Source organism: Streptacidiphilus melanogenes (assembly GCF_000787835.1).
Taxonomy (GTDB): domain Bacteria; phylum Actinomycetota; class Actinomycetes; order Streptomycetales; family Streptomycetaceae; genus Streptacidiphilus; species Streptacidiphilus melanogenes.
Genome location: NZ_BBPP01000004.1, coordinates 74,666 through 187,821 on the forward strand (window position 1 = coordinate 74,666; position 113,156 = coordinate 187,821).

General features: G+C 71.7%; 102 protein-coding genes and 1 pseudogene (2 of these 103 running past the window's edge). 50 read left to right on the top strand and 53 right to left on the bottom strand.

The genetic code is table 11. The features are described from left to right. From TR49_RS06010 to TR49_RS06035, 6 genes are all read right to left on the bottom strand, one after another. On the bottom strand, window positions 1-117 hold the start of the coding sequence (locus TR49_RS06010) for a hypothetical protein (RefSeq protein WP_152627092.1). Its footprint begins 672 nt before the window's first position; 117 of the gene's 789 nt are visible here — the first part of the coding sequence; the start codon lies at window positions 115-117; its stop codon lies off the left edge, out of view. 185 nt (window positions 118-302) lie between these two features. Then, window positions 303-1,556 carry an amidohydrolase family protein gene (locus tag TR49_RS06015; RefSeq protein WP_042378061.1) on the bottom strand — a complete coding sequence of 418 codons (1,254 nt, stop codon included), beginning with the start codon at window positions 1,554-1,556 and terminating at the stop codon, window positions 303-305. Beyond that, the gene (locus TR49_RS06020; protein WP_042378422.1) at window positions 1,553-2,863 is read right to left on the bottom strand and encodes an amidohydrolase family protein; all 1,311 of its coding nucleotides are present in this window, start codon (window positions 2,861-2,863) and stop codon (window positions 1,553-1,555) included. The genes TR49_RS06015 and TR49_RS06020 overlap by 4 nt, the downstream gene beginning before the upstream one ends. Window positions 2,864-3,006: 143 nt before the next feature. Beyond that, on the bottom strand, window positions 3,007-3,894 hold the full coding sequence (locus TR49_RS06025; protein ID WP_042378063.1) for an SDR family NAD(P)-dependent oxidoreductase: 888 nt from the start codon (window positions 3,892-3,894) through the stop codon (window positions 3,007-3,009). A 2-nt stretch (window positions 3,895-3,896) separates the two neighbouring features. Next, complete coding sequence (locus TR49_RS06030; RefSeq protein ID WP_042378069.1) at window positions 3,897-4,697, bottom strand: acetoacetate decarboxylase family protein; 801 nt, start codon at window positions 4,695-4,697, stop codon at window positions 3,897-3,899. A gap of 96 nt (window positions 4,698-4,793) precedes the next feature. Next, entirely contained in the window at window positions 4,794-5,717 is a 924-nt protein-coding gene (locus TR49_RS06035; RefSeq protein WP_084724608.1) for a DMT family transporter, read from the bottom strand. Between TR49_RS06035 and TR49_RS06040 the strand changes: the two genes are divergently transcribed. Further along, a complete protein-coding gene (locus tag TR49_RS06040) occupies window positions 5,716-7,167 on the top strand; it encodes an aminotransferase-like domain-containing protein (protein ID WP_042378074.1) in 1,452 nt (483 codons plus the stop codon). The genes TR49_RS06035 and TR49_RS06040 overlap by 2 nt on opposite strands. A gap of 28 nt (window positions 7,168-7,195) precedes the next feature. On the opposite strand, the gene TR49_RS06045 is transcribed toward TR49_RS06040, so the two are convergent. After that, complete coding sequence (locus TR49_RS06045) at window positions 7,196-7,867, bottom strand: NAD(P)-dependent oxidoreductase (protein WP_042378076.1); 672 nt, start codon at window positions 7,865-7,867, stop codon at window positions 7,196-7,198. A 73-nt stretch (window positions 7,868-7,940) separates the two neighbouring features. On the opposite strand from TR49_RS06045, the gene TR49_RS06050 reads away from it, so the two are divergent. Further along, the gene (locus TR49_RS06050) at window positions 7,941-8,429 is read left to right on the top strand and encodes a MarR family transcriptional regulator (protein WP_042378083.1); all 489 of its coding nucleotides are present in this window, start codon (window positions 7,941-7,943) and stop codon (window positions 8,427-8,429) included. An 86-nt stretch (window positions 8,430-8,515) separates the two neighbouring features. Beyond that, window positions 8,516-9,142 carry a TetR/AcrR family transcriptional regulator gene (locus TR49_RS06055; RefSeq protein WP_042378085.1) on the top strand — a complete coding sequence of 209 codons (627 nt, stop codon included), beginning with the start codon at window positions 8,516-8,518 and terminating at the stop codon, window positions 9,140-9,142. Here the strand turns inward: TR49_RS06055 and TR49_RS06060 are convergent. From TR49_RS06060 to TR49_RS06080, 5 genes are all read right to left on the bottom strand, one after another. Further along, window positions 9,139-9,534, bottom strand: a complete 396-nt coding sequence (locus TR49_RS06060; RefSeq protein ID WP_052434047.1) for a VOC family protein — start codon at window positions 9,532-9,534, stop codon at window positions 9,139-9,141. The genes TR49_RS06055 and TR49_RS06060 overlap by 4 nt on opposite strands. Before the next feature lie 64 nt (window positions 9,535-9,598). Then, window positions 9,599-10,339 (bottom strand): GntR family transcriptional regulator, encoded by a 741-nt coding sequence (locus tag TR49_RS06065; RefSeq protein WP_042378426.1) that lies wholly within the window; start codon window positions 10,337-10,339, stop codon window positions 9,599-9,601. 162 nt (window positions 10,340-10,501) lie between these two features. Further along, window positions 10,502-11,734 carry a lytic transglycosylase domain-containing protein gene (locus tag TR49_RS45250; RefSeq protein WP_052434048.1) on the bottom strand — a complete coding sequence of 411 codons (1,233 nt, stop codon included), beginning with the start codon at window positions 11,732-11,734 and terminating at the stop codon, window positions 10,502-10,504. 178 nt (window positions 11,735-11,912) lie between these two features. Continuing rightward, on the bottom strand, window positions 11,913-12,851 hold the full coding sequence (locus tag TR49_RS06075; RefSeq protein WP_084724609.1) for a LysM peptidoglycan-binding domain-containing protein: 939 nt from the start codon (window positions 12,849-12,851) through the stop codon (window positions 11,913-11,915). Between the two features lie 112 nt (window positions 12,852-12,963). Further along, window positions 12,964-18,720, bottom strand: a complete 5,757-nt coding sequence (locus TR49_RS06080) for an FG-GAP-like repeat-containing protein (RefSeq protein WP_063770028.1) — start codon at window positions 18,718-18,720, stop codon at window positions 12,964-12,966. Window positions 18,721-19,007: 287 nt separating this feature from the next. On the opposite strand from TR49_RS06080, the gene TR49_RS06085 reads away from it, so the two are divergent. The 5 genes from TR49_RS06085 to TR49_RS06105 all read left to right on the top strand — a co-directional run bounded on the left by TR49_RS06085 (window position 19,008) and on the right by TR49_RS06105 (window position 28,493). Further along, window positions 19,008-19,715, top strand: a complete 708-nt coding sequence (locus TR49_RS06085) for a hypothetical protein (RefSeq protein WP_160311545.1) — start codon at window positions 19,008-19,010, stop codon at window positions 19,713-19,715. A gap of 672 nt (window positions 19,716-20,387) precedes the next feature. Beyond that, window positions 20,388-26,522, top strand: a complete 6,135-nt coding sequence (locus tag TR49_RS06090) for an RHS repeat domain-containing protein (RefSeq protein WP_152627093.1) — start codon at window positions 20,388-20,390, stop codon at window positions 26,520-26,522. Between the two features lie 72 nt (window positions 26,523-26,594). Continuing rightward, window positions 26,595-26,939 carry a hypothetical protein gene (locus TR49_RS06095; protein WP_042378089.1) on the top strand — a complete coding sequence of 115 codons (345 nt, stop codon included), beginning with the start codon at window positions 26,595-26,597 and terminating at the stop codon, window positions 26,937-26,939. Window positions 26,940-27,144: 205 nt separating this feature from the next. After that, window positions 27,145-27,942, top strand: coding sequence for an SDR family NAD(P)-dependent oxidoreductase (locus TR49_RS06100; protein ID WP_042378091.1), 798 nt, complete (start codon window positions 27,145-27,147; stop codon window positions 27,940-27,942). A gap of 80 nt (window positions 27,943-28,022) precedes the next feature. Beyond that, window positions 28,023-28,493 (top strand): MarR family winged helix-turn-helix transcriptional regulator, encoded by a 471-nt coding sequence (locus tag TR49_RS06105; protein ID WP_042378093.1) that lies wholly within the window; start codon window positions 28,023-28,025, stop codon window positions 28,491-28,493. 9 nt (window positions 28,494-28,502) lie between these two features. On the opposite strand, the gene TR49_RS06110 is transcribed toward TR49_RS06105, so the two are convergent. Together TR49_RS06110 and TR49_RS06115 are read right to left on the bottom strand one after the other, a co-directional pair. Continuing rightward, complete coding sequence (locus TR49_RS06110) at window positions 28,503-30,104, bottom strand: amidohydrolase (protein ID WP_042378095.1); 1,602 nt, start codon at window positions 30,102-30,104, stop codon at window positions 28,503-28,505. 32 nt (window positions 30,105-30,136) lie between these two features. Continuing rightward, window positions 30,137-31,612 carry an APC family permease gene (locus TR49_RS06115; RefSeq protein WP_042378097.1) on the bottom strand — a complete coding sequence of 492 codons (1,476 nt, stop codon included), beginning with the start codon at window positions 31,610-31,612 and terminating at the stop codon, window positions 30,137-30,139. A 129-nt stretch (window positions 31,613-31,741) separates the two neighbouring features. Between TR49_RS06115 and TR49_RS06120 the strand changes: the two genes are divergently transcribed. From TR49_RS06120 to TR49_RS06135, 4 genes are all read left to right on the top strand, one after another. Then, window positions 31,742-32,362 (top strand): TetR/AcrR family transcriptional regulator, encoded by a 621-nt coding sequence (locus TR49_RS06120; RefSeq protein ID WP_042378099.1) that lies wholly within the window; start codon window positions 31,742-31,744, stop codon window positions 32,360-32,362. A 17-nt stretch (window positions 32,363-32,379) separates the two neighbouring features. Next, the gene (locus TR49_RS06125; RefSeq protein WP_042378100.1) at window positions 32,380-33,294 is read left to right on the top strand and encodes an Lrp/AsnC family transcriptional regulator; all 915 of its coding nucleotides are present in this window, start codon (window positions 32,380-32,382) and stop codon (window positions 33,292-33,294) included. Between the two features lie 158 nt (window positions 33,295-33,452). Continuing rightward, a complete protein-coding gene (locus TR49_RS06130) occupies window positions 33,453-34,925 on the top strand; it encodes an APC family permease (protein WP_042378101.1) in 1,473 nt (490 codons plus the stop codon). Next, entirely contained in the window at window positions 34,922-36,568 is a 1,647-nt protein-coding gene (locus TR49_RS06135) for an amidohydrolase (RefSeq protein WP_042378103.1), read from the top strand. Before TR49_RS06130 ends, TR49_RS06135 begins: the two co-directional genes overlap by 4 nt. A gap of 47 nt (window positions 36,569-36,615) precedes the next feature. Here the strand turns inward: TR49_RS06135 and TR49_RS06140 are convergent, their stop codons facing one another. Beyond that, complete coding sequence (locus tag TR49_RS06140) at window positions 36,616-37,293, bottom strand: ribonuclease H family protein (protein ID WP_042378105.1); 678 nt, start codon at window positions 37,291-37,293, stop codon at window positions 36,616-36,618. A 297-nt stretch (window positions 37,294-37,590) separates the two neighbouring features. Between TR49_RS06140 and TR49_RS06145 the strand changes: the two genes are divergently transcribed. The 4 genes from TR49_RS06145 to TR49_RS06160 all read left to right on the top strand — a co-directional run bounded on the left by TR49_RS06145 (window position 37,591) and on the right by TR49_RS06160 (window position 42,694). After that, entirely contained in the window at window positions 37,591-38,964 is a 1,374-nt protein-coding gene (locus tag TR49_RS06145; RefSeq protein ID WP_169789971.1) for a hypothetical protein, read from the top strand. Continuing rightward, on the top strand, window positions 38,964-40,400 hold the full coding sequence (locus tag TR49_RS06150; protein ID WP_084724612.1) for a DUF2252 domain-containing protein: 1,437 nt from the start codon (window positions 38,964-38,966) through the stop codon (window positions 40,398-40,400). The genes TR49_RS06145 and TR49_RS06150 overlap by 1 nt, the downstream gene beginning before the upstream one ends. A 369-nt stretch (window positions 40,401-40,769) precedes the next feature. After that, the gene (locus TR49_RS06155) at window positions 40,770-42,128 is read left to right on the top strand and encodes a diacylglycerol/lipid kinase family protein (RefSeq protein WP_042378107.1); all 1,359 of its coding nucleotides are present in this window, start codon (window positions 40,770-40,772) and stop codon (window positions 42,126-42,128) included. Further along, entirely contained in the window at window positions 42,125-42,694 is a 570-nt protein-coding gene (locus TR49_RS06160) for a phosphatase PAP2 family protein (protein ID WP_042378108.1), read from the top strand. The genes TR49_RS06155 and TR49_RS06160 overlap by 4 nt, the downstream gene beginning before the upstream one ends. A gap of 31 nt (window positions 42,695-42,725) precedes the next feature. Here the strand turns inward: TR49_RS06160 and TR49_RS41160 are convergent. The 5 genes and pseudogenes from TR49_RS41160 to TR49_RS06185 form a co-directional block, all read right to left on the bottom strand. Next, window positions 42,726-43,534, bottom strand: a pseudogene (locus TR49_RS41160) (cation diffusion facilitator family transporter). Window positions 43,535-43,570: 36 nt separating this feature from the next. Continuing rightward, on the bottom strand, window positions 43,571-43,984 hold the full coding sequence (locus TR49_RS06170; RefSeq protein ID WP_042378110.1) for an SHOCT domain-containing protein: 414 nt from the start codon (window positions 43,982-43,984) through the stop codon (window positions 43,571-43,573). A 98-nt stretch (window positions 43,985-44,082) separates the two neighbouring features. Further along, window positions 44,083-44,991 (bottom strand): YhjD/YihY/BrkB family envelope integrity protein, encoded by a 909-nt coding sequence (locus TR49_RS06175; RefSeq protein ID WP_042378112.1) that lies wholly within the window; start codon window positions 44,989-44,991, stop codon window positions 44,083-44,085. Between the two features lie 153 nt (window positions 44,992-45,144). Beyond that, window positions 45,145-45,486 (bottom strand): hypothetical protein, encoded by a 342-nt coding sequence (locus tag TR49_RS06180; RefSeq protein WP_052434050.1) that lies wholly within the window; start codon window positions 45,484-45,486, stop codon window positions 45,145-45,147. Window positions 45,487-45,613: 127 nt separating this feature from the next. Continuing rightward, complete coding sequence (locus TR49_RS06185; RefSeq protein ID WP_042378116.1) at window positions 45,614-47,170, bottom strand: esterase; 1,557 nt, start codon at window positions 47,168-47,170, stop codon at window positions 45,614-45,616. Between the two features lie 75 nt (window positions 47,171-47,245). Here TR49_RS06185 and TR49_RS06190 point away from each other — a divergent pair, with 75 nt between their 5' ends. Both TR49_RS06190 and TR49_RS46305 read left to right on the top strand, forming a co-directional pair. Then, complete coding sequence (locus TR49_RS06190) at window positions 47,246-47,431, top strand: hypothetical protein (protein WP_152627094.1); 186 nt, start codon at window positions 47,246-47,248, stop codon at window positions 47,429-47,431. Window positions 47,432-47,524: 93 nt separating this feature from the next. Then, window positions 47,525-47,659 carry a hypothetical protein gene (locus TR49_RS46305; protein ID WP_268874054.1) on the top strand — a complete coding sequence of 45 codons (135 nt, stop codon included), beginning with the start codon at window positions 47,525-47,527 and terminating at the stop codon, window positions 47,657-47,659. 63 nt (window positions 47,660-47,722) lie between these two features. Here the strand turns inward: TR49_RS46305 and TR49_RS06195 are convergent, their stop codons facing one another. The 5 genes from TR49_RS06195 to TR49_RS06215 form a co-directional block, all read right to left on the bottom strand. Then, entirely contained in the window at window positions 47,723-48,463 is a 741-nt protein-coding gene (locus TR49_RS06195; RefSeq protein WP_152627095.1) for a hypothetical protein, read from the bottom strand. A 99-nt stretch (window positions 48,464-48,562) separates the two neighbouring features. Further along, window positions 48,563-48,757: a hypothetical protein gene (locus tag TR49_RS06200; RefSeq protein WP_152627096.1), complete on the bottom strand. Its 195-nt coding sequence runs from the start codon at window positions 48,755-48,757 to the stop codon at window positions 48,563-48,565. Window positions 48,758-49,044: 287 nt separating this feature from the next. Continuing rightward, a complete protein-coding gene (locus tag TR49_RS06205; protein ID WP_042378123.1) occupies window positions 49,045-49,887 on the bottom strand; it encodes a helix-turn-helix domain-containing protein in 843 nt (280 codons plus the stop codon). Further along, complete coding sequence (locus TR49_RS06210) at window positions 49,884-50,201, bottom strand: DUF6879 family protein (protein ID WP_052434051.1); 318 nt, start codon at window positions 50,199-50,201, stop codon at window positions 49,884-49,886. Before TR49_RS06210 ends, TR49_RS06205 begins: the two co-directional genes overlap by 4 nt. Then, window positions 50,198-50,446 (bottom strand): hypothetical protein, encoded by a 249-nt coding sequence (locus TR49_RS06215; protein WP_042378124.1) that lies wholly within the window; start codon window positions 50,444-50,446, stop codon window positions 50,198-50,200. Before TR49_RS06215 ends, TR49_RS06210 begins: the two co-directional genes overlap by 4 nt. Before the next feature lie 229 nt (window positions 50,447-50,675). On the opposite strand from TR49_RS06215, the gene TR49_RS06220 reads away from it, so the two are divergent. The 4 genes from TR49_RS06220 to TR49_RS45255 all read left to right on the top strand — a co-directional run bounded on the left by TR49_RS06220 (window position 50,676) and on the right by TR49_RS45255 (window position 54,115). After that, entirely contained in the window at window positions 50,676-51,587 is a 912-nt protein-coding gene (locus TR49_RS06220) for a MerR family transcriptional regulator (protein WP_042378126.1), read from the top strand. Between the two features lie 92 nt (window positions 51,588-51,679). Next, complete coding sequence (locus TR49_RS06225) at window positions 51,680-52,123, top strand: SRPBCC family protein (protein ID WP_042378127.1); 444 nt, start codon at window positions 51,680-51,682, stop codon at window positions 52,121-52,123. An 822-nt stretch (window positions 52,124-52,945) separates the two neighbouring features. Next, entirely contained in the window at window positions 52,946-53,497 is a 552-nt protein-coding gene (locus TR49_RS06235; RefSeq protein ID WP_042378128.1) for a hypothetical protein, read from the top strand. 423 nt (window positions 53,498-53,920) lie between these two features. Next, window positions 53,921-54,115, top strand: coding sequence for a hypothetical protein (locus tag TR49_RS45255; RefSeq protein ID WP_236653240.1), 195 nt, complete (start codon window positions 53,921-53,923; stop codon window positions 54,113-54,115). A gap of 188 nt (window positions 54,116-54,303) precedes the next feature. Here the strand turns inward: TR49_RS45255 and TR49_RS06245 are convergent, their stop codons facing one another. Beyond that, window positions 54,304-55,548, bottom strand: a complete 1,245-nt coding sequence (locus TR49_RS06245; protein WP_042378130.1) for an IS4 family transposase — start codon at window positions 55,546-55,548, stop codon at window positions 54,304-54,306. A gap of 384 nt (window positions 55,549-55,932) precedes the next feature. Here TR49_RS06245 and TR49_RS06250 point away from each other — a divergent pair, with 384 nt between their 5' ends. Then, entirely contained in the window at window positions 55,933-56,694 is a 762-nt protein-coding gene (locus TR49_RS06250) for a VOC family protein (protein ID WP_152627097.1), read from the top strand. A 61-nt stretch (window positions 56,695-56,755) separates the two neighbouring features. Here the strand turns inward: TR49_RS06250 and TR49_RS06255 are convergent, their stop codons facing one another. From TR49_RS06255 to TR49_RS06275, 5 genes are all read right to left on the bottom strand, one after another. Continuing rightward, on the bottom strand, window positions 56,756-57,214 hold the full coding sequence (locus TR49_RS06255) for a GNAT family N-acetyltransferase (protein WP_042378134.1): 459 nt from the start codon (window positions 57,212-57,214) through the stop codon (window positions 56,756-56,758). A gap of 52 nt (window positions 57,215-57,266) precedes the next feature. After that, complete coding sequence (locus TR49_RS06260) at window positions 57,267-58,238, bottom strand: helix-turn-helix domain-containing GNAT family N-acetyltransferase (RefSeq protein WP_042378446.1); 972 nt, start codon at window positions 58,236-58,238, stop codon at window positions 57,267-57,269. Window positions 58,239-58,436: 198 nt separating this feature from the next. Beyond that, complete coding sequence (locus TR49_RS06265) at window positions 58,437-59,237, bottom strand: hypothetical protein (RefSeq protein WP_042378135.1); 801 nt, start codon at window positions 59,235-59,237, stop codon at window positions 58,437-58,439. Then, complete coding sequence (locus TR49_RS06270; RefSeq protein WP_042378137.1) at window positions 59,234-59,779, bottom strand: SigE family RNA polymerase sigma factor; 546 nt, start codon at window positions 59,777-59,779, stop codon at window positions 59,234-59,236. Before TR49_RS06270 ends, TR49_RS06265 begins: the two co-directional genes overlap by 4 nt. Window positions 59,780-59,932: 153 nt before the next feature. Continuing rightward, entirely contained in the window at window positions 59,933-60,349 is a 417-nt protein-coding gene (locus TR49_RS06275) for a VOC family protein (protein ID WP_042378139.1), read from the bottom strand. Window positions 60,350-60,436: 87 nt separating this feature from the next. On the opposite strand from TR49_RS06275, the gene TR49_RS06280 reads away from it, so the two are divergent. The 4 genes from TR49_RS06280 (at window position 60,437) to TR49_RS45265 (ending at window position 63,661) form a co-directional block, all read left to right on the top strand. Next, complete coding sequence (locus TR49_RS06280; RefSeq protein WP_042378448.1) at window positions 60,437-60,805, top strand: hypothetical protein; 369 nt, start codon at window positions 60,437-60,439, stop codon at window positions 60,803-60,805. 139 nt (window positions 60,806-60,944) lie between these two features. Then, window positions 60,945-61,715, top strand: a complete 771-nt coding sequence (locus TR49_RS06285) for an SDR family NAD(P)-dependent oxidoreductase (protein WP_042378141.1) — start codon at window positions 60,945-60,947, stop codon at window positions 61,713-61,715. Between the two features lie 246 nt (window positions 61,716-61,961). Further along, the gene (gene tmpA / locus TR49_RS45260; RefSeq protein WP_042378142.1) at window positions 61,962-63,044 is read left to right on the top strand and encodes a 2-trimethylaminoethylphosphonate dioxygenase; all 1,083 of its coding nucleotides are present in this window, start codon (window positions 61,962-61,964) and stop codon (window positions 63,042-63,044) included. After that, window positions 63,038-63,661, top strand: coding sequence for a phosphonate degradation HD-domain oxygenase (locus tag TR49_RS45265; RefSeq protein WP_042378143.1), 624 nt, complete (start codon window positions 63,038-63,040; stop codon window positions 63,659-63,661). The genes tmpA and TR49_RS45265 overlap by 7 nt, the downstream gene beginning before the upstream one ends. A gap of 21 nt (window positions 63,662-63,682) precedes the next feature. Here the strand turns inward: TR49_RS45265 and TR49_RS06300 are convergent, their stop codons facing one another. Beyond that, window positions 63,683-64,228, bottom strand: a complete 546-nt coding sequence (locus tag TR49_RS06300) for a hypothetical protein (RefSeq protein WP_152627098.1) — start codon at window positions 64,226-64,228, stop codon at window positions 63,683-63,685. Between the two features lie 108 nt (window positions 64,229-64,336). Here TR49_RS06300 and TR49_RS06305 point away from each other — a divergent pair, with 108 nt between their 5' ends. Next, window positions 64,337-64,681, top strand: coding sequence for a VOC family protein (locus TR49_RS06305; RefSeq protein WP_042378145.1), 345 nt, complete (start codon window positions 64,337-64,339; stop codon window positions 64,679-64,681). 40 nt (window positions 64,682-64,721) lie between these two features. Here the strand turns inward: TR49_RS06305 and TR49_RS06310 are convergent, their stop codons facing one another. Continuing rightward, a complete protein-coding gene (locus TR49_RS06310) occupies window positions 64,722-66,050 on the bottom strand; it encodes a S53 family peptidase (RefSeq protein ID WP_042378146.1) in 1,329 nt (442 codons plus the stop codon). Window positions 66,051-66,389: 339 nt separating this feature from the next. Here TR49_RS06310 and TR49_RS06315 point away from each other — a divergent pair, with 339 nt between their 5' ends. Beyond that, window positions 66,390-66,773 (top strand): peptidase inhibitor family I36 protein, encoded by a 384-nt coding sequence (locus TR49_RS06315; RefSeq protein WP_236653241.1) that lies wholly within the window; start codon window positions 66,390-66,392, stop codon window positions 66,771-66,773. A 13-nt stretch (window positions 66,774-66,786) separates the two neighbouring features. Beyond that, a complete protein-coding gene (locus tag TR49_RS06320) occupies window positions 66,787-67,704 on the top strand; it encodes a hypothetical protein (protein WP_042378148.1) in 918 nt (305 codons plus the stop codon). Between the two features lie 15 nt (window positions 67,705-67,719). On the opposite strand, the gene TR49_RS39675 is transcribed toward TR49_RS06320, so the two are convergent. Then, window positions 67,720-68,211, bottom strand: coding sequence for a helix-turn-helix domain-containing protein (locus TR49_RS39675; protein ID WP_084724614.1), 492 nt, complete (start codon window positions 68,209-68,211; stop codon window positions 67,720-67,722). Window positions 68,212-68,396: 185 nt separating this feature from the next. Continuing rightward, a complete protein-coding gene (locus TR49_RS06330) occupies window positions 68,397-69,152 on the bottom strand; it encodes a GntR family transcriptional regulator (RefSeq protein WP_042378149.1) in 756 nt (251 codons plus the stop codon). Between the two features lie 158 nt (window positions 69,153-69,310). Here TR49_RS06330 and TR49_RS06335 point away from each other — a divergent pair, with 158 nt between their 5' ends. Together TR49_RS06335 and TR49_RS06340 are read left to right on the top strand one after the other, a co-directional pair. Further along, on the top strand, window positions 69,311-70,042 hold the full coding sequence (locus TR49_RS06335; RefSeq protein ID WP_042378150.1) for a cyclodityrosine synthase: 732 nt from the start codon (window positions 69,311-69,313) through the stop codon (window positions 70,040-70,042). Beyond that, window positions 70,032-71,261 (top strand): cytochrome P450, encoded by a 1,230-nt coding sequence (locus tag TR49_RS06340; protein WP_304941184.1) that lies wholly within the window; start codon window positions 70,032-70,034, stop codon window positions 71,259-71,261. Before TR49_RS06335 ends, TR49_RS06340 begins: the two co-directional genes overlap by 11 nt. A 68-nt stretch (window positions 71,262-71,329) precedes the next feature. On the opposite strand, the gene TR49_RS06345 is transcribed toward TR49_RS06340, so the two are convergent. Beyond that, the gene (locus TR49_RS06345) at window positions 71,330-72,586 is read right to left on the bottom strand and encodes a GNAT family N-acetyltransferase (protein WP_042378151.1); all 1,257 of its coding nucleotides are present in this window, start codon (window positions 72,584-72,586) and stop codon (window positions 71,330-71,332) included. A 78-nt stretch (window positions 72,587-72,664) separates the two neighbouring features. After that, window positions 72,665-74,236, bottom strand: a complete 1,572-nt coding sequence (locus TR49_RS06350; protein WP_042378152.1) for an AMP-binding protein — start codon at window positions 74,234-74,236, stop codon at window positions 72,665-72,667. Between the two features lie 132 nt (window positions 74,237-74,368). Here TR49_RS06350 and TR49_RS06355 point away from each other — a divergent pair, with 132 nt between their 5' ends. The 9 genes from TR49_RS06355 (at window position 74,369) to TR49_RS06395 (ending at window position 84,044) form a co-directional block, all read left to right on the top strand. After that, the gene (locus TR49_RS06355; protein WP_042378153.1) at window positions 74,369-75,322 is read left to right on the top strand and encodes an alpha/beta fold hydrolase; all 954 of its coding nucleotides are present in this window, start codon (window positions 74,369-74,371) and stop codon (window positions 75,320-75,322) included. Between the two features lie 30 nt (window positions 75,323-75,352). Next, complete coding sequence (locus TR49_RS06360) at window positions 75,353-75,835, top strand: MaoC family dehydratase (protein WP_042378154.1); 483 nt, start codon at window positions 75,353-75,355, stop codon at window positions 75,833-75,835. A gap of 114 nt (window positions 75,836-75,949) precedes the next feature. After that, window positions 75,950-76,612: a TetR/AcrR family transcriptional regulator gene (locus tag TR49_RS06365; RefSeq protein WP_084724616.1), complete on the top strand. Its 663-nt coding sequence runs from the start codon at window positions 75,950-75,952 to the stop codon at window positions 76,610-76,612. A gap of 180 nt (window positions 76,613-76,792) precedes the next feature. Next, on the top strand, window positions 76,793-78,022 hold the full coding sequence (locus TR49_RS06370; protein ID WP_042378156.1) for an acyl-CoA dehydrogenase family protein: 1,230 nt from the start codon (window positions 76,793-76,795) through the stop codon (window positions 78,020-78,022). A gap of 29 nt (window positions 78,023-78,051) precedes the next feature. Continuing rightward, the gene (locus tag TR49_RS06375; RefSeq protein ID WP_042378158.1) at window positions 78,052-78,867 is read left to right on the top strand and encodes an enoyl-CoA hydratase-related protein; all 816 of its coding nucleotides are present in this window, start codon (window positions 78,052-78,054) and stop codon (window positions 78,865-78,867) included. A gap of 16 nt (window positions 78,868-78,883) precedes the next feature. Then, window positions 78,884-79,534, top strand: coding sequence for an HAD family hydrolase (locus TR49_RS06380; RefSeq protein WP_042378159.1), 651 nt, complete (start codon window positions 78,884-78,886; stop codon window positions 79,532-79,534). Between the two features lie 96 nt (window positions 79,535-79,630). Continuing rightward, complete coding sequence (locus TR49_RS06385; protein WP_042378161.1) at window positions 79,631-81,946, top strand: molybdopterin cofactor-binding domain-containing protein; 2,316 nt, start codon at window positions 79,631-79,633, stop codon at window positions 81,944-81,946. 19 nt (window positions 81,947-81,965) lie between these two features. After that, a complete protein-coding gene (locus tag TR49_RS06390; protein WP_042378162.1) occupies window positions 81,966-82,442 on the top strand; it encodes a (2Fe-2S)-binding protein in 477 nt (158 codons plus the stop codon). 129 nt (window positions 82,443-82,571) lie between these two features. Beyond that, complete coding sequence (locus TR49_RS06395) at window positions 82,572-84,044, top strand: arabinofuranosidase catalytic domain-containing protein (RefSeq protein ID WP_042378164.1); 1,473 nt, start codon at window positions 82,572-82,574, stop codon at window positions 84,042-84,044. Between the two features lie 79 nt (window positions 84,045-84,123). On the opposite strand, the gene TR49_RS06400 is transcribed toward TR49_RS06395, so the two are convergent. The 5 genes from TR49_RS06400 to TR49_RS45270 all read right to left on the bottom strand — a co-directional run bounded on the left by TR49_RS06400 (window position 84,124) and on the right by TR49_RS45270 (window position 88,791). Then, complete coding sequence (locus TR49_RS06400) at window positions 84,124-84,660, bottom strand: hypothetical protein (protein ID WP_152627099.1); 537 nt, start codon at window positions 84,658-84,660, stop codon at window positions 84,124-84,126. Between the two features lie 141 nt (window positions 84,661-84,801). Continuing rightward, window positions 84,802-85,170, bottom strand: a complete 369-nt coding sequence (locus TR49_RS06405; protein ID WP_042378167.1) for a hypothetical protein — start codon at window positions 85,168-85,170, stop codon at window positions 84,802-84,804. Between the two features lie 211 nt (window positions 85,171-85,381). Continuing rightward, entirely contained in the window at window positions 85,382-87,388 is a 2,007-nt protein-coding gene (acs, locus tag TR49_RS06410) for an acetate--CoA ligase (RefSeq protein WP_042378169.1), read from the bottom strand. A 61-nt stretch (window positions 87,389-87,449) separates the two neighbouring features. Then, window positions 87,450-88,088, bottom strand: coding sequence for an acetate uptake transporter (locus TR49_RS06415; RefSeq protein ID WP_042378171.1), 639 nt, complete (start codon window positions 88,086-88,088; stop codon window positions 87,450-87,452). Between the two features lie 145 nt (window positions 88,089-88,233). After that, window positions 88,234-88,791, bottom strand: coding sequence for a SixA phosphatase family protein (locus TR49_RS45270; protein WP_042378173.1), 558 nt, complete (start codon window positions 88,789-88,791; stop codon window positions 88,234-88,236). A 712-nt stretch (window positions 88,792-89,503) separates the two neighbouring features. On the opposite strand from TR49_RS45270, the gene TR49_RS06425 reads away from it, so the two are divergent. Beyond that, entirely contained in the window at window positions 89,504-90,127 is a 624-nt protein-coding gene (locus TR49_RS06425) for a LysE/ArgO family amino acid transporter (RefSeq protein ID WP_042378175.1), read from the top strand. A 21-nt stretch (window positions 90,128-90,148) separates the two neighbouring features. Here the strand turns inward: TR49_RS06425 and TR49_RS06430 are convergent, their stop codons facing one another. From TR49_RS06430 to TR49_RS46575, 3 genes are all read right to left on the bottom strand, one after another. Continuing rightward, window positions 90,149-91,522, bottom strand: coding sequence for an ABC transporter permease (locus tag TR49_RS06430; RefSeq protein WP_042378176.1), 1,374 nt, complete (start codon window positions 91,520-91,522; stop codon window positions 90,149-90,151). Continuing rightward, entirely contained in the window at window positions 91,519-92,481 is a 963-nt protein-coding gene (locus TR49_RS06435) for an ABC transporter ATP-binding protein (RefSeq protein ID WP_042378177.1), read from the bottom strand. Before TR49_RS06435 ends, TR49_RS06430 begins: the two co-directional genes overlap by 4 nt. Window positions 92,482-92,564: 83 nt before the next feature. Further along, complete coding sequence (locus tag TR49_RS46575) at window positions 92,565-95,321, bottom strand: PKD domain-containing protein (RefSeq protein WP_084724617.1); 2,757 nt, start codon at window positions 95,319-95,321, stop codon at window positions 92,565-92,567. A 260-nt stretch (window positions 95,322-95,581) separates the two neighbouring features. Here TR49_RS46575 and TR49_RS06445 point away from each other — a divergent pair, with 260 nt between their 5' ends. From TR49_RS06445 to TR49_RS06460, 4 genes are all read left to right on the top strand, one after another. Continuing rightward, window positions 95,582-96,628, top strand: coding sequence for a phosphotransferase family protein (locus tag TR49_RS06445; RefSeq protein ID WP_042378179.1), 1,047 nt, complete (start codon window positions 95,582-95,584; stop codon window positions 96,626-96,628). 323 nt (window positions 96,629-96,951) lie between these two features. Further along, window positions 96,952-97,605, top strand: a complete 654-nt coding sequence (locus tag TR49_RS06450; RefSeq protein ID WP_042378181.1) for a dihydrofolate reductase family protein — start codon at window positions 96,952-96,954, stop codon at window positions 97,603-97,605. Then, a complete protein-coding gene (locus TR49_RS06455; protein ID WP_042378183.1) occupies window positions 97,602-98,405 on the top strand; it encodes an alpha/beta fold hydrolase in 804 nt (267 codons plus the stop codon). Before TR49_RS06450 ends, TR49_RS06455 begins: the two co-directional genes overlap by 4 nt. 147 nt (window positions 98,406-98,552) lie before the next feature. Then, window positions 98,553-99,113, top strand: a complete 561-nt coding sequence (locus TR49_RS06460) for a TetR family transcriptional regulator (protein ID WP_042378185.1) — start codon at window positions 98,553-98,555, stop codon at window positions 99,111-99,113. A 46-nt stretch (window positions 99,114-99,159) separates the two neighbouring features. On the opposite strand, the gene TR49_RS06465 is transcribed toward TR49_RS06460, so the two are convergent. Then, complete coding sequence (locus TR49_RS06465; protein ID WP_052434055.1) at window positions 99,160-101,448, bottom strand: beta-glucosidase; 2,289 nt, start codon at window positions 101,446-101,448, stop codon at window positions 99,160-99,162. A 241-nt stretch (window positions 101,449-101,689) separates the two neighbouring features. Here TR49_RS06465 and TR49_RS46310 point away from each other — a divergent pair, with 241 nt between their 5' ends. The 4 genes from TR49_RS46310 (at window position 101,690) to TR49_RS06485 (ending at window position 106,177) form a co-directional block, all read left to right on the top strand. Continuing rightward, window positions 101,690-103,822, top strand: a complete 2,133-nt coding sequence (locus TR49_RS46310) for an alpha/beta hydrolase (protein ID WP_152627101.1) — start codon at window positions 101,690-101,692, stop codon at window positions 103,820-103,822. 353 nt (window positions 103,823-104,175) lie between these two features. Further along, the gene (locus TR49_RS46980) at window positions 104,176-104,337 is read left to right on the top strand and encodes a hypothetical protein (RefSeq protein WP_236653242.1); all 162 of its coding nucleotides are present in this window, start codon (window positions 104,176-104,178) and stop codon (window positions 104,335-104,337) included. Between the two features lie 22 nt (window positions 104,338-104,359). Then, a complete protein-coding gene (locus TR49_RS06480) occupies window positions 104,360-105,241 on the top strand; it encodes an aminoglycoside phosphotransferase family protein (RefSeq protein ID WP_236653243.1) in 882 nt (293 codons plus the stop codon). Between the two features lie 114 nt (window positions 105,242-105,355). Further along, a complete protein-coding gene (locus TR49_RS06485) occupies window positions 105,356-106,177 on the top strand; it encodes an SAM-dependent methyltransferase (protein WP_042378459.1) in 822 nt (273 codons plus the stop codon). A gap of 39 nt (window positions 106,178-106,216) precedes the next feature. On the opposite strand, the gene TR49_RS06490 is transcribed toward TR49_RS06485, so the two are convergent. The 7 genes from TR49_RS06490 to ctaD all read right to left on the bottom strand — a co-directional run. Beyond that, window positions 106,217-108,079 (bottom strand): glycoside hydrolase family 15 protein, encoded by a 1,863-nt coding sequence (locus TR49_RS06490; protein ID WP_042378189.1) that lies wholly within the window; start codon window positions 108,077-108,079, stop codon window positions 106,217-106,219. Window positions 108,080-108,369: 290 nt separating this feature from the next. Continuing rightward, a complete protein-coding gene (locus TR49_RS06495; protein WP_042378190.1) occupies window positions 108,370-108,702 on the bottom strand; it encodes a DUF7701 domain-containing protein in 333 nt (110 codons plus the stop codon). Beyond that, window positions 108,699-109,241, bottom strand: a complete 543-nt coding sequence (locus tag TR49_RS06500; RefSeq protein WP_052434056.1) for a RipA family octameric membrane protein — start codon at window positions 109,239-109,241, stop codon at window positions 108,699-108,701. The genes TR49_RS06495 and TR49_RS06500 overlap by 4 nt, the downstream gene beginning before the upstream one ends. Window positions 109,242-109,277: 36 nt before the next feature. Further along, complete coding sequence (locus tag TR49_RS39685) at window positions 109,278-109,973, bottom strand: hypothetical protein (RefSeq protein WP_052434057.1); 696 nt, start codon at window positions 109,971-109,973, stop codon at window positions 109,278-109,280. 196 nt (window positions 109,974-110,169) lie between these two features. Further along, the gene (locus TR49_RS06510; RefSeq protein ID WP_063770033.1) at window positions 110,170-111,045 is read right to left on the bottom strand and encodes a PspA/IM30 family protein; all 876 of its coding nucleotides are present in this window, start codon (window positions 111,043-111,045) and stop codon (window positions 110,170-110,172) included. Between the two features lie 178 nt (window positions 111,046-111,223). Beyond that, on the bottom strand, window positions 111,224-111,589 hold the full coding sequence (locus tag TR49_RS06515) for a hypothetical protein (protein ID WP_042378191.1): 366 nt from the start codon (window positions 111,587-111,589) through the stop codon (window positions 111,224-111,226). Window positions 111,590-111,604: 15 nt separating this feature from the next. Then, window positions 111,605-113,156, bottom strand: the 3' portion of a protein-coding gene (gene ctaD, locus TR49_RS06520) for an aa3-type cytochrome oxidase subunit I (RefSeq protein ID WP_042378192.1). 188 nt of this gene lie beyond the right edge of the window; 1,552 of the gene's 1,740 nt are visible here — the last part of the coding sequence; the start codon falls outside the window, past its right edge; it ends in the stop codon at window positions 111,605-111,607.

The window sequence follows — 113,156 nt, forward strand, 5'->3', positions numbered from 1 at the left end:
GCAGACCACGGTGGTGGCGCCGCGCGGGGCGGCGTGGGCGGCGGGGGCGCCCGCGAACGCGAGGGCGGACACGGCGGTGAGGGCCACGGGGGCCGACCGAAGGAAGGTACGGAACAACGTCGTTCTCCTCGAAGAGCCCCCCTGACTGGCTGACGCTGGTCACGCTAGGCGGGGTCCAGGGGCCTCGCCACGCAGTCGGCGGCTGAAGTGACGGCCTGTGACCTGGGCGGGCCGGTCGCCACCGGCCGCGCACCCCCGGTTTCACCCGGACGGCGCGCGGCCGGTCGCGCCTTGTCGCAGCCTCACCAGACCCGGACCGACGAGCCCTTCGCGAAGACCGGACTGGTCGCCCCGGGCGGGGCCGCCTCCAGCGGTCGGTTGACCTCCTCGACCAGCGGGCCGGCCTTCGCCGCGACGGCGTCCAGCGCGTCGAGGTCGAACCCGTACACGCGCGCCGCGTTGCCGCCGACCATCGCGGCCACCTCCGCGTAGGGGACTCCGGCGAAGGAGGTCCGCAGCGCCTCGGTGGTGTACGGATAGGTGCCCTCGTCGTGCGGGAAGTCACTGCCCCACATGATCTTGTCGAGGCCGATCCGGTCGCGCAGCGGCACCTCGTGCGCGCGCATGAAGCTCGCGCCGACGTAGCAGTTGCGCTCCCATGCCGCACGCGGCCCGTCGCCCATCAGCTCCGCCAGCCCCGCGCCGAACTTCGACTCCGCCGTCACCGCCCGCGTCGCCGCGCCGACCAGGCGCTGGTGGTAGTAGTCCAGCATGTCCAGAACGCCCGGGATCCAGCCGGAGCCCTGCTCGGTGAGGACCAGCTTCAGCCCGGGGTGGCGGTGGAAGACCCCCGCGAAGGCCAGGTGCCACAGGGCCCGGTGGGAGAACCACGTCGTCTCCACCATGAACACCGCCCGCGCGGCCGGCTCCTCGCCGAGCTGCGGGCTCGCCGAGCCCGCGTGGTGGTTGACCGGCACGCCCAGCTCCGCGCAGACCGCCCACAGCGGCTCGTAGACGCTCGACCACAGCTCCGGCACCGGCGACCCGGGCGGCACGCCCGGCAGCACCAGACCCCCCGTCAGCCCGGCGGCGTGGCAGTGCCGGACCTCGGCGACGGCGGCGCCCACGTCGTTCAGCAGCACCTGGAACGTCCCGGCCCGACGGCCGGGCGCCTTGGCGCAGAAGTCCGCCATCCAGCGGTTGTGCGCCTGCAGTCCCGCCCAGCGCAGCTCGAACTCCGCCGCCGTCGGCTGCGTGGCGCTCAGCGACGCGCTGGGGAAGAACGGCGGCACGGTGTTGGGGAAGACGACCTCGGCGACGATGCCGTCCTGCTCCAGCTCGGCCCGGCGCCGGTCGGAGTCCCAGTTACGGGCGGCCTCCGGCGCCATCAGGTCGGTGAACGGGTTGACGTAGGAGGCGGCCCAGGCGTCGAACGCCTCGTGGTGACGGGCGGCCAGATAGGGCCGGTACTCGAGCAGGTCCGCGCCCGCGTGGCAGTCGGCGGAGATCACGGTGTAGCGCTCGGGCCGCTCGGGCCGCTCGCTGGGGCGGGTCACAGCGTCGTCCCTTCCGTCGGCGCGGCGGTCCCGATGTACGGGAAGTCGTGGCCGGTCAGCCAGTGCCGCCCCACCGCCTTCGCGGGCGCCCACGCCGCCTCGACCGCCGCCTGGTCCTGCGGCTGCCCGAGATCGGCCGGACGCGGCCCGATCCGTTCGGCGATCGGCGCGAGCTTCCCGGTGTCGAACCCGAAGACCTCCGCGCAGTTGAGGCCGAGCATCCGCCGGGTCTCCCCGATCGGGATGTCGCGGAAGGTGGTCGCCATCCACTGGCGGGTGGCGGGCCAGGTGCCCTCGGGGTGGGGGTAGTCGCTGCCCCAGCAGATGGTGCCGACGCCGATCTCGTAGCGGTGGGCGAGCTCGCGGCGCTTGGTGTTGGTGGCCGCGATGAAGCAGTTGCGGTCCACGTACGAGCTGGGCGGCATCGTCAGCTCGCTGAACGGCGAGAGCTTCTTGCCGCCGTGCGCGCCGAGGTAGAGCCGGTCCATGAACCACAGCAGGTTCGGCAGCCACCAGCACCCGGATTCGGCGACGCCGAACCGCAGCCCGGGGAAGCGCTCGAACACCCCGGACCAGAGCAGGAACCACAGCGGCCGGGCCGGCCAGAACGTCACCTCGGTGACGTAGATACCGAGGTGGTCCCCGTACTCGTGTCGCGGCGCCGCACCGGAGTGCGTGACGACCGGCATCCGCAGCTCCTCGCACACGGCCCACACCGGGTCGTAGCGGCGGTCGTGGTAGGGCGCCTTGTCCACCCACATCGACGGGATCATCACCGCCCCGAGCCCGTCCGCGTGCGCGCGCCGCACCTCGGCGACGACGAGCTCCGGCTCCGCCGTGATCGGCAGCAGGGCGACGCCACAGCGTCGCTCCGGGCTCCCGCCGGCGCGGATGAAGTCCGCGAGCCACCGGTTGTGCGCGCGGGCGCCCGCCATCCCGAGCACGGGATCCTGATCCCCGCTCAGCCCGAGGCCGACGCCGAACGGCGCGGCGGTGCGGGAGTCGACGGCGTCGGCGTCCGGGAACACCACCTCGGCGGCGACGCCGTCCCCGTCCAGCTCCTTGTCGCGCTGGGCGGCGTCCCACCCACCGCGCAGGCCCTCCTCGTGGTCCTCGAACCACTTCTGCGCGAACGCTTCGTTCCGGACGCCGAGCCGGGTCGCCTCCTGCCGCCGCGCTTCGGCCTGCGCCAGGAACGCGTCGAACGCGCGGTGGTGTGCGGCCTCCAGGTACGGGCGGTACTCCTCGGTCGGGAGACCGGCGTGGCAGTCGGAGGAGATGACGAGATAGGGATCTTCGTAGGACATGATCATTTTCTCCCCTCGGAAGTTGCACGGTCCAGGGGCGCGGGGACCTGCGCGACAAGCCACCCGGCAGCTGAGTCCCCGAGCGCGCAGGGCCATCCGCACGCCAGTGGTTGATCGCGCGGTTCCCCGCGCCCCTGACGGGGCTACTCGTCGAGAACGAACCGTTCGAGGTAGCCCGGGTTTTCCCGGCTGAGCATGGACTGCGACCGCGCCCGGATCTGACGGTCGCTGTGCTCGCTCGGTGGCAGCAGCCAGAAGCGGTCGGCGCGGATCCCCTCGGCGACGAAGTCCGCGACCTCCTCCACCGGGGTGAAGTGGACCTCGTGGCCGGAGGCCTCCATCGCCGCCTCCCACTGGGCCAGCGAGCGGTACGGCGTGCGCCGTGGCCGCTGCTTCGCGAAGCGTTCGGGGCGGTTGCGGTGCGACTCCCACAGGCCGGTGCGGAGCATGTGGGGGCCGGGGAAGAGGACCGACGCGCCGATCGGCGCGTCCTCGGCGCGCAGGTGGGCGTAGAGGGACTCGGTCATGGTGACCACCGCGGCCTTGGTGACCGCGTACACGGATGCCGTGGGCAGCGGGGCGATGCCGCCGTCGCCGGAGGAGGTGTTGACGACGTGTCCGGGCTCGCCTCCCGCCAGCATGCGCGGCAGGAAGGCCTGGACGCCGTGGAAGACGCCCCAGACGTTGACGGCGAACGCCCACTTCCAGTCATTGGGCTCGTGCTCCCACATCCGGCCCTCGGCGCCGGAGCCGACGCCCGCGTTGTTGCACAGCACGTGGACGGCGCCGTACGCGCGGTATGCCGCCTCGGCCAGCGCCTCGACGCTGTCGCGCTCGGAGACGTCCGTCAGTTGCCCGACGGCTTCCGCGCCCTGCTCGCGCAGTCCGGCGACGGCCTTGTCGAGCGCGGCCTCCTCGACGTCCGCGACGACGACCCGCAGGCCGTCCGCCGCGAAGCGGCGGGCCATCGCGAGGCCGATGCCGCTCGCGCCGCCGGTGACGACGGCGACCTGTCCCTGTGTCAGTTCCACGCTCACCCCTCCTGCGGCGGCGTGACGGAGTCGAGGACCTGCGCCGCGTCGTCGTAGCGCTGGTGCACGAACGGGAGCAGCGCCTGCGCGCTGACCCGTTCGACGACGCGGCCGCGCTGGTCGGAGGTCTTCTCGCCGACGGTGATCTCCAGCAGCCGCCGTACCGGCAGGTCCGCGACCGGGTCGAACGCGGACTCGCGCAGGATCACCTCGCCTGTCACGGCCTCCAGTCGGCGCACCCGCTCGACGCGGGTGCAGTGCACGAGGACCGGGTCGAGGTCGAAGCCCTCGCCGTCGACGGCGGGGAGGAACTTGAAGTAGAAGTCGACCTTCTCGGCAGGCCCGGGCACCGGCAGCTCGCCGGAGACACGGCCCCGCACCTCGACGAAGTCGACGCCGTGCCGGCCGAGGCGGGCGGTGACCGTGTCGCCGTCCCGGGCGACGGACACCTCGCCGAGCTTCTTCGGCTCGCCGAAGACCTCCCGGCCGCCGATCAGCGCGCGCTCGGTGGTCATCGGCATGACCAGCGGATACCAGCCGCTCTGCGCGCCGTGCTGGGCGGCGACGGCAAAGGAGCCCGCGCCCAGCGGGCTTCCGAAGATGTCGACCTGACTGATGTTCACCCGCACCAGAGGCCGCTCGCCCGGCTTGAGCGGTGCGGGCAGCACCTGGGCGACGGCGTCCGGATCGCTCTCCCAGACCGCCACCACCCCGGTGGACCAGATGTCCGGCAGGACCGAACGGGCCTGCTTCGCCGCGCTGATCTCCTCCTCGGTGCGCGGACCGTAACGTACGCGTGCCATGGCGGTGCCGTCCCTTCGTTGGCGGATGCCGGTCGTTCTCTGTAACGGTGTTACTTACTCCGAACGGCGCGAAGGGTGAAGACTCATGACGATGATTCAGTTCATGAGCGCGGCCCGCTGGGTGGCCGCGATGCAGGCGAGGACAAGCAGGGCCGCGACCGGCGCCGCGGCCGGGATGTGCTCGTGGAGCAGGAGCGCCGCCCACAGCAGGTTGAGCAGCGGCTGGGCGAGCTGGATCTGCGCGGCGCGCTGGACGCCGATCAGGGCCATCCCCTGGTACCAGGGGATGTAGCTGACGAACTGCGAGACGCCCAGGAACAGGACCCCGGTCAGTGCCGTCGCGCTCACGTGGACCGGCTCCCCGGTGACGGCCGGGGTCGCCAGCGTCGCGGTGACGGGCAGGACGGCGACCAGCGCCCAGGCGATCACCTGCCATCCCGGCATCTCACGTGCCAGCCTGCCGCCCTCCGCGTAACCGGCCGAGCAGAGCAGCAGGGCGGCGAACAGGTAGAGGTCCGCTCCGCTGGGCGCGCCGCCGTGTTCGAGCAGGGTGAAGGCGACCACGGTCGCGGCGCCGGTGACGGCCGCGGCCCAGAAGGCGCGTGGCTGCCGGCTGCGGGTGCGCGCGGCAGCGTAGCAGGAGGTCGCGAGCGGCATCAGGCCGATCACGACGGCTGAGTGCGCGGTGGTCGTCGTCCGCAGGGCGAGGGTCGTCAGCGTCGGGAAGCCGACCACGCAGCCGAGCCCGACCGTGGCCAGCCCGGCCCAGTGCCGCCGTTCGGGACGCGGCACCCGGAACAGCGCGAGGCAGACGGCGGCGATGACGGCGGCGAGCGCCCCGCGCAGACCGACGACGGACCACGGGCCGAAGCCGCGCAGGGACCACTCGGTGGCCGCGAAGGAGAGCGAGAACAGGCCGACCCCGGAGCCCGCCAGCAGCATGCCGTGACCGCCCCGGCCCGGTGCGGCGGTGCCGACCGCTACCGGTCGCGGAAGAGTAGCGCTATCGTGTGTCTTCATGAATGACGGTAGCAGTGTCACTGATCTCGTGGAAACGCTGCGTCGGGAATGGGAGCGCTACCCGACCGGTGAGAAGCTGCCGTCCAGCCGTGCGCTCATGGAGCGCTACCGGGTCAGTCCCGTGACCGTCTCGCGGGTGATCGGCACGCTCGCCGCGGAGGGGCTGGTCGTCAGCCGTCCCGGCGCCGGCGTCTACCGCGCCGAGCGGCGAGCGCAGCGCCGGCCCGGGGGAGACCTGTCCTGGCAGGAGGTCACGCTCGGCGCCCACGACGCGCTCGCCGCGCCCCGCGCGGACGCGAGCGGCCTGCTTGCCACGCTGACCGCACCGCCCGCCGACGTCGTCGACCTGAGCAGCGGCTACCCGCACGCCTCCCTGCTGCCCGAGCGTGCCCTCGCCGACGCGCTGGCGCGCGCGGCGCGCCGCCCGGAGGCGTGGAGCCGCCCACCCGTGGAGGGCCTGCCGGAGCTGCGCTCCTGGTTCGCGCGTGAGATCGGCGGCCCCGACGCCGCCCTGTCGGCCGCTGACGTGCTGGTCACCGCGGGAGGGCAGAGCGCGCTGACGGTGGCGCTGCGCGCCCTCGCGCCTGCGGGCGCGCCGGTGCTGGTCGAGTCCCCGACGTATCCGGGCATCCTCGCCGTCGCCCGTGCGGCGGGTCTGCGTCCCGTCCCCGTGCCGGTCGACGCGGACGGGCTGCGCACCGATCTGCTGGCTGACGCCTTCGCGGTGACCGGTGCGCGGCTGCTGGTGTGCCAGCCCCTGTTCCAGAACCCCACGGGCGCGACGCTCGCGGCGGGCCGCCGCGCCGAGGTGCTCCGACTGGCCCGCGCGGCGGGCGCGTTCGTCGTCGAGGACGACTACGCCCGCCTTCTCGCCCATGCCGACGCGCCCCCACTGCCGCGACCGCTCGCCGCGGACGATCCCGACGGAGTGGTCGTCCACGTCCGCTCGCTCACGAAGGCCGCGTCCCCGAGCCTGCGCATCGCCGCGCTGAGCGCGCGCGGCCCAGCGTTCGAACGCCTGCGCGCGACGCAGGCGGTGGACAGCTTCTTCGTCCCGCGCCCGCTCCAGGAGGCCACGCTCGAACTGGCCTCAGCTCCCGCCTGGGCACGCCATCTGCGCAGCCTGGCGGCCACGTTGAGCGAGCGGCGAAGCGCGCTCGGCGCGGCCCTGGCCCGCTGCCTCCCGGATCTTCCGCCCGCACCCCTGGCCCCGGGCGGCTACCTCGCCTGGCTTCCCCTCCCGTTCCGTGCGGACGAGGTCTCGGTCGCCACGGCGGCGCTGCGCGCCGGCGTCGCGGTCACCCCGGGCGCCGCGTACTTCGCGGCGGAGCCGCCCGCTCCGCACCTGCGGCTCACCCACGTGGCCGCGGTGAGCCCCGCCCAACTCGCGGAGGGCGTCGCCCGGCTGGGCGAGGCGTGGGTCAACCTCCATGGGGCGAACGCTCGGTAGGGATGAGCCCGGGACGGTCCGGTGCGGGTCAGTAGGCGACGCCGACCACGGCCCGTTCGGTCTCGGGCATCGTGAGGCTGCGCAGCATCAGATCGGCCACGTCCGCGCGGGAGATCTTGGTGCCGCCGCGCAGGTTGCGGCCCAGCGCGGTGCGGTAGTGACCGGTGTGCGGCTTGTCGTTCAGCTGCGGCGGGCGGACGACCGTCCAGCTCAGGCCGCTGGCGCGGATCTCGTCCTCCATCACGGCCAGGTCCGCGTAGTGGTCGCGCAGGACGCGCTTGACGACGGGGCTGAGCAGGTGCCGCATGAGGAAGCCGTCGCCCTCGTCGTGCCGCGGCGGGTGCGGACGCGCGGGGGAGGGGAAGGTGCCGATCGGTGCGGCGCTGACGACGACCAGGCGCTCGCTGCCGACCGCGTTCATCGCCTCGATCAGGGCCCTGGTGCCGCGCGCGGCGACACCGTGGTCGGCCCTCGTACGCGCGCCCAGTCCGGAGAGGACCGCGTCGGCGCCGGCCATCGCCGAGCGCAGCGCGTCAGTTTGGGCGTCGGGTGCGGAGAGGTCCACGGCGACGGCGTCCACCTCGACGTCGAGCCGGGCCGGGTTGCGGACCACGGCGGTGACTTCGTGCCCGGCCGCGAGCGCCTGCGCGAGCAGTTGTCGGCCGATGCCGCCGGTGGCGGCCACGATGGTGAGCTTCATGGGAAATACCCCTGCCGATGCGTGGTGCGGGTAGTGTTCCTTTGTAAGCCATACTCTATGGAGACCGTAACATATGACTTCCAAAGTATCCAGGGGCGAGGCCGCCCGTCGGGATGCCCGGCGCGAGGTCCGGGAGGGGCTGCGCGAGGTCGGCGTCCAGCTGGCCCAGTTGAACCGCCGGGTCAGCGGCCGGCTCGGGCTGCGGGACGCCGACATGGACTGCCTGGACCTGATCGGTCGGCTCGGCCCCATCGGCGCGGGGCCGCTCGCCAAGGCGGCCGGCCTCCACCCGGCGACCCTCACCGGCGTGCTCGACCGCCTCGAACGCGCGGGCTGGATCGTCCGCGAGCGAGACGCCGAGGACCGGCGCGTGGTCCGGATCCGGGCGCTGCCCGAGCGCGGCAAGGAGGTGCTGGCGCAGTTCGCCGGGATGAACGGCGCGGTGCAGGAGATCTGCTCCCGCTACGACGAGCAGCAACTCTCCGTCATCGCCGACTTCCTTGCGCGCGTCGCCGAGGCAGGCCGCGTCTCGACGCTGGCGCTGGACGAGGCGGAGCGGTAGCGCTGCCCCTGAGGCGCCCATCTGTGGTATCCCGGGGCACAATTGGCGGCTCGACGACTCGGACGCGGTGGAGGAGTGGTGATCGGATGGCCGTGCGGGACGCACTCAGCCGGGGCGCGGTGCTGGACGCCGCCGCCGAGCTCGTCCGCGCCCACGGGCCGGGCGCGCTGACGATGCGTCGACTCGCAGCCGAACTGGGCTGCGCTGTCACCGCGATCTACTGGCACGTCGGCAACCGCGAGGCGCTGCTGGACGAGCTGGTCGCGCGGACGGTCGAGGAGATGGGGGAGATCCGCGCCGAGGGGCGCACGCCGGCGGAGCGCGCCGAAGCCGTCGCCCTCGCCCTGCGCCGCAAGCTGCGGGCCCGCCCGCATCTGATCGCCCTGGTCCACGAGCGCGGCCTCACCGAGCTGATGATGCTGCCCGCGCAGCGCGCCCTCGTCCACGAGGCCCACGCCGCAGGACTGCGCGGCGCCGCCGCGGCGGAGGCCGTGCGGGCACTGCAGTTCCAGGTCGTCGGCTTCGTGCTGGTCGAGCGCAACCGCGAACGGGCTCCCGCCCAACACCCGGGAGAACCCGACCTCTGGACCGCCGAGACCGCCGAGCAGGACCCGGAGCTCGCCACCTCCTTCGCGGCGGCCCCCGACCTCGACACTCTCTTCCGCGCCTCGGTCCGGGGGCTCATCGCCTCCCTGTGGGAGGTTCGCGGCTAGGCGGTGCGCGTCAGCAGGACCCAGATGTGACCGAACGGGTCACGGAGCATCGACCTACGGGCGGGGTAGGGCATGTCGGTCGGCGGGGCGAGAAGTTCGGCACCGGCTGCGACGGCCTGGGCGGTCAGGCCGTCCACGTCCGGGACGTAGACGTGCAGACCGACGGACGGGCCGTCGGCCTCCGGCGGAGAGAACGGGGCATGCGCGTCGCCGAGCATGAGCGTCGAGCCGTGCACCTTGATCTCGGCGTGGCCGATCCGTCCGTCGTCGCCCTCGTGCCTGAAGATCTCGGTCGCTCCGAACGCAGCCGCGTAGAACTTGATCGCTTCGGCGGCGCCTTCCAGCATCACCTGCGGGATGACGGCGTACTTGTACTGCTCGGGGATCTCCATGCGCGGCACGCTAGGACCTGCCGGTCGGTCAGGGATCGAGCGAACGTCGAGTGCGCTTTGACGCTCAGCTCTCCTCCGCGACCAGATGCGCGGTGAAGCTGAAGCGGTCGCCGCGGTAGAGGGAGCGGACGCACTCGACGGGGAGGCCGCCGCGGTCCCGGGTGACGCGGTTGAGCAGCAGCATCGGGAGGGCCGGGCTGGTGCCGACCAACTGCACCTCGCGGGGGGAGGCGAGCACCGTCTCGATGCGCTCGTCCGCGTCCGCGAAGACGACACCGGCGGTGCGCAGGTAGGCGTAGAGCGAGGTGCGCGGGTCGAAGTCGGTGGCGAGTGCCGGGAAGCGTTCCGCTGAGAGGTAGGTGCTCTCCAGACCCACGCGCTCCTCGTCCGCGAACAGCAGGCGCTCCAGGTGGAAGACCGGTGCGCCGGCCTCGACGCGCAGTCCCGACGCGAGTGCCGGGTCCGCGGCGAGCTGCTCGAACGCCACCAGCTCGCGGCCGGGCCGACGGCCCTGGCGGCGCAGCCCCTCGGTGTAGCTGGCCAGGATCAGCGGCTGCACCAGCTTGGGCCCGGCCGCCACCGTCGAGCGCCCGCTGCGCTGGACGCGCCCCTCCAGCCGCAGTTCCCGGATCGCCTGCCGCACGGTCATCCGGGAGACGCCGAACCGCTCCGCGAACTCGCGCTCGGTCGGCAGCGGCGTCCCCTGGCCGAGCTCGTCCAGGACCGCGTCGATCTTCTGCTTCACCTGGAAGTACTTCGGCAGCTCCCCGCGTTCGGGCACCCCGGCCCGCGAGGCGGCCAACATCGCGGGAGTGTCGGGGGTGACCGGCGCGACGGGCGTGACGGGCACGACGGAACGGGTCGCGCTCCGCGGTTCGACGGGCAGGCTGCTCACGCCTGCGAGCCTAGCCGAGCCGGTCACGTGGGCGGACACCGCAGTGGCCGCACGCCCGGAGGCCCGGCCGCCTCAGGCGGCAATCGGTGCCGGCCGGGCGCTGCCGGTGGCCGGCGCCGTGCCGGCACTGCCGCTCGGGTCGGGAGTCGGCGTCGCGGAGCAGGTCGGCGGGTTGCCCGTCGGCGAGCTCGAAGGAGAAGCACTCGAAGGAGAGGCGCTCGAAGGCGGCGCGCTGGCCGTCGGAGACGGGCCGCTCGGTCCGGGGCAGGGTGGGACCGACACGGTGCCGCTGGGAGTGGGGGACGCGCTCGACGTCGTGGTGGGTTGCGTGCTGCCGGTACCGGTGCCGGCGCTCGGGGTGGGCGAGCCGCCGGCGCTGCGGGACGGACCGGCACCGGGCGAGGTCGACGCGGGCGGCGTCGCTTTCGTGCTCCCCGGCGTCGTAGCCGTGGGGGTGCCAGGGGCGCCAGGGGTGTCGGACGGCGGGATCGTCGACGAGGCGGTGGGGACGGTCGGGGAGGAACGGTAGTAGCTGATCCAGGCGGTGACCGTGGCCAGGTAGGCCGGAGAGTGGTTGTACGACAGGATGGCGGCGTCCAGATCCGCGGTCCGGCCCAGATCGCGTCCGTCGGCGCACAGGTAGTGGCCGGCAGCGAGTGCGGCGTCGTAGACGTTGTTCGGGTCGGCGACACCGTCCCGGTTGCCGTCGACCCGCCAGGACGCCCACGTGGAGGGCAGGAACTGCATCGGACCCTCGGCGCGTGCCCAACCGCCGCCGGGGGCGGGGACGGCGGCGTTGCCGTTCGTTCCGTCCAGGGCCGGTCCCAGGATCGGGGACCGGGTGGTGCCGTCGGCCGTGACGTTCCCGCCGTCGGCCTGGCCCGATTCGACCTCGCCGACAGCGGCCAGCACGGTCCAGTCGAGATGGCAGCCCGGATCGGATGCCGTGACGGATCGTTGTGCGGAGCGGTAGGCGTCCCAGACGACCGACGGAATCCCCGAACCTGCCGGGATGGTGACGCCCCCGGTGCCGGGTGCCGCGTCGGGGGAGGAGGCGCCGGGGGAACCCGTCGGCGTCGGGGGAAGAACCAGGTCCAGCGGTCCGCCGTCACCGGTGGCGGAGGTCGCGTGCGTGGCGGCGGGAGTGGCTGCGGCCGCGGCCGTCGGGGCCGGCTGGCCGACCACTGCGGCGAGGACGACGGCACCCGCGAGCGAAGCCGCCGTGCACCACAGCCGTGCGCGGTCGGGCCGAGCCCTGTGCTTCGCGGGTCCGATCGTGCGGCGGTGCGGTCGGTGGGTGTTCACGCGCTGCTGGTCTCCGTCGAGTGGAACGTCGGGATGTGGGATGCCGGGGGCTGGAACGTCGCGGTGTGGACCGCCGGGGTCCGCAGCGTCGGGGTGAGGGACGCGTCGCAGAGCCCTCGGGGTGCTGCCGCCCGCCATGTTGGCACGGAGACAGCACCCCTCGGATGCCGGCCCGGCGTCAGCCGATGGCGATGACGGGGTGGTCGGCGGGGTTGATCCACTGCATGACCTGGGCCATGAAGGTGGCCGGGACCGCCACGCAGCCGGCGGTGGGCCCAGCCTGGGGGCCGAGGTCGTGGAAGAAGATGCCGGCGCCGCGGCCCTTGACGGCCGGGTTCATGTTGAAGTTGATGACGAGGGCGTTGTGGTACTGGGTGGGGTAGTTGATGAGGTGTTCGCTGCCGTCGTCGCCCTGCTCGGTGAGGTGGAAGCCCCCTTGGGTGTCGGTGCGCATCTGGTTGTAGTAGGCGCTGGTGGGATCCTCGACCCACCAGTCGTGGGTGGTGACCTGGTGGTAGGGCATCTTGGTGCCGGGGTTGGCGCCGACGCCGAAGCCTTCGGTGATGGTGTAGGTGCCGGTGGGGGTGGTGTCGGTGCCCTGGGTCCGGGTGGCGCCGTTGGTGATCCCGTTGGCGCCGACGCGGGCGGAGGTGGTGCTGGCGATCTTCTGCCAGCTGGTGCCGCTCTTGGCCCACAGGGTGACGGTGGCGTAGGAGCCGGACGCCTTGACGGTGATGACCTGGGTCGCCTGGCCGACCGCGACCGGAACCGGGAACGGGTTCGCGGGCGTGGGGTTGGTGACGTAGGAGCCGGCCGGGAGGACGAGCTTCTCGCCCGGGTGGATCACGTAGGGGGACGCGATGTGGTTGGCGGTAGCGAGGGCCTGGTAGCCGCCGGGGACGTGCTCCTTGTAGGCGATGCCGGAGAGGGTGTCGCCGGAGACGACGGTGTAGCTCGACACGGGGGTGGTGCCGGGCGGGGTGGTGGCGGCCTGGGCGCTGTTGGCGCCCGCGACGGCGGAGACCGCGGCGGCCGCACCCAGTGCGGTGGTGGCGGCCGCGCGGCGGGCGACGGGGGTCCGGGGCTTGGCGTGACGTCCGGATGAGCCGGAGGACATGAGCGGGCTCCTAGGGGTTCAGACGGGGAAGGGTGGGGTCGCCCCGGAGGCCGGGGCGACCCCACCCGGGGTCAGCCGCCCGCGCGGTGCGGGCTACTGGGTGGTGCGGTGGTTACCAGTTGACGCCGATCTGGAAGCGGGCGCCGGGGCTGGTGCGGGTGCCGTTGCCGGGGTAGTCCCAGAGCACGGCGCCGGGGCCGCGGGTGATGATGTCGGGGTTGCCGTCACCGTTCCAGTCCGCGAGTGCCTCGACCGGGAAGTTGGTCCAGCCGGTGCCGAGTTCCACGCGCGCGGTGCTGGTGTCGTGGTTCGCGTCGCCCGGGTAGAGCCACAGGTTGCCGGAGGAGTCCATGGCGACCAGGTCCATGTGGCCGTCCTTGTCCCAGTCGACCAGCCCGGAGAGGGTGTAGGTGCTCCAGCTGGTGCCGATCTGGACGCGGGTGCCGAGGGTGCTGGTGCCGTTGATGCCGCCGGTGCCAGGGTAGTTCCACAGGGTGCCTGCGGAGTCCTTGGCCACGACGTCGGGCTTGCCGTCGCCGTTCCAGTCGCGGACGCCGGCGAAGCTGTAGGAGCCCCAGCCGTTTCCGATCTGCACGCGGGGGGTGCTGGTGTCGTGGTTGGCGTCACCGGGGTAGAGCCACAGGTTGCCGCTGGAGTCCCTGGCGACGATGTCGGGGTAGCCGTCACCGTTGAAGTCCGCGATGCCCGCGATGGTGTAGCTCTCGAAGGCCCACCCGAGCAGGGTCGCGTTGCTCGGGCTCGGGCCGTGGCTGCCGTCGCCCCAGAAGATCCACAGGTCCCCGTCGGCGGCCTGGGCGACCAGGTCCGGGTGGCCGTCGCCGTTCATGTCCACGCTGTCGGCGAACACGTACGGACCGCCGGCGGCGTCGGACAGGTACAGGGCGCTCGCCTGGTTCCCGGACAGGGCGTAGGCGTAGGTCTGCACCCCGCTGACCGAACCGCTGAAGAAGTCGGTCGGAGTGGCGTTGTACAGGGCGCTGCCGACGGTGAACGAGTTCGGCGCGTTCCAGGTGGTGACGCCGCTCGCCGAGGCGGCCAGTGCGCCGTTGACGTACAGCTGCGTGGTCTTGGCCGCAGCGTTGTAGACGCCCACCAGGTGGGTCCACTGCCCGGTGTTCACGCTGGTGCTGATGGCGTGCGTGAAGCCCGGGCTGGCGGTGTCGCCGTTGGTGACCGAGAAGTCCCAGGCCGGCTTGGACTGGTTGGCGTAGTTGTACTGCAGGTAGAACGAGCTGGCCTCGGCGCCCTGCTGGGCGGCGATGGTCATGTTGTGCGTCGGGGCGCTGGGCAGCTTCACCCAGGCCGAGACGGTGAAGCTCTTGCTGGTGTCCAGGACCGGGCTGCTGTCGGTGGCGGTGCCTGCGGTGCCGTCCAGGTTCAGTACGGTCCCGCGCATCGGGTCGTCGCCCCACGTGGCGCCGGTGCCGGACAGGGTCAGGGTCGCCTGGCCCGTGCTCGAGTTGAGGATGGTGCCGGGCGTCTGCGGGGTGTCGGTGGCGGCGGTGTCGGTAGCCACCGGCATGCCGTTGCCGTCGTTCGCCTGCCAGCTGTTCTGCGGGTTCAGGATCGCGTCGGACAGGGCGCCGTAACCGGCCAGGGACAGGTTGGCGTGGTCGCCGCTGTCCGCCCACGGCGCAAGCCGCTCCTCACCGGCGTACGCGCTCGGAGCCGAGACGGCCCCGTCGAAGTCGGCGAAGTAGACGGCCGGGGTACCCCAGGGGCCGCCCAGGTTGTTCCCGCCGAGGTAGGCGTTGACGTCGACGCGGTTGGTGTCGGTGGTGCCGGTGCAGGGGTCGTTCGGGGTGGCGCCGTCGCCGCCGAATCCCTGGCAGGGAGTCAGCGAGGTCAGCACGACGTTGATGCCCCACCCGTTGAGCTGCTGGACCAGCGCCTGGTAGCCGTTGTTCTCCAGGTCGTTGCCGGCCGTCGAGTCGCCGCTGCGGGCCAGGAGGTCTTCCAGGCCTTCGCTCACCACCACGGTGTTGATGCCCGGCTGGTCCAGGATGTCGCGGTCGATCCGGGAGAGCGCGGACGGACCGCCGATGGCGCCGCCGTTGAGTGTCTCCGGGTTGTCCGTCATGAGCTGGTTGGACTCGATGCCCTCGGCGAGCACGCCGAACGGGGCGCTGCTGGTCGGCTCCGCCGAGGAGAGCGCGTCGGAGACGCGCAGGCCGTTGGAGTTGGGAGGCGAGGTGTTCGGCTGGAACGGGTCGGTCAGGTTGTCCCCGAGCACGGCCTCGGTGGGCACGTTGGCCGACTGGACGTCCAGACCCGTCACCAGGTCGGTGTAGTTGCCCTGGTAGGTGCCGGTGCCGGAGAACGGCGTGCCGGTGGTGTCGGTGGTCTTGTCACCGCTGCCGGACGCGCTCATGTACTGGTACGAGCCGTTGGCGTAGGAGTGCTGGACCAGGTAGGGCACGGAGTTGGTCAGCTGGTAGGAGACCAGCAGGTACTGACCGGCCGTCACACTGAAGCTGAGCGGGTCGCTGTAGACGGCGCCGCCCTGCGGAACGACGACGGACTGGCTGCCGCCGAACTTCAGCGTGGTCGGGGTGCCGGACGGGGTGGCGCTGGGGGAGCCGGAGTTCGAGCTGAGCGCGATGGTCGCGTGACCGATGTTCAGCGTGCTCGTGCCGATCCCGTTGTCCAGCTTGATGCGGACCGTGCCGCCCGACAGCGACGGCTTCAGCGCGATGCGGAAGGTCTGGTTGCTGAAGTTGCTGCCCTGGAAGTTGTAGTTGCCCTCGTTGGCGTTCGCCCAGGCACCGGTCCAGCTCTGCCCCGAGGGGGTCGCGGCGTAGGTGCCGTTGACCTCCGGGGTGCCGGCGGTGGTGTTGCGGGTCGAGATGCCGTACACGTGCAGCGCCTGGCCGCCCGTGCCCGAGCCGCTGACGTCCGGCAGGGTGACCGACTGGACCTGCAGGGTCGGGTCGATCGGGACGGAGAAGGGGTAGATCTTCAGGCCCTGGCCGGCGCCCGCCGTGACCTGCCCGGAGGGGCGGTTCCAGTGCGGCAGGGAGACCGCCGCGATGGACTGCGGTCCGGAGACCCAGTCAGGAACGGTCAGCGTGAACGTGGTGCTGGTGCCGTTGGTGTAGGTGATCGTTCCCGTCGTCGGGCACACGCCGACCGGAGTGGTTCCGGTGAAGCAGTAGGACGCGGCGATCGGGGTGTTCTCCGGCACGTAGGGGGCCGTCGACTGGCCCGCGATCGCGCCGGGGGAGGTGTTGAGCGGGTTGGTGTTGGTGGCGTTGGTGAGGAACACCAGCGCGTTGCCGCCCGTGCCGGCAGGCATGGTGATGGTCTGGTTGGCCGCGACGACGTTGTCCTTCTGCCCGGAGCCGTAGGCCGGCAGGGCGAAGGTGGCGCCGTCGACGGTGACCTTGCCGCCGCTGGTCCATCCCGCGTTGGTGAGGTCGGTGGCGGACATGCTGGAGTAGCCGTCCGCGGCGCCCAGACCCATGTTGTTGTCGGGGGAGATCGCGACGTTGTTCAGGCAGGACGAGAAGCTGTTGCAGGTCGTGTTCGGCGTGCCGGCCGCCATGAACCGGTAGGCGCGGTCGCCGGAGACGTCGTTCGCAGCGTCGACGGAGTACACGTACAGCGTGTGCACGCCCGGGGACTGCGGAGTCACCGTGATGGTGGCCGCGTTGTTGGTCGCCGTGACGGTCTCGTTGGCCGGCGGGTTGGTGTTGGCCGGCTTCTGGTCGAGGTTGTAGACGAACTTCGTCGCGGTGGTGCCGTTGCCCGAGATGGAGAACTGACCGGCGGTGCCGGCGGTCGCGCCCACCGTGGGCGAGTCCGTGGCGTCGATGTCCGGGTACAGGTTGTTGACCGACGCCACGGTCGGGTTGTCCGGAGCGGTGGGCTCGGCGTTGAAGTGGCAGGTCGGGGACTGGGTGTAGGACGTGGAGTCCATGCCGTCGAAGAACTTCACGTCCCAGTCGACGGTCTGGCCGTTCGTCAGGGAGGAGATGAAGCTCGACGGCAGGCTCGCGGTCGCCGAGGTGCCGCTGGCGAGGTTGTCGCCGCTGAGCATGGTGGTCTTGGTGCTGGAACCGTCCAGCCAGTACTGGAAGGTGGCCTGGAGCTTGTCCCCGTTGGGGTCGGTCACCTTGGCCTTCAGCACCGGCGGGGTGCTGGCGATCGTCTTGCCCATGTACGGGTACGGCGAGGCGGTGTCACACCCCACGTTGTCCGCCCCGGCGACGGCCGACATCGTCTCGGCGGTCGGCGGGTTCGGCGGGTTGTTGAAGAAGATCTGCAGCGTCGGGTTGTTCGAGAACCGCTTGAACCCGAGGTCGTTGTGGGAGGACTCCATCGAGTCCTCGCTCAGGGTGACCGTGAAGGTGGTGGCGCCGCTCGCGGCCTCGCTGCGGATCGGCGAGAGCACGTTGAACCCGTTGGTCACGCTGCCGTTGGAGGAGCAGTACTGCGGGTTGTAGGCCGGGCCGAAGCTGGCGGAGGTCGAGTAGCTGTTGTACCCGGGGCGGTTGCTCCAGTCGGTGCCCGAACCCATGCCCTTGGACCAGTGCAGGTTCACGCTCGCGGTGGTGGAGCAGGACGCCGAGTAGATGTCGGTGGCGTTGACCGTCGCGGTGTTGATGTCCGCGTGGTAGAGCGAGCGCGGCAGGTTCCACTGGTACACCGCGTGCTCGTCACCGGTGTAGCAGTAGCCCTCCTGCCAACCGTTGTATCCGACCCCCAGATAGCCGTTGTCGGCGAGTGAGCCGGTCTGGTTGGTGAAGGAGTTGCCCGGGCAGCCCTGCTTGACCTCGTCGAACATCGGCGTGCCACCGGTGGCGGGGTGCCAGTTGACGTTCGGGTCCTCGTAGACCGGCCACACGGTGCTCTTGCTGGTCAGCATGGACGTGTTCGGCGTCAGCGTCAGCGAACCGGGGGCCACGTGAGTGCCCACGGTCGCCACGCGCGCGGCGAGCCCCGGGTGGTCGGCGTCGGAGCGGTCAGCCGCGACCTTTCCGGCGCGCGGGTGCGCGGAGGTGGGCAGCGTGGTGTTCGAGTCCCACTGCATGGGCGTCGCGCCGTCGGCGACCTGGCGACCGGTGCTGTCCAGCACGGTCAGACCGCCATCGCGGCCCTGCACCAGCCGGCCGCCGTGGACCACGGTACCCAGGTGCAGGGTGCGCAACTCGGGGTTCTGCGCCGCCTGCGCTGAGTGGATCACGAGGACGAAGCTGAAGCCGCCGCTGGACGTGGCGGAGACCTGCAGGTCCACGCCGGGCAGCACGGAGGCGTAGGTGGCGGTCACGCCGTTGACCTGCGGGGTGGGCAGAGTGCCCGGCCAACTCAGGGCGACGGAGGTGCCGTTGGAGCGGATCACGGCCAGCGGAGCGGAGCCGCCGCCACCGGAGAACGACACGGTGCCGTAGGCCGTCTCCTTCGGCGCCAGCGTGCCGTCCGACTGACGCGACAGGCGCAGGTCCACGGGGGCCCAGCCACCGGACGTGTGCACGCGCACCGGGTGCGGGTTGGCCGCGAGCTCGAACTTGCCCGAGGGCTCGGCCAGTACCTCCTCGGTCGGGGTGGTGAGCGAGTCCACCACCACGGCCTTGCCGGACTTCTTGGCACTCGCCGAGGCCCGGCGCATCTGCACCTGGTCGGTCGGCGTGATACCGAAGCCGTTCGGCAGGGATCCGAGGTTCTTGTCTGAGTGAGTCTGATGTGTCGTCGGCTCGGGGGAGCCTGACGTCTCAGCGTTTCTATGGACTGCCTTGGCGGGCGCGGCGGCGTAGGCGGGCGTCAGCCCGGCCGCGCTCACCCCCATGACAACCAGCGCCGCCAGCGCCGCGCGGCGCGGCCGCGCCTGGCCGTTACGTGGACCGTGCATCGTTCGGTGTCTCTCCCCTGAAGGTAAGTCAACGTTCGGACATGAACCTAGGGGTGAGCTGAGACGGTGCGCCAGCGATCAACTCGGCAAGATCGAAAGGTATGTCACTGCAGGTCAATACATGTGCTGAAGTGTCCTAATCAAGAAGTGGGTAAGAGCGCCGCGGGCCCGGGCGTGCCAGCGTTGTCGATCTTCGGCCTAGCGGGGGGCCTTCCGCCGCTTTCTTACCGACTTCCCTCGGTCTTGCCGGAAGGTAAGACTCCGATTCGGTCAACTTCCGTCCTGTCGTGGCTCGGACGGCGCTGGTAGCTTTCCCGGATGTTCATGATCAACAATCGATCAGCAGGGGAGAAGACTGCCGTGATACCTGGGCGCCGCGTCGGCCCGGCGGATTCGCCGGCGCCTGGGCCGGGGCCGAGACCGGAGCGGAAGGCGGCGCAACGATCGCGAAACGACGACGAAAGCCTGGACAGGGCAGCATGTGGTTCGACAGCGACGAGGGTGACGAAAGCTTCCAGCCGGACGAGTTGAGGCTCCTGCAGCTGGTGCGCGCACGGTGTGAGGAAGGTCTGCTCGACGTCGACCCGGACGACACGTTCGCGATCCCCGCGCTCGGCGACCACCGCAGGGAACTCCTGCTGCTGCTGTTCGTCGACGACGATCAGGCGGCGACCTCGCTGCTCGTCTTCGGCGTCTTCTGCGCGAGCGACGCCGCTGTGGCGGACGAGGTCCACGACCAGATGTTCACCTTGCCGGGCGCCCCCACTGAGGCCGCCGCGGGGTTCCGCGGCACGCCCGATGAGCTGACGTGGCAGGTGGTCGACTGGTTCGTCCGGCGCAGCCGAACCCCGGTGGCACGTCGTGAATGGGACAAGGACGGCCGCACGGTGGTCCGGCAGTGGTTCCTGCCCCGGACGGGCCGCAACCTGACGACCGTCCCGCAGTGGCTCACCGAGGAACCGACCCGGGTCGTCCACGTCCGGGGTGATCTCTGACCTCCGCGGAACCGTCTGCCGGGTGATCGGCGCGGTGCCGCGGTCCGGCCGCTCTCCTGGGGGGCGCGGCCGGACCCGGCACGTCAGAACATGTCCTGATGTGACCAAATCGAAGAGGCGGTAAGAGTCTCCAGGTCCAGCCCTCAGCTGCTTCGGGGCCCTCGCGCGCTTGGTAGTGTCCGCGCGGATCTCAAGATCACGAAGGTGACGACAGTGGAGTCGAGTATGAGTACACCCAGAAGTTCCACGCGAACACGAGGAAGTGACGGCCCACCAGGACGCCTGCGACGGGTGGGTGCCGCCACCGTGGCCGCCGCCATGCTGATCGCCGGACTGACGGGGGCCGCGCAGCCGGTGCAGGCCCGGAAGGCGCCGCACGCCGTCCGGACGGAGCCGGTGTCGGTCACCCCGGTGACCTCCCACTACCGTGCGGCCAAGCGGCTTGCCACGTCGCCGAGTCCCCATGTCACCTGGCCCGCGGGTCGCGCAGTCGTCGGTGCGACCTCGACGCCGGCGCCACGGTCCGCCGGAGCACCGGTTTCCGCAGGGGCTGCCAAGTCGGCGCGGCAACGCGCAGGATCACTTCCCGTCTGGCTGGCCCCGGTGTCAGGCTCTGCGGTCACCGGGTCGACGGTGCAGATCCTCCCGCAGAGCTCAGCGCGTGCAGCGGGCGTGAGCGGTGTACTGCTCTCCGTCTCAGGTCTGTCGGCGGCCCCGCACGGCAAGGTCAGGTTCGACCTCGGGTACAGGGACTTCGCCGGAGCCTTCGGCGCCGACTGGGCCTCGCGGCTGCGCCTGGTCGAGCTGCCCGCCTGTGCCGTCACCACGCCGCACGTCGCCGCCTGCCGCAAGCAGACGCCGCTGGTGGCGACGAACAGCGTCCCAACACAGACGCTCTCTGCGGAGCTCCCGGTCTCCGGCGGGTCGGGCCCGCACGCCTCGACGGCCTCCTCTGTCTCCACGGCCACGGCCTCGGCTCATGCGACCGCCATGGTCCTGGCCGCCAGTTCGACCGGCGGTGGCGGGGACGGCGGCGGCGACTTCACCGCCACCAGCCTCAAGGCGTCCGGCTCCTGGGCCGCAGGCGGCAGCACCGATGCGTTCACCTGGTCGTACCCGATCACGGTCCCCCCGGTGCCGGGGAAGTTGGCGCCGAGCCTGAACGTCGGCTACGACTCGCAGGCGGTGGACGGCCTGACGTCCTCGACGAACAACCAGGCGTCCACGGTCGGCGACGGCTTCTCGCTCACCGAGGGCTTCGTCGAGCGGTCCTACCAGTCCTGCCACCAGAACCCGTCCGGGACGACCCAGACGTGGGACGCCTGCTGGTCGTCCGACAACCAGATGACGATGTCGCTGAACGGACAGACGACGACCCTCGTCAAGGACGACAGCACCGGTGTCTGGCACGCGCAGGACGACGCGAACGAGAAGATCGAGTACCTGACCGGTGCGTCCAACGGGGCGCAGGGCGGCGAGTACTGGCGGGTCACCACACCGGACGGCACCCAGTACACCTTCGGCCTGAACCAGCTGCCGGGCTGGGCGTCCGGCAGCCCGGTGACGAACTCGGTGCTGACCGAGCCGGTGTACGCCACGGCCTCCGGGCAGCCCTGCTACAACGCGACCTGGGCCAACTCCTGGTGCCAGCAGGGCTACCGGTGGATGCTCGACTACGTCAAGGACACCCACGGCGACGTGATGTCCTACTTCTACACGCCGTCGACCAACTACTACGCCCGGGACCTGGGCACCACCGCGAACACCCCGTACGTTCGGGACGCGGCCCTCGCCAAGATCCAGTATGGTCAGCGCGACGGATCGGTGTACTCCACGACGCCGGCCGGGCAGGTGACCTTCAGCTACAACGGGCGCTGCAACACCTCCTCGACCGGCTGCGCCACCTCCACCCTGAGCTCGAGCACCGCGTCCCACTGGCCGGACGTGCCCTACGACCAGAACTGCGCCAGCGGCGCCTCGTGCTCCGTCAACTCCCCGACCTTCTGGTCGGAGAACGAGCTGACGGGCATCCAGACCCAGGCGCTGGTCGGTACGAGCGAGACGAACGTCGACTCCTGGGCCTTCGCCTACTCCTTCCCGGCGACCGGCGACTCGACCACGCCCTCCCTGTGGCTGTCCTCCATCGCGCACACGGGGCAGGACACCAGCGCCGGCGGTTCGACCTCGCCGATCACCATGCCCGCGGTGACCTTCTCCGGGACGCCGCTGTCGAACCGGGTGAACCTGAGCGACGGATACCCGCCGATCACCCGCTACCGGCTGAACACCATCACCACCGAGACCGGTGGCGTGATCAGCGTGGGCTACTCGGGTCCGGCGTGCGCCGGAGGCACGCCCAGTGACCCGAGCCAGAACACCACACTGTGCTATCCCGACTACTGGACCCCGAGCGGGCAGACCAGCCCGATCCAGGACTGGTTCAACAAGTACATCGTCACCGGCGTGACCCAGCAGGACCCGACCGGTGGCGGCGTGAACGACACCATCGTGACCAGCTACACGCCGATCGGCTCGCCGGCCTGGCACTACAACGACAACCCGCTGACCCCCTCGAACCAGCGCACCTGGGACCAGTGGCGGGGCTTCCACGGGATGAAGGTGACCACCGGCACCAGCCCCGACCCGGTCACGGAGACGGACTCCTACTACTTCCAGGGCATGGACGGGGACACCCTCCCCGGCGGCAAGACGCGCTCGGTCACGATCGCCGACACACGCGGGGACGCGCCCGTGGCGGACTCCGACCAGCTCGCCGGACAGACCTTCGAGACGGTGGTCCTCAACGGCTCCGGCAGCGGCAAGGTCGTCTCCGACACCGTCAGCGACCCCTGGAGCAGCCCCGCGACGGCCACCCACGCGCTCTCCGGGGGCCTGCCGTCCCAGCGGGCCTTCCACATCGGCAACGCCGACACCAAGGTCTTCACGCCGCTCGCCTCGGGTGCCACCCGGGAGACCGAGACCGACAACACCTACGACTCCTACGGCCGGGTGGTGAAGGTCAACGACCAGGGCGACGTCTCCACGACGGGCGACGACCTGTGCACCACGACCAGCTACGCGGACAACACGACCGCCTGGATCCTGGACACCCCGGACGAGGTGCAGACCGTCTCGGTGAACTGCTCCACCACGCCGAGCCTTCCGGGCGACGCGGTGTCGGACACCCACACCTTCTACGACGGCAGCACCACCTTCGCCGGCGCCCCGACTGCCGGTGACCCCACGACGGTGCAGAAGGTCTCCGGCTACAGCGGAACGACCCCCACCTGGACGACCATCTCCTCGGTCACCAGCTCCGACCAGTACGGCCGTCCCACGGCGGTCACCGACGCGGACGGCCGCAAGACCACCACCGGCTACAGCCCGGCCACCGGCGCCGAGCCGACCTCGATCACCGTCACCGATCCCCTCGGGCACACCACGACGACGGCCTTCGACCCGCTGCGCGACCTGGAGACGTCCACCACCGACGCCGCCGGATACGTGAAGTCCAGTCAGTACGACGCACTGGGCCGCACCACGGCGGCGTTCGCCCCCGGTGTCAGCGCCGCGGTCGCCAAGTACTCCTACGCCATCTCGGCCACGGCGCCCTCCGTGGTGACCACGCAGACCCTGGACAACGACGGCAGCACCTACCGCGTCAGCGAGACGCTGTACGACGCGCTGCTGCGGGTCCGAGAGAGCCAGGCGGCCACCCTCGACGGCGGCCGGAACGTCTCCGACACGGTCTACAACACCCTCGGCTCCGTCGCGAAGACGACCGCGCTCTACTACACGACGGGCGCTCCGGGCAGCACCCTGGTCCAGGCCCAGGACGGTCAGATCCCCTCGGAGACCGGCTTCGTCTACGACGGCGACGGCCGGAAGACCGCGACCGTCGCCTACGCGCTGGGCAGTGAGACCTGGCGCACGAGCTACGTCTACGGAGGCAACTTCACCACCACCGTGCCCCCGGCGGGAGGCGTGGCGCAGAGCGTCATCACCGACGCACGCGGGCACACCACGGATCTGTACCAGTACCACTCGGGTGTTCCCGCGGATCCTCTGAACGACCCGGCCGGGGACTACTCGGACACCAGGTACACGTACTTCCCGAGCGGGCAGCAGGCCACCGAGAAGGACGCAGCCGGCAACTCGTGGTCCTGGTCGTACGACCTGCTCGGCCGGCAGGTGTCGTCCACCGACCCGGACTCCGGGACGACTGCGAGCACCTACGACAACGCCGGCCAACTGCTGACGGTCAGCAACACGTCCCTGGCGACCAAGCCGCAGACCAGCTACACCTACGACCTCGACGGCCGCAGGACGGCCGCCTACGACACCACCGGGAACGCGGCCCAGTCCAGCGCCGACCAGATCGGGGCCTGGACGTACGACACGCTCAAGAAGGGCTACCCCACCGCGACGACCTCGTACAAGCTGGGTACCGCAAGCCCGGCGTACACCTCGACGGTGCTGGCCTACAACACTTACGGGGAACCGGCTGCGTCAAAGGTCACCCTGGCCAACCTGCCGAGCAACGAGGCCGCGCTCGCGCCGACAGCCGGCTACACGACCGGTTACACCTACAACTCCACCGGAAACCTGGCCAGCCAGCAGGACCCGGCGACAGGCGGCCTTCCCTCCGAGAGCGTCAACTACGGCTACGACACCTACGGCCAGCTCACCAGCGTGGCGGGCAGCGGCGGAGCCACGTGGACGTATGTCAGCGCCATCGGCTACGACGAGTACGGCAAGGTGTCGCAGTACACCATGGGGCCGTCCACCAGTTGGGTCGCCCTGGGCCTGTCCTACGACCCGCAGACGAACGCGATCACGGACGCCAAGACCACGGACTCGACGAGCTCGACCGTCGTCGACGACACCCAGTACACGTTCGGCAACGCGACCGTGTCCAAGGGCGCGGGACTGCTGACCTCCACGACGGACTCGCAGAACGGCGGGGCCACGGTCGACACGCAGTGCTTCGGCTATGACTACGCCACTCGCCTGAACGCCGCCTGGACCGCGACCGACCACTGCGCCGCGACGCCCACCGGGGGAAGCAGCAGCACCGTCGGCGGGCCCAACCCGTACTGGCAGACGTGGACCTTCGACGCCGCCGGTGACCGGCTGACCGAGACGGACCACGACACCGGCGGTACCGCTGCCAACGACACCACCACGAGTTACAACTACCCCGCGGCCGGCTCCGGAACCGACCAGCCGCACACCCTCACCAGCACCACCGCGACCGGCCCGAACGCCGCCGCCAACACGGCGGGCTACAGCTACGACGCGGCGGGAGACACCACGGCGATCAGCGGCGGTGCGCTCGGCAACCAGAACCTGGTCTGGAACGACCAGGGAAGGCTGGCGAGCGACACCACCGGCGCGGGCACCACGAACTACCTGTACGACGGTGACGGGAACCTGATTCTGCGCACCGATCCCGCACAGGCCACCCTGTTCCTCGGCGACAGCCAGATCGCCGAGAACCTGTCCTCCCAGGCGCTCACCGCCACCCGCTACTACAGCGCCGGCGGGACCACGGTCGCCGAACGTTCCAACACCGGCGACGTCCAGTACCTGATCCCGAACCGGCAGGGCACGGACACCCTCGCGATCGACTACCAGACGCAGCAGACCACGCGCCGCCAGTACCTCCCCTTCGGAGGAACCCGCGGCACCGCACCGTCCAGCTGGCCGGGGGACGACGGTTACGTCGGCGGGACGCCCGACCCCGCCACGAACCTGGAGAACCTCGGCGCCCGCGAGTACAACCCCCAGACCGGCCGGTTCCTCTCGGTCGACCCGGTCTTCGAGGCCACCGACCCCAACCAGCTCGGCGGCTACGACTACGCCGGAAACGACCCGACCACCGGCAGTGACCCGAGCGGCCAGATGTACGTCGACCCGGGCAACGGCCCGGGACACGAGATGTGCTACTACCTGCACAACTGCGGGAAGCCGGCACCGGTCTACACGCCGGTCTACGTGCAGATCACGCCGCATGTCTTCATCGAGGACAAGGGCGACGGCGTGGTCCAGCACCTGGCGAAGCTCTTTGCCGCGGAGTTCAAGAAGTACGACTCTTTTGCCGGCAGCTACAGCAACCTGAAGCCGGAGGAGGAACTCTCACTCTGGCACGACGTCTGCTCCTCCCACAGCGGTCTGTGCGATCAGTCCGTCATCGACCTGTTCTTCAGAGCGCACTTCGCCGCGGCCGGCGCGCAACTCGGGATCGCGGGCGCCTACCGGCCCACGCTGTTCCTTAACGACTGCGCGTTCACCGGCGGATGCACGGGCGACGCCACGGGGTTCGTGCTCGGCCCTGCCGGTGTGGCCCACGGATCCATGCCCGGCGCCTGGGCGGCGGTCAGTGCGGCTGCCGCAGTCCCGATCGGTGGAGGTGGCAGCGGGAGGCCGGACCTGGGCGCCGACTGGCAGCCGGCCTCCCTCGATTCCATTACAGGCAGTTCGGGGTGCGAGAAGATCGCTCAGGAAATCCAGGCTCAGATCGGCGGCTATCGGGCGCAGATCTACGACAAGACGATGACCGGCGCACCGTATGGCACCGGATGGTTGACCGGGAAGTACCGCACCCAGGAGATGGTGTGGGGCCGGCACATCGTCGTTGTGAACGAAGGGCAGGTTTTCGACGCGTGGACCGGGCGTTACGGAGAATCGATCCCCGAATACATGAGCAAGTTCACCGACGGTGATTTCTTCGCCATTGGTGGTCCGCTCCCGGACGACTACGACGGCATCGGCGACACGCTGGTGCTTCCGCCCGGCGAACGGTAACCATTCTCGCTGCGGGGCCGCGCATTCCGCGCGGTCCCGCAGCTTCCACGCACGCGTCGATATGGAGTCTCCATGGAGCAGGAACGTCTCGCGTACGTTGCGCGAGAACTGGCCCGACTCAAGGATCGTCCAGGCCTCCTTGGCCTGGACGGCAGTTACCGCGACTACGTCATGCTGATCCAGGGGATGAATCTCGCGACTCGTTTCGAGCTGTTGCGGGGGTTCTCGGAGGAGCTCGTCGGCGCCCTCGGCACCGGGGGGAACCTGCCCTGGCCGGTCCTCATCTGGCGGCTTGCCTACCCGGACCGACCAGCGTCGGAGAGCCTGGGGCTTGACGATCCCCAGGGGCGTGCCCGTGAGCTGCTATTCGAGCGTCTTCTCGCGTTCCTCGGTCGCGCCGCGGACGGCGACGGCTGAGCGCCGGCTGGCCGACCGGCGGGGAATGGGCCACAACCTCGGCTGGCCGTCTATGGTCATCGCCTGCCCCCGGAGGCTTGTCGGCCTGAGCAGGGGGCGGTCAAGCCCGCGGGATCGAACGCAGAACCGCACCGCTTCCGCCGTCGGGTCGTTGATCACGGCAGTGGAGTCGACGGACGGGAGCGGTGCGGTGACGGAACCTCGGGTGACGGTGCCTCTGGTGAGCCTGGCCGGGCGGTCCTGCCTGGTGACCGGGGCGGCGAGTGGGATCGGGCGGGCGACGGCGGAGCTGTTCGTGCGGATGGGGGCGGACGTCGTCGGCGCGGATCTGGACGGCGCGGGGCTGGAGCGGCTCGGCGCGCGGCTCGTGGCCGAGGGCGCGCCGGGGCGGCTGCTGCCGGTCGTCGGGGACGTGGCCGTCCCGGCCGAGGTGCGGCGGATGGTGGCCACGGCCGTGCGGACCTTCGGACGGCTGGACGTCGCCGTGGCGAACGCCGGGATCCTGCCGCTGTCCGACGTGCTGGAGACCACGCCGGAGGGCTGGGACAAGGTGATGTCCGTCGACGGGCGCGGGATGTTCCTGACCTGCAAGTACGCGATCGAGGCGATGCTGGCGCAGGAGGAGCAGCACGAGGGGCGCGGCGGCGCGATCGTCTGTGTGTCCTCCATCTCCGGCCTCGCCGGGCAGGCGCGGCAGGCCGCGTACGGACCGGCGAAGTTCGTCGCCTCCGGCCTGACCATGCACCTGGCCGTCGAATGGGCCGCCCACGGCATCCGCGTCAACGCGGTCGCGCCCGGCACCATCACCACCGAGCGGGTCCGCGCGCTCGAGGACGAGCCCGGCGGGCCGGCCTACCTGGAGGGGATGGCCCAGGCCCACCCCCTCGGGCGGCTCGGGGCGCCGGAGGAGGTGGCCAGGGCGATCGCCTTCCTGGCGTCGGACGCGGCCTCGTTCGTCACCGGTGTGGTGCTCCCCGTGGACGGCGGGTACATGGCGCGCTGAGCGTCGTCGCCCGACGCGTCGTTACCGGCACCGTTCTTGGCATACTGACCTGCAGGGACGACGAATCGGAGACGGGCACGATGGACAAGCCGGGGACGCCGGGCAGGCCCACGGAGCTGATCGAGTACGAGATGATGGTGCTCGGCCGGCACGTGCACATGGGCTCCTCCAGCAAGCGCACCAGCGCCAACCTGGAGCGCAGCGCGTACATCCTGCTCAGCCGTCTCCAGGGCGAGGGCCCGATGTCGATCGGGCAGCTCAGCGAGGCGTTCGGGCTCAACGCCTCCACGCTGAACCGGCAGACCGCCGCGCTGGTGAGCGCGGGTCTGGCCGAGCGGATCCCGGACGCGGAGGGTGGGATGGCCCGCAAGTTCCGGATCACCGAGGACGGCGCGAGCCGCCTGGAGGAGGCGCGCGCGGAGCTCGTCTCCGGCCTGGACAAGGTCCTGACCGGCTGGGCGCCCGAGGACGTCGCGGCGTTCGCCGACTACCTCAAGCGCTTCAACGCCTCCATCGAGCACATCGACGGCCGCCCCTGGCCCCGGCCCTGAGGCGTCCGGTCAGTCCGCGCGGTGCGTGACGACCCCGTTGGACATGGTCAACGGCACGGCGGTCCGCGCCAGTTCGTCCGGTGCCGCGGTGAGCGGGTCGAGGGTGAAGGCGGTGAGGTCCGCGCGCAGGCCGGGGGCGATGCGGCCGGTGGTCTCCGGCTCGCCCGCGGCGAGGGCCGCGTGGGTGGTGTAACCCTCCAGCGCCATCAGCGGGGTGAGGGCCTGGTCCGGGGCGACGGGCGCGGTGTCCGTACCCGCGTGGCGGCGCAGTTGGGCGTAGGCGAGGATCGCGCGGGCGTCGAAGTGGGCGATCGGCCAGTCGGAGCCGAGTGCCAGCACCGCGCCCGAGTCGCGCAGCGTGCGGCAGGTCCAGGCGCGTGCGGCGCGCTCTTCGCCGAGGCGCAGGGACCACTGGTCGGTGTGGTCGGCGCGGGTGTACGCCGAGTGGGTGGGCTGCATGGAGGCGATCACACCGGCCTGCCGGAAGCGGACGGCCTGCTCGTACGGCAGCGTCTCGATGTGCTCGACGCGGTGCCGCATCCGGCCGTCCGCGCCCAGCGCCTCGACGGTGTCGAGGACGTGGCGCACGCCCGCGTCGCCGATCGCGTGGGTGGCGGTGCGGACGCCGGCGTCGTGCAGGTGGTGGACGGCGGCGGTGTACGCCTGCGGGTCGAGCCAGAAGCTGTCACGGCTCTGGCCGTGGCAGTCGGGGTGCTCCAGCCACGCGGTGCCGCCCTCGACGGTGCCGTCCATGAAGAACTTCACGCCGCCGACCAGCCAGTTGCGACCGGCCTCGCGCTGGAGCGCGATCAGCTCCGCAAGGCCCTCTTTGTCGGTCCCCGGCATGCACCAGGGAGCCAACCGCAGCCGCAGCGGCAGCTCGTGGCCGTCCTCGACCCCGCGCAGCAACTCCAGCACGTCGCCGCCCGCGTCCATGACGTGGGCGCTGGTCAGGCCGGTCGCGGCCATCCCGGAGAGCAGCGCGAGCAGCGCCTCGCGACGCTCCTCCAGGGGGCGGCGCGGCATCACGGCGACGACGAGATCCATCGCGGCATGCTCGATCAGGTGTCCGGTGGGGGTGCCGTCGGCGTCGCAGACGACCAGGGCGCGCTGCGCGAACTCCCGCGGACCGTCGAGGCCGGCGATCCGCAGGGCCGCACCGCTGACCAGCGCCGAGTGGCCGTCGTAGAGGCGGACGAAGGCCGGGGTGTCCGGACCGAGCGCCGCCTCCAGGTGCTCGCGGTGGACGGGGCGTCCGGCGAAGACGTTGTGGTCCAGGCCCCAGCCGACGACCCATCCGTCGGCGCGCTCCGCGCCGGTGAGCGCGGCGCGCAGGCCGTCGAGGTCACGGACGCCGGAGAGGTCCACGCCGGTGGCCATGTCGAGGCCGAGCACGGGGTGGCTGTGAGCGTCCGTCAGACCGGGGACCAGGGTGGCGTCGCCGAGGTCGAGCACCTCGGTGCCCGGGCCGCGCCACGCGCGGGCGTCGAGCGCGTCGCCGACGGCGCTGATCAGGCCGTCCTTGACGGCCACGGCGGTGACGGGCGCGGCGTCGGGGGAGAGGGTGTGGACGCGGGCGGCGAGGACGATCGTGTCCGGTGCGGAGGACAACGCGAGCTCCTTCGAGTGACGGTGAGGGGCGGTCAGGAAGCGGCGGGGACGGCGGGCGCGGACTCGCCGACGGGCTCCTCGGCGGGTTCGGCCGCGAACCGTGCGTACAGGCGCGGCCGGCTCGCGCGCACCCGCAGCGCGTAGCCGAGGCCCGCCGCGAAGGCGGCCGGGACGAGCAGGATCAGCGTCAGGTTGACGGTGGACGAGGCGCCGGTCAGCAGGTTGATGTTGGCGACCACGAGCCACAGGGCTGCCCCCAGCAGCAGCGTGGCGACCGCTGGGGCGACGACGGTGCGCAGCGGGCCCTCGCTGTGGGAGACACGGCGGAAGTAGAGCGGAACGGCGACGGCGGCGAGCAGTTGCAGCGCGACCAGCGCCAGCATGCCGGGGGTGTTCACCCACAGCAGCAGCTGCGTGTACGGGTCCGCCCCGGCCGCGGCGAACGCGACGACGACCACGACGGCCAGGATGCTCTGGGCGACGCCCGCGACGTAGGGCGAGCGGTGCTTCGCGTGGATCCGCCCGAGGGCGGCGGGCAGCACGCCCTCCTCGGCCATGGCCAGACCGTAGCGGTTGGTGGCGTTGTGGAAGGCGAGCAGCGAGGCCAGGAGGCTGGTGACGATCAGCACGTGCATGACGTCGGCGGCCCACGGCCCGACGTAGCTGCTGATCGCGGAGAAGAACAGCCCCGTCGGGTCCTTCGCGGCCGCCGCGACGACCTGCTGGTCGCCGTAGGCCTGGATGACGGTCCAGACGATGAAGGCGTAGAAGAGGCCGAGGAAGGCGACGGCGATGTAGGTGGCGCGCGGGATGGTGCGTGCCGGGTCTCTGGCCTCGCGGCGGTAGATGACGGTGGACTCGAAGCCGGTGAAGGCGGCGAAGGCCATGGCCAGCACGCCGGGCATGCCGCCCGCCGTCATCCGGCCCGGTGCGAACGCGCCGAGGGAGAGGCCGTGTGCGCCTCCCTTGGCCAGCACCGCGACGGCGAGCAGCACCAGGATCGCGGTCTCGGCCAGCAGCAGGACGCCGAGCACCTTGGCGCCGAAGTCGATCGAACGGAAGCCGCCGAACCAGATGACGGCGACGCCGATCAGGGCGAGGACCGGCCAGGGCACGTTCCAGCCCGCGAGTGACAGCAGCGTGTCGTGCGTCGCCGAGCCGAGCAGGCCGTAGACCCCGATGTTCATGGCCAGATAGCCGAGCAGGGCCAGCAGCGCCGCGCCGAATCCGGCCGGGCGGCCGAGCCCGCGCGTGATGTAGGCGTAGAAGCCGCCGCCGTGGCGGACGTGGCGGCTCATGGTGGTGAACCCGACGGCGAAGACCGCGAGCGTCACGCCTGCGGCGAGGTACGCGGCGGGCGCGCCGATGCCGCCGACCAGCAGGGCGAGCGGGGCGACCCCGGCCATCACCGTGAGCGGTGCGGCGGCGGAGACCACGAAGAAGGCGATGTCCGCGGTGCCGAGGGTGCCCCGGCGCAGAGTCGGGACAGCGGTGGAGGTGTCAGTCATGGGAGCCCTTCTGTGGCGGCCGGGTGGGGCCGGCCCGTAAACCTAAAGGCTGATGGTTTTGGCACCTTAGACCGCACGGCTACCCTCTGGGAAGACCCGATTTTCCTGATCATGCGGAGGGGGTCCGCCATGGGGCGACCCAGCAAGGCCCTGCTCGACAGGGAGCGGATCGCCGCGACCGCGCTCGACCTGGTCGACGCCGAGGGCGACTTCAGCGTCCCCAAGATCGCCCGTCGGCTCGGCGTGCAGACCGCCTCCGTCTACCACCACGTCGAGGGCCGCGCCGGCATCGTCGAGCTGCTGCGCGTGCGCATCGCCGAGGACATCGACGCCTCCACGCTCGACCTCCGCCCCTGGGACGTGGCCCTGGAGGCCTGGGCCCGCTCCTACCGCGCGGCGTTCGCGGCCCACCCGCGCGCCATCCCGCTGCTGACGACCTCCCAGATCGCCGCGCCGGAGGTGCTCGCGCAGTACGAGCGCGGTGTGGGCGCGCTGTTGGAGGCTGGTTTCGCGCTGGAGTCGGTGATGCCGGTGATCACCGCGATGGAGAACATCGTGCTGGGCTCGGCGCTGGATCTGGCCGCCCCGGAGATCATGTGGGAGCCCAACCCGGACGGGTCCACCCCCCTGCTCGCCCGGGCCCTCGCCGCGGTCCCGGCCGCGGGCCGCGCGGACCAGGCCTTCGAGATGGCCCTGGCGGCCTTCCTGGACCACGTCCGCACGACGCTCGTCCCCACCGCCACGGCCTAGTCTCCGGGAGAGACCGCATGCTCGACGCCACCGACGCCGCGCTCGTCACCGCGCTCCAGCGCGACGGGCGGGCCAGTTTCCAGGAGCTCGCGGCCGAGGTCGGGATCTCGCGGGAGGCCGCGCGGGCGCGCGTGACGCGGTTGCTGGACCGGCGGGAGGTGCGCGTCGTCGGGATCGTCGCGCCCGAGGTGGTCGGCCTCGGCGCGCTCGCGCACGTCTCCGTCGAGGTGGTGGGCGACAGTGCCGCCGCGGCGCGGGTGCTGGCCGGGCGGGACGCCGTCATGTTCCTCTCCCGCACGGCCGGACGGCGCCAGTTGGTCGCGGACGTGCGGGCCCGCGACGCCGCCGCGCTCGACGCCGAGCTCGCGGCGATCCGGGCGGCGCCGCAGGTGCGCGGCATCGAGGTGGTCCGCTGCGTGGAGCTGGTCAAGGAGGCGTACTCGTCCGCCGGGGCCGAGGCGCCCGCACGGGAGCGGGCCGCGGCCCCAGCTCCCGACGAGCGCGACCGGGCGCTGCTCGCGCTGCTGCAGCGCGACGGACGGATGAGCTACACCGGCCTCGCCGAACGCGTCGGACTCTCCCAGGCCGCCACCCGCGCCCGCGTGCTGCGCCTGATAGAGACAGGTGCGGTGCACGTCACCGGCCTGGTGGCGTCGGCCGCGGTGGGCGTGCGCGAGGCGGCCGGGATCGGCATCGGGGTCGACGCGACCGCCCGGCCGGTCGCCGCGGCCGCGGCGTCGATCGAGGGCGTCAACTTCGTCATGACCGGGCACGGGCGGTTCGACCTGGTCTGCGGCGTGGACGCACCAGACCGGGCCCGGTTGCTGGCGACCCTCGACCGGCTGCGCGCGCTGCCGGGTGTGGTCCGCTCCGAGAGCTGGGTGCACCTGGAGATCGTCAAGGAGGACTACGCGCAGATTTCGCCCGTCTGACGGGCGAATCCCCGGGCTTGGACAACACGCATAAGTGAATCGCAGGAACCTTGGCAAGAAGCCTGCAATTCCCTCCTTGGTCAGCCTTGACGCCGTCTTTTCGCCTGCCCTCTAATGGCCGGACCACCCCGTCCGCGTCCAGCAGAGAGCCGATACGGATGTCGTCCCCCACCCCCGCTCCGTTGCCCGTCGAGGCCGCCGAGCTGCCAAGATCGCTCGGCGTCCTCGGCGCGGTCATGCTGACGCTCTCCTGCGTCACCCCCGCCTCGTCGCTGTTCATCGTCGTGCCGCCGCTGCTGATGACCCTCGGCAGCGGCACCGTCCAGGCACTCCTCATCGCCGCCGCCCTCTCCCTCGGCGTGGGCCTGTGCTACGCGGAGCTCGGCACGCTGGTGCCCAGCGCGGGCGGCGAGTACTCGATCGTCGGTCAGCTGCTCGGCCGGATGACCGGCTGGCTGGTCTTCGTCATCTCGATCGTCTCGCTCGTCGTCATCCCACCGATCATCGCCCTGGGCACCGCCGACTACATCGGATCGATCGTCCACGTCGACGCCCGCTACGCCGGCGCGGTCGTGATGCTGATCGCGGTCTGCGTCGGGGTGCTCGACATCAAGTCCAACGCACTGATCACCGGGATCTTCCTCGGCATCGAGCTGCTCGCGGCGGGGCTCGTCAGCGTGCTCGGCTTCGCCCACGCCAGGCAGCCGCTCTCCAGCCTGCTGCACGCCGGCGTCCCGGACGGCCACGGTCACACCTCACCACTGACCGCCGCCCTGCTGGTCTCCGGCCTCGCCGTCGCGCTCTTCACCTACAACGGCTTCGGCACCGCGATCTACCTCTCCGAGGACCTGATCGAGCCGCGCCGCTCCGTCGCCCGGACCGTGCTGTGGTCACTGCTGGCCGGCGTCGTCGTCATCACCGTTCCGGTCACCGCGATCTGTCTGGGCGTCAGTTCGCCCGACCAGCTGGCCGCGGGGGACCTGATCGCCATCGTCGACTCCTGGGCGGGCACCGGGGTCGGCACCTTCGTCAGCCTCTGCGTCGCCGCCGCCATCCTCAACGCCGTCATCGTCATGGTGCTGCAGAACGGCCGGGTGCTGTTCGCCTCCGCCCGCGACCGCACCTGGCCCGACCCGGTCAACCGCGCGCTCGGCCGGATCCACCCGCGGTGGGGCTCGCCCTGGATCGCCACCCTCGGCATCGGCCTGCCGGGCGTCGTGCTCGCCCTCGCCGTCGACATCAACGCGCTGCTGGGCTTCACCGGTGTCGTCGTCGCGGTCATCTACCTGCTGCTCGGGATTGCCGCGCTCACCGCGCGGACCCGCCGTCACCGCGCCACCCGCGCCTGGCGGATGCCGCTGTGGCCGGTCGCGCCCGTGGTCACCGTGGCCTCGCTGGCCTACGTGCTGACGCAGCAGACCGCGCACGACCTGATCGTCACCGGCATCGTTCTGGCCGCGGGCGCGGTGTACTGGCTCTGCTACCTGCGCCCGCGTGCCGCCACCCACTGGCAGCTCAGCCTCCCGGCCGACGAGCGCCCGGACGGGCCGTCCACCGCCGGGCCCCATGCCGCCGCCGACACCACCACCGCAGCCGTCACCGCAAGCACCGCACGCTCGGAGAACCCGTGAACCGCCCCGCCGACCTGGTCATCCACAACGCCCACGTCCACACCGTCGACCCCGCCCTCCCACGCGCCGAGGCCGTCGCCGTCCGCGACGGCGAGATCGCCTGGGTCGGCGCCGAGGACGGCTGGACCGCCTGGCTCGGCCCGCACACCGAGGTCGTCGACGCCCGCGGCCGCCTGCTGCTGCCCGGCTTCATCGACGCGCACAACCACGTCCGCCTCGGCTCCGACGCCGCCTGCGTCCAACTCGCGGGCGCCCGCAGCCTGGAGGAGATCGGCGCCCGGATCTCCGGGTGGCTCGCGCAGCACCCCGACGCCGAGTGGGTCGAGGCCGAGGCCTTCGACTATTCCGCGATCCCCGACGGCCGCATGCCGACCGCGGCCGACCTCGACGCCTTCACCGGCGACCGGCCGGCTCTCGTCCTCAGCTACGACGTGCACACCGCCTGGCTCAACACCGCCGCGCTGCGCAGCCTCGGCATCGACGCGGACACCGAGCAGACCGCCTACGGCACCGTGCAGAAGGACCCGGAGACCGGCCAACCGACAGGATTCCTCACGGACTTCGCCGTCCGGGGCCTCTCCCGCGACGGCCACCGCGCGCTGCGCGCGGCGGGCGTCCCGTGGGCGCACCCGGACCGCCAGTACCGACGCCTGTGCGGCAGCCTGGACATGGCGGCCCGCTACGGCATCACGACGGTCGTCGAGCCGCAGAACTCCCTCGACGACCTGGAGTTGTTCGAGCGCGCGATCGCGGAGGGACGACTGCGCTCCCGACTCGTCGCCGCGCTCTTCCACCCGCGCGGCACCACCGAGGCCGGACTCGCCGAGTTCGCACGGGCCGCGGGCCGTCACGACGGCGACCGGATGCGGGTGGGCCCGCTGAAGCTGTACATCGACGACGTCGTCGAGCCGCACACCGCCGCCCTGTTGGAGCCGTACGCGGGCCACGCCCACCACCGCGGCGAGACCTTCTACCCGCCGGCGGAGTTCGCGACGACCGTCGCCGCGCTGGACGCTGCGGGCTTCCAGCTCTTCGTCCACGCCACCGGCGACCGCGGCATTCGCACCGTCCTGGACGCCTTCGACCACGCCCGCGCGGTCAACGGCTCCCGGGACGCCCGCCACCAGGTCGTCCACGTCGAGTGCCTCGACCCGGCCGACGTCTCCCGCTTCGCGGAGCTCGACGTCGTCGCCTGCATGCAGCCCCGCCACTGCGCCCCCGACATCGCCGGCCCCGGCCAGGACTGGGCGGAGGCCGTCGGCAAGGAGCGCTGGACCAAGGCCTGGCCGATGCGGACACTGCACGCGTCCGGCGCGCGGCTCGCCTTCTCCAGCGACTGGAACGTGGCCGAGATGGACCCCATGGTCGGCCTCTACACCGCGGTGACCCGCCAGGCCCCCTCGGGCGGCCCCGCATGGATGCCCGAGGAGACCGTCGACCTCGCGACGGCGATCCACGGCTACACGATGGGCAGTGCCTGGGCCAACCACCTGGACGAGCGCCTGGGCTCGATCACCCCCGGCAAGCAGGCGGACCTGGTCCTGCTCTCCCGCGACCTCTTCGCGGTCGCCGACCCCCGCGAGATCCTCGACACGGTCGTCGACCTCTCCACCGTGGGCGGCGAGATCGTCCGGCGCCGCTGAGGCGACACCCAGGGGGCGCGGGGCAGAGCCGCGCGCCCCCCAGCGGATCAGGCGGAGGCGCACTCCGGGTGGCCCCAGCTGGCGCCGACCTTGGTGATCTTGTCGCCCTTCGCGTACGGGCGGGAGCACGGGCACGTGCCCGGGTAGCGCGCCGCGAGGGTGCGGCCCGTGCCGCCACCGGTGCCGCTGCCGGAACGCGCCGGCTTGGAGACCTTGGCGCGGCCCGCAGGCGACACCGGGTCGGGGACGGGGAGGTCGGCCGAGGTGCCGGAGGCGTCCTGCTGGTGGCGGGCGGCGTCGCTGGCGGCCTTGTCCGCGATCGCGTTCAGCGGGTCGCCGTCGACCTGGTGCGCGGCGACGTAGACGAAGGAGACGTCCCGGTCGGCGAGCAGCGCGTCGATGTGCTGGATCAGCTCCTGGTTGGCGACGGGCTTCCCGCCCGCCGTGCGCCAGCCGTTGCGCTTCCAGTTGGCGAGCCACTTGGTGACCGCGTCCCGCGTGTACGTGGAGTCGAGGCGGACCTCCAGCGGCACCGAGGGGTCCGTGGCCTCCAGCAACTGCTCCAGTGCGGTCAGCTCACCCACGTTGTTGGTGCTGTGCCCGAGCGCGCCGGCGCGCCAGCGTTGCGGGGCGCCGGAGGAGTCGGCGATGACGTAGGCCCAGCCTGCGGGGCCGGGATTGCCTGTGGCGGCGCCGTCACAGGCGGCGATGATGCGGTCGACCATGCATCGATCATCCCAGGTCCCGCGAGTGCTTCCGCCGAACGGCGGGTTCCGGATCGCGAGCGCCGTTCGGCTGCCGTTCACTGGTCGAACCGGCCTGTACACAGTCGGGCGCCGGTTCGGTCGGAAGGGGCAGGCATGTCGGACGACGCAGGCATGTCGGATGAGCCGGGCACGCCGGACCAGCCTGGCACGCCGGAGCAACCCGGAACGCCGGGGCGCCAGGGCATGCCGGAGCAGTCGGGCACGCCGGACCAACCTGGCACGCCGGAGCAACCCGCAACGCCGGGGGGCCAGGGCATGCCAGGGCAGCCTGGCACGCCGGACCAGTCCGGCACACAGCCCGCCACCCCCCAGCAGCCTGGTACGCCCGCGCAGCCCGGCACGCCGGCCGGGGCGCGCAGGCAGGAGGACGCGGAGCTGCGGCGGCTCCAGGCCCAGGTGGCGGAGCTGCAAGCGCCCAAGCAGCGCTGGAAGTCCGCCCTCTCCGCCGTGCTGATCACGGTCGCCTGCATCATCGCGCCGCTCGCGATCGTCGCGTCCTGGGCGTCCAGCGTCATCGGCGACACCAACCGCTACGTCGCCATGGTCGGGCCGCTCACCGCGAACCCCAGCGTCCAGCAGGCCATCGCGAACCGCACCTCCCAGGCGGTCTCCCAGCACATCGACGTGAACAGCCTGCTCCAGCAGGTCGCGCCGGCGGACCGGCCGAAGCTGGACGCGGCGCTCGGCAAGCTCAGCGGGCCGATCGACAACGCGATCACCAGCTTCGTCCAGAAGCAGACGCTGAACGTCGTCTCCAGCTCCTGGTTCCAGGGCTTCTGGGTGGACGCCAACCGCCGCATCCACCAGACCATGGTGAAGGCCCTGACCGGCCAGGGCGGGGGTGCTGTGCAGCTGACGCAGAACTCCGTGGTGATCGACCTCGCCCCGGTGATCGACCAGGTCAAGCAGCGGCTGGTCAGCAACGGCATGACCATCGCCGCGAAGATCCCGGAGATCCACACCGACTTCACCGTCGTCGACAACCAGAACATCGGCAAGGCCAAGACCGGTTTCCGGCTCCTGCAGATCGTCGGCAACTGGCTCGGCGTCATCGGCGTGGTGCTCGCCGCCGTGGGTGTCTGGCTGGCCCGACGGTGGCGACGGGCCGCCGTCGCCGCGTCGTTCGGGATCGCGGCCGGGGCCCTCGTGCTCGGCATCGGCCTGACCGTGTTCCGGGCGATCTACCTCGACAAACTCCCCGCTGACGTCAACCAGGACGCGGCCAAGGCGATCTACGATCAGTTGGTGCTGTTCCTGCGAACGGCCGTCCGCTCGGTCGTGGTGCTCGGTATCGCCGTCGGCCTCGGCTTCTGGCTCACCGGCCACGGCCGCAGAGCCGCGCGCATCCGCGGCGTGGTCGACGCCGGCGTCGACGCGACGCGCGGCGCGCTGGACAACGCGGGCATGAAGCTGGGGCCGGTCGGCCCTTTCGTCCACCGCTACCACAAGTGGATCATGTGGATCGTGCTCGCGGCCGGCGGCCTGACGTTGGCGCTGTGGTCCTACCCCACCGGGTGGGTGGTTTTCTGGATCGTGGTCATCGTGGTGGTCGCGCTGCTGGTGGTGCGCTTCCTTGACGAGGAGCGGCCGGCCGCGTCGGCGACGCCCGAGGGTCTGGAGGGTTCGTGATGGTTGCGGAGAAGGCGGAGAAGCTGACGAGACCGGGGAAACCGGGAAGCTCGCAGAAGGCGAAGAAGCAGACCGGGCCGACGTCCGTGCCGCAGGTCGCACGGCTGGCCTCGGAGGAGTCGCGCGGCCGTGAGGTGCGCAAGACCGTGCCCCGCTCCGCGCAGGGGCCGTGGACGCCGCCGAAGAACCGCACCGATCCGATCTCGATCCTGGAGGCGCAGGCCGCGACCCGCGTGCCCGAGCTCGTCCCGATCCGCTACGGCCGGATGGCGGCGACCGAGTTCGCGTTCCTGCGCGGCGCCCCCGCGATCATGGCGTCCGATCTCGCGTCGACGCCCAACACGGGGCTGAACGTGCAGCTCTGCGGGGACGCGCACCTGTCGAACTTCGGCTTCTACGCCTCGCCCGAGCGCGCCCTGCTCTTCGACCTCAACGACTTCGACGAGACGCTGCCGGGCCCCTTCGAGTGGGACGTCAAGCGGCTCGCCGCGTCCGTCGCCGTGGCTTCGCGGCAGAACGGCCAGTCCGAGACCGACGCCGCCGACGCCGCCCAGGCCGCCGCCCGGGCGTACCGCGAGCACATGCGCGAGCTTGCCACCTGGACCGAACTGGACGTCTGGTACGAGCGGGTGGACACCCAGGACCTGCTCAGCGAGGTGCGCAAACGCAACCGCGCGGAGGCGCAGCAGGTGCTGACCAAGGCGCGCAGCCGCACCAGCCTCCAGGCGCTGGAGAAGCTCACCGAACCCGGTCCCGACGGCGAGCCGAGGATCAAGCACGACCCGCCGCTGATCCAGTCGATCGGGATGCGCGACCTCGGCATCGTCCAGGAGACCTTCGAGGACTTCCTGCAGAGCATGCAGGAGGACCTGCGGGTGCTGCTGGAGCGCTTCCGCGTCGTCGACGCGGCGCTGAAGGTGGTCGGCGTGGGCAGCGTCGGGACCCGCTGCTTCGTCGCACTGCTGGCGGGGACGACGGTCGGCGACCCCCTGATGCTCCAGATCAAGGAGGCGGAGCAGTCGGTGCTGGCCGCGCACCTCGCCCCCAGCAAGCACCGGCACCAGGGCCAGCGCGTGGTCGTCGGGCAGCGGCTGCTCCAGGCGGCGAGCGACATCTTCCTGGGCTGGGCCACCGGTCCCGCCGGTCGCTTCTTCTACTGGCGGCAGCTGCGCGACATGAAGGGCTCGCTGGAGATCGAGCGTCTCGACGCGCGGATGCTGCTGCGCTACGCGCAGGTCTGCGGCCGCACCCTGGCCCGCGCCCACGCGCGCTCCGGCATGCGCGCGGAGATCGCCGAGTACCTCGGTCGCAGCGACGTGTTCGACCGCGCGGTCGCCTCCTGGGCCGTCGGCTACGGCGAGCAGACCCACGTCGACCACGCGGCCCTGCTCGCTGCCATCGCCCAGGGCCGGGTCGAGGCCGTCAGCGACGTGTGAGCCGCAGGCGCGGCGCGCGCGGATCGTCGACAGCACTCGGCGGGCTGGGTGATCGGGTCGCCTGCGACCGCGCGTGCCTCGCGCAGCGGGCCCCGCAGGGCAGCCCTGGCGATGACCCGTACGGTTCCGTCGCCAAGGCAGCCCGGCCGCCGCGCGGCGGCCGAAGTCGGCTGGTGCCGGCCGAAGTCGGCCGGCACGCACCGTGACCGGCCGGTTGGGAGGGCGTGGCGGGGGTAGCCGTGTCGCTGTCGCCGCCGAACGGGTGAGTGGCGCGTTCCCGTCGAACGCCCGTCGTGTCGTCGACGGGCGTCGCGGATACCGTGACCGCACCGACAGACGCGGGAAGGCGGAGAGGACGAGGGGGAGTCGATGACGGACGCAGCGGCTCGCCGGCCGCGGGTACTGGCCCGGATCGCGCTGCTGTGCGCGGCCGGGGCCGTCGTCGCCGTGGGTTTCGCCGGTCCGCACGGGCTGCTGGTGCTGTTCTGCGCGCTGGTCGGCCTGGCGGTCACGGCCGTCGGCGGGTGGTGGATGCTCGCGCACCGCGGTGTGCCGCGCGTGGTCGGGGCGCTCGTGGCCGTCGCCGCGCCGGTCGGGGTGCTCGTGCTGGCCGTCGTCTCGGAGGTGGCGCTGATCGTCCTGCTCGCACTCGCGCTCTGGGGCGTCGGTCTCGCCTTCGCGCGCTCCGCGCTGCGCGCGGCCAGGCCGCCCGAGCCGATGCCCGTGGTGGAGACCGCGCCGCCGCGACGGCCCGTGCTGATCATGAACCCGAAGTCGGGCGGCGGCAAGGTCGAGAAGTTCGAGCTGGTCCGCCGGGCCGAGGAGCTCGGCGCGCGCGTGGTGCTGCTCGACACCTCCGTTCCGCAGGACGTCGCCCGGATCGCGCGCCAGGCCGTCGCCGAGGGTGCCGACCTGCTCGGGGTCGCCGGAGGCGACGGCACCCAGGCCCTGGTCGCCGCGGTCGCCGCCGAGCACGGCCTGCCGTTCCTGGTCATCTCCGCCGGGACCCGCAACCACTTCGCCCTCGACCTCGGCCTCGACCGGACCGACCCCGCCACCTGTCTGGACGCCCTGCGCGACGGCGTCGAACTGCGGGTCGACCTCGGCCGGGTGGGGGACCGGACCTTCGTCAACACCGTCTCCTTCGGCGCGTACGCGCAGATCGTGCAGAGCCCGGAGTACCGCGACGCGAAGGCCGCGACCGCCCTGGACACGCTGCCCGACCTGCTGCTCGGCGCTGACGGCCCGCACCTGACCGCGCTCGCCGGCGACCGGCGCCTCGACGCGCCGCAGGCGCTGCTGGTCAGCAACAACCCCTATGCCGCGCCCGACCCGATCAGCCTCGGGCGACGCCCGCGTCTGGACGGTGGCGTGCTGGGCGTCCTCGGCATCCGCGTCGACGGCGCCGCGCAGGCCGCGGACCTGGCCCTGCGCGGGGACCGGGCCGCCGGCCTGACGGTGCTGTCGGCACGTCAGGTCACCGTCGACGCGGACGCAATCGAGATCCCCGTCGCAGTGGACGGCGAGGCGCTGCTCCTGCCGACACCCGTCGTCTGCTCCCTCGCCGCCCGCGCACTGCGCGTCCGCGTCCCGCGCGACCGTCCCGGCGCGGACCCGAACCAGCAGATCCACGCCCCTCGCCTCGACTGGCGTGACGTCGCCCGCCTCGCCTTCGGGTCGAGGAACAACCGCCCGATGAACAGTCGCCCGATGGAGAGCCGCCCGTGAACGACACCGTGCCGCGCGACACCGTCCTGCACGACCTCGCCGCTCTCGACGGAGCGGTCTACGCCGCCGTGGCGGCCACGGACACGCCCGCGCTCGACGCGGGGCTGCGCAGGCTCTCGCACGCCGCCAACAACTCGAAGATCAACCTGTCGATCGCGGCCGCCCTGACGCTCCTTCCGGGGCGCTGTCGGACGGCGGGTCTGGCGGGCGCGGCGGCGGTCGGGCTGGCGTCCTTCAGCGCGAACCTGCTGGGCAAGAGCCTGGTCCGGCGCCCGCGCCCGGACCGCGAGGCGGCGCAGGTCCGGGTCGACCGGCACGTGCCGATGCCCAGCTCGGCGTCCTTCCCGTCCGGGCACACGGCGTCGGCGTTCGCGTTGGCGACGACGGTGGGGACGGTGCTGCCGGTCACCGCAGCGCCGCTGGGGCTGCTGGCGTGCGCGGTGGGGTACTCCCGCGTCCACACGGGCGTGCACTACCCGGGCGACGTGATCGCGGGGGCGTTGCTGGGGACGACGTGCGCGTCGGTCGTCCTCGGCGTGGCACGGAGGCTGACCGCGCCGCAGTAGCCGCTTGCCCGGCATGACCGCTGCCCGGCCGTCAGGCCGGCGCGTCCCCAGGGGCGGTGTCGTCCGGCGAGGGACTGCGGGGGAAAGGACCGCCGACCGAGGGGTCTCCGGGCCCGGGCGTCGGATCGAGGTAGACGCGCGCGATCTGCGGGTAGCGGGCCCGCAGCCGGCGCTCCGCCTGCTCGCAGCGGGCCTCGATCTGCACGGCCGTGGCCGCGTCGCGGAAGTTGACCTTGGCGGCGACGAGGACCTCCTGCGGGCCCTGCATGACCGCCGCCAGGTCCAGGACGGCCTCCACATCGTCCAGCTCCTCCAGGTCGCGCACGAGCTGCAGCCGCATCCCTTCGGGGAGGGACTGGCCGACGAGCATGGAGATGTTGCTGCGGCCCAGTTCGAAGGCCACCGCCGCCAGCAGCGCGCCGATCGCGAGGGAGGCGATGCCGTCCCAGACGTTGGAACCGGTCAGCTGGGCGCCGAGCAGGCCGCCCGCCGCGAGGGCCAGGCCGATGAGCGCCGCCGAGTCCTCGAAGACGACGTCCGCACGCCGTCGAAGACGGAGAAGGCCGCGCCGCAGACGAAGGTCGCCACCGAGGCGAGCAGCGCCCACACGTACACCGCGCGGCCGTAGCCGAGCGGGTGGCGGGCGTCGGGCGGCTGGTCGCCGTGCCGCAGCGCGGTGAACAGGAGCCCCTCGGTGATGGTGTCGGCGAAGGAGTGGGCGGCCTCGGAGAGCATCGCGCTGGAACCGCTGATGGTCCCGGCGATCACCTTCGCGACGGCGACGCCCAGGTTGGCCACGCCGGCGACCACCACGGTGCCGACGCTCTCCTTGTTGGCCACCCCGTTCCCCTCCCGCCTCGGGCGCGGCTCGTCGGTTCAGGCGAGCAGCTTGTCCTTCGCCTTCTGGTACTCCTCGTCCGTCAGCGCGCCGCTGCGCCGCATGTCGGCGAGCTTGGCCAGCTCGTCCACGTGGCTCGACCCGCCGCCCCCGGTGCCTCCGTCGGTCGTCCCGGCGGCCTCGCGGACGTACTGCTTGAACGCGTCGTCCGCCTGCTGCGCCTGCTGGAGGTCGCGCTGGCTCATGCCGCGGCCCCGGACGATGACGTACACGAGGACGCCGAGGAAGGGCAGCAGGACCACGAAGATGATCCACAGGGCCTTGACCCCGCCGCCCATGTCGTGGCTTCGGAAGATGTCCGTGAGGATCTTGAAGAGCAGAAAGAACCACAGGACCAGGAGGAAGAACTCCAGCATCGTCCAGAAGACGTTGAGCATCGGGTAGTTCGACATGGTGGTCCCTCCTCGGAGGAGCGGTTGGCGACCTTCGCCGTCCCGCATGCTGAAAATCAGACATACCAGGACAAGTAGCGGCTCGCACGGCGACGTGGTCACCCGTTCGGCGCAGCGTCCGTCCGTTCCTCGGGCAGCGGCGCGTTCAGCAGCTGCTGGAGCGGCGGGTGCTGGGCGAGCACCGCGCCGAGCGTGATGCCGAAGGTGATCGCGGCGGAGAGCACGATCAGCCAGGACAACAGGGTGAGCACCAACCCCAGCGAGCCGTAGTCGTGAAGCGTGCGGTTGAGTGCGTTGGGCATGTAGACGCGCGCGCTCAGGGACAGCGCGCTCGTCGCGGTCGCACACAGCACCGCGCCCGGCAGCAGCGGCAACCATGGCACGCGGCGCACCAGTAGCAGATGCTGCGTCCACCACCACAGCACCACGCTCGCGAGGAACGTCAACGGCACGCCGAGCCACAGACCCGTCCCGAATCCTCCGCGCAGCGCGCCCTGCACCAGCACGAAGCCCACCAGGCAGATGATCCAGACCAGCCAGCGCCATGCCGCAGGCCTGCTCCGCGCCTTCGGCAGCGCCCAAGCGTCCGCGCACACCCGCGCGAGGACGCGGCTGCAACTGGTGGCGGAGAGAAGCGCCATCACCAGACCGATGACGCCGACGGTCTGCTGCAGGCTCTGCGTGCCGTTGCCGGCCTGAACGACCTCCTTCACCTGCTGGGCGCTGTCCCCGGTCAGCCCGAAGGTCGTCCGCAACGAGGACAGCATCCGCTTCCGGAGGCTGTCGGGGCCGAAGGCCCCGAGCGCGAACATCAGCGGGATCGTCGTCAGGAAGAGCTGCGCGGCCAGCCGCGTCGCCGCGTCCATCAGCCCCACGTTCATGATCCGCACGAGCAGCGCCCCGACCACCGGCCACCGCTGCTGCGTCGACTCGAACCGCTCCAGCGCCGCCGCCCCGGCCGCCCCGACGCGCGCCCGTGCCCTGCGCAGCGCCTCGGAAGCGGACACGGACCCTCCCCTGCGGCCTGGTGCGGAACGACGGGTCCCTGCCATCGTGTCCGCGCCCGGCACGCGGATCACCCGCTGCTGCTCCGTTCGGGCGGTGGGGCACCGCGCTCCGGACGCGATCGTGCGGCCAAGGCTCCTCTTGGACGGCGGGGTCTACGGCTCCGGGGCCCCTGGAGGTGGGGCCGTCGGTGGAGGCGGCACGGTGCCCTCGTGGAGGGCGGCGAGGCGGCGGTGGTAGTCGTCGACCTCGATGTCCCCGCGGGCGAGCCGCTCGGCGAGGATCTGTTCCGCCGAGCCGCCGGCACCCGTGCCGGGCGCGGAGCCGGGCGGTGGGCCGTACGGGGGTGCTTGCGCGGTGTGCGCGGTGCCGCCGCGACCGGGCCATCGGTTGCGGTTGGTGAGGGCGCGGACGATCAGGATGATCACCAACACCACCAGCACCCAGAAGAGCACCATCGTGATCCCCGAGAAGACCCAGAACCAGCCGTGGTTCACGCCCCCGTGGAATCGAAGAGGTCCATAAGGTCCCATGGTCCTCGCCTGCCCTGTCCTGCCTGTCGTGGATACAGGGCTGATACCCGCCGACCGGCCCCGCCGTATGAAGACGCGATGAGAATCCGCCTCAACCGCGCAGATGCGCGCATACCGCGGCCATCGCCCGGCGCACAGCGGCGCGGGTCCCCTCCGTCGGCTCGTGCACGTCGAAGCCGTGACGGCCGTCCGGCACGTCGACGAGCTCCACCGCCGCGCCGCAGTCCCGTGCGGCTGCCAGGAACGCGTCGACGGTCTCGGCGATCTCCGGGGACTCCAGGCCCGCGCGCGTCAGCACGATCGGCAGCCGGCCGGACTCCGGCAGCACCGCGGCGGGGGCGAAGCGCGGATCGACGCCGGTCCAGCCCGGCAGCGCCGCCAGCACCGGATAGGTCGCGGCCACGCAGCGCAGCCACGGTGGTGGAGCGGCGAGGTGGTCGGCCAGCAGCAGACCCGCGCCCGAGAAGAACCACACCGCGATCCGCTCCGCGTCGACCCGCGGATCGGCGCGCAGCACCTCCAGCGCGTCCGCGACGTCCGCGGCTGCCGTCGGGTAGTCGGCCGGCGTGTGCAGCCGGTGCGCCACGACCGCGCCGACCACGCCCTCGCTCGCCGCGAGCCGGGCGTAGCCGAGGTAGAGCGGCCAGTCGCGCGGCGCGGGGACCATGTCCCGGGGCAGCGGGCCGCCGTGCACGAACAAGACGGCGGGGTACCCGGCCCCCTTCGGCGGGGTCGCCGGAAGATGCAGGTCGACCCGTCCGTTGCGCACCCGCGCCGCGTCGGGCACCTCCATCAGGAACGGACGCTCCTGGAACGGCCTTGTGACGGCCGGGCTGAGCCGGTGGCCGTCCCCGGCGGCGGCGCGCAGCAGCGTCGCCGCGAGCTCGTCCGGGCAGGAGAGCATCGGCCAGTGGCCGGTCTCCAGCTCGAACAACCCGACGCGCGGATCGGCCAGGGCCTGGAACTGCGGCATCCCGGAGGACACCAGGCCCTGCACGGCGGCGAGGGTGACCCCGCCCGCCGTGCACAGGATCCCGCTGGTCGGCACCCCCGTCAGCGCGCCGGTCAGCCGCAGCGGCTGCGTGAGGGTGCGGCCGGGCTGCGGCTCGGCGAGCGCGGACAGCAGGTCCAGCTCCCTCGCCGACAGGCCGGTGGTGTTCCCCCACTTCCGCCACGTGTCGGGCGCGGGCGCGGGCACCATCGCGTCCGGCGACTCCCGCAGCAGCGCCCGCACCTCGTTGTCCGGCACGCTCGCGACCGCCGCGTCGCCGTCCTGCGGCAGCCCGCAGTCGAGGTACACGATCCGCGCCACCCGTTCCACCCGCTGCTGCGCCGCACCGAGGACGGGATGGATGGCGTACCCGTGCCCGACGAGCACCACCTCCGGCGCCGCGACGCCGTCGATCAGCCGGACCACATCGGCGACGTGCGTGTCGAGGTCGACGTCGGCGTCCCCCTCCTCCGCGTCCCCCTCCTCCTCGTCCCGCGGGCGGGCTGCGCCACCCCGGCCCGTCCCCGTCAGGTCCGCCGCGTGCACCTCCGCACCGGCCTCGCGCAGCCGGTCGCCCACCCGCTCCCACAACAGGCCGCCGGTGAAAGGACCGGAGGCCAGGATGAACGCGGCCGTGATGTCGTGATCATTTCGCATGCGGCCACCGTAGGAACTCCCCTTACGGGAGATTCAAGCCCCGGAAGGAAATTGGCGACGGTAGGTATCGCGTCCATGGGTTTGCTGGCGACCGGCTGGAAGAACAAGGGCACGGCGCAGATCAACGTCGTGACGGCCGACGGCGTGATCAAGTCGTACAACGTCAAGCCGCAGGATCTGGGGGCGGCCAGCCGCTACGTGGTGGCGCTCAACGCCTACTCGGAGCAGCTCATGGCAGAGCAGGAGCAGGCGCCAGCCTGACGCCCGGGGCCATCGGCTCCGACCTACCCGCCGGTTCCGCCCCGCCCTGGTCCGGCCACGGCGTACATTCCCTCCACCCACACCGCCGTACCCATGGGGGGAACCATGATCGGCCTGCTCTTCTCCATCCTCCGCATGTCGTTCCGGCTCTTCGCCGCCATGATCGACATGACGATCATGCTGTGCAGCCTGGGCAAGATCGACCCCCGTCTGCGGCGAATCTTGTGATGCGTGGCTTCCGTGCACGAGCCGGTGCACAGGGGCCTGGTCATCAGCGGCAGGGGGCTACCCCTAAGACGGTCGCACCGCGCAGTCCTTTGTGGCCAGCGAGTTGTCGTTGTTGCCCATCACCGTGATATCGCCCTTGACACTCGCCACCTGCGAGAGGGGCTCCTGTACGGTCGCCGTCAGCATGCCGTGGGCGTTGTCCGCGCTGACCTCCACGTCGCCCTGGTTGACGGTGAACCAGTCCGAGCCGCCGGGGTTGTCGGCCGCCGTGCGGGAGCCGCTGCCGAAGTTCTCGGAGACGGAGTGCTGCCCGCCGCTGATGTCCGCCACGGTCATCTCGAACATCACGGTGTCGTTGGCGCTGTCGGAGACCGGGTAGGCCTGCCCTGAGTCGTCCAGCACCGAGACCGTGAACGTCGACGTCCCCGCCCCCATCTGTGCGTCCTTGAAGGTGATGACGCAGTTGCTCAGACCGTGCTGCGGGCCGTGGGCCAGGTGCGGAGCAGAGGCGGCCGTCCGCGTCGGCTTCGCGGTTGGCGTTGGCTTCGCTGTCGGCGATGCCGGACGGCTGACCGGCTGCGTGGGCGTCAGCGTGATGGTCACGCTTGGGCCCGCGGGGGAGACTGCTGTGGCAGCGCCCTTCTTCGGCCCGACGGTCAGCCCGACGACCACCAGCAGGACGAAGACGCCGAGGGCTGCACCACCGCAGCCGAGGCAGCCCTTCCTTCGCGCGCTCATCCCCGGAACCGGCGGCGCGACCTGGTGAGGAGGCGGAGTGGGCTGGCCCCAGGGTGGCGTGGTCATGGATGCGTTCCTTGCCGGTCGTGTTGAAGTTGTGGAGGTAGCGTGGCAGATATGCAAAGTGGCATGGGCCGACATTGCCATGACGTGTCGTCAGTGCGATCAGAGCTGATACCGGCGCGGTGACCACGGCCCGACCGGCGGTAGGCCCCGGCCCTGCTCCTCGCAGTCCGGACACTGCACGTTGGTCCACCCCGCACCGGAGTTGGTGTCGACCTCGTTGATCAGCCGACCGAGCTTGCGGGCTCCGCCGCAGCCGATGCAGTGGCCGAACGCCTGCGGCGCGTCGTTGGCCACGGTCACCACTCCTCCCGCCATTCGGGGTGGAGATCATGTAACTCGTCGAGGAGTGCGAACCCTTCGGGCAGCAGCAGGCCAAGGTAAGCGACACGGCGGAGGCGTTCCCAGAGGGCGCGGTCGACGGCTCGGTCAGGGGTGGGGCGGGCGGGTGGAGCGCCCGCAGCGGTGGAGGATGCGGTGGCGGCCATGTGACAGACCGTAGGGAGCCCTGATTCGCCAACGGGGCGGTGATTCTCTGTGATTCTCCTGGGCGGCGGGCTGATCCCCGGTGATGCTCTGAAAGCTCAGTTGCGCCCGAGGGAAGCCCGGACGGCGGTAATGACCCGTTGGGCCCGCTGGCCGTAGACGGCCGTCTCGGCGAGCCATGCGAACGCCTTCTCGTACCGTGCGATGTCCGCTGGATCATCCAGCCACATCTCGGCATTGATCATCTCGACGATGACCCGATCCCGGTCATAGATCCAAAAGGCGTGCGCGGGCGTCCGCCGTAGCGGTGCGGACAGCGGGATCACGCCGAACTTGATGGTGTCGAGCCCCACCAAGCCGGTGAGCCGGTCGAGCTGGGCGGCCATCACCGCCGGAGCCGCCACGCGGGCGTGGAGGGCCGATTCCCAGACGATGAACTCGAAGGCCCGGCCGGGCTCGTACAGGACCTCCTGGCGGCGCATGCGGGCGCGCACGGCCTCCTTCGTGTCCTTGGGGGAGCCGGCGAAGTCGGCAGCCATCGTCAGCAACGCCCGTGCGTAGTCCGGCGTCTGGAGCAGGCCAGGCACGCGGGCGGACTCGAACGCCCGCGTCAGAGAGGTCCTGCGGGACTGCTCGATCCCCTCGTCCTGCCGAGGCCGGTGTCCTGCGGCGAGTTGCCGCCGCCAGGAACGGTATGAGGACTCCGCGCCCAACAAGCGCGCCTTCAGCTCCGAGGCCGCGCCCGGCTTCCCGACGCCCTCCGCCCAGGCCGCCAGATCCTCCGGCGTGGCGGTCTGCTTCCCGGTCTCCAGCTTGGACACCTTGGACTGCGTCCACCCCAGCCGGGTGGCGAGCTGCCTGCCGGTGAGACCGCCCTCGGTGCGCAGCTCCAGGAGCCGGGCTCCGAGGGCGGTCCTCGCGCGCTGGAAGTCGGTGCTCATGCCCCCGACGGTAGCGCCGCAGCGAAGTCGTGCGCAGGTACGGCGAAATGCCGGGCGGCGTCCCGGATCTGACAGACCCGGAGGACCTCGGCCGGATCCGCGGTGACCTCCACCCCGAGCGTGCGGTCCTGGTCGTCGAAGATCAGTCGAGCGATCGTCTTCGAGTCGAAGATCCAGATGTCGTCGTCCGGCAGGTTCAGCTCCTTAGCCTTGGCGCGGGTCAGGATCCGGATGTCCTCCGGGCTCTCCAGGGAACTGGGGCGTCTGACCGGCGATCGCGTCCCGAAACCTGGCCGTGCACAGAAGCCCGTCAACGGCTCCCGAGCCAGTCCTCGTTCAACGGCCGGCCGGCCGCTCGACGGTGGATCTGCTCGCACGGGTCGCAGCAGCACTCGGGGTCGATGTCGCCCAGTTCGGCGACGGGCCGGGCCGCGGCCGCGGTGTCGACGGTGTGCCCGCACAGCGCGCGCAGGCGCCCGGCCTCGACGATGTGCCACAGCCCCGGAGGATCGCAGTCCTGCAGATCGATGTGCTGCCCACGCAGTTCGTATCCGACCATGGGGACCTCCTCTCGGGTTACCGGGCGGCTGCCCGGCTCCGCGGAGGTCACACGGCCGGACGACTCCTGTCCGGTCCGCAGGGCGGCGCTTCGTCGGCCTGGGCGCGCCGACGGCCATCACCGCGAGGGACACGTTCGGCCCCAGCTCCCCGGGCGCGGCCGACCGCGGGCCGAACCCGGATGTCGCTAGGCTCGGAGGGCGGATCGGCCTGACTGGGAGGGGGAGGTCTTGCTGCCGGACGACCTGCTGAGTATCGGGGAGCTCGCCGCGCGGGCCGGGGTGAGTGTGAAGGCGGTGCGCTTCTACTCCGACCAAGGGCTGCTGCCCGAGGTGGAGCGCAGCAGCGGCGGGCACCGGCGCTACGGGCCGGAGGCGCTGGAGACGTTGCGGCTGATCCGGTCGCTGCGGGCGTTGGACGTGCCGCTGTCGGAGGTCGCGCGCGTCGTTCTGGAGAAGGAACGGGAGGGAGAGCGGCTCGAGGGCGTCGTGGCACGGCAGTTGGAGGTGCTCGGTGCCGAGATGGCGGTGTTGCGCTGGAGAGAGGCGGCGTTGCGGCTGCTGCACGAGTCGGCTCCCGGCGAGCGAGCGGAACTGCTGCGTCTGGTCGGCGCGTTGGGGACGCCGCCGGGTACGGACACGCTCGTGCGGTACTGGCGTCGTCTGCTGCCGCTGCGGCTTCCCGCCCGGTTGGCGGACGCGATCGTCGACGCGGCCGTGCCTCCGCTGCCCGAACAGCCGTCCTCCGCACAGGTGCTGGCGTTCGCACAGCTGCACGAGCTGACGGGGGCGGCTGCGGACGCCTGTCTGACCGAGCACCGGCCCGCGCCGCCGCGGCCGGAGCTGCTGTACGACGGCCTGCGCGAGGCCTACGAGCTGGCCGTGCCCGACCTCCTCGACGGGTGCGACCCCGCCGCGGGCGAGGCGCTGGACTGCTTCGTCGGTGCTCACGCCCGCGCGCACGGCCGCCGTGACTCTCCGGGATACCGCCGCGAACTCGGTCGTGCCCTGGCGGCCGGCGAACACCCGGCCATGCGGCGCTACTGGGAGCTGGCGGCTGAGTTGACCCCGGCAACCCCGACCCTCGGCGCCGTGAACGACTGGCTCAGCTCCGCGCTCGCCGTGCAGCTCGCGCACGCATGACGGCGGTTCCGGCGCGTCGCCGTTCCGGCGGCGGGCGATCCGGCACCATGGCCCGTGGGGCCTCAGGGATCGAGTGACCGCAGGAGTGCACCGTGCCCGTCGACGTGCTGACCGAGACCGTGATCGCCCGCCCGAGCGACGAGGTGGCCGCATACGCGGGCAACCCCGACAACGCGCCCGAGTGGTACGAGAACATCACTTCCGTGCGGTGGAGGACCCGTCCGCCGCTCGGCGTCGGCTCGAAGCTCGACTTCGTGGCGAACTTCATGGGACGGACCCTCAGCTACACCTACGCGGTCGTCGAGTACGGCCCCGAGCGCCTGGTCATGCGCACCGAGCAGGGCCCGTTCCCGATGGAGACCACCTACACCTGGGACGCCGTCGACGCGACGCACACCCGGATGACCCTGCGCAACCGCGGCGAGCCGTCGGGGTTCGCGAAGGTGGCCGCGCCGATGATGGCCGCCGCGATGCGCCGGGCGAACACCAAGGACCTGGCCCGCCTCAAGCGGCTGCTCGAGACGGGCCGGGGCTGAACCGCGAGCCACATCGGGCGGTTGCGTTGGAAGGCGGTCGAAAAGCGACATGAGCCCGTCATGCGATCTTGCTCGGCACCAGGCCTCTTGGGTCTGCTATTGACTACGAACGGCGAAAGAGCTCATTGGCAGTACAGCCCTCGTCCCCGTCTGCGACCAGGCAGACGTTGAACCCAGCGGCGTCACGCCGGATCTCACCGGTCAGCCTGGGCAGGAGGGCGACTGGCCGGAACCCAGATCCACCGCGAAGCTCTGCCCTCGTGCCGCAGAGGCGTCGCCCCAGTAGGTGTTGCCACTCGAGTCACCTGGAAGGGGCACGACGAACTCCCACTTAGCGCCTGAGGGCAAAGAGCTGCACTGTGCGTCGAGGACGGTCAGGTCCAGGCCGGTCGCCGTGAAAGTGTGGTCCGCCGACAGGGTCATCCGGGCCCCGGAGGCTGCGCTCCAAGTGCCGAGCAGTTGGCCTTTGGTGACGAATGTCGGCGGGCTGCCTGCATTGTCGCAGGCAGTGCCGCCCCACAGGATGCCGGCCGTCAGGAGGCAGACTCCGGAGACACGCACAACCCCCGGCACGATCACGCTCCCGCAATCCGTTCGACGTCCTCAGCTGACGAGGGCTATCGTGCCGCACTATTTGAACATGTTCAGCGCTGGCTCAGTGATGCGCCGACTCGCCTATCTGCGCCGGGCTGTGGGCGCCAAGCCCCGTTTCACGACTACGTCTACCAAGGTGATGAACCCTCCCGAGCGCTGCCGTGAACTGCCCCGCAGGCGACTTCAGACTTGCGTGCAGGCGGGTTCGGAAACGGACACCTAGACTCCGTGATCATGTTCAAGGGGTGGTGGCACGTGCTGCCGGAAGAAGAGCGCCAGCAGTGGACGTCGGAACCTTTCACGCGCGTGGGCCCGCTGCGGTTCGACATGAGTCCGCTCGAGGTCAGGGACGTGATGAGCGACGTCACATCGGAAGCAGAGCGGCATACGTGGCGGACGGGCCGAACCGGGAGTGCCCGGACGGTCATCGAGGGCCGCTATCAGGAGTTCGGCCTGCACCTCTACTACCGCGATGAGCGACTTGCGGGCGTGGTGATCGACGCACTGTGCGGGCCGCAGGTCTTCGCGGACGGCACGGCGCTGGTCGGACGAGTACCGTCCGAGCTGGAGCAGTGGATGCTCGACCGTGCCGACGCCCGCCCGCCGTACACCGAGCTCACGTACATGGGCGCCGGCGTTCCCGCCTCGGAATCCCTGGGTGTGACAATCAACGTTCAGCGCAACGGCGACCGGTTGGTCACCCGACCGATGTTCTATCCCGTCGAGGCCCTCGACGATCTCTCGCACTGGCTGCCCTGGGACGCGTGGACAGTCCTCTGACCTGCCGCCCCGGGTGTCAGCCCGCCGAACTACAGTTCTGGATCATGCCGGTTGCTTCCCACCGCACCGTGGCGGAAGACGACGAACTTGTGGAGAGGCTGCGCGCACCTCGCGTGGGGCCCCCAGGGCAGGAGGCACACCCGAGGCTGCCTCCCGGAGCGGCCCTTCCTGCTGCTCACGATGACCGAGGTCGAACGCGCGGAACGCGAACTCGGTTACGCGCTACCCTCGTTGCTGAGGTGCCTCTACACCGAGATCGGCGACGGAGGGTTCGGGCTGGAAGGCGGGCTGCGTCACTGACGCCGCGTCGTATCCCGGGCTGGCACAGGCCGGACTGGCCGTGCGCGACGACCATCCACGCGGCGTGTGCGCAATGGGCACTCCCGAAATCCTGGTTCTTCCTGACCGGCGGCGGCTTGCACCATGGAGTGGTACGTCTCGCTTTCAGCCGTCGATCACCCAGTGCTGCTGTGGAATGCGGACGGCTGGGAACCGGACTGGGGCGAGGACCCCCACGACGGCCTGCGGTACGCGGCGTCCTCGCTGCGCCAGTGGCTGTGGACCTGGGCCAGTGCCACGAAGCCTAAGTTGATCTTGGTGCGCCGGGAAGGGCGCTGAGCAGGGCGAACTTGCGGCTGGGGGGACCGGTATGGCGGGTACCGGTGCCGGTCGATCTCTTCACTCGGTAGGAGTTGTGGCGGGTGCGTTTGACGACGCGCGGGTAGCTGCGGTGGCGCCGTTCGGGATTGCGGTTTCGGCGTGCTGCGAGCGTCGCCAGGATCTCGGTAGTCACGGCGTCCCAACGTTCAGCGGGGAAACGCCGCCGTGCCGGTGGCGGTGCGGCGGACGATGTTGACGGTCCTCAGGAAGCTGCCCCGGTCCGGGTCGATGTCGGCGCCGGTCGCGGCCTGACAGATCAGGGAGTTGATGGCGTAGTGGACCAGCAGGTAGGCCCAGATCTCCTGGTGGACCAGGTCCGGGCTCTTGGATCGCAGTACCTTCCCCGGCTCGCGTAGGACGCTTTTGAGCTGCCCGTTTGCCGTCTCTTCCTCCCATCTTTGGTGGTAGGCGCCGGCGATTTCGGCGGCCGAGGCGGCATCGGGATCGGTGATGTTGGTGATCAGGCAGACCCGTTCCTGCCCGTCGCGGTCCGGGACGTCGTACTCCACGACCCGCACCACGTGGGCCGCGACGGGGTCCGGCTTGACCCCCGACCTTGTTTCGTCCAGCAGCTCCTCCCGCTGTCGGCCGCGGATCGCGGGGTCGACCAGGGCCGAGAGGTACGTGCCGTCGGACAGGACCTTGAGAATCGGCAGGGACAGCTGCGTTGGCGCCCGCCAGCACAGTGCGGCCCCGGTTTGCGCGGCGGCACTGAACGCGGCGAAGCTGTAGAAGCAGCGATCGGCCAGCAGCAGCCAGTTACTGGAGATCGAGGGCAGTAGCGAGGCGGCCATCGTCTTTTCCCTGCGGCTCCACGGGCCGACCTCGGCGTCCATGAACGCGTGGGACCCACACTCAACCACGGCTACCACCCGTGCTTTGGGGAAGGCCGAGCGCGAAAGGTCGTTGCCCGCGTACCCGAACTCGGCTGCGTTCTGAGGCGAGTCGGGCACGTCCAGGTCGAAGCCGTCGATGGCCGTCAGACGCCACTGTCGCAGCCACGCGCCCCGGGTCTCGCTGTTCGCCACCGGCTCGGCCACCCGGTAGAACGTCTCACGGAGCACGTCACGGCCCAGGCGCTTACGCGCCTGGGTGATCCCAGAGGATGTCGGCGGTTCCCACGCCGCGTCCCAGACACCGAACGCCGACAGCGACCCGGTCACCTTCTGCGCGACCTCCTCGGCCGCGTCGTCGGAGAACAGGCACAGCGCCATCGTCAGGTACGCGGTGACATGCGGGGGGAGCTTTCCGCCGCGGCGTTGCTCGGCCACCCCGCATACAGCGGCGGCCTCATCGACCTTGAAGCGCGGCACCGCCGCAACCAAAACCCCCAACGACACCTGGTCTGGTCGTGCGACCGGACCATCCGATTGCACGGACCCCTGAGCCATGCGGCAACCCTAGCCGTGCGACTGACGTGGCATTGGGACCTGGGCCGACGGCGGAGATGTGTGGGACGAGGTGCTGGCGTTGCAGGAGTCCGAGCGTGAACCGGGTTGATCTGTGATCTCGGAAGAGCCCGGGGCCCACCGCTGATTTTCGTTCCGCTACTTGCCGCGCCCCTTGAGGTTCACGTCCTCACAGACGGCTCAATCGTCGTACCGGTGACAGCTGACCTGCAGCGACCCGCGAGATCGTGTGACGAGCTCAAGGCGAAAGGCGAATTAATTCTGCTCTCTGGAGTGTCGAGTGGCGTCGGCTCCCGGGCGGGGATTGGATCGGAGGCCCGCCCCTTCGGCAGATATCGAGACATCGAAAGAGGAACTGCGTTGAAGGTGATCGGAAAAATCCCTGGCGCCCCCTGCTGGGCGCAGCTGAGCGCACGCGACTCGGAAGCGGCCCAGAAGTTCTACGGTCAGCTTTTCGGCTGGACCGCCGAGACCGACCCCGACCCCCAGTACGGCGGCTACACGACTTTCTCCCTCGACGGGCGGCCCGCCGCGGCCGTGGCCCCGCTGATGAACCCGCAGCAGCCGGTCATGTGGCTGCTGTCCTTCGCCACCCCTGGCGTCGACGACGCGGCCGAGGCTGCGAAGGGTGCCGGCGCGCAGGTGTGGATGGGGCCGATGGACGTCGGCGACCTCGGCCGCTGGGCTCTGCTCAGCGACCCGACGGGGGCGCCCTTCGCGCTCTGGGAGAGCAGGAAGTTCAGCGGCTTCGGCGTGGCCGAGGAGCCCAACTCGCTCAGCTGGATCGACCTGTCCACCAAGGACCGGAGCGCCGCGGTGGAGTTCTACCGGACCTTCCTCAACTGGCAGGTGTGGCCGCACCAGGACTACCCCATGGTCGGGCTGGACGACACCATGTTCGGCGGCGTCATGGAGATGGGCGACATGTTCCCGCCCGAGGTTCCCTCGCACTGGAACCCGTTCTTCCTGGTCGGCGACGTGGACGCGACCGCGGCCAAGGCCGGGCAGCTCGGAGCCGAGGTCGTCCACGGTCCGGTGGACGTGGAGATGGACAACGGGCCGCGGCTCGCCGTCATCCGCGACCCGCAGGGCGCCACCTTCGGCGTCTTCGCCCCCCGCGGGAGCTGATCGCCCCCCGCGCGGGCTGATCGTCGCCCGCGCGGGCTGAGCCGGACCCGGGCCCACCGCCTCATTCGGCGAGACGGTGGGCCCGTTCGCGCCGGTAGGTGTAGAGGATGAACCCCTCGTGGAACCTGCCCACCCTGTCGTACAGCGCGCGAGCCGGGGCGTCCTCCAGCGTGTTCCAGTACAGCCCCGGCGCGCCGTTCTGCTCGGCGTCCCGGGCGACCCATTCGATCAGCGCCGTCGCGACACCCCGTCGGCGCGCCGTGTCGTCCACGAACAGGTCGGCCAGGTAGCACTTGTCGGAGTACCAGACCCCCGCGTGGAACAGGTAGTGCGCGATGCCGACGATCCTTCCGTCCAGCCGGGCGGCGACCCCGCGTATCCGATCGTCGTCGAGCAGGCGCCGCCAGGTCCGGTCGTAGCTGTCCGCGCCGCGTTCGACGTCGAAGTAGGCGTCCTTGCCTCGCGCCAGCACCTCCCAACGGGCTCGGTCGGACTCGGTCAGGAAGCTGATCTCCACCATGGGGCCCATCCTGCCCCTCGGCTGTGACAGTGGGTCGGGCGGACGGCCGGGGCTACCGGCGCTCCTGGTCGTCGGTCAGGGCGAGCCGCCAGTCCTCGCCGACCAGGCGACGGCCGAAGCTGTGGTGAGGCGTCTCGGCGTAGGGCTCGAAGCCCGCGCGGCGGTAGATGCGGCGGGCGGAGGTGAGGTTGCTCTGCGTCCACAGGACGAGCTCGCGGTAGCCGGTCTCGCGGGCGAAGTCCACGCAGGCGGAGACCAGTTGCTCGCCGATGCCGAGACCGCGCGCGTCGGGCTCGACGAGGAGCAGGCGCAGCCGGGCCGTGTCGGGGGCGTGGTCGCGGACGCAGAACACCGCGCCGACGGGACGGCGGCTGCCGTCGGGCTGCTCCAGTTCCGCGATCCAGCCTCGCTCGCACGCCGGGTCGTGGTCGGCGGCGTACTCGGCGACGATGCGGGCGACCAGGGCCTCGTAGGAGGCGTCGAAGCCGAACTCCCGGGCGTAGAGCGCGCCGTTGCGGGCGACCACCCAGCCCAGGTCGCCCGGCTCCGGGTCGCGCAGACGGATCACCGGCTTGTCGGGGCCGCCCGGAGACCCGGACAGCAGCGCGCGGGCGGTCCGCAGGGACCCGGTCAGCTCGCCGAGCCGGGCGGGGGAGAGGTCCGCGAGCAGCGCGGTGACGGCCTCGCGGGCGCGTGCGTCCAGGCGGGCGGCCTCGGCGCGCCCGGCCTCCGTGAGGGAGACCTGCTGGTAGCGGGCGTCCACGTCGTGCGCGGAGCGGACCACGAGCCCGTCCTGGTCGAAGCGGCTCAGCATCCGGCTGAAGTACGCGGCGCTCAGGCCGAGCTCCGCCCGCAGGTCGGCGACGGTCGCGCGCTCGCGCCGCGCGAGCTCGTACAGCACGCGGGCCTCGGCGAGGGTGAACGTCGACTCCAGCCGTCCGGCGTAGTCCAGGACCCCGAGGACCCGGGTGAAGAACCGGCTGAACTCGCGGACCTCGTCCACCGCGGCTTGCTGGGGACCCATGGCGATCACCTGCCTGCGAGAGTGCTTGCGCTGGTACATGCTCCAGATCAAGTATTCGCGCCCGGCCCGCGGCGCACAAGGGCTTGGGAGGAGACCTGGCGCGTCTCCTCGTGCAGTTGCGTGCGCGTGCACGCACATCGGTGGGGCGGGCGTTCCCCCGAGCCGCCCGCCGACCGATGCCCGCCCGCCTTCGTCGGCTCAGCCGAACCAGACGGGGCTTTCCGCGAACGCCGCCAGCTGCGCCCGGTCCAGCACCGGGGTCCTGCCCCACGGGCTGCCGAAGTCGATGCCGTGCCGCAGGCCGATGGTGTCCGAGGTGGCGATGACGGAGAACATCCGCCGGTCCGGGTAGGAGACCGACGCGCTGTTGACCTCACCCGTGCGCTCGGCGTACGAGCCCGGCGGCTCGCTGTCCGCCAGCAGGGACGCGCCACCCGGCAGTGGGGTGAAGGTGCAGTGCCACGACACCGGGTCGTCGTTGCAGAAGCTCGCCTCGTCCGGCCCGAAGGCGTACTGCGGCGGGCGGGCCTTCGGGTCGTAGGAGTTGATGACGATCGCCGCCGAACGGCCGTCCTTGGTGATGACGTAGGTGCCGTCGAAGCGCGACTTCGGGTAGACCGTCGACTTCGGCATGCCGGGCGGCATCGGCGTCGGCGGCAGGTCCTTGATCTTCGTGACCGTGCCGATGCCGGGCGGCAGCAGGCTCTTGACCACCGCCGCCGGGTCCTCCAGCGGATGCGGCGCCGCCGGCTTCGTGGTCACGCTGACCGGTCCCGGCTTCTTCGCTGCGCCGACCGCCCCGTTCGCCGTGTGCGGCAGCATCACCACCAGTCCGGCGACCAGCGCCAGGCCCGCGCTGGTCGCGACCAGCGCGCCTGCCCGCCTGCGGTGCTGGCGGCGCGTCGCCTGCGCCAGCACCGCCTCCGTGATGTCCTCGCTCGGCGGCCGGAGCCCGTCCAGAGCCTTGTCCATGAGTTCCCTCACCGTGTAGTCCGTCATCGGTTGACCCCGTGCATGTGCGTCAGTTCCTCGTCCACGACCTCGCCCACCGCGTCGCCCACCACATGGCGCAACGTCGCGCGCAGCACCTCCAGACCGCGTGCGGTCTGGCTCTTCACCGTTCCCTCGGACACGCCCAGCAGTTCGGCGGTCGCGTGCACGCTCTGGTCTTCGAAGAACCGCAGCACCAGGACCGCCCGTTGCCGCGGCGCCAGCCGCTGCAGGGCGGCTCGCACCGCCAGGCCCAGATCCGCGTCGGCGCCGCCCGGCGCGGGCGCGTCCGGCAGCTGCTCGTGCGGTCGTTCCCGGTGCCACAGCCGTCGTCGCGAGGCGATGAAGGTGTTCACCAGGGTGCGCCGGGCGTAGGCGTCCAGATGCTCGATCCGCCGCCGCCCGCGCCGGGCCATGACCACCTTGATCAGCGTCGTCTGCACGAGATCCTCGGCGGCGTGCGTGTCCCCGCACATCAGGTAGGCGCTGCGCAGCAGTGCGTGTCGCCGATGGCTGAGGAACTCCCGCAGCTCCGGATCGTCCCTGTGCACCCTTGCATCCCCCGTCAGTCGCCCTGCGCGCCTTGCTCGCTTCCACCCCTGTTGATGGGGTGGGCAGGCCGTCAGGTTGGGGGTCGGCCGGGAGATTTCAGAAATTCTCGGTGCGGTGCCGGTCCGCGTCAGCGTGCCAGGTCAGGGCCGCGTTCACGCGCCGGGTTCGCCGAGCTCGCTGAAGAGCGTCAGCTGCAGGGCGCCGGGAGCCTCCAGGCGGGAGTTGAGCGAGTTCCACGGCGTCCTGGTCGGCTCGGCCAGCACCTCCGCCCCGGCCTCGGCGAGCCGCGCCGTCACGGCGGGGGAGTCGTCGACCTGGAACGCCACCCGGATGTGGCCCGCCACGCGTCGGCCCACCTCGACGTCGTCGATGAAGGCGGCGTGCCCGGGATCCGCGATCTCCAGCGTGGCCCGCCCGGCCTCCAGAATCGTCACCCGCCCGTCGGGCGAGGAGAACGCCCCACGCTCGGGCAGCCCCAGCACGTCCCGGTAGAACCGCAGCGCGGCGTCGTAGTCCTCGGCCGTGACGACCAGCCGCAGCTCACGCACACCGGATTCCTCGGCCGTCACCCGGGTCTCTCCCTCACATCCGTCGGGGTTCGGGCACGATCATCCCACGACCCCGCCCGCCCTCGCGGGCTCGACGAGGAGGTGAACGTGGCCGTCTACGCCACCGTGAGGGGCTGGCTCGAGTGCGACAGCGTGCAACTCGCCCGGATCGCGGAGATCACCGACGCGGAGAACGGCGATTTCCTCTACGCGGGCGGCTGGACCTTCCCGGAACGCCGGTGCATGTGGACCAGCCTGGTGTTCTTCGGCGCGGACATGCGTCAGGAGAACGTCGGCGCGGTCCTCGACCGGCTCCGCGCCATCGCCCGGATACCGGTGTCCGACGAGGACGACGACCGGGTCAGGGGGCTCTTCGTGGTGAGCCACGAGACCGGGGGCACGCAGGAGTGGCGGGTCCACGGCGGTGATGTCGCGATCCTGGACCCGGGGGAGCGGTACCGGTACCTCGAGGAGTAGCGACGCCTGTCGCGTCGCGGTGAGCGCGGGGTTCCGGGAGAGGGGTTTCCGGGAGGGAAGGGGTGGGGAGTTCAAGGCCGCCTGCGCCTGTTCGTGCGGTGCCTTGCGGGGTGCCCGATTGTTCGTCAGGAGTGCGTGGATGAGCGAGTTCCGCGGAAGCGAGTTCGGGGGTCTGCGGGCCCTGGTCACCGGAGGGGCGTCCGGGATCGGGCTGGCGACGGCGCGGCTGCTGGCCGGGCGTGGGGCCGAGGTGGCCGTGCTGGACCTCGCCGTCGACAGGGTGCAGAAGCCTCTGCACGGGTTCACCGCGGACCTGCGGGACGACGCGTCCGTGCGGGCGGCGGTCGACGCGGCCGTGGCCGCGCTCGGGGGGCTGGACATCCTGGTCAACAACGCGGGCGTCGGCGCGGCCGGGACCGTGGAGGACAACGACGACGCGCAGTGGCAGCAGGTGCTCGACGTGAACGTCGTCGGCCTGGCCCGGGTCACCCGCGCCGTGCTGCCGCACCTGCGGCGCTCCGCACACGCCTCCGTGGTCAACACCTGCTCGGCCGCCGCCACCGTCGGGCTGCCGCAGCGCGCGCTCTACAGCGCCAGCAAGGGCGCGGTCCTGTCGCTGACCCTGGCCATGGCCGCGGACCACGTCCGCGAGGGGATCCGGGTGAACTGCGTCAACCCCGGCACCGTCGACACCCCGTGGATCGGTCGGCTGCTCGACGCCGCCGATGATCCGGACGCCGAGCGCGCCGCGCTCCAGGCCCGGCAGCCGCACGGACGGCTGGTCGGCGCGGACGAGGTGGCCGTCGCCGTCGCCTACCTCGCCTCGCCCGCCTCGGGGTCGACCACCGGCACCGTCCTGGCCGTCGACGGCGGTATGGCCGCTCTGCGGCTGAGGCCGCTCGGGAGCTGAGGCGAGGCAACGGCCGCGCACCCGGGGGATCGGAGGCAGCCTGGTGCGGGCCGCCGCCCCGGGTGTGCGCCGAGGGCCGCCTGCCCCTGAACGCCGCAGTGTCGACCGGACCTTGATGCTTTGCATCCGGTTCGGCCTGCGTTCACCCGGCCGTTCCTTGCGCTGGAGGACGGGGCCGGGCGAAAGTTGGCTATACAACTTTTGAGCCTGACGGATCCGACCCGGTCCGACCCGAATCGAGGACCCATGCTGCCGACCGACGTCCCCGCCCTGTGGCTGCGGGACAACTGCACCTGCGCGGACTGCCGCGACCCGCTGACCGGCCAGAAGCTCTACCAGATCACCGATCTGCCCGAGCAGCTCGCGGTCGGGACCGCTCGTCCGCTCGAAGGCGGGGCGAGCGCGAACGGGTGGGAGGTGGTCTGGGCCCCCGACGGTCACGTCTCCCGCTACACGGCCCAGTGGCTCGAGCGTGCCGCTGATCCCGACCCGCGCACGGAGGACGCCAAGGACCTGTGGGGGAGTGCGGCCTCGCTGGCCGACGGCCTCCCCGAGACGACCTGGTCCGCCTACCTCGCGGACGACGCCGAGCGCCTGCGCATGCTGGAGGCCGTCGCGCGGCTCGGCTTCTGCCTGCTGCGCGGCGTCCCCGTCCGTGACGGCCAGTCGCAGCAGGTGGCCCGCACCTTCGGGTTCGTCCGCGAGACCAACTACGGCACGCAGTTCGAGGTGCGTGTCGAGGAGCGGCCGAACAACCTCGCCTTCACCAACGTCGCGATCACCCCGCACACCGACAACCCCTACCGGGACCCGGTGCCGACGCTCCAACTGCTGCACTGCCTGGTCAACGACGCCGAGGGCGGCGACTCCGGGCTGGTCGACGGCTTCGCCGCGGCGGCGGCGCTGCGTGAGTCGGACGTCGAGGCGTTCGCGGCGCTGACGGGCACGCAGGTGCCGTTCGCCTTCCGTGACGACGTCACCGAGCTCAGCGCCCACAGCCCGCTGATCGCCACCGACCCGGCGGGCCGCATCCGGGAGGTGCGGTTCAACAACCGCTCACTCGGCACGCTCCGCCTCCCGGCGGCGCAGACGGAGGCCTTCTACGCCGGCTACCGCGCCTTCGCACGCCTGCTGCTGGACCCGGAGCGCCAGCTCACCTTCAAGCTCGGGCCCGGCGACTGCCTCGTCTTCGACAACACCCGCCTGCTGCACGCCCGCACAGCCTTCGCCCGCGGCGGCGCCCGCCACCTCCAGGGCTGCTACGCGGACCTCGACGGCCTGCTCAGCACCGTCGCCGTGCTGCGCCGCAAGGAGGCGCAGCCATGCTGACGCCGCACCAGATCGTGGACACCCTGGCCGCACTCTTCGCCGGGGAGGGCGCGGACGACTACCTCGGCGAGGACGTGACCCAGGCGGAGCACATGCTCCAGGCTGCCGCCCTCGCCTCCGCCGAGGGAGCGCCGCCGGCACTGGTCGCCGCCGCGCTGCTCCACGACGTCGGGCACTTCCGCGGGGCGGTCCACGGCCGCGAACTCATGTCCGGCGCCCGCGACAACCGCCACAGCCGCCAGGGCGCCGACTGGCTCTCCCCGTGGTTCGGCGCGGCCGTCACCGAGCCGATCCGGCTCCATGTCGCCGCGAAGCGCTACCTGTGCGCTGTGGAGCCGGACTACTTCGCCCGCCTCTCACCGGCCTCGGTCCACACCCTCTCGGTCCACGGCGGCCCGATGAGCCCGGCCGAGGCGACCGCGTTCGACGCCGAGCCCTTCGCCAAGGACGCGGTCCGGCTGCGGCGCTGGGACGACGCAGCGAAGGACGCGTCCGTGGCGGTGCCGGACTTCGACCACTACCGGGAGCTGCTGACGTCACTGGCCGTACTCAGCTCGGCGGACCCAGCGGACCCAGCGGTCTCACCGGGCTCACCTGCGGACGGCGGGAACGCGTAGCGGCCGTCCGCCGACCCGGGGTCAGCCGCCGTCCGTGTCCGGGTCGGCGACCGTGCCCGCGTCGCCGGTCGGGGCGTCGCTGCCGGCGTGCCAGCCCAGCGCGAAGGCCCAGCGGCCGGTGGTGTGGCTGATCACCCGGGCGTGCACGTCGTCATGGGCTTCGAGGTAGCTGTCCTCGTTGAACTCGCCCGTAGGGTCGCCGCACTGGACGTCGTAACGGGTGAGGCCGTCGATCTCCACGGTGACGCTGCCGGTCCCGGTGCATCGCGCGAACATGCCGAGCGTGCCGGCGGCGATGTGGGGGATCTCGGGAAACCCGAGGGAGCCGGACATGTTGCCGACCTGCTGGTAGATGGTGGTGAACCCCTCGGCCCGAAGGTTCTCCGGGGTGGCGGACACCGGGGCGGGCGTGGCCGTGGCGGACGCGGTGGCGGCGACGGCCGCCCGGTGCGTCGCCGGTGCGGCCGCGCCGCCCGTCCCGGAGCAGCCCGAGGCCAGGGCTGCCACGGTGACGGCGAGCGCGGCTCCCACCGGCGATGACAAGCGGGTGCGGTGCGGCCTGGTCATGTCGCTCGTGCGGTCCAATCGAGTGGGCGGGTCGGTCGCCGGAGCCTACCGTGTACGTCCTTCGGCGAGGCGCCGGGACCGGCCCGCCCGGCGCGCTAGCGTGGGCGGATGGCGATCGACCTGTTCGCGGGGATCTACGTCCGGGACCACGACGAGGCCGTGGCCTGGTACTCGCGTGTGCTCGGGGCCGAGCCCGCCTTCCACCCCAACGAGACCGAGGCGGTCTGGGAGCTCGCCGAGCACCGCTACCTCTACATCCGCCGCAACCCGGAGCACGCCGGCCACGCCGTGCAGACGGTCCTCGTCGACGACCTGGACGCGCGCGTCGAGGCGATCGCCCGCCGCGGCGTCGAGCCGGCGTTCCGGGAGCAGTACCCAGGCGGCGCGCGCAAGGTCGTCTACCGCGACGCCGACGGCAACGAGCTCGGTTTCGGCGGCGTGCCGCAGGACTGAGACGGCGTAGGCGCCTGGGAGCGGCCCCGGGTGTGTGTGGCTACTGGAAGGCGGCCAGGCCGTTGGGCGTGCCCAGGCCGGTCGGGCCGTCCCAGCCGGGGCCGGAGATGCAGAGCACGGTGCAGCCGCTGTTCGGCGCGGCGTTCTGACCGGCCGTGATGTCGTTGAACGCCGAGGACGGTGCGGCGTAGAGGGAGTCGGGGCCTTCGACTTCCGCCACGTGGCCGCCGCGGGCGTACAGGCCGGCGACGTACGGGCTGGACTCGCTGGTCCCGCCCACCGCAAGCCAGCCCAGCTGGGATCCGCTGAAGGGGGTGTAGTCGTCGTAGACGGCCGCGCCGGTGGTCGGGTCGGCGTCGGCGGAGATGTCCGATCCACCGCGGTGGCCTGCGCAGTCGGCCGAGATGGCGGTGGGCTGGCCGAGCGCCGGCGGCAGTTCGGCGGCGCAGCCGCTGCCGGAGCCGTCCCAGGCCACCTCGCTGTAGCCGCTCGGGTCGGCGCCGGGCGTGCGGTAGAGCGCCGTGCCGCCGACGGAGGTCACGGTCGGCAGGTTCTGCGGCCACCCGGAGGGCGTGCCCTCGAAGCCGCCGTCGCCCGAGGAGGCGGTGATGGCCATGCCGGGGTGGTAGAAGTCGCGGGCTGCCTGTCCGAGGTCGAGGGTCGCGTCCGGGTCGAACTGGTAGCTGACGCTGGCCGCCGAGGCCCCCAGCGAGGCCGCGGTGTTCATCGCGACGCCGAAGTCCTCGGCCGCCTTGTCCTCACTGGTGGTGAGGTCCCGGTTGACGGTGATCTCCAGGATGTGGCAGGTCGGACAGGCAGCGGAGGCCATGTCGACGTCCAGCGCGGTCTCCAGGCCCACCTGCTCGTCAAAGTCCTTCTCGTTGGCGGTCTTCCCCGGGGCCAGCGGCGCGCCGCCGTGCTCCCCGACCTGCTTGAAGCAGCCGTCGGCCGCGGTGCACGCCGGTAACCCGTACTGCGCGCGGTAGGTGTTGAGGTCGGTCTCGAGGGTCGGGAAGGCGCCCTCGTCGAGGATCGCGATGGTGTTGGTCGAACCCACGGTCGCGGCCGGCAGGTGGTACGCGGCGGCGAAGTCCGCCGGACCGTAGCCGGCGGGGCTGCCGGTCACGAGCGCCTTGCTCGAGCCGGGGGCGGTGGTGACGACCTCCGCCATGCACCGGTCACGGGCGATCCCGGCGCAGACCCGGGTGGTGCCGCGGTTCGCGAGTTGGGGGCTGGGCAGGGTCGCGACCGAACCGATCCTCGGGCTCGGGGTGGTCTGCGCCTGCGCCACGCCCCCCGGCAGGACGAGCGGGCCGACAGCCACCGCTCCGGCCGCCAGTGTCGCCATGCCGGCCTTACGGAGGTTCATCACAGCGGTTTCCTCTCAGTGAGCGCCCGCCGCCGGACCGTAGGGGCGGCGCACGACGGGATGACGATTCGTCACTGCTTGTTGTGTCCATGACTAGGACATGGGTGCAACCGTCACACCAGGGACCGGCTACGTCAAGAGAGGTGCTGCAGTGAGCGTCCCAGGCAGGGATCGGGGCGTCCCAATCGGCAGGTCAGCGCCGTGGGAAGCCCCGAACGTCCCGGCGTGGCCGGGGACTGTCGACCAACTCGACTGCAGCGGACAAGAGTTGTCGCTGTCGAGCCCGGCAGCCAGCCGGTCGGCTCGGATTTCGTTCATGCGATCCATGGGAGACGAATCGTGTTCAAGCGAGGAATGGCCGCTCTGGCCCTCGCCGCGGGTGCGGCGCTCGGGGGCCTCGTGGCCGCCCCGGCGGCGAACGCGGCCCCGGCGGGCTGCAACTCCGGTGCGCTGTGTGCGTACTGGCTGACGAACTACACGTCCGCCTCGGGTCACGGCGTGCAGCAGGTCTACCAGAACAACGACGACCTGACGATGTACGCCAACTTCTACAACTCGGCCGGCGGCTCGCTGTTCAACAACGGCAACAGCTGCAACGTCGACGTCTACCCCGGTACCTACCACGGCGGCGGGGTCATGCACCTGGACCGCGGCACCGGCTGGACCGACGTCTCGGCGGGCAACCTGCCGCACATCGAGTCCAACTACTGGTGCACGTACTGACGCTGACGTATCGATGAAGTCCAGGATCCGCCTCGTGCTCGCCGCGTTGCTCCTGGGTCTGGGTGCTGCCGGATGCGACGCGTCCGGCAGCACCACCCAGTCCGCCGCCCCGCAAGCGCAGCCCCGCCCTTTCCACGGCGTCACCTACTACGACCCCCGGCAACGGCTCCTCCTGCACACCATGGAGGAGACCAGCATCGCGTCCTGCATGCGGGCGCGTGGATTCGTCTACCGGCCACAGCCACTGTCCGACTCGGACCACACGGCCGACGCCAACCCGTACGGCCTGCTCACCCTGCAACAGGCCCGGAACGACGGATTCGGGATCACCAGCTCGGCCCTCGACGCGCGACCGTTCGTCGACGCGAACGCCGCGGAGGACGGCAGCGCCGCATGGAAGGCGGCGCTGGACGGCACCACCGCACACCGCGTCTACCTGACGATGCCCGGCCACCGGCAGTTCTTCTACAACGCGGACGCCTGCGCGACCCGGGCGGTGGTCGAACTCTACGGCGCGCAGTACTACCGCCTCTTCAACACCCTGCAGATCCTGAGCAACCAGGTCGTCACGACCGTCCAGGCCGATCCGCGCTTTCTCGCCGCGCAGCGGCGCTGGCAGGCCTGCATGTCCGCGGCGGGTCAGCCGGCCGGCAGCCTGAGCGACCCGCTGAGCTCGGTCAGCGCGCGGCTCAGGCCGGCCCTCGCCTCGCACGACCCCGCCCGGATCCACACCATGGTCGGCTTCGAACTGAACCTGGCGGAGGCGGACGCCGAATGCCAGGCGACGGCCGGACTGGCCGACAGCGTGGCCGCGTCGCAGCAGGACGCGGAGCGGGCGGCGATCACCTCGCACGCCGGGGACCTCGCCGAGCTCCAGGCCCTGCAGCGCCGGGCCCTGGCGACCGGCACACCGGCCGGCGGCGGACGGTGACCGCCGCCCGGCAGATCAGTCGGGCTCGCCGGCTTCACGCGACAGGCAGAGCCGACCGCGCCAGCCGCGGTCGGCCGACTGCTCGTACCGCCACTCGATGACGATGCAGGGGCCCCGGCCGGGGCCGCCCAGCACGCCGGTCACACCGTCGAGCAGCCCGCGCACGGGCCGGACGATCACCCGCAGCAGCCCGGTCGTCCCGGCCTCCCCGGCCGGCTGCGCCGTCGCGACCGCCCCGGCCGCGCCGGTGGTGTCACGACTGGCGAGATCCCAAAGATCCAGGAGCAGTTCGGCGTCCCCGCCGGTCGCCCGCGCGAGGCTCTCCACCGCGGAGCGCGGTGGCAGCCGCTTGCCGTTGAGCCAGCGCTCCCACGACGACTTCGCGTAGTGCGTCCGCTGACTGATCCGGGCGTAACTCAGCCCGGAGGCGCGCTTGAGCAACTGTAATTCGCGTGCGAGCTGTAATGCGGCAGCCTGCCCGGCCCGGTCCACGGACTGGATCTCCATGTGGCTTTCCCCCTGAGCACGTCGGTGATGGCATCCTCTCTTCTCGATGCTCCGTGAACATCCTTTTGTTGCCGCCAGGCGGCGTTCATGAGAATTTCTCGCACCAGCAGGCCCGGTGACCTGCGCTTTGAGACCGTCTCACCCATGGCGTGAGACGGCGGGCGCCGACCTGGTCCCGAGGTCCGCTAGGGCTCGCTGCGGGTGCGGGCCAGGGCGGTGGCGGCGAGGGAGTTGTGGACGGTGAAGGCCACCGTGCCCGCGCGGTAGCGGTCCTCGGACCACTCGACCGGGACGCCGGTCGGATCGCTGGTGCGGCGGCGCTCGCGGAGCAGGGGAGCCTCGGGGGCGCAGCCGAGAAGGCGGGCGTCGTCGGGGTCGGCGAGGGTGAGGTCGACGGTGTGGTCCGCGTCGGCCAGGACGACGCCCGCGGCCTCCAGCAGTTCCGTGACCGAGACGGCGTCCGACGGCATCGCCTCCACCAGCGTGCCGACCGGCTCGGGGTAGACCGTGCGCTCGACCATGACCGGCTCCCCGCCGAGCGTGCGCAGGCGCAGCACCCACAGCACGCGGGCGCCCGCCGGAAGGCGCAACCGGTCCGCCTCGACGGGGTCCGCCTCGCGCCAGCGCAGGTCGAGGACCGAGCCGCCCGGATCCTCGCCCAGGGAACGCGCCCAGCGCGTGAAGCTGGACAGCTCCGCGAAGCTCTGCACACGCGGCTGTTCCAGCACCACACGCCGGGTGCCGCGCCGGGAGGTGACGACGCCCTCGGCGCGCAGCAGCGCCAGCGCCTGGCGGACCGTGCCGCGCGAGACGCTGTGGGAGGCCGCCAGGGCCTCCTCGCTCGGCAGGCGGCCGCCCTCGCCGTAGACGCCGCTCAGCACGTCCGCGCGCAGGGCCGCCGCCAACTCCCGGTACCGCGCTGTTCTCTGCGTGTTCGCCACGCGGACGATGATCCCATGCCCGGCGGTTCGGGTGCGGATCTCAACTCACGGGACAGGCGTTGACAACGGAGCGTGTGGGAAGTTTGACTGCGCGTGTCGTCGCCACACCAGGAGCACGAGGCTCCTCGGGACTAGTGACGCGAAGGACGCTCCCTCTCTTGCAGATCTTGCAGACAGCGACCGAGACCTTATTCCACGTCAGGCCTTATACGGCGCACTGCGCCCTGATCCAGGCCGAGGGCGACCACGCGGTGGTCGGGGTGTCGCCCGGAAACAGCTACTTCTCCCAGGCGCGCCTGCTGGACCTCGCCCGCTGGGGCCTCGCGAACTTCCGGCAGGTCGATCTCGTCTACACCGACCTGTTCGTCGCGGAGATGTACGAGGCACTGGGGTACGGTCCGGACGACGCCCGGCGCAAGGCCGTGAAGAACTTGCGCGGTGTGCGGGCCAAGGTGCGCGCCGCCGTCGAGGAGACCGACGACGGGCGGGGCCGGATCAGAGCCCACGCGATGTCGGACTTCCAGCACAACCGCGCCTACCGGCTTCTCCACGACGAGCTGCGGCAGCGGCTGGACACCGACGCCGAGTTCCGCGCGGTGATCGACGAGCTGGTCGGGGCCTACCTCGCCTCGAAGGTGCTGGCCGACGGGCGGGAGGCCACGGCCGAGCAGCGGGAGGTGTGCCTGCGCTACATCTGCGCGGAGGCGCCGCTGTTCCTGGACAGTCCGGCGATCCTCGACGTGCCGTCCTCGCTCAACTGCTACCACCAGCTGCTCCCGCTCGCGGAGCTGCTCTACTCGCGCGGGTCCGGCCTGCGCGCCTCACGCAACCAGGGCCACGCGATCGTGACGCCGGCCGCCGCCGAAGGGGGACACCAGAATGCCGCTTGAGACGATGCCGAGCGAGACGACCGCGGTCGATCCGGGAGACCTGGGCGAGCTTCCTGGCTTCCCGTTCTCCTGGCGCGGCGACCGGCTCCCGGACGAGGTCGAGGAGCTGCGCGCGGAGCCCGTCAGGCGGGTGCGGACCATCGCGGGCGACCCGGCCTGGCTGGTGTCCTCGCACGCGCTGTGCAAGCAGGTGCTGGAGGACCGCCGGTTCAGCCTGAAGGACACCTCCGCTCCTGGCGTGCCGCGTCAGTACGCGCTGACGATCCCACCGGAGGTCGTCAACAACATGGGCAACATCACCGGCGCGGGGCTGCGCAAGGCGGTGCTGAAGGCGATCAACCCCAAGGCCCCGGGCCTGGAGGCGTGGATGCGCGAGCAGGCCGCCTCGCTCGTCGACGGCCTGGTCGCGAGCGGTGCGCCCGCCGACCTGCGGCAGGGCTTCGCCAACCCGTACTCGGAGGCCATGCACTGCCGCATTCTGGGCATCCCGCTCGCGGACGCGCCGCGGCTCGCGGCGAGCCTGGACATCGCGTTCATGAACTCCGCCTGCCCGATCGCCGGTGCCAAGCTCAACTGGGACCGGGACATCGCCTATATGACGGAGCGTCTGGACGACCCGGCCACCACCGGGTTGATGGCGGAGCTGGCCGCGCTGCGGCTGGACCGCGACTACGACCACCTGACGGACGAGATGCTGGCGACCGTCGGGGTCACCATGTTCGGCGCGGGCGTCGTCTCCACGGCCGGGTTCCTCACCATGGCGTTCGTGACGCTGCTTCAGCACCCGGAACTGTGCGTGCGGTTGCGGGCGGAGCCGGAGCTCGTGCCGGCGGCGGTGGAGGAACTGCTGCGGGTCAACCTCTCCATCGGCGACGGCCTGCCCCGACTCGCCCTGGAGGACGTCCGGTTGGGCGACGTGCTGGTGCGCGCGGGCGAGCTGGTGCTGGTCCTGGTCGAGGGCGCCAACCACGACCCGGAGGCCTTCCCCGACCCGCTCGCGATCGACCTCACCCGGACCAACAGCTCCGCCCATCTCTCCTTCGGCGGCGGCCAGCACTACTGCCCGGCCACGGCGCTCGGCCGCAGGCACGCGGAGATCGCCGTCACCACGGTCCTGGAGCGGATGCCGGACCTGGAGCTGGCCGTGCCGATCGAGCAACTGGTGTGGCGCACCGGCTACATGAAGCGCCTGCCGGAGCGGCTCCCGGTCATGTGGTAGCTCGTCCGCTGCCGAGCGCCTGTTCCGGGCACCTGAGGGGCCCGGAACAGGCGCTCGGAAATTCGAGGTCAGAACCAGTGCAGGCAGTGCGGGGCGCGCTCGGCGCGGAACAGCACGTCGGCGAGCAGGGCCGCCTCGGGGCGGTGGGCCCGGATGTGGCCCGCACGCACGAGCGTGCTGGGCGTGGTGCCGCCCAGGTAGATCGCGCCGAGGTCGCGCACGTCGAGGGACAGGTCCGGCTCCCGGTCGGTCGGGGCGCACTCGGCCTTGCCGTCCCGGACGGTCAACAGGTAGCGGCCGTGCTCGCCGAGGAACGGGTCGTCGATGTCGAGCACGAGCTCGCCGTCGCTGAACCAGCCGCGCGCCGTCAGCGCGCGCGGCACGTCCAGCAGCCGGACCCAGAGCCACTCGGAGTCGTTGCTCACCTTCGCGGCAGTGAAGTCCGCCAACTGCCAGCGCAGCGGGTGGCCCGGCGGGAAGTGCTTGAACGCGACCTCGGTGACGAGGTCGTGGCCGAGCAGGAACCCGACCAGGGCGGTGGTGACGGCGTCTTCGGCCGCGATGGTCTCGTCGACCGTCAACGTGCCGTCGCTGAGCGCGTAGCTGGCGTAGCCGTCCGGGACGCCGTCGGCGTCGCGGTGGACGGCGACGTAGCGCCGCGCCGGAGCGATCGGGGGCTGTCCCGCGCGCAGCGCCCACCAGCGGTGCGGCCGGGACAGCGCCCCGGGCTGGGTGCGGCGGTACCGGTCGTAGACCGCTTCGAGGATCTCGCCGCACTCGGAACGCGGCATCACCTCGACCGAGCCGCTGCCCGATCCGCCGTCAGCGCCGGTGCCCGAACCCGGCGCCGGGGCGTCCGCCCGTCCACGCGCCCGCGGTGCGGCGAGCGCGCCCTGGTGGCGCGGCACGGTGATCCGTCCCGTGTAGGTGGCCGGTCCGTAGCCGAACCTGCCGTAGATCGGGGCCTCGGAGGCCAGCAGCACGGAGAGGAACTCCCCGCGCGCCCGCAGGTCGGTCAGCTGGCGCCGCATCATCGAGGTGAGCACGCCGCGCCGTCGGTGCGTGGGCGCGACGCCGACGGCGGTCACCCCGGCGGCCGGTGCGAGCATCCCGCCGGGCAGGGTCAGCTCGAAGGTGTACGCCGCGGCGGTCCCGACCGGCCGCCCGTCGTCGGTGACGGCCAGCAGCGCGCGGTCGATTTCGATCGCCGACCACCAGAGGCCGCCGCCGTCCTCGTTCGGGGTGTCCGGGTGGAGCCCGAACGGCACATGGAGGGTCTTGACGAAGACGTCGAGGTCCTCGTCGGTCGTGGCACGGATCTCCATCGCTGCGGCTGCCTCCTCGGAACGCGGCGCCACGGCCTGTGGTGCCGCGTCACAGTGCAGCGCCGACACCTCTCAGGGTCAATCGATTTTCGGCCGCTCGCGGCGCTCGGTCGCCGAGTCGGCCGCGACGCCGTCGAACAGGGAGCGGTCGATGGCCCGCTTGAGGATCTTGCCGGTCGCGCCCTTGGGGAGCGCGTCGACGAAGGCGACCAGGTGCGGCACCTTGTAGGCGGAGAGACGCTCCTTGGCCCAGGCCCGCAGGGCCGCGGCGTCGGCGACCGCGCCCGGGCGCAGCGCGATCGCCGCGGCGACCTCCTCGCCGTAGTGGTCGTGCGGGACACCGACGACGGCGGCCTCGACGACGTCGGGGTGCTCGTAGAGGACCTCCTCGACCTCGCGCGGATAGACGTTGTAGCCGCCGCGGATGACGAGGTCCTTCTTGCGGTCGACGATGTGGAGCTCTCCGGCGTCGTCGAGGACGCCGAGGTCGCCGGTGGCGAGCCAGCCGTCCCGCAGCACCTCGTCGGTGGCCTCGGGGCGGCCCCAGTAGCCCTTCATCACCACCGGCCCGCGCACGTGGACCTCCCCGATCCCGCCCGCGGGCAGCTCGGTGCCGTCCAGCGCGCGGACGGCGATCTCGCACCCCGGCAGCGCGGCGCCGACCGAGCCGACCGTGGTCGCCCGGTCGGCCACCTGCACGGTGGCCGAGCCGGTGGTCTCGGTCAGCCCGTAGCCCTCCAGGATGGTGCAGCCGAAGCGCTGCTCGAAGGCCCGCTTGACCTCGCCGGGCAGCGACGCGCCGCCGGAGGAGGCGAGACGCAGGGAGGCGAAGTCGGCCGGGTCGGCGTCGGCCGCCGCGTGCAGCAGCGCGTTCCACATGGTCGGGACGCCGGCCGTGGTGCTGAGCCGGTGCTCGCGGATCAGCGCCAGCATCTCCCGCGGGTCGAAGCGGGGGAGCAGTGAGAGCGACGCGCCGACGCGCATCGTCGTGGCGAGGACGCACGCCTGGCCGTAGACGTGGAAGAGCGGCAGCGCCGTGCCCGCGCGGTCGTCGGGTCCGAGACGGTGGACGCCTTCGAAGATGGACGCGCAGGCGTGCAGGTTGCCGTGGGTGAGCATCGCGCCCTTGGGGCGGCCGGTGGTGCCGGAGGTGTAGAGGATCGCGGCGGTGTCCTCGGCGGCGACCGCGGCGGGGGCTTCCGGCTCCGACTGCGGCTGCGACTCCGTCCCCGACGTCGGCGCGGCCAGGTCGTCGAGCTCGGGGTGCAGCGGCCAGTGGGGGACGCCGGCCGCGGCCGCGGCGGCGGCCGGCGCGGGGGAGACCGCGTGCCAGCCGAGGACCAGGGAGACCCCGGCGTCGGCGGCGATGTACTCGAGCTCCGGCGCGGTCGCCATGGTGTTGGCGGTGACCGCGATCGCCCCCAGTGAGAGCACGCCGTAGTACGCGGCGACGAACTCCGGCACCGAGGGGGCGATCAGCAGCACCCTCGCCCCGGGCCCGATCCCGGCGGCCCGCAGGCGGGAGGCGACGGCGCGGGCGCGGTCGCGCAGCGTGGCGTAGGACCAGGACTGACCTCCGGTTCCGTAGAGGGCGGTGCGGTCGGGGGCGGAGGCGGCGTGGTCCCACACGGGCTGCGCGGCGTTCGTCATGGGTCTCCTTCCGGAGGGCGGTCCGGTGCGGCTGACCCCGGTATAGATGAATCCAATGTCGAGTTCAAGACGTCGGACGGCCACCGCGGCAGGTTCTTGAATCCGACGTCAAGTTTGACTAGCCTCGGCGCCATGGCCACCGACAGCAGCGCACTCGCCGCGTGGGAGAAGCTGGCCCCGCGCCAGGTCGCCACGAACGGCATCGAGCTCCACGTCTACGAGGCGTGGGGCGCCGAGACGGGGGAGGGATCGGCGGAGCGCCCGCCTGTCGTCCTCTGCCACGGCTTCCCCGAGCTGGCGTTCTCCTGGCGTCACCAGATCACCGCGCTGGCGGACGCCGGCCACCGCGTCATCGTTCCCGACATGCGCGGCTACGGCGGCAGCTCCCGCCCCGCCGACCCAGCCGCCTACGACATGGTCACCCTCTGCGCCGACCTGGCCGGGCTCCTCGACGCGCTGGGCCTCGCCGACGCCGTCTTCGTCGGCCACGACTGGGGCGCGGCCGTGGTCTGGCACATGGCGCTGCTCCACCCGGGCCGGGTCCGCGCCGTCGCCGGGCTCAGCGTCCCGCCCGCGCCCCGCGCACCCGTCCCACCTCTGTCGATCCTCCGCTCGCGCCTCGGTGACGACTTCTACATCTGCTGGTTCCAGACCGCCGAGCCCGAGACCGCGCTCCGCGCGGACCTGCGCCGCACCCTGCTCAGCCGCGAGGCCCCCACGGCCGCCTGGGCCGCACGCGACGAGCCCGCCGCGCCGCTGCCGCGCTGGCTGACGGAGGACGAACTCGCAGTCTACGTCGCGACCTTCGAGGAGACCGGCTTCACCGGCGGCCTCAACTACTACCGCAACATCGACCGCACCTGGGAGCTGATGGAGCCGCTCGCCGGACGCACCGTCGACCAGCCCTCCTTCTTCGCGATCGGCTCCCGCGACCCGGTCGGCGCCTTCAGCGCCACCGACCGGCTGGACCGCGTCCTCACCGACCAGCGTGGGCAGCTCGTGCTCGACGGAGCCGGCCACTGGATCCAGCAGGAGCGGCCCGACGAGGTCAACGCCGCCCTGCTGGGCTTCCTCGGCTCGATCTGACCCTGCCGCAAGCGAAAGGAACCACCCCGCATGATCGACACGAGCGTCCTCCCGGTCCGCCCGACCAGCCTCGCCGAGCTGCAGCAGCTGATCGGCAAGGAGATCGGGCCGACCGAGTGGCACGACGTCACCCAGGAGCGGGTCGACGCCTTCGCCGAGGTCACCGGCGACCGGCAGTGGATCCACGTCGACCCGGAGCGCGCCGCGGCGAGCCCGCTCGGCGGGACGATCGCGCACGGCCTCTACAGCCTCGCCCTCGGCCCGGCCTTCTCCTACACGCTGCTCGCCCTGGACGGCTTCGCCCACGGGCTCAACTACGGCTACGACAAGGTGCGTTTCCCCGCGCCGCTGCCGGTCGGCTCGCGGATCAGGATGCGTCTGACGCTGCTCGCCGCCGACCCCGTCCCGGGCGGGATCCAGCTGCGCGCGCAGCACGTCGTGGAGCGCGAGGGCGGGGACAAGCCGATCGTGGTGGCGGAGTCGCTCGCCCGCGTCGTCGAGCGGGCCGACTGACCGGGCCGACTGCCGGGGTCCGGGGCGAGCCGATTGCTATCATCCCAGGCAGAGAGCCAGATCGGCGTCCGAGCAGGGCGCCCGAAGCATCCGATCGCCTCCGGAGGGACACGCGTGCCAGGTCAGGTCCCGACCGACGACGGCTCGAGCGCGAGGATCACCACGCCGCGCAGCGCACGCGGCGAACGCACCCGCGCCGCGCTGGTCGCGGGCGCCCGCGAGGTCTTCGAGCGCGACGGCTACCTGGACGCGCGGATCACCGACATCTCCAAGGCGGCCGGGGTCGCCTCCGGATCCTTCTACACGTACTTCAACAACAAGGAAGAGATCTTCGCCGCCGTCGTCGAGCAGGTGCAGGAGGAGATGCTCCATCCGCACCTGCGCGAGCGCACCGGCATCACCGACGCGCGCGAGCTGATCGACGCCTCGAACCGCGAGTACCTGCGCTCGTACAAGCAGAACGCCCGCCTGATGGCGCTCTTCGAGCAGGTGGCGCAGATCGACCCGACCTTCCGCGCGCTGCGGATCCAGCGCGGCAACGCCTTCGCCCAGCGCAACGCCAAGCTGATCCGGCAGCTCCAGGAGCGCGGCGAGGCCGACCCCTCCCTCGACCCGCTGGTGACGGCGCACGCGCTGTCCCACATGGTCAGCCGCATGGCTTACATGGTCTACGTGCTGGAGCAGCGCATCGCCTTCGAGCGGCTGGTGTCCACGCTCAACCAGATCTGGTGCAACGGCCTGCAGTTGCGCGAGCCCGGCGGGCACGCGCCGCAGTAGCCGCAGCCGAGGCGCATCCAGGGGGTCCGACGTGATGTCGGGCCCCTTTTCGCTGTCGACCTGCCCGCCGACCTGCGTGCCTTCCTGCGTTCCCGGCTGCCCGGCGGCTGATACTTGAACTTGACGTTGGATTCAACTATACAGGGAGGCATCCCCCGAACCTCCCGGCAGGAGCCCCTCATGTCCTTGTTCGAGCTGTCGGAGCGCGCCCAGAAGTACCAGGCCGAACTGCTGGACTTCATGGACACGCACGTCTACCCCGCCGAGGCCGTCTACGAGGAGCAGATGCGCGCCGCGGGCGATCCGCACGCCCAGCCGCCCGTCGTCGAGGAGCTCAAGGCCGAGGCGCGGCGGCGCGGGCTGTGGAACCTCTTCCACCCGGACCCGAAATGGGGCGCGGGTCTGAGCAACCTCGAGTACGCGCCGCTCGCGGAGATCATGGGCCGCAGTGCCCACCTCGCGCCCGAGGCGACCAACTGCGCCGCGCCCGACACCGGAAACATGGAGGTGCTGACGCTGTTCGGCACCGAGGAGCACCAGGAGAAGTACCTGAAGCCGCTCCTGGCCGGCACGATCCGCTCCGCCTTCGCCATGACCGAGCCGGCCGTCGCCAGCTCGGACGCGACCAACATCGAGCTGCGCATGGAGCGCGACGGCGACCACTACGTGCTCAACGGCCGCAAGTGGTTCGCCTCCAACGCGCTGCACGCCCACTGCACCGTCATGATCGTGATGGGGAAGACCGACCCCACCGCGGCGCGCCACCGCCAGCAGTCGATGATGGTGGTCCCGATCGACGCCCCCGGCGTCACCGTCCTGCGCGGCCTGCCCGTCTTCGGCTACCAGGACCGCGAGGGTCACGCCGAGATCACCTTCGAGGACGTCCGCGTGCCGCTCACCGACGTGCTCAAGGGGGAGGGCGAGGGCTTCGCCATCAGCCAGGCCCGCCTCGGGCCGGGCCGGATCCACCACTGCATGCGCGCCATCGGCATGGCCGAGCGGGCGCTGGAGCTGATGTGCCGCCGCGCGCTGTCGCGCACCACCTTCGGGCAGCCGATCGCCGACCGCGGCAACATCCAGGACTGGATCGCCGAGGCCCGCATCGAAATCGAGCAGATCCGGCTGCTGACCCTCAAGGCCGCCTGGATGATGGACACCGTCGGCAACAAGGCCGCCCGCACCGAGATCGCCGCGATCAAGGTCGCCGCGCCCAACGTGGCGCTGAAGATCGTCGACCGGGCCATCCAGGTCTTCGGCGCCGCCGGCGTCACCGACGACTTCCCGCTCGCCAGCGCCTACGCGCACCTGCGCACGCTGCGCATCGCCGACGGGCCCGACGAGGTCCACAAGGCGGCCATCGCCAAGCAGGAACTCGCCAAGTACCGGGACACCGCAGCCCGCCACGCCTGAGCCGAACCCGCCGTCAGGAGAAGCAACACATGGAGACTTCACTGGCCGCCGAGACGGTCCTCGCCGAGCGACGCGGGCCCGTCCTGGTGCTGACGCTCAACCGCCCCGAGCGGCTCAACGCCTGGACCTACGCCCTCGAGGACCGCTACTTCGACCTGCTCGACGTGGCCGAGGCCGACCCGGACGTCCGTGCCGTCGTGGTGACCGGCGCCGGGCGCGGCTTCTGCGCGGGCGCGGACCTGGAGGACCTGGAGGCCGCCGGGAACGCGGACGCCGAGACGCTCGCCCGGCTCCCGGCCCGCGGTCGCCCGCGCACCCGGCCGCTGGAGCTGCGCAAGCCGCTCATCGCCGCCGTCAACGGCGCGGCCGCCGGTCTCGGCCTGGTCGAGGCGCTCTACTGCGACATCCGGTTCGCCGCGCCGGACGCCAAGTTCACCACGGCGTTCGCGCGGCGCGGACTGATCGCCGAGTACGGCATCGCCTGGCTGCTGCCGCGCCTGGTCGGCGCGAGCCGGGCGATGGACCTGCTGCTGTCCAGCCGCGTCGTGCGCGGCGAGGAGGCCCTGGCCATGGGCCTGGTGGACTTCGTCGTCGAGCGCGAGGGCCTGCTCGACGCGGCCGTCGCCTACGCCACCGAGCTGGCCGAGCAGTGCTCGCCCTGGTCGATGCAGACGATCAAGCAGCAGGTGCTGCGCGGCCTGGACAGCAGCTTCGCCGCATCGGTCGCCGAGGCGGACGCGCTGATGCTGGACAGCTTCGCCCGCCCCGACGTGCGCGAGGGCGTCGCCAGCTATCTCGAACACCGCGCCCCCGCCTTCCCGCCGCTGCCCGCCCCCGGAACCTGAGGGACCGACACCCGAGATGACCCTGCCCACCCAAGAGGACCTCGAGCCGCCGAAGGCCGTGCTCACCGACTACGGCGGCGTGCTCACCACCGACATCTTCGTCTCCTTCCGGGCCTTCTCCGCGCGCGTCACCGGCGACCCGCTCACCGTCGAGCGGCTGCTGCGCGAGGACGAGGACGTGTCCCGTGCGCTCGTCGCGCACGAACGCGGCCTGCTGCCGCAGGCCGGTTTCGAGGAGCGCCTGGCGGCCGCACTGCGGGCGCTCGGCGCGGACGTGCAGTCCGACGGCCTGCTGGCCGCGCTCAGCGCGGACATCCGCCCCGACGAGGCGATGCTCGCGGCCGTCCGCCGCCTGCACGCGAGCGGCGTCCCGGTCGCGCTGGTCTCCAACGCCCTCGGCGACGACCTCTACCGGGGTGTCGACCTCGCCTCGCTCTGCGCCGTCGCGGTCATCTCCAGCCAGGTCGGCGAACGCAAGCCGAGCCGCCGCATCTACGCGCTGGCCTGCGAGCGACTCGGCGTCGCGTCCGAGGACTGCGTGATGATCGACGACCTGGAGCAGAACCTCGCCGGTGCGGCGCGCCTGGGCATCCGGGGGCTGCACCACGTCGAGAGCGGGCAGACCGTCCGCAGCCTGGAACAGCTTTTTCCGCAGGCCTTTGGTTGAACCTCTAGCGCGTCGGGCGTGGACCCGACAAGATCAGGGACCGTTGCAACGAGTTGCAGCAACAGCAGCGACCACGGTTCGGCGGGAGGGGCGGGCATGAGCACCGCGAGCGAGCAACGGCCCACGGACGTCTCGCGACGGAGGTTCCTCGGCTACGTCCTCGCCGCCTCCACGCTGACCGTCGCCGCGCAGCTCGGCGAGGGCGCGGCCGCGCCGCGGGCCGAGGCGGCCGTGCCGGGGGTGCCGGAGCCCGCGGACCTGTACGACCTGAACGACATGCTCACCGACGCCACGCTGGCGACCGCGAACCTGATCACCATCACCCTCAATCCGGACGGCACCGCCTCGTTCGCGCTGCCGCGCGCCGAGGTGGGTCAGGGGATCACCACCTCCACCGCGATGCTGATCGCGGAGGAGCTGGACCTGCCCCTCGACAAGGTGCAGGTCTCCCTCGCCGACGCCCGCCCCGAGCTGCTCTTCAACCAGCTCACCGGCGGCTCCAACACCACCATCTCCACCTACACCCCCGTCCGCGTCGCCGCCGCGACCGCCAAGCAGCAGCTGCTGGAGGCCGCGGCGGCGGAACTGGGCGTGCCGCTGTCCGCGCTGTCCGCCCTCCAGGGCGTGATCACCGCGCCGGACGGCCGTTCCCTCAGCTACGCGGAACTGGCCGTCAAGGCGGCGAGCCTGACGAACCTCCAGGTGTCGGTGACGCTCAAGCCCGCCTCCGCGTTCCGCGTCATCGGCACGCCGCAGAACCGCGTCGACGCGCTGGACGCCGTGACCGGCCGCAAGCAGTTCGCGATGGACGTGCAGGTGGCGGGCGCCATGCCCGCGATGATCTGCCGACCGCCGACGATCAACGGCACGGTGGTGTCGGTGCAGAACCAGGCCGCGGTGCAGGCCATGCCCGGGATCACCGACGTCGCCGTCGTCTCCACGGGCGTCGCGGTGCGCGGGCGCACCTTCGGCCAGTGCATCGACGCCGTGCGGGCGCTCCAGGTCACCTGGGGGCCGGGCAGCGAGGACGCCGCCACCGACGCGACCGTGCTCGCCGAGCTGCGGGCCGCGGAGAACCCGATCGTCACGCCGCCGCTGCCGCTGTTGACCAAGGCGATCGACGCCCGGTTCACCTTCCACTTCGCCAGCAACAGCGCGCTGGAGAGCAACTGCGCCGTCGCCGATGTGCGCGCGGACAGCGCCGAGATCTGGGCCTCCGTCAAGGCGCCGATCACGGCCCAGGAGGAGATCGCGGGCCGGCTGGGGCTGCCCGTCGGTGCGGTGACCGTCCACGTCACGCAGGGCGGAGGGTCCTTCGGGCGCAAGCTGTTCCACGACGCCGCGCTGGAGGCGGCGGAGGTCTCGAAGGCGATGGGCAAGCCGGTGCGGCTGATGTGGCACCGGACCGACGACTTCCGGCACGGCCGGGTCCACCCGATGTCCATCTCCCGGGTGCGGGCCACGTACTCGCTCGGGCAGGTGCTCACGCTCGACCAACGGCACACCTCCGTGGCCACGGAGTTCGGACACGGCCTGGGCGAGATCATCACCTCCTCGGTGGCCAAGCTGCCCGTCGGCGGGCTCACCTTCTCGGAGACGATCTTCTCGCTCACCCAGCAGACGCCCTACAACTTCGGCGTCACCACGCAGTTGCTGACCGAGGTGGACAACGGCTTCCACACCGGCAGCATGCGCAACATCTACTCGCCGAACGTGCGCTGCGCCCAGGAGCTGATCGTGGACCAGCTCGCCGCGGCGATGGGCCAGGATCCCTACCACTTCCGGCGGAACTTCCTGAAGGACCAGCGAGCCGTCGCCGTTCTCGACAAGGTCGCCCAAGTGGGCGACTGGGGGCGGACGATGGCGCCCGGCACGGCGCAGGGCATTGCGATCCACCCCGAGTACCACGGGTTCGTCGCCGTCCTCGTCGAGATCGACTGCACCCCGGCGACCGTCAACCGGAAGATCCCGGACGCCGTCACCGGCCCGCGCGTCACCAAGGCCGTCTGCGCGGTCGACGTCGGCCTCGCGGTCAACCCCAAGGGCCTGGAGGCCCAGATGATGGGCGGCATCATGGACGGCATCGCCGTCACGCTCACCTCCAGCCTGCACCTGGACGGCGGCCACTTCCAGGAAGGCAGCTGGGACAACTACTTCTACACCCGCCAGTGGAACACCCCGCCGGAGCTGGACATCATCGTGATGCCGCCGACCACCGGAACCCCGGGCGGCGCGGGGGAGCTGGCCGTCGCCGGTTCCATGGCCGCGGTCGCCTGCGCCTACGGGCGCGCGACCGGGATCATGCCGACGACCTTCCCGATCAACCACGACGCACCGCCGGCCTTCACCCCGCTGCCGACCGTCCCGCCGATCCCGCAGTCGCCCACCGACGGCCTCAGCCGCGCCTACTAGGCGAAAAGGAGCACACGTCTTGCCTTCGCACACCTTCGTCCTCAACGGGCAGCAGGTCACCGTCGACGTCGAGGACGACGTCCGGCTGCTCTGGGTCCTGCGCGACATCCTGGGCGTGACCGGGCCCAAGTACGGCTGCGGGCTGGGCGTCTGCCAGGCCTGCACCAGCCACGTCAACGGCAGGGCGGTCAACATCTGCTGCGTCCCCGTCTCCGACGTGCAGCCGACGGACGAGGTGACCACCATCGAGGGACTGCCCGCCACGGTCGGCCAGGAGCTGCACCCGATGCAGCAGGCCTGGCTGGACATGGACGTGCCGCAGTGCGGCTACTGCCAGCCCGGCCAGATCATGGCCGCCGTCGCCATGGTGCTCCAGGCACGTGCCGCAGGTCAGCAGCTCGGCGACGCTGACTTCGACCAGATCCGCAACATCTGCCGCTGCGGCACCTACCACAGGATCCGTGAGGCGATCCTCTCCGCGCAGACCAAGTTCTGACCGCTGCACGGTCCTTGACGCTCCATCATCAACGTGGCGACACTGTTGGCCATCCGCCGTCCCTGAGCAGAGGGGCGGAGGCGCAGTCGCAATTGTTAGCGCTCACAATCCCAACGGAGTGCGATCATCATGCTGCAACGGATGCTCCTGGCGCTCGCCGCCGTCACCGCCGCCCTCCTCGCCGCGCTCGTCGGCCCCGCGGGCGCTGCCCGCGCCGCCGCCTCCGGGCCGTGCGACATCTACGCCGCCGCCGGGACGCCCTGCGTCGCCGCGCACAGCACCACCCGCGCCCTGTACGCGAGCTACAACGGTGCGCTGTACCAGGTCAGACGGCTCTCCGACGGCGCGACCACCGACGTCCACCCGATCGGCGCCGGCGGCTACGCGAACGCCGCCACCCAGGACTCCTTCTGTGCGAGCTCTGCCTGCTTCATCACCGAGATCTACGACCAGAGCGGCCGCGGCAACAACCTGACCGTCGAGGGCTCCGGCGGCAACGGCGGCGCCGACGTGGGCGCGATCGCCGACGCGCTGCCGACCACCTTGGGCGGCGTCAAGGTCTACGGCGTCTACGTGGCCGCCGGCGTCGGCTACCGCGACGACGCCACCAGCGGCGTCCCGACCGGCAGCGCGCCCCAGGGCGCCTACATGGTCGCCAGCGGCACGCACGTCAACAGCGGCTGCTGCTTCGACTACGGCAATGCCGAGACTTCCGATGACGACACCGGCAACGGCCACATGGACGCCATCAACCTCGGCACCGAGTGCTGGTTCGCCCCCTGCTCCGGCTCCGGACCGTGGGTCCAGGCGGACCTGGAGAACGGCCTGTTCGCGGGCGCCAACGGTTCCGACACCGCCAACAAGGGGAACGCCGGTGCCTTCGTCACCGCCGTGCTGAAGAACAACGGCACCACCACCTACGCCGTCAAGGGTGGTGACGCCCAGTCAGGCGCGCTCTCCACCTGGTGGAACGGCGCGTTGCCGAACCTCGGCGGCTACACCCCCATGCACCAGGAGGGCGCGATCGTCCTCGGCACCGGCGGCGACGACAGCAACAGCTCCGTCGGCTCGTTCTTCGAGGGCGTCATCACCGCCGGCTACCCGACCGACGCCGCCGACAACGCCGTCCAGGCGAACGTCGTCGCGGCCGGCTACCACACCCGCACGCCCTCGTTCCCGGTCTCCGGCTCGACCTACCGGATGACCAACACCCACAGCGGCCTGGTCCTCGACGCCAGGAACTGCGGGACGGGCAACGGCACCGCCGTCCAGCTGTGGGCCTCGCTCGGCAACACCTGCCAGCAGTGGACGTTCACCTCGGTCGGCCCGGACGTCTACACCGTCAGGAACGTCAACAGCGGGCTCGTGCTGGACGACGACAACTGCGGCGGCGCCAACGGGAACACGCTCCAGCTGTGGACGGCCCTCGGCAACGCCTGCCAGCAGTGGTACGTCCTGCCCTACGGCAGCGCCTACGAACTGGTGAACGTCGCCAGCGGGCGCACCGTCGACGCCGAGAACTGCGGCACGGCGAACGGCACGGTGGTGCGCCAGTGGCAGACGCTGGACAACACCTGCCAGCAGTGGACCATCGCGTCCTGAACCCGCGAACGCGGGTGGGTGACCGGTCCCGCGGGTGAACGCCGAACTCGGGTGGGCGCCCCACGCGGGACCGGTCGGCTCAGCGCAGCACGGCCAGCAGGAACCGCGTCGGACTGTCCGTCGCGGCCGAGGTGGCGGTGCCGCCGTGCGCCTGTCCGGCGAGAACGGCGGGCCGCATGCCCCTCGCCGACACGATGGGGATGTCGACACGGTCCGCGTGACCGGGCTTCAGCCCCGCGGGGAAGAGGCAGTCGGCGACGTGCCCGTGGGGCTGCGGGATGCAGCCGGCCGGAAGGTTCGTGACCGACACCCCCGGCGGCAGGCTCACGCCGAGGATCAGCTGCGCGCGCTCGGGCGCGTTCCCGAGGTTCCACAGCTCCTCGTGCACCACCGAGCGCCCGCCCGAGCGGATCACCACCAGCGGCGCGGCGTCCAGGACCAGCCACGGCCTCGCGGCGGGCGGTTTCCTGGCGGCGGGTGGTTTCTTGACGACCACGGGCTTCTTGACGGCCGGTGCGGCCGCCGCGGTGGTCACCGCCGTCGCCGGTCCGATCACGCCGCCGACACCGACGGCCAGCGCGAGAACCGCGCGCCACCCACGTCTTCCGATCGCCATGCCTGCCTCCATGCCCGCCTCCGTGCCCCTACCGGCCGTGCGTCGGCCGCCTGCCCCCCAGCGTGAACGCCCCGGCGCACGATTCGGCGCGGACACAGCGGCGGTTGCGCCGAAGGGACGACGGCCTGTCGTGCCCCCGCCTCACCGCACGCACTTCCCGAAGCGCCCGTGGACGGACGCCAGCTCGCCGACCCGGCACGGCGCGTGCTCGCTCAGGACGAGGTCGTGGTCCTGCCGCAGCTGCGCCGCGATCGCGTTCTCGCGCTCGAAGCGCATGCTCAGCATGCCCGTGGTGACCGCGCTGGCCGCGAGATCCGGCTTGTCGCACCGCAGGAAGATGCCGGGCGTGCGGTCGAGCGGCTCCCAGTAGGCGGCCTGCCCTTTCGCGCACGTCAGCGTCTGCCAGTGCCCGGCCTTCTCGGCGGCGCCGGCCTGCGGCGAGAGGGCGATGGTCGTGGCGAGGACCGCGCCGGTCAGCAGCGCGTGTCCAAAGAGAGAGGGTCGCTTCATCGACCGGCCTTCCTGCTCGGTGTCGTGACGGTCCCTGCGGCCGAGTCTCGGCCGGGCCGCCGGGCCGGGAACCGACCGACGCGCGGGGCCCCTCCAGCTCGACCCGATCGGCCGAGCACGCACGGGACGTGGAAGGCGCGCATGCGGACGCGGACCGGCCCGGGGCCGTCGGGCCCCGGGCCGGTCCGTGCCACGAGGGCAGGAGGCGCGCTCAGTCCGTCGCGTGCGGCAGCTTGGACGAGATCAGGTCCATCACCGACGCGTCGGTCAGCGTTGTGGTGTCCCCGAGGGCGCGGTCCTCGGCGACGTCCTTGAGCAGCCGTCGCATGATCTTGCCAGAGCGGGTCTTCGGCAGCTCAGGAACCACCTGGATCTGCCGCGGCTTGGCGATCGGGCCGATCTCCCTGGCGACGTGTGCCTTGAGCTCCTCGCCCAGGGTGGCGACCTCCTCGTTGCCGCCGCGCAGGATGACGAAGGCGACGATGCGCTGACCCGTCGTCTCGTCCGCGGCGCCGACCACGGCCGCCTCCGCGACCGCCGGGTGCGACACCAGCGCGGACTCGACCTCGGTGGTGGAGATGTTGTGCCCGGAGACGAGCATGATGTCGTCCACCCGGCCGAGCAGCCAGATGTCGCCGTCCTCGTCCTTCTTCGCGCCGTCGCCGGCGAAGTAGTAGCCCTGGTCGGCGAAGCGCGCCCAGTAGGTCTGCCGGTAGCGCTCCTCGTCACCCCAGACGCCGCGCAGCATCGACGGCCACGGCTGGTCGAGCACCAGCAGACCGCCCGAGCCGTTCGGCACGACCTTGCCGTCGACGTCCACGACCTGCGCCGAGATGCCCGGCAGCGGCCGCATCGCCGAGCCCGGCTTGGTCGCGGTGACGCCGGGAAGCGGGCTGATCATCATGGCCCCGGTCTCGGTCTGCCACCAGGTGTCCACGATCGGGCACCGGTCGCGGCCGATGTTCTCCCGGTACCAGATCCACGCCTCGGGGTTGATCGGCTCGCCCACGCTGCCCAGGACGCGCAGTGAGGACAGGTCGTAGCGGGCGGGCACCTCGGTGCCCCACTTCATGAAGGTGCGGATCGCGGTCGGCGCCGTGTAGAGGATGGTGACGCCGTACCGGTCCACGTTCTCCCAGAAGCGTCCCTGGTTCGGGGTGTCCGGTGTGCCCTCGTAGAGCACCTCGGTGGCCCGGTTGGCCAGCGGCCCGTAGACGATGTAGGAGTGGCCGGTCACCCAGCCGACGTCGGCCGTGCACCAGAACACGTCGGTGTCCGGCTTGAGGTCGAAGACGGCGCTGTGGGTGTAGGCGACCTGGGTCAGGTAGCCGCCGGTGGTGTGCAGGATGCCCTTCGGGCGGCCGGTCGTGCCGGAGGTGTAGAGGATGAACAGTGGGTGCTCGGAGTCGAACGACTCCGGCTTGTGCTGGTCGGACTGACGCTCCGTGGCCTCGTGCCACCACACGTCCCGGCCCGAGGTCCACGGCACCTCCTGCCCGGTGCGGCGCACCACCAGCACGTGCTCGATGCTCTGCGCGCCCCCGTCGGACTGCACCGCCTCGTCGGCGTTCGGCTTGAGCTGCACGACCGAGCCGCGGCGGTGGTACCCGTCCGCGGTGATCAGCACCTTCGCCTGGGCGTCGTCGATGCGCGAGCGAAGCGCGCCGGGGGAGAACGCGGCGAAGACCACCGAGTGCGGCGCGCCGATGCGGGCGCAGGCCAGCATCGCGACGACGGCCTCGGGGATCATCGGCATGTAGATGGCGACGCGGTCACCGGCGCGCACGCCGAGCTCGGTCAGCGCGTTGGCCGCGCGGCACACCTCGCGTTGCAGCTCCGCGTAGGTGACGGAGCGTCGGTCGCCGGGCTCGCCCTCGAAGTGCAGGGCCACCTGGTCCCCGTGGCCCGACTCGACGTGCCGGTCCACGCAGTTGTAGGCGACGTTGAGCCGCCCCCCGACGAACCAGCGGGCGAAGGGCGCGCCGCTCCAGTCCAGCACCTGGTCCCACTCGCGGTCCCAGTGCAGTCGGCGGGCCTGCTCCGCCCAGAAGCCGAGCCGGTCCGCAGCGGACGCCTGGTAGGCGTCCGCGCGGACGTTCGCGGCCTCGGCGAGTGCGGCGGGCGGAGCGAAGCGGCGCCCTTCGTGCAGCAGGTTGGAGAGGGTCTCCTGGGCCCCCGCGCCGTGCGGGGCGCCCGATGCCGCCTCTTCCGCAGCCATGTCTTCCTGCTCCCTTCTGTCCGTCTCGCGGACGGAGTCGTCAGGGCTGATCAGCGGCTGGTCAGCGGCCGGGCAGCGTGGGCAGCGGCAGCAGGTCCCGCTTGTGGGTGGAGTTGACCACTACGCCGGCGGACGCGTAGAACGCGGCCGCGGCCGTGAAGATGCCGAGCCAGCCGCCCACCTTGGTCATCGTGTCCGGTGCGGGCGTGCCGTTCTGGAACGCGCCGATGGCCAGGAACAGGAAGGTGATGGTCAGCAGCACCAGGACGAGGGTCACCGCGAGGTTCGTCCGCAGCGAGGCCAGCGTCAGGTAGGCCGTGATGATGCACCAGCCGATCAGGTACAACCCGACGGCCTGGTGCACGTCCGCCCGCAGCGGCAGGTGCGTCACCAGCCACCAGTACGAGAGCCAGAACGCCCCGTACGAGCAGAAGGCCATCAATCCGAAGGTGTTGCCGCGCCGCCACTCCAGGACGCCGGCGATGAACTGCGCCAGGCCTCCGTAGAACGCGGCCAGACCGAGCACGATGATGATCGCGCCGGTCTCCTTGATGATGTTGGCGTTGACGAACGAGAGCACGAGCGTGGTCAACGCGAAGCCGGCCAGGCCTAGAGCGGCCGGATCGGCGTACGTGGGAGTGGCTGGGGTTGCCGTCGTCGCCGTGAGCGGACTGGACGGCGAGGGTGTTTCGTTGCTCATGGCCGTGATCCTTCCGAATGGCTCGATCAGGACCTCACATTTATCAACTTTACGGCGGCTTTATCCCCCCGGCCATAAGTCTGTCGTTGTACGGGGCAAGGAATCACCGGTCTGGGTGTTTATGCAGGTCATATGGGTTTTGTCGTCAGTCGGCGGGCTGGTCCGGCAGGTCCCTGGGAACGGTGAACGCCGCCAGTGTGCCGGTCCCGCGACGCAGGCCGGCCCACCCCGCGGGCAGATCGACCACGGCCGCACCCGCTGTCGGGAACTTCTCGTGCAGGCGCGCCAGGGCAGGCGTGCTGCTCGCAACCGGGCCGCCGACGAGCTCCAGGACCAGGCCCTGCACCCCCGGGAAGTGCGCGACGACCAGCACCGTCCCGACGCCGTCCGGCACCTCGCGCAGCACCTCCAGCAGCTCCTCGACCTCCGCGCCGTACACCCGCGGCTCGAACGCGACGATCGGCTCCGCGCCGAGCGTCCGCGACGTCAGCTCCCAGGTCTGACGGGTGCGCCGCGCGGGCGAGCAGATCACCAGCTCGGGCCGCAGCCCCGCCTGGCGCAGCCAGGCCCCCATCCGCGGCGCGTCCCGCAGCCCCCGCTCCGCGAGGGGCCGCTCGAGGTCGGGCACGCCCTCGGGCCACGCGGACTTCGCGTGACGCAGGACGATCAGCCGGACGGTGTCTGCGCGCGTGGGGGAGGACACAGCATCACCCTGCGGGCCCTCCGCCCCCGACGCAAGCCAGGCACCACCCGCCGCGCCCGGCGGCCACCGCGATTCGGGCAGATGGCTCGCTTCCGCTGGTGGGCCCGCCTCCCGCCGAGTGTCCCCGCGCCTGGGGCGTGAGGCAGGCGCACCCGGGCCGCACGACGGCTGCGCCGACACCTCGCGCCGTATGGAGCGGCCGCCTCCGCCGAGCGGTGCCCGCTTCGGTCGGCAAGCGGCCCCTTGCGCCGGGTGGCCTCGCCTGGGGTCGCTTCTGCCGGTGGGGCCGGCTTCGGGCGGATGGTGCCCGCTTTCGCGGAGCGGCCGCGGCGGTTGGTGGGTTGCGCTTGCCGCAGTTGGGCTCCGTCTCCGCCGAGTCGTCGCCGCTTCGGGCAAGCTGCCCCTTGCGCCGGGTGGCCTCGCCTGGGGTCGCTTCTGCCGGTGGGGCCGGCTTCGGGCGGATGGTGCCCGCGCTGCTGCCGGTCGGCTCCGCTCGGTCGGTAGGGGCCGTGCTCGGCTCCCGTCCCGGCGGGGGAGCGGTCGACCACAGCGCGGAGCAGGGCGAAAATGCCTTGCTCCGGCGTGCCGGGGCGCTGCACCATCGCCGCATGACTTCCATCTGCCTTCCGCCGCGCTCGCTGACCCTCTCCGCCGGGGCGGTCGCGGGGCAGCAGCAGACCGGGGCAGGACGGGGAGCGACCCAGACGCGCGCATGAGCGCGGTCCTCGCCGGTCTCGTGGCCGGCTACGGGATCGCGATGCCGGTCGGCGCGGTCGGGGCGCTGCTCGTGGCGCTGACCGCGCGGACCTCGTGGCGGGTGGGGGCCGGGGCCGCCCTCGGGGTGGCGACCGCGGACGGGGTGTACGCGTGCATCGCGACGCTCGGCGGTGCCGCCCTCGCGCCCGCGATCAGGCCCGTCGCGGGCCTGCTGCGCTGGGGCGCGGTGGCGGTGCTGCTCGTGCTGGCCGTCCACGGCGCCACGAGCGCCGTCCGCCGTTACCGCGAACGGGACCTCGCGCGGCGGGAGGCGGAGACGCCGACCGGCCCGGCGCGCGCGTACCTCGGGTTCCTCGGGATCACCCTGCTGAACCCGATGACCGTGGTCTACTTCGCCGCGCTGGTCCTCGCCGGAGGGGGCGGGGCCGTCTCTGACCGGGCGGCGAAGACGCTCTTCGTCCTCGCCGCCTTCGCCGCCTCGGCGAGCTGGCAACTGCTGCTGGCCGGCAGCGGCGCGCTGCTCGGACGGGTGCTGACGGGACCTCAGGGACGCCTGTGGACCTCCCTGGTCTCCAGCGCGGTGATCATCGCCCTCGCCGTCCGACTGCTCGTCGGCTGAGACCGGCGTGCCGCGCCGGACTCAGCGACTGCTCAGCAGATCGACGTTGCCGTCGAACTGCCACAGCGGGTTCGGCGCGGCCTTGCCTCCCGTGATGATCAGGAAGTAGCCGTTCACCTGCACCGGTCCGTCCCCGTCCGCGGTGTAGCGGCCGTTCGCGGTGACGTTGAGCTGGTAGACGGCCTGGGTGGCGATGTCGTAGCCGGGGACGTTCCAGGAGACCGTGCAGCGCCAGTCGTTGCCGGGCCCGGCCTGCGCGCCCAGCCCCTCACTCTTGCTGCACACCGCGGAGGTGTCCAGCTGCGCCTCGGCGACCGGAGGTTGGTGCATCTGCGCCTGCTGCAGCGGGTAGAGGTGGGCGAACGTGGCGGCCACCGACCGCTGGACCTTGTCCTGGTCGATGCCGGAGCCGCCCGCGCCGGTCGCGACGGCGGTGACGCCGACCGTGGCGGCCAGCATGCCGACCAGCGGGAGGACGCCGAACGTCAGACCCCTGCGTCCGGCGCCGTCGTTGGTGAGGTTGGTGAAGTCCCGGCGCAGGAACAGCAGATAGGCCAGCGCCGTCGCGACGACCGTCCACACCAGGCTGACCGCGACGCCGATCAGCAACGGTCCCAGCTGCTGGGGACCGGTGAAGAGACCGTTCCAGGAGACGAAGGCGTAACCCGGCAGGGCCAGCCGCACCGCGACCGGCAGCGGCAGCATCTGCGCCGTCTGCATCGCGAGCGCGGCGAGCATGGGGAGCAACAGGCCCATGGGGGACCGGCCGAGGGCGACGGACCCGAGCAGCCCGATGGCCGCCAGGGCGAGCGTCGGCGCCAGCACGCAGATCCAGGCCAGCACGACCCGGCCGGCCGCGTCCCCGCCGCCGAGCAGGCGGCCGTCCAGGCCGACCAGCGGCTCGTTCCCCTCCGCGAGCAGGCCGCCGAGGATGCTGGAGAAGGCCAGGCCGGTGACCAGCAGCAGGATCACCAGGACGCCGGCGGTCGTCTTGGCCACGAAGATCCGCCGGTGCGAGCGGACGGCGATGAGCAGATGCCGCCAGGTGCCCAACCGGTCCTCGGAGGCGAACACGTCACCCGAGACCACCGACGTGACCAGCGGCAGCACCCAGGTGCCCGCGACGCCGAGCACCACCAACGACCCGGCCCAGCCGGTCGCGTGCATCCACCGGCCGAACAGAGTGTCCGACGGCAGGGTGCTCTGCTGGTCGATCGCGAACACCAGCAGGCCAGGACCGAGCCAGCACAGCAGGACCAGCAGGCGCACCCGCCAGGCGGAGAACTGCTTGACCAGCTCCATCGTGAGGATGCGGGCGACCGGAACCGGCCGTCGGCCCGTACGGCCGCGGGTTCCGGCCCCGGCGGCCGGGGCGTCGGCGAGGGTCGTGGTCATCGGCCTGCCTCCTGGTCGGTGAGGGAGCGCTGCTCGGTCAGGGAGAGAAAGGCGGCTTCCAGCGGCGAGACGACGGGAGCCAGTTCCCGTACGGCGATGTTCGCGCGCACGATCCGCGCCAGGAGTTCGTCCAGGGCCGCCGCCCGTGCGCGGACGACGAGCACGTCGCCGTCCGGCCGGGCCGCGGCGTCGGTGCCCTCGATGACGCGTATGCCGGGTGTGTCGACCGCGACGGCGCGAGCGGCGGAGGGATCCAGGGCGCGCAACCGGTAGTCGAGTTCGCGGGTGTCGTCGGTGAGCTTGTTCAGCGGGCCGGAGAAGACCACACGCCCGGCTGCCAGGATGGTGACCTCGGAGCACAGCAGCTCCAGATCGTCCATCCGATGGCTGGACAGGATGATCGTGGCGCCTTCGGCCGCGAGCCGGCCGAGAACGCCGTGCACCTGCTTCTTGCCGGCCGGGTCCAGGCCGTTGGACGGCTCGTCGAGCACCAGTAGCCTCGGCCTGGTGAGCAGCGCCGCGGCCAGCCCCAGGCGCTGGCGCATGCCCAGGGAGAAGCCGCGGACCCTGGTGTCGGCGGCATGGGCGAGCCCGACCTGTTCCAACGCCTCGTCGACTCCCGTGGTCAGGGCGTCACGAGGGCACAGCGCGGCGACCGTGGCGAGGTTCTGCCGCGCCGTGAGCGTGGGGTAGAGGCCGGGGCCGTCGACGAAGCCGGAGACGCCTTCGGGCACCGGGAGGCCGCGTCCCACCGGAGTGCCGAGGATCGTCAGGCTTCCCTCGTCGGCGACGGCCAGGCCCAGGAGCAGGCCCAGCAGTGTGGTCTTGCCGGCCCCGTTCGGGCCGACCAGACCATGGATCTGACCCTGCGCCACGTTCACGTCGACGTGGTCGAGCGCGACGACGTCACCGAAGACCTTGGTGATGCCCTGGCCCCTGACTGAGATGGTCGTGTCCATCCGTCCCTTCCTCACTGGCGTTCGGCTGGCGGCCCCCGTCCGCCGCGGGACGGGGGACGGGGGCCGCTACGGACTGTCGCGGTTCAGTGCACGTTGAGCGCCGTGTCGTCGACCACGAACGAGGTCTGGTACTCGGAGTCCTCGGCGCCGGTGAACTTCAGCGTCACCTGCTGGCCCGCGTACGCGGCGAGGTTGAAGGTGTGCTGCGCGTACCCGGTGTTGTGGTTGAGGTTGGAGTAGGTGGCCAGGGTGCCGAGGACGCTGCCGGAGCTGCTGAGCACCTGGACCTTGAGGGTGTCGTAGGCCGTGGACGTCGTGGTCTCGGCCGTGTTGACGTGCAGCCAGAAGCTGAAGCTGTAACTGCTGCAGCCGCTGGGCAGGGTGACGCTCTGGGCGACGGTGTCGGTGGTGGTCTTGCCCCAGCCGTCGAGCCAGGCGTCGTAGGTGCCGCCGTGCGGCGGTTCGGTGCTGCTGCTGTTGATCACCTCGACCGGGCTGTGCGTCGAGGTCACCGTCCACGGAGCGGTGTTGGAGGCGCCGTTCTCGAAGCCCGGGTTGCCGAGCAGCTGCGCTGCCTGGCAGCCGCTGCTGCCGGTGGGCGTCGCCGTCGCCTCGTTGCTCGCCGGACCCTCGCCCACGCCGTTCACCGCGGTGACGGTGTAGTAGTAGGCCTGACCAGCGGTCAGGCCGGTGTCGACGCAGGAGGTCACCGCGCCCAGACCGCTGCAGCCGCCGCTGGTCAGCAGCGTCTCACCGCCGCTGGACGTGCCTCGGTAGACCTTGTACGAGGTGATGTTCTCGCCGCCGCTGCTGGCCGGGGGCGTCCAGCTGAGCGAGACCTGTCCGGTTCCGGCCGTCCCCGTCAGGCCGGTGGGCGCGCCCGGTGTCGTCGCGGCGATCGGGTCGGCCGTGACGGTCACCGTCGAGGAGGCGGAGTTGGCCGGTGAGGCGCTGTCGGTGACGGTCAGCGTCGCGGTGTAGGTGCCCGCGGTGCTGTAGGTGTGGCTCGGGTTCTGGGCCGTGCTGGTGGACCCGTCGCCGAAGTTCCAGCTGTAGTGGTACGCCGGGGTGCCACCGGTGCCGGTGCCGGTGAAGGCGACGTTCAGCGGCACCTGGCCGGAGGTCGGGGTGGCCGAGGCGGTGGCCGCCAGCGGGTTGCCGACGGCGTTGACCGTGGTGGTCACCTGCGACGTCGCGGTGTTCGCGGGGGAGGCGCTGTCGGTGACGGTCAGCGTCGCGGTGTAGGTGCCCGCCGCGCTGTAGGTGTGGCTCGGGTTCTGGGCCGTGCTGGTGGCCCCGTCACCGAAGTTCCAGCTGTACGTGTACGGGGCCGTGCCGCCGGTCGCCGAGCCGGTGAAGTTCTCCGTGAGCGGCGCGTTGCCGGTGGTCGGGGATCCCGTGGCGCTCGCGGACAGCGGGGTGGACCCCTGGACCCAGAAGTCCTCGAGCGGGTCGCCGAGCGCGGCCTGGTCCGCGGTCGTCATCGGGAAGGTGGACGAGCCGATGCTGTCGCTCGGGTTGATGACGCCCGAGTGCACGTTCTCCATCGTGCGCTCCATCGCCGCGAGCACGTTGGCGGTGGTGTACGCGACGTGCGAGACGTAGTGCTGTTTGACGTAGGTCGGGTTCCCGATGACGAGCAGCGGCACGCGGTAGGTGTTGCTGACGTGGTCCGAGCCGTTGTTGCCGTTCTGGGTGTCGTCCTCGGTGACGATGATCAGCGTGTTGTTCTTGTACGTCGGGTTGCTCATGATGGAGGTGACGATGTTGTTCGTCGCCGTGTCGTTGCCGGGGATGTCCTGGTAGGTCCCCGGGTGGTCGTTGAACAGCTCGACGTAGTTGTAGGCCGGCATCCCGTACTGGTTGACGAAGTTCAGGTAGTCGGTGGAGACCGTGCTGTCCGGGATGCTCTGGTTCTGGCAGGTGTACTCGTTGGTGTGCAGCTCCTCCGGGATGGACGTGCCCGGACGGTTCGGCGGCAGGACCTCGACCTTGCCGTCGGCCGGGTTCTTCCAGTAGCCGCTGCCGCTGTTGAGCATCCAGTAGATGTCGCCGTTCATGATGAACGTGTACGGGCTGGTGCCGCTGCTGCTGCCGGACGGGGGCGTGCAGGCGTTGGTGCCCTCGTCCGTGGGCCCGTCGTCGCTCTGCAGGAAGCGGTCGAACTCGGTGCCGCTCGACGGGTAGGACTGCTGCTGGCTGCTGGACGAGGACTGCCCCGAGAACAGGAACCAGTGGTTGGGGCCGGAGGGCGGCTGGACGCCCGTGCTGTACGAGTCGGACAGCGAGTAGGTCTTGGCCAACTGGTGCAGGTCGGGCACGGAGCTGATGTGGTTGGTGCTCTCCACCTGGCCGTTGCAGCCCGCTGCGATGGTGGTCGCACAGTCTCCGAGGTAGTCGTCGAAGGTGTGGTTCTCCCGGTAGATGATCACGAAGTGCTGGAACGGCGGGAAGTACGGCGCCAGCGGGTTCACCGCCGCGGTGGGCTTCCCCACGACCGCCTGGTGGCCGCCGACCTTCTGTACGACGCTCTTGTCGGTGATCTTGTAGTTCTTCGGCTGGGGGAACTTCGCGAACTCCACTCCGGGCGCGGCGAACACCGCGCCGGAGCAGTCGACGTCGTCCGGCTTGTAGGTCATCGGACGCTGGCCGACCGGCAGGTTCTTGGCGTTCGCCGGGCTCGTCCCCGGATTCCAGCCCCTCAGGGTGCAGGAACCGACCCCCGTCCTGGGGTGGGCGGCGTCAGCGAGCCCGACGCCGTGAGCCGCGGTCTCCAGCCCGCCGAACAGCACGGCGAGGCTGGCGACGCCGGTCAGCCATAACCTTCTGGATCTCTTCATCGGCAATCCCTTGGTCGAGGGGCGCGCACTGGTGGCGCGCGAATCTACGCGCGATGCATGGAGCCATACGGGATTGTGACGACCAGTCAAGGTCACGACAAGTGACTGGGATTGATCGACTCTGGACTTCCGCGGTCCGCCGTCCGCCGTTCGCCCGGCGTTGCCCCCGTCTCGACCCGGAGCACGAGCGTCCGGGCCCGGTCTGACGTCGGGTCACGTGATCGGTCGTACCTTGACCGCCCGCGTGCGACGATCGGTGGATGCGATCGCGGCCGCCGTTCTCACACAGACTCCGTGCGGAGCTCGGCACTCCCGGCCGGGCCCGAAGACTCGCCAGCAGCCCGCGCTCGCGGGTGTGGCAGGCGGAGTTGTCCGGCACGACGGTCGTGGTCAAGCAACTGGTGGACGCCCCCGAGGCGGACGAGCGCTACGCCCGCGAGGTCGCGGCGCTCACGCTCGCCTCTCAGGTCGCACCTCCGGTGGTACCACGGCTGCTCGGCACGGACCCGGACGAGCGCGTGCTGGTGCTGGAGCACGTGCTGCCGCAGCGGCCGGGGGAGGGCTGGCTCGTCGACTACGCCTCGGCCCTGGCCCGCCTCCACGCCACCCCGCTCGACCCCGGCCTCGCGGGCCCGCTGCCGCCATGGTCGGGTCCGACGGAGGCGGACCTCGACTCGTTCCTCCGCCTGGCGGCGACGCTCGGTGTCCCGGAACCCGCCGGAGTGCGGGACGAACTGCGGGCGCTTCTCCATCGGTTGGGCCGCCCACCGCGCCGTCCCGCCCTGCTGCACGGCGACCCGTGCCCCGGCAACGACCTCCACTCCGCCGGAGACGGTGTGCGCTTCATCGACTTCGAGCAGGCCGCCCTCGGCAACGGCATCGTCGAACTCGCCTATCTCCGCATCGGGTTCCCCACTTGCTGGTGCGTCACCGTGCCTCCCCCGGCCCTGCTCGACGCCGCCGAGTCCGCGTACCGCCTCGCCTGGCGGCAGGCCACGGGCTCCGACGCCGAAGGCGAACTCGTAGACGCCTGCGCCGGCTGGCTCGTGCGCGGCGACGCACTCGTCGAGCGCGCTCGCCGCGGCACGGCCGACCACCTCGCCGAACTCCCCACGCACGACTGGACCTGGGGCACGGGCACCGCCCGCCGCCGGCTCGCCCACCGCCTCGACGTCGTCAGCCGCCTCGCCCGCGATTCCGGCCCGCTGCGCGCGCTCGGCGCGCTGTCCGCCTCGCTGCACGCGGCGATGCGCGCGCGCTGGCCCTGCCTCGGCGCCTTCCCCGCCCAGCGGCCCGACCCCCGTTGACCGCGATGCCAGGATCACAGCAGACAGCCGACAGGCTCTGCCCGACCTCGTCCGGTGGAACGGCCGCAGCAGCGATCTCGTCGCAGCAACCCACGCAGCGGAACGTGTGGCCCCTGAGGTGGTTCTGGCTCGCGCCACGGCCGCCGCCGTCCGGCGCAGGGCTGCTGGCTGAGGAAGCGCCCCTTGCCGTTGTGGCGAACCGCAACACGACGAACAGAACCATCAGCCCCGCTGTGAGGCGTGGCGCAGCGAGCCGTGACGGAGAATTGTCGGACCCCGGGGCTAGTCTCGACTGGACGGCAATCGGACAGGAAGGCCGCGTCATGTCCCGGGTCAGGGTTCACAACTTCTCCGTCTCCCTCGATGGCTTCGCCACCGGTGAGGGGCTGAGCTTCGACGCGCCCTTCGGGCACGCCGGGACGCGGCTGCACCAGTGGTTCTTCGGGACGCGGACGTTCCGCGCCATGCAGGGCCAGCCCGGCGGGAGCGCGGGCGTCGACGACGCCATCGCCTCGCGCTGGAACGAAGGCGTCGGCGCGGAGATCATGGGCCGGGGCAAGTTCGGTCCGCAGCACGGGCCGTGGGCCGACCACGAGTGGAACGGCTGGTGGGGGGAGAACCCGCCCTTCCACACGCCCGCCTTCGTGCTGACGCACCATCCGCGGCCGTCCGTCACGATGGCCGGCGGCACGACGTTCCACTTCGTCGACGCAGCGCCCAAGGAGGTCCTGCGCCAGGCGCGCGAGGCGTCGGGCGGCCTGGACGTGCGCATCGGCGGCGGTCCGTCGACGGTCCGCGCCTTCCTCGCGGAGGACTTGGTGGACCACCTCCACATCGTCCTGGTGCCGATCGTGCTCGGGCGCGGCGTCCGGATCTGGGACGGGCTGGAGGACCTGGAGCGGCGCTTCGACGTCGAGTCCGTGACGACGCCCAGCGGCGTCACGCATCTCACCTTCACCCGGCCTCGGCAGTCATGACCGCGCACATCACCTCTCGCGACGGCACCACACTCGCCGTCGACGTGGCGGGCCACGGCCTGCCGGTGGTCCTCGTCGGCGGGGCGTTCAACGACCGCACCACCGTGGCCGCGCTCGCTGCGGAGCTCGAGCCGCACGTCACGGTGGTCAGCTACGACCGCCGCGGCCGCGGCGCGAGCGACAACCGTGCCACCGGCTACCGGGTCGCCGACGAGCTGGACGACCTCGCGGCCGTCATCGCCCACTCGGGCGGCCGGGCCTCCGTCTTCGGCCACTCCTCGGGTGCCTCGCTCGCCCTGGCGGCCGCCGCCCACGGTCTGCCCGTCGAGCGGCTCGCGGTCTACGAGCCCTCCTTCGCTGCCGACCCGAGCCTGCCCAGACCGCCCGCTGACGTCTACGACCGCCTCACGGCCCTCGTCGCCGCGGGCGACGCCGACGGCGCGGCCGAGCTGTTCCTCGGCGAGGTGATCGGCGTCCCCGGCGAGGTCGTCGCGGGGATGAAGGCGGGCGACGGCTGGCCGTTCCTGGTCGACAAGGCGCCGAGCCTGCCCTGGGACGTGCTCGTGAGCGAACCCTGGCAGCTGCTCCCGCTGCAGCGCCTCGCGGGCATCCGCGTCCCGACCCTCGCCCTCTACGGCGACGGCACCTCCCCCTGGCTCTCCGCCGCCGCCCGCGCGGTCGCGAACACCGTCCCGGACGCGGAGCTCCAAGTGCTCCCGGGCGAGGACCACTCGATCCTCCAGCGTCCGCACGCGCTGACTCCGCTGCTCCAGTCCTTCTTCGACCCCACCGCCCGCTGACGCGCCACCCGGCTGTCGGTGCCTGGTGGCATGCGAGCTGCCCGTGATCGCGGGCGACGACGGGGCGATCCGAGGCGCGGGGGCCGACGGGCCGGGGCTGCCCCCGGCACTCGATGTCAGCCGCTGACCTCGCCTATGATCGGGTGCATGGGTAGATGGGAGCCGAACGGGCGCGGCAGACTGGCGCAGGCAGCACTGGATCTGTACGTCGAGCGCGGCTTCGACCAGACCACCGTCGCGGAGATCGCGGAACGCGCGGGCCTGACCGAGCGGACCTTTTTCCGCCACTACGCGGACAAGCGCGAGGTGCTGTTCGACGGGTCCGCGATGCTGCAGCAGCTCATGGTGGACGCCGCAGCCGCCGCGCCGGATGACGCCTCGCCGCTGGAGGCGACCGCAGCCGCACTGGTCGCGGTGGGGGAGATGTTCGACGAGCGGCGCGAGTTCGCCCGGCGACGCCACTCCGTGATTGTGGCCAACCCGGAGCTTCAGGAACGCGAGCTGATCAAGCTCGCGCGGCTGACCGAGGCCATCGCCGCGACCCTGCGCGAGCGGGGCGTCGGCGAGCCCGCCGCGAGCCTGACCGCCCAGGCGGGGATCGGCGTCTTCCACGTCTCGTTCCAGCGCTGGGTGGCCCCGGGCGAGACGCGCAGGATCGGCGAGCTGATGCGCGAGGGCGTGGAGGAGCTCAGGGCCGTCATGCGGTGAGGACCGGGCCCGGCAGACCCGCCGGGCCCAGCGCTCCGCAGGAGCCTCAGCCGACCGTGAACGACGTCCCGGTCGTGGCGTCGCCGGCCAGGAGTGTGTAGCCGCCCGGTTCGACGACCTGGCCGCCCTCGCCGTCCACGTCGCCCTCGGTGTGGGCCAGCAGTGACAGCGGGACGGTGATCTGCACCGTGGTGTGCGCGCCCGCGTCCAGGTGCACACGGGTGAAGCCGACCAGCCACTTGGCCGGCGTCAGCACCTGGCTGACGGGCTGGGAGACGTACAGCGGCACCACCACGTCACCGGCCTTCGAGCCGGTGTTCGCCACCGGCACACCGACCGTCAGCGACCCGTGGGCGCCGACGCTCGTGCGGTCCGGCGTGGGCGTGCCGATCTGGTAGCTGGTGTAGGACAGGCCCGCCCCGAAGGCGAACAGGGGGCTGTAGCCGGAGTCCGTGCCGCTGTTCGTGCCGGGCAGCTGGGTGTAGAACTCGGGCTCGTTGCCGATCGCCTTGGGCCAGGAGACCGGCAGACGACCGCTCGGGTTCGCCTTGCCGTAGAGCAGGTCGGCGACGGCGTGGCCGCCCTCCGTGCCCGGCAGCCAGGCCATCAGCAGTCCGGCGGTGTTCGCGGCGCTGCCCAGCACCAGCGGCCGGTCGGCGATGACGACGACCACCACGGGCTTGCCGGTCGCCTGCAGGGCCGCCACCTCCGCCTGCTGGTCGGGCGCCAGCTCCGGGTCCGGGTGGTCGTTCGGGCCCTCCGCGCCCGGGGTGTCGCCGACGACGACCACGGCCGCGTCAGCGTTCTTCAGGTCGCCGACCGCCGCGGTGGCGTCCGCCTGGTAGTCGACGGAGGTCCCGGCGGGAGCCTCCTCGCGCAGCCCGGCGAGCACCGTCGTCCCGCCGACGTTCGTGCCGCTGGGCACGCCCTGCCAGCCGATCGTCCAGCCGCCCATCTGGTTGTCGATGTCGTCCGCGCTCGGGCCGGTCACCACGATCTTGTGCACGTCCGAGCCGAACGGCAGCACGCCGCCCTGGTTGCGCAGCAGCACCGAGGACTCCGTGGCGGCCTGTCGCGCGAGCGGCAGGTCCGCGCCGTCGACGATCGCGTCCGCCTTCGAGGCGTCGACGTACGGGTGCTCGAACAGGCCGAGGCGGAACTTCATCGTCAGGATCCGGGAGACGGCTTGGTCGATGCGGTGCTGCGAGATCAGGCCGCGCTGGACGGCCGCGAGTGCGGAGTCGGTGAAGTCGGTGGCGCTGGTGGGCTCCATCGCCATGTCGACGCCGGCGTTGACGGCCTTGGCGATCGCCTCGGGGTAGTCGGCGGCGATGTGATACGCCGTCTGCAGGTTACGCACGTCGCTCCAGTCGCTGACCACCACGCCGTCGAAGTGGTACTGGCCGCGCAGCACGGTGGTGAGCAGGTAGTGCGAGGCGGTGACCGGTACGCCGTTGACCGCTCCGGAGTCGGCCATGACGCTGAGCGCGCCCGCGCCGATCGCCTGCTTGTAGGCGGGCAGGATGGTGTCCTGCAGGTAGCGCGGCGAGTAGTCGGCGGGCACCCGGTCGTGGCCGTTGAGCGGCTGCGAGTAGCCGGCGAAGTGCTTGACGGTCGCGGCGATCCGGGTGCCGCTGGAGGCGTCCTGAAGGCCCTTCACCGCCGAGGCGGCCATGGTGCCGGTGAGCAGCGGGTCCTCGGAAAAGGTCTCGTAGTAGCGGCCCCAGCGCTGGTCCCGGGCGATCTCGGCGACCGGACCGAAGGCCCAGTTGATGCCGGTGGCCGCCACGGCGCGCTGCGTCGACTGCTCGACGCTCTGCTCCAGCGACGGGTCCCAGGTGGCGCCCATGCCGATCTGCTGCGGGAACATGGTCGCGCCGAGCACGTTGTTGTGGCCGTGGACGGCGTCGATGCCGTAGAGGATCGGGATGTGCAGGCGCGAATTGGTGATCGCGTAGCGCTGGATGGTGTTGGTCATCTCGGCCCAGTCCTGGGGCGTGTTGACCGCGGGTGGCATGCCGCCGCCGGAGAGGATCGAGCCGGCTGCGTTGTCGACCAGGACGCTGTGCAGGCAGGCGTCGTTGAGCGCGCCGCCGCTCCAGTTGCAGGTGCCCTGGACGGTGACCAGGGCCTCCTGGTCCATCTGGCCGATCTTCTCCCGCAGCGTCATCCGGTGCAGCAGGTCGGCGACGCGGTCGGGGATCGCGGCTTTGGCGTCGAGGTAGAGGGGCGTCCGGGCGGCGGCCGGTGCGGGCGCCGCGCCGACGCCGGTGAGGACCCCGCCGAGCAGGGCGAGGCCGGTGAAGGTTGCGAGGTGACGACGTGCTGGGCGCACGGGCTCTTCCAATCCGTGGGAGGGACGGGTGGGCGTCACGACACGAACTGGAAGCTGATTGAACAGCCGGTGCGATGGTGCGTCAATCTCTTGAACAGAGAGCGCTCTCAAGCGTTGCGTGTGAGCTGCGCATTCCGGTGTCCGTTTATATGTTGAACGATGGCCGTCGGGTTCTCCGGGGGCCTCGGCTGGGGAGGCTCAGAAGTAGCTCCGGACATGTCAGGGTCCAGGGAGGGCGGCCATGCGGCGAAGCGTGCGGCGAGTCGGGTTGGGCGGCGTGCGCGGGGCTCTCGCCGCGCTGACGGCGGCCCTGGTGGTGCCTGCGGCTCCGGCGGCCGACCTGGTGGTGCCCGCGGCTCCGCTGGCGGCCCGGGCCGTCCCCTCCGTCCCCGCCGCGTCCCCGGTCGCGGCGAGTGCACCGCAGGCGCAGTCACCGTCGCAGTCCCAGTCGCTCCAGTTGGGTTCGGTGCGCCTGTCCGCCTGCGAGAAGAACCCCGCCGGCTGGTGCGGCAAGGTCGCCGAGCCGTTGGACCGAGGCGACCCGACCGGCCCGACCATCGGCGTCGGCTTCGAGTGGTATCCGGCCACCGGAACCGCCCAGGGCACCGTCGTCGCCGTCGACGGCGGCCCCGGCTGGGGCTCCACCTCCTCGCGCTCCGGCTACCTCGGCCTGCTCGGCCCCCTGCGGGCCCGCCGCAACCTGCTCGTCTTCGACCTGCGCGGCACCGGCCGGTCCCAGCCGATCACCTGCAGCGGCCTGCAGAACTTCCACGGCTCCACGGACACCGACGCCTTCCGCCAGACCGTCGCCGCCTGCGGCGACCAGCTGAACCACACCTGGAAGCGCTCCGACGGCAGCTGGGCCCACGCCTCCGACCTGTTCGGCACCGCCAACGCCGCGCGCGACCTCGCCGACGTGCTGCAACGCCTGCAGCTGCCCAAGGTCGACCTCTACGGCGACTCCTACGGCACCTGGTTCGCGCAGACCTACGCCTCGCGGTACCCGCAGACCCTGCGCTCGGTCACCCTGGACGCCTCCTACGAGGTGCTGGGCCTCGATCCCTGGTACCCGAGCACCATGGCCACCGCCCGGACGGCGTTCGGCCTCGCCTGCCTCCGCTCGCCCGCCTGTGCCGCGAAAGCGCCGCAGGACCCGTGGACGGCGATCACCCGGCTGGCGACCCGGCTGCGGACGACCCCCGTCTCCGGGATCACCACCGACCTGAGCGGACACACCGTCACCGAGACGGTCACCGCCGCCACGCTCGTCGACCTGGTCGCCAACGCGGGCTTCGACCGGGCGGTCTACAAGGGCCTCGGCGCGGCCGCGGACGCCGTGCTCGACCACGGCGACACCGCTCCGCTGCTGCGCCTGGCGGCACAGTCCGTCGGCTACGACAACACCATGCCCGCGCCGCCCTCCTACTCCGACGGCCTCTACTTCGCCGTCGCCTGCACCGACTACCCGCAGCTGTTCGACATGAACGCCCCGCCCGCGCAGCGCGCCCAGCAGTTGCGGCAGGCCGAGGCGAGCGAACCGGCGGACGCCTTCGCGCCGTTCACGGCGGCCGAATGGGCCGGGGTCAACGCCTACACCGACACCTTCACCGGCTGCCTGGGCTGGCCCGCCCCCGTGCACCACGACCCGCCGATCACGGCGACGCCGCCGCTGGTCCCGGCCGACCTGCCGGTCCTGGTCCTCGGCGGCGACCTCGACTCGCTCACCCCGGCCGCCGGCGGGCAGCGTGTCGCTGAGCAGACCGGCCCCTCGGCCCGGTTCGTCGGCGTCCCCAACCTGACCCACATCACGGCGATGGCCGATCCGGCCTGGCCCGGCCCCGAGGCGTGCGGCCAGAACCTCTACCGGCAGTTCACCGCCGATCCGGGCACCCTGGCCACCCTCGACACGAGCTGCACGGCGAACACCCCGCCGATCCCGACCCTGGCCGCCTACCCCCAGCAGCTCGCCGACGTGGTCCCCGCCGCCCCGCAGCCCGGCGACCAGGCCGATCCGGCCGCCCTGGGCGCGGCCGCGGCAGGCGTCGCCACGGTCGACGACGCCGTCGGCCGCTACGGCTACCTCGACGGCGACAAGGACTCCGGCCTGCGCGGCGGCAGTTGGTCCGCCTCGGGGAACACGAAGGTCACCTTCACCTTCTCCGCGACCCGATGGGTCCCGGACGCGAGCACGGACGGCACCGCCGTCTGGGACCGCTCCGACGGCTCCGTCACCGCCGAGCTGACCGTCCATCCGGCCCAGGGCCCCGACGTCACCGTCGACGCGAGCTGGAACACCTTCGCCGCGACCCCGACGGTCACCCTCACCGGCACGGTCTCCGGAGCGTCCCTCCAGGCCACCCTGCCGATGCCGTAGCCGGGAACCGCGCCGACCGAGCCGGCGTCACAGCATCGTCGGGGCCGTCACGGGGGGTGGCATGGCTGGATGGCGGGTGGGCGACGGCGACGGCGTCGTGCTGGGGACGCTCGGCGTGCTGTTGGCGCTGCTGGCGGCCGTCGTCGCGGTGCGGCTGGTGAGCCGGTGGCTGTGGCGGGTCCGCGCGCTGACGCGCGGTCTGGCCGTGGACGGCCGCGTGCTGGACGTCGACCTGGAACCCGGTGACCAGGGGCGTGCGGCGATCGTCCGGACCGTGGTCTGGTTCTACGCCGCCGACGGCCGCGAGTTCCGGGTCGAGGACGGCATCGGACGCGCGCAGGGTCGGCGAACCGGTGCCCGTGCGCTACCTCCCCGACCGTCCGCAGTGGGCCGTCGTCGCCGACGAGGGCGAGGGCACGGGGGAGATGCTGGTGGTCCTGGCCTTCTGCGCCCTCGTCGTCCTCACCGGCGTGGTCTGCCTCTTGATCGCCCTGCGTATCCCCGCGTCGAGTTAGGGCGTGAACATAGGCTCCTCGCATGACCGTTCACCGGATGCCCGCCGCCGACGTCGACGTGTCCGTCGGGCTGGTGCGCAGGCTGCTGGAGGAGCAGCACCCCGATCTGGCGGGCCTGCGCCCGGAGGTGCTGGCCAACGGGTGGGACAACCTGGTGTGCCGACTGGGTGAGGAGTTCCTGGTCCGCCTGCCCCGGCGGGCGGTGGCGGCGGAGCTGCTCGTGCACGAGCAGCGGTGGCTGCCGCGGCTCGCGGCGCAGCTGCCGCTGCCCGTCCCCGCGCCCGTGCGGGCCGGGCGGCCGGCCGAGGCGTACCCGTGGGCGTGGAGCGTCGTTCCGTACCTGCCCGGCCGGACCGCCGCGGCGACGCCTCCCGACGACCTGAGCGCGGCCGCGACCGCACTCGGCGGCTTTCTCGCCGCCCTGCACACCGCGGCCCCGGCGGACGCCCCGGTGAGCGCGTTCCGCGGCATCCCGCTGGCGGGGCGCTCGGCGGGCGTCCGCGCCGCCTTGGCGCACGTGCCCGACGTGGCCGACCGCGAGGCCGCGCGACAGCTCTGGGAGCGCGCGCTCGCCGCACCGGCGTGGGACGGCCCGCCGTCGTGGCTGCACGGGGACCTGCACCCGGCCAACGTGCTGGTCGACCAGGGGCGTCTCAGCGCGGTGATCGACTTCGGCGACCTGACCTCCGGCGATCCCGCCACCGACCTCGCGGTCGCCTGGATGTTCCTGCCGCCCGCGGCGCGCGCCGACCTTCGCCGGGCGTACGGCAGCGCCGACGACGCGACCTGGGAACGGGCGCGCGGGTGGGCGCTGGCGCTGGGCCTGGTCTTCCTCACGCACTCGGCGGACAACCCGCTGATGGCCGGGATCGGCGAGCGGACGTTCCGCGCCGTACTGGGGTGACGCGGCGTCATCCGACGAGAGGACGCTGACGAGTCACGGTCAGATGTGGTTCAGTTGCCTCGGCAGTCGAAGCACGGAGGTTGGCCTGTGGAGCGTCCTGAGTCCGGGGACTGGATGAACCCGTCCGAGCACGACGCGCTGCGCGCGGTCGACCTGCGGATCGACGTCGCCCACGCCGCGCGCGTCTACGACTACATGCTGGGCGGCAAGACCAACTTCGCCGCCGACCGGGCCGCCGGCGACAAGATCATCGCCGAGTGGCCGGGCTCGCGCGCCTCCGCCACGGCGGCCCGGGCCGTGATGCACCGGATGGTCCGCAGGCTGGCCGCCGTCCACGGGATCCGCCAGTTCCTCGACATCGGCACCGGCATCCCCACCGCGCCCAACCTGCACGAGATCGCCCAGGCCGTCGACCCGGCCGGCCGGATCGTGTACGTCGACAACGACCCGATCGTGCTCGCCCACGCCCGCGCCCTGCTGGCGGGCACCCCGGAGGGCCGGACCGCGTACATCGACGGCGACCTGCGCGAGCCCGGCAAGATCCTGGCCGAGCCGGTCCTGCGTCAGACCCTGGACCTGGACCGCCCGGTGGCGCTGACGCTGATCAACCTCGTGCACTTCCTCTCCGACGAGGCCGCGCTCCCGCTGGTCGCCGAGCTCGTCGACGCGCTGCCGTCGGGGAGCTACCTCGCCCTGACCGCGGGCACCGCCGACTCCTCACCCGCGCGCGCCGAGATCGCCTCGCGGCGCTACCGCGAGGCGGGCATAGAGAACCACCTGCGCACCCGCGCTCAGGTGGAGCGGTTCTTCGCCGGCCTGGAGCTGGACGACCCGGGCGTCATGCTGATCAACCACTGGCACCCGGACCCCGACGACGGCCCGATCCCGCCGGACGACGAGGTCATGGCCTACGCGGGCCTCGCCCGTAAGCCGTAGGCCCCGGGCGCCCGGTCAGAGCCCGACGGTCGGTCAGGGTCAGGTCTGGATGCGGGCCGGGAACTCCTCCCGGCCCTTCATGCGGTCCAGCTCCTCGTCGAGGGCCATGGCCGCCTCGACGAGGGCGAGGTGGGTGAAGGCCTGCGGGAAGTTGCCCAGCTGTTCGCCGGTGGGGCCGATCTCCTCGGCGAAGAGGCCGACGTGGTTGGCGTAGGTGAGCATCTTCTCGAAGGCGTAGCGCGCCAGCTCGATCCGGCCCGCCTTGGCGAGGGCGTTGACGTAGAGGAAGCTGCACAGCGAGAACGTGCCCTCGCTGCCGCGCAGCCCGTCGGGGGAGGCCTCGGGGTTGTAGCGGTAGACGAGGCTGTCGGAGACCAGCTCCTCGCCCATCGCGTTCAGTGTGGCGAGCCAGCGGCGGTCGCGAGGGGCGAGGAAGCCCGACAGCGGCATCCACAGCAGCGAGGCGTCCAGCACCTCGTCCCCGTAGGACTGGACGAAGGCCTGCCGCTTCTCGTTCCAGCCCTTGTCCATCACCTGCCGCAGGATGTCGTCGCGCGCGGCGGTCCAGCGGGCCAGGTTCGCCGGGCGGCCGAGGTGCTGCGCGGCCCGGATGGCGCGGTCGAAGGCGACCCAGCACATCAATCGGCTGTAGGTGAAGTCGCGCCGCCCGCCGCGTGTCTCCCAGATGCCCTCGTCGGCGCGGTCCCAGTTGTCGCAGAGCCAGTCCAGCAGCTCGGAGACCTTCATCCAGCCGTCGTACCCGGCTTCGTCGGCGACGTGCATGGTCTGGGTCAGGCCGTAGACGGCCTCGCCGTAGATGTCGAGCTGGAGCTGGTCCGCGGCGCCGTTGCCGATGCGGACGGGCGCGGAGCCGCGGTAGCCCTCGAAGTGGTCCAGGGTCTCCTCGACCAGGTGCGGGTCCCCGTCGATCCGGTACATGATCTGCAGCGGCTCGCCGGTCGCGGTCCGGCCCTCCTGCATTCGCAGGCCGAGCCAGTTCCGGAAGGCGTCGGCCTCCTCGCTGTAGCCGAGCCGGACCAGCGCGCCGACCGAGAGCGAGGCGTCGCGCACCCAGGTGAAGCGGTAGTCCCAGTTGCGCTCGCCGCCGATCTGTTCGGGCAGTCCCGCGGTCGCGGCCGCGAGGAACGCGCCGGTCGGCGCGTAGCTGAGCAGCTTCAGGGTGATCGCGGAGCGGTTGACCACCTGCTGCCAGCGGCCCTTGTAGCGGCACCGGCTGATCCACTCGTGCCAGAAGCGGATGGTGTCGTAGAACAGCTCACGGCCCGCCGCCTCGCCCAGCGGCTCCGGCACCGGATCGCCCGGTGCGCCGGTGGTCAGCAGGACGGCGGCGAGTTCGCCGTGGTGCAGGGTGAACCGGGTGACCACGTCGCGGTCGTCGAGGTCCAGGCTGATCGGCCCGAACGGTTGCAGGTGGGCGGTCCCGGCCTCGGAGCGGAAGGTGACCCCGTCAGGTCCGGCGACGGCGTCGTGCGACGCGCGTCCGTAGTCGAAGCGGGGCCGGCACTCCAGCCGGAAGCGGACGCTCCCGCGCACGACCCGTACGGCCCGGAAGATGCGGCGGCGGTCGTGCGCGGTCGAGGGGTCGTCGAGGGGCATGAAGTCGACGACCTCGCCGATCCCGTCCACGGTGAGGAACCGCGTGATGACGATGGCGGTGTCGGGGAGGTAGAGCTGGCGGATGGTGACGTCCGCCGGATCGTCGACGTCCGCGGTGATGGCGAAGTGGCCGCCCTTGTCGTGGTCGAGCAGGGAGGCGAACAGGCTCGGCGAGTCGAATCGCGGGGCGCAGAACCAGTCGATCACGCCCTCGGACGAGACCATCGCGGCCGTCTGGAGGTCTCCGATGAGTCCGTGGTCGGCGATCGGCGGATAGCGGCGCATGGCGGAACCTCCGGCGGCGGGGCGGTCGAGGCGGGCGGAGTGGGCTTTCCGCAACCAGCCTGGCCGGATCCCCACCCGCGCGCGTGCCGCGCTGGGCCGAACGGATGAGCCGCGGGGAGGCATCGAGGCACGGAGTCCGAGCAGCGGTCGGCCCCGGTGCGTCGGGGGGTCGCACCGGGGCTCACTGGCCGCTCAAAACCAGTCCCAGCACCATATAGCCGCAGGTCAGAACCGGGGAAGAGGTCGGCGTGCACCCCTGCGAGTGGTTTCCACCCACGGTGTCCGTCCGGTCACGCCCGGCGGCCGGAGAGCCGGGTCGCGGGCGCCTCCTTGCGGGACGCCAGGACGCGGGTCGCCGCGTGGATGGCCGCCACGTAGGGCTCGTCCTCGTCCTGGACGGCCCGGGACAGTTCGCGGAACGGGACCAGAGCGGGATGCTCCGGGTTCAGGGTCTGCTGCCACGCCGCCCAGGCGTCGTGGACGTCGGAGGCGGTCACCTGCTCGCCCTTGGCGCGCATGAGGACCGCGTAGAGCAGGAAGAGCGCGTCCGCGTCGGACGGCGGCCGAGCGTCGGAAGGGAGGTTGCCTCTGATGAGCGCCGCGTCATCGCTGAGATACGTCACCCCAGCATCCTTCCGAGCAGCAGCAGGGCGTGCAAGGCTGCGAAGATCCACGGGATGGTCCGCTCGCTGGCGCCCAACTCCGTGTAGTGGTGGCCCTTCAGGTACGGCGGGCCGGCCTCCTCCGCGGCGGCGCCCGCGGTGGCCTGGGCCGGCTTCAGCAGGGCCCACTCGTCGGAGAAGATCCGGATCGGGAGCTCCTTCTCGACCCTGTTGATGACCTGGAACTTCGCCGCGTTGAGGTCGCGGTAGCTGCGCAGTTGGAGCCACCAGGCCGCCGAGATCGCGAACCCGGCCAGGGTGATGACGGGGGCGAGCCACCCGGGTTCGCTGCGCACGCTCGCGAGGGTGACGCCCACCGCGCCGAGGAAGGCCGTCTGGATCGAGAGGAAGAACGCGTTGGCGACCGAACGCCGGGCCGAGACGCGGTCGGCCATCTCTACCGCGAGTTTGTACAGCTCGACCACGACGATGACCGACTCGTCGAGCCCGTGCACCGCCGGCTCCGTGCTGAACGCCCTGCCCTGCTGGGGAATCGCCATCGGCTGCCTCTGTCGTCGGTCGCTCGTGGTCGTCGGTCACTCGTGGAGCTCGGTGCGGCTCGGGAGACGAGGCGCCGAGCCGAGGCCGTCCAACTGCGCCAGCACCGGCTGCAGGGCGTGGTGGACCAGCCGCTCCAGCGGGCGCGGGCCCGGCAGGCGGCGCGTCGCCGGCACGAAGCGGGTGAAGGTGGCCGTCCAGTCCGGGGCGAACACGATCACGCCCTTGAGGACGAGGTCCCAGCGGGGCCGGTCGGCCCGTCCGGACCGGGTGAGCCCCGGGTAGTCCGGCAGCGGGGGCAGCGCCGGCCACGGCCGGTCCGGATGCTGCGGCTCGGTGACCAGGCGCCGCCGGTACTCCGCGGCGACGGCAGTCCGGAAGCGGTCGTACGTCTCCGCGTCGCAGTAGATCAACAGCACCAGCCGGGTGGGGTCCAGCAGTCGCACCGCCTCGGTGAACTCCCACACCGTCCCGGGGCCGGGTCCGGCGGCCATCAGCACGACGTGGGCTCCGGCGATCAGGGCGCTGACCGGGCCCTGCCAGTCGTCGCGGGGCAGTCGCCCGCGCACCTCGCCCACCGGAGGCGGTCGTTCCCCCGGCCGTCCGACCGCCACGACGCGCCCGAACCGGGCGAAGCGGCGCACCAGCGCCTCCGCCAGGGTCACGTCGTTGGTGAACGGGCGCAGGTAGAGCACGTACCGGCTGTCAGGGAGCGGGTCGAACGAGTCGATCACGTCCGCGCACCGTTGCCCGCCGCGCACGACGAGCCTGCGGCCGGTGTGCCATAAGGACCTTCGCGCCAAATCCAAGTCCGTCCCCGCGTCGCCCGGTGGTGTGGCCATGACCCACCGTAGCCGAACGAGCCGTCATGTACATGCCCTTCGGCCATCTCGGGTGGCCGGGAAGCACCGGTCCGCGACCGGCCCTCGACTAGGGCCGGTCGGGCGGGTCCGGGTGTTCCTTGGGGGTTTCGGCCTCCCTGGACTTTCCTGCGTCCCTGGTGTCCTCGGTGTTCTGGCCGTCCTGGACGGCCACGGGGGACTCGGCGGCCTCGGGTTCGTCCCGGGCGGCCTCCAGGGAGGGAGGCGGATCGGCCGGTTTGCCGGAGGCGAGTTCGGCCTTCATGGCCGCGAGTTCGGCCTCGACGCCGTCACCCGCGGTGAGCGCGTCGAGCTGCTCGCGCAGCTCGTCGTGGGCGACGGGGGAGCCGGCGTCCTCCAGCGCACCGGAGGCCATCAGCTCGTCCAGCGCTCCGGCCCGCGCCTGCAGCTCCTCGGTCCGGTCCTGGGCCCGCTGGATCGCGGTGCCGATGTCGCCCATCTCGCCCGAGATGCCGGTCGCGGCCTCGCTGATCTTCGTCTGGGCCTCGGCGGCCGTATAGGTGGCCTTGACCGTCTCCTTGCGGGTGCGGAAGTCCTCGACCTTGGCCTCCAACTGCTGGGACGCCACGGTGAGCTTCTCCTCCTGCTCCTGCAGGGTCGCCAGCTGCGTCTGCAGCTCCTGGTCCTGCTCGAGGACGGCGCCGCGGCGGCTCAGCGCCTCCCGCGCCAGATCCTCCCGGCCGCCCGCAAGCGCCTGCTGCGCCTGCGACTGGAGCGTCTCCGCCGACTGCGCGAGCTGCTTGCGCTGCAGCTCGATGCGCTTGCGACTGGTGGCCACGTCCGCCAGCCCACGCTTGACCTGCTGGAGCAGGCCCAACTGCCGCTGGTAGGCGTAGTCCAGCACCTCCCGTGGATCCTCGGCGCGGTCCAGGGCCTTGTTCGCCTTCATCCTGAAGACGTCCGTGAAGCGACGGGCGACGCCCATGCGGCTCACATCCTTCCCAGTACGGCTCTTCGGGGCCCGGCGGGATCCGGGTCGCGCCCGCGGCAGGTCGAGCGCGTGCGGTCGGCGGAGCGCCCGTGGGAGAAGCGTCCGCGGGGGAAGGGCCCGCAGGAGGGGCCCTACCTGCTTCCTGCCCCCTCCGTGCGCCGATACGCCCTGCTCACCCGGTCTGGTGAAGCAGGGCGTCGGCGGCGACCAGCCCGGCCGCGGCCGCGAAGGACGCGGCCACGACACGGATCTTCAGCTGCCGGTACCGGGCCGTGTACTCCTGCTGGAGTTCGCGCACCCGGTGGGCGATGCGGTCGAGGAAGGCCCGGGAGGTCGCCAGGCGCTCCTCCCGGTAGAGGCGGATGACGTCCTCCCGCTGGCCGCTCGTGAGCCAGGGGAGCCGGTCGGCGAAGAGCTCGGCGTCCTGCTGGGCACGGGCGGTCTCCGCCTGCCAGTAGAGGTAGCCCTCCAGCATCCGCAGGCCTGCGGCGCTGTCGGGGGTACGGTCCGGGGCTTGGATTTCGTCGTCGGCGGCCACGGGTCGGAGTTCCCGCTATCCCTCGCCGTCCGACCTGCGCCGCGCCTCGCGTTCGGCGGCGGCGGTGAGGTGGGCCGGGACCTCGCCGACGTTCTCCATGTAGTCGCGCGCCGCGATCGCGGGGTGGTGCAGTTCGAACGCCGGGGATTCGGACCGGATGCGCGGCAGGGTGAGGAAGTTGTGCCGAGGCGGCGGGCTTGAGGTCGCCCACTCCAGGGAGCGCCCGTAGCCCCACGGGTCGTCCTCGGTGTTGACGAGGCCGTACTTGCCGGTTCGCCAGACGTTGTAGAGGAACGGCAGGATCGAGAGGCCCAGCAGGAAGGAACCGCAGGAGGAGACCACGTTGAGCGTGGTGAAGCCGTCGCTGGGCAGGTAGGTCGCGTAACGACGCGGCATGCCTTCGGCGCCAAGCCAGTGCTGCACCAGGAAGGTGGTCTGGAAGCCGATGAAGAGCATCCAGAACTGGATCTTGCCCAGGCGTTCGTCGAGCATCTTCCCGGTCCACTTCGGCCACCAGAAGAAGAACCCGGCGAACATCGCGAAGACGACCGTGCCGAAGACCACGTAGTGGAAGTGGGCCACGACGAAGTACGAGTCCGAGACGTGGAAGTCGATCGGCGGGGAGGCGAGCAGAACGCCCGTCAGACCACCGAAGACGAAGGTGACCAGGAAGCCGAGCGTCCACAGCATCGGCGTCTCGAAGCTGAGCGAGCCCCGCCACATGGTGCCGATCCAGTTGAAGAACTTGACGCCGGTCGGAACGGCGATCAGGAACGTCATGAAGGAGAAGAACGGCAGCAGGACGGCGCCGGTGACGTACATGTGGTGCGCCCACACCGTCACGGACAGGCCGGCGATCGCGATGGTGGCCGCGATCAGCGAGGAGTAGCCGAACATCGGCTTGCGCGAGAAGACCGGAATGATCTCCGAGATGATGCCGAAGAACGGCAGCGCGATGATGTACACCTCGGGGTGGCCGAAGAACCAGAACAGGTGCTGCCACAGGATGGCCCCGCCGTTGGCCGGGTTGTAGACCTGGGCCCCGAACTTGCGGTCCGCCTCCAGCGCCAGCAGCGCGGCGGCGAGCACGGGGAACGCGAGCAGCACCAGTACGGCGGTCAGCAGCACGTTCCACACGAAGATCGGCATCCGGAACATCGTCATCCCGGGGCAGCGCATGCACAGGATGGTGGTGATGAAGTTGACCGAGCCGAGGATGGTGCCGAAACCGGAGAAGGCCAGGCCCATGATCCACATGTCGCCGCCGATGCCGGGGCTGTGGATCGCGTCGGACAGCGGCGTGTAGGCGAACCAGCCGAAGTCGGCCGCGCCGTCCGGGGTGAGAAAGCCGCCGACGGCGATCAGCGAGCCGAACAGGTACAGCCAGTAGGCGAACATGTTCAGACGTGGGAACGCCACGTCGGGGGCGCCGATCTGGAGCGGCATGATCCAGTTCGTGAAGCCGGCGAAGAGCGGCGTCGCGAACATCAGCAGCATGATCGTGCCGTGCATCGTGAACGCCTGGTTGAACTGCTCGTTCGACAGCACGTCGTTGTTCGGCTGGATC

What these genes read in the sequence shown, in the direction of transcription:
- TR49_RS06075 (WP_084724609.1), bottom strand. Translation starts at nt 12,851, where the DNA reads ATGTCCTCCGGCTCATCCGGACGTCACGCCAAGCCCCGGACCCCCGTC.
- TR49_RS06055 (WP_042378085.1), top strand. Translation starts at nt 8,516, where the DNA reads ATGGCCGTGCGGGACGCACTCAGCCGGGGCGCGGTGCTGGACGCCGCC.
- TR49_RS06405 (WP_042378167.1), bottom strand. Translation starts at nt 85,170, where the DNA reads ATGAAGCGACCCTCTCTCTTTGGACACGCGCTGCTGACCGGCGCGGTC.
- TR49_RS06305 (WP_042378145.1), top strand. Translation starts at nt 64,337, where the DNA reads ATGGCGATCGACCTGTTCGCGGGGATCTACGTCCGGGACCACGACGAG.
- TR49_RS06510 (WP_063770033.1), bottom strand. Translation starts at nt 111,045, where the DNA reads ATGGGCGTCGCCCGTCGCTTCACGGACGTCTTCAGGATGAAGGCGAAC.
- TR49_RS06035 (WP_084724608.1), bottom strand. Translation starts at nt 5,717, where the DNA reads ATGAAGACACACGATAGCGCTACTCTTCCGCGACCGGTAGCGGTCGGC.
- TR49_RS39675 (WP_084724614.1), bottom strand. Translation starts at nt 68,211, where the DNA reads ATGGAGATCCAGTCCGTGGACCGGGCCGGGCAGGCTGCCGCATTACAG.
- TR49_RS06265 (WP_042378135.1), bottom strand. Translation starts at nt 59,237, where the DNA reads ATGACGGACTACACGGTGAGGGAACTCATGGACAAGGCTCTGGACGGG.
- TR49_RS06030 (WP_042378069.1), bottom strand. Translation starts at nt 4,697, where the DNA reads ATGGCACGCGTACGTTACGGTCCGCGCACCGAGGAGGAGATCAGCGCG.
- TR49_RS06450 (WP_042378181.1), top strand. Translation starts at nt 96,952, where the DNA reads ATGTCCCGGGTCAGGGTTCACAACTTCTCCGTCTCCCTCGATGGCTTC.
- TR49_RS06050 (WP_042378083.1), top strand. Translation starts at nt 7,941, where the DNA reads ATGACTTCCAAAGTATCCAGGGGCGAGGCCGCCCGTCGGGATGCCCGG.
- TR49_RS06375 (WP_042378158.1), top strand. Translation starts at nt 78,052, where the DNA reads ATGGAGACTTCACTGGCCGCCGAGACGGTCCTCGCCGAGCGACGCGGG.
- TR49_RS46305 (WP_268874054.1), top strand. Translation starts at nt 47,525, where the DNA reads ATGGGGGGAACCATGATCGGCCTGCTCTTCTCCATCCTCCGCATGTCG.
- TR49_RS06350 (WP_042378152.1), bottom strand. Translation starts at nt 74,236, where the DNA reads ATGACGAACGCCGCGCAGCCCGTGTGGGACCACGCCGCCTCCGCCCCC.
- TR49_RS06435 (WP_042378177.1), bottom strand. Translation starts at nt 92,481, where the DNA reads ATGGACACGACCATCTCAGTCAGGGGCCAGGGCATCACCAAGGTCTTC.
- TR49_RS06195 (WP_152627095.1), bottom strand. Translation starts at nt 48,463, where the DNA reads ATGACCACGCCACCCTGGGGCCAGCCCACTCCGCCTCCTCACCAGGTC.
- TR49_RS06155 (WP_042378107.1), top strand. Translation starts at nt 40,770, where the DNA reads ATGACGGACGCAGCGGCTCGCCGGCCGCGGGTACTGGCCCGGATCGCG.
- TR49_RS06340 (WP_304941184.1), top strand. Translation starts at nt 70,032, where the DNA reads ATGCCGCTTGAGACGATGCCGAGCGAGACGACCGCGGTCGATCCGGGA.
- TR49_RS06400 (WP_152627099.1), bottom strand. Translation starts at nt 84,660, where the DNA reads ATGGCGATCGGAAGACGTGGGTGGCGCGCGGTTCTCGCGCTGGCCGTC.
- TR49_RS06040 (WP_042378074.1), top strand. Translation starts at nt 5,716, where the DNA reads ATGAATGACGGTAGCAGTGTCACTGATCTCGTGGAAACGCTGCGTCGG.
- TR49_RS06260 (WP_042378446.1), bottom strand. Translation starts at nt 58,238, where the DNA reads ATGGGTCCCCAGCAAGCCGCGGTGGACGAGGTCCGCGAGTTCAGCCGG.
- TR49_RS06425 (WP_042378175.1), top strand. Translation starts at nt 89,504, where the DNA reads ATGAGCGCGGTCCTCGCCGGTCTCGTGGCCGGCTACGGGATCGCGATG.
- TR49_RS06355 (WP_042378153.1), top strand. Translation starts at nt 74,369, where the DNA reads ATGGCCACCGACAGCAGCGCACTCGCCGCGTGGGAGAAGCTGGCCCCG.
- TR49_RS06480 (WP_236653243.1), top strand. Translation starts at nt 104,360, where the DNA reads ATGACCGTTCACCGGATGCCCGCCGCCGACGTCGACGTGTCCGTCGGG.
- TR49_RS06380 (WP_042378159.1), top strand. Translation starts at nt 78,884, where the DNA reads ATGACCCTGCCCACCCAAGAGGACCTCGAGCCGCCGAAGGCCGTGCTC.
- TR49_RS06445 (WP_042378179.1), top strand. Translation starts at nt 95,582, where the DNA reads ATGCGATCGCGGCCGCCGTTCTCACACAGACTCCGTGCGGAGCTCGGC.
- TR49_RS06125 (WP_042378100.1), top strand. Translation starts at nt 32,380, where the DNA reads ATGCTCGACGCCACCGACGCCGCGCTCGTCACCGCGCTCCAGCGCGAC.
- TR49_RS06245 (WP_042378130.1), bottom strand. Translation starts at nt 55,548, where the DNA reads ATGGCTCAGGGGTCCGTGCAATCGGATGGTCCGGTCGCACGACCAGAC.
- TR49_RS06285 (WP_042378141.1), top strand. Translation starts at nt 60,945, where the DNA reads ATGAGCGAGTTCCGCGGAAGCGAGTTCGGGGGTCTGCGGGCCCTGGTC.
- TR49_RS06385 (WP_042378161.1), top strand. Translation starts at nt 79,631, where the DNA reads ATGAGCACCGCGAGCGAGCAACGGCCCACGGACGTCTCGCGACGGAGG.
- TR49_RS06320 (WP_042378148.1), top strand. Translation starts at nt 66,787, where the DNA reads ATGAAGTCCAGGATCCGCCTCGTGCTCGCCGCGTTGCTCCTGGGTCTG.
- TR49_RS45265 (WP_042378143.1), top strand. Translation starts at nt 63,038, where the DNA reads ATGCTGACGCCGCACCAGATCGTGGACACCCTGGCCGCACTCTTCGCC.
- TR49_RS06065 (WP_042378426.1), bottom strand. Translation starts at nt 10,339, where the DNA reads ATGTTGGCCGCCTCGCGGGCCGGGGTGCCCGAACGCGGGGAGCTGCCG.
- TR49_RS46575 (WP_084724617.1), bottom strand. Translation starts at nt 95,321, where the DNA reads ATGAAGAGATCCAGAAGGTTATGGCTGACCGGCGTCGCCAGCCTCGCC.
- TR49_RS06455 (WP_042378183.1), top strand. Translation starts at nt 97,602, where the DNA reads ATGACCGCGCACATCACCTCTCGCGACGGCACCACACTCGCCGTCGAC.
- TR49_RS06395 (WP_042378164.1), top strand. Translation starts at nt 82,572, where the DNA reads ATGCTGCAACGGATGCTCCTGGCGCTCGCCGCCGTCACCGCCGCCCTC.
- acs (WP_042378169.1), bottom strand. Translation starts at nt 87,388, where the DNA reads ATGGCTGCGGAAGAGGCGGCATCGGGCGCCCCGCACGGCGCGGGGGCC.
- TR49_RS06430 (WP_042378176.1), bottom strand. Translation starts at nt 91,522, where the DNA reads ATGACCACGACCCTCGCCGACGCCCCGGCCGCCGGGGCCGGAACCCGC.
- TR49_RS45255 (WP_236653240.1), top strand. Translation starts at nt 53,921, where the DNA reads ATGGAGTGGTACGTCTCGCTTTCAGCCGTCGATCACCCAGTGCTGCTG.
- TR49_RS06185 (WP_042378116.1), bottom strand. Translation starts at nt 47,170, where the DNA reads ATGCGAAATGATCACGACATCACGGCCGCGTTCATCCTGGCCTCCGGT.
- TR49_RS06140 (WP_042378105.1), bottom strand. Translation starts at nt 37,293, where the DNA reads ATGGTCGACCGCATCATCGCCGCCTGTGACGGCGCCGCCACAGGCAAT.
- TR49_RS46310 (WP_152627101.1), top strand. Translation starts at nt 101,690, where the DNA reads ATGCGGCGAAGCGTGCGGCGAGTCGGGTTGGGCGGCGTGCGCGGGGCT.
- TR49_RS06120 (WP_042378099.1), top strand. Translation starts at nt 31,742, where the DNA reads ATGGGGCGACCCAGCAAGGCCCTGCTCGACAGGGAGCGGATCGCCGCG.
- TR49_RS06370 (WP_042378156.1), top strand. Translation starts at nt 76,793, where the DNA reads ATGTCCTTGTTCGAGCTGTCGGAGCGCGCCCAGAAGTACCAGGCCGAA.
- TR49_RS06105 (WP_042378093.1), top strand. Translation starts at nt 28,023, where the DNA reads ATGGACAAGCCGGGGACGCCGGGCAGGCCCACGGAGCTGATCGAGTAC.
- TR49_RS06215 (WP_042378124.1), bottom strand. Translation starts at nt 50,446, where the DNA reads ATGGTCGGATACGAACTGCGTGGGCAGCACATCGATCTGCAGGACTGC.
- TR49_RS06255 (WP_042378134.1), bottom strand. Translation starts at nt 57,214, where the DNA reads ATGGTGGAGATCAGCTTCCTGACCGAGTCCGACCGAGCCCGTTGGGAG.
- TR49_RS06415 (WP_042378171.1), bottom strand. Translation starts at nt 88,088, where the DNA reads ATGAGCAACGAAACACCCTCGCCGTCCAGTCCGCTCACGGCGACGACG.
- TR49_RS06490 (WP_042378189.1), bottom strand. Translation starts at nt 108,079, where the DNA reads ATGCGCCGCTATCCGCCGATCGCCGACCACGGACTCATCGGAGACCTC.
- TR49_RS06300 (WP_152627098.1), bottom strand. Translation starts at nt 64,228, where the DNA reads ATGACCAGGCCGCACCGCACCCGCTTGTCATCGCCGGTGGGAGCCGCG.
- TR49_RS06170 (WP_042378110.1), bottom strand. Translation starts at nt 43,984, where the DNA reads ATGTCGAACTACCCGATGCTCAACGTCTTCTGGACGATGCTGGAGTTC.
- TR49_RS06045 (WP_042378076.1), bottom strand. Translation starts at nt 7,867, where the DNA reads ATGAAGCTCACCATCGTGGCCGCCACCGGCGGCATCGGCCGACAACTG.
- TR49_RS06150 (WP_084724612.1), top strand. Translation starts at nt 38,964, where the DNA reads ATGGTTGCGGAGAAGGCGGAGAAGCTGACGAGACCGGGGAAACCGGGA.
- tmpA (WP_042378142.1), top strand. Translation starts at nt 61,962, where the DNA reads ATGCTGCCGACCGACGTCCCCGCCCTGTGGCTGCGGGACAACTGCACC.
- TR49_RS06360 (WP_042378154.1), top strand. Translation starts at nt 75,353, where the DNA reads ATGATCGACACGAGCGTCCTCCCGGTCCGCCCGACCAGCCTCGCCGAG.
- TR49_RS06205 (WP_042378123.1), bottom strand. Translation starts at nt 49,887, where the DNA reads ATGAGCACCGACTTCCAGCGCGCGAGGACCGCCCTCGGAGCCCGGCTC.
- TR49_RS06095 (WP_042378089.1), top strand. Translation starts at nt 26,595, where the DNA reads ATGGAGCAGGAACGTCTCGCGTACGTTGCGCGAGAACTGGCCCGACTC.
- TR49_RS06500 (WP_052434056.1), bottom strand. Translation starts at nt 109,241, where the DNA reads ATGGCGATTCCCCAGCAGGGCAGGGCGTTCAGCACGGAGCCGGCGGTG.
- TR49_RS06145 (WP_169789971.1), top strand. Translation starts at nt 37,591, where the DNA reads ATGCCAGGGCAGCCTGGCACGCCGGACCAGTCCGGCACACAGCCCGCC.
- TR49_RS06460 (WP_042378185.1), top strand. Translation starts at nt 98,553, where the DNA reads ATGGGTAGATGGGAGCCGAACGGGCGCGGCAGACTGGCGCAGGCAGCA.
- TR49_RS06130 (WP_042378101.1), top strand. Translation starts at nt 33,453, where the DNA reads ATGTCGTCCCCCACCCCCGCTCCGTTGCCCGTCGAGGCCGCCGAGCTG.
- TR49_RS06060 (WP_052434047.1), bottom strand. Translation starts at nt 9,534, where the DNA reads ATGGAGATCCCCGAGCAGTACAAGTACGCCGTCATCCCGCAGGTGATG.
- TR49_RS06020 (WP_042378422.1), bottom strand. Translation starts at nt 2,863, where the DNA reads ATGTCCTACGAAGATCCCTATCTCGTCATCTCCTCCGACTGCCACGCC.
- TR49_RS06310 (WP_042378146.1), bottom strand. Translation starts at nt 66,050, where the DNA reads ATGAACCTCCGTAAGGCCGGCATGGCGACACTGGCGGCCGGAGCGGTG.
- TR49_RS06345 (WP_042378151.1), bottom strand. Translation starts at nt 72,586, where the DNA reads ATGGAGATCCGTGCCACGACCGACGAGGACCTCGACGTCTTCGTCAAG.
- TR49_RS06115 (WP_042378097.1), bottom strand. Translation starts at nt 31,612, where the DNA reads ATGACTGACACCTCCACCGCTGTCCCGACTCTGCGCCGGGGCACCCTC.
- TR49_RS06080 (WP_063770028.1), bottom strand. Translation starts at nt 18,720, where the DNA reads ATGCACGGTCCACGTAACGGCCAGGCGCGGCCGCGCCGCGCGGCGCTG.
- TR49_RS06190 (WP_152627094.1), top strand. Translation starts at nt 47,246, where the DNA reads ATGGGTTTGCTGGCGACCGGCTGGAAGAACAAGGGCACGGCGCAGATC.
- TR49_RS06485 (WP_042378459.1), top strand. Translation starts at nt 105,356, where the DNA reads ATGAACCCGTCCGAGCACGACGCGCTGCGCGCGGTCGACCTGCGGATC.